We start from the raw sequence: 115,343 nt of genomic DNA, 5'->3' as shown, positions 1-115,343 counted from the left end.
AGACAAACTCATCCCCTTGGCATACAGAGATATTATCTTTTGATCTAAACCATCTATTCTTGTTTGATTCTTGGAGACAATTACAGGTGCAAATTTACCTTCTCTATCTCGCGGAATATTTAACTCGATACTGCCATTCTCAGTAATCAAATTCTTATTATAATGACCATTCCTGCAATTCTCAGTTTCAGACCTATCATATTTGTTATAACCTAAGTGTTCAGACGAGTCTTTATCAAAGATTGTGTAAATTATAGTAGAGCCTATATTTGGAATTAATAAAGAATATAGGTAATTAGAATGAAGACAGAAAAGAATAAGAAAATAAATGAAGCGATAGATTTACTGATAGAAGGAGGAGCGGATTTAAAGACAGTACTGAAGCAGGATGGATTGATTAAGGAATTAACGAAGAGTATTTTGGAGAGAGCCTTGCAGGCAGAAATGTCTGAACACTTAGGTTATAACAAATATGATAGGTCTGAAACTGAGAATTGCAGGAATGGTCATTATAATAAGAATTTGATTACTGAGAATGGCAGTATCGAGTTAAATATTCCGCGAGATAGAGAAGGTAAATTTGCACCTGTAATTGTCTCCAAGAATCAAACAAGAATAGATGGTTTAGATCAAAAGATAATATCTCTGTATGCCAAGGGGATGAGTTTGTCTGATATCAAGATCCAATTACAAGAATTATATGGAGCAGAAGTTAGTGAGAGTTTAATTAGTAGGGTTACAGATGATGTAATTGATGAGGTTAGAATTTGGCAGAGTAGACCTCTTGAACCATTATATCCTATAGTATATTTTGATTGTTTAATAGTTAAGGTAAGGCAAGATAAACAGATAATTAATAAATCAGTATATGTTGCGCTGGGTATAGATTTACAGGGCCGGAAAGATATTTTAGGATTATGGATAAGTGAGAATGAAGGATCTAAATTCTGGCTTAGTAATTTTACTGAATTGAAGAATCGAGGATTAAAAGATATATTAATTGCCTGTAGTGATAACCTGACTGGTATGTCTGAAGCTATATGCGCAAGTTATCCCAAAACTGAGCATCAGCTTTGTATAGTACATCAAATTAGAAATAGCCTGAAGTATGTATCATATAAAGACAGAAAATTATTGGCATCAGATTTAAAGCTTATTTATAGCTCTGCTACTGAAGATGAAGCGCATCTTGCCCTAGAATCTTTTGATAAGAAATGGAGTAAACGATATCCACATATAGCAAAATCCTGGTATAATAATTGGGAGAATCTTGTAATATTTCTGCAATATCCAGAGAGTATCCGTAAGATAATTTACACTACAAATGCTATAGAATCGCTGAATAGTCAGTTGAGAAAAGTTACAAGAAATAAGCGTGTTTTCCCAAATGATGATTCGGTATTCAAGGTTTTATACCTAACGATTGATTATATTACCAAAAAATGGACCATGCCTATCTCTAACTGGAATGAAGCTATGGCTCATTTTATAATCAAATTTGATGGGAGATTTTAATGGCTCTAAAAAATTTACACAATCAATGAGAAAGACCCGTTCAGACATTTCTGCCTGCAAGGCTCTCTCCAAAATACTCTTCGTTAATTCCTTAATCAATCCATCCTGCTTCAGTACTGTCTTTAAATCCGCTCCTCCTTCTATCAGTAAATCTATCGCTTCATTTATTTTCTTATTCTTTTCTGTCTTCATTCTAATTACCTATATTCTTTATTAATTCCAAATATAGGCTCTACTATAATTTACACAATCTTTGATAAAGACTCGATTTATGCGATTCTAAGGGTGCATTAGTTACTGATTCATTTGGTAGCCATAATTTTTTTATCTTCCTGCTGCAGAGCTGTGTTATATGATTTATATCGTATGTGTTCTGATATCGCGTATGGAATATATTGCTGTCTGCATCATCAGTTTCTGTGTTAAAAAGCTGTTGGAATTTTCGCAGTTGTTTCAATTTCTGATTGATTGCACTGTTGCTTATGCTAATAATATTACTTTTTCTTCCACTACATCTTTTCATATGACACGCTATAAATGATTGTTTAATCTCATAATTGCTTCAGTTAAAATGGTGTTATATTGTGTATGTGAATGAAACTTGTATTTTGCTTGTGCCAGGGTGAATGTTGACTTGCCTGCTTTATAAAACACTAGGAAGAGGAGGGGCCACAAATTCACCGCAGCTTATTAATGTTCTAACTGAACTAGTAGCACATACTTATCTTAATATTTGGATCTATACACTTTGCTATTTAGAAATTTAGGTACTACAGTAAGTAACTTTTACAATATATAAATTGAATATTTGCATTGACCTTAAACAAGAGTGGTCAAAGGATTCTTATAAAAGAGAGAAGTGGTATACATTTTGGTTCTTCTATGATTTATAAGTATTCTTAATGCTTAATTCTATGCTTGCGCCACAATAATGCAATATATTTTTAATATTCTGTGTAAAATAAAGCGGCTGCATTGCTGAATGGTTATAATTTCGCGCTTTAATAGAAAGCGACAGCTACTTTTGCGAGTATTGCAGATGATTTTGATTGAGCTTGGAAATTTAGAATGAAAATTGCAATAATTGTATATCTAATTTTAAGGTATAATAGTGTATATGGCTAAAGTAGCATAAAAGAGTCGTGCTAGACTTTGTCTTTTTGATAAATTTTAAGTCAGTCTCTTGCCTAAAATAGAGCTACATTGCCGATTTCAAGCGAATAAAAATTTATTCTAAATATTCGGTTACTATGCCTATTTTATAGCACTTTAGCCCATATACCAACTCCCGCAAATAACAGAAGACTTTAGCTTCGTCTTTTCTTTTAAATTTAAGCGCACTTCTAGTAACTGTACTCCTAGTGCAGCTAAACTCAAATTTCATCTTAAATTTTCTAAAAATACCTTATTCTTATAAGCTTTTAGTATTGCTAATTTTTATCATTTTTTTTATTTCTAGGGTGATATTTTGAATATGCAGATAGTAATCCAACGCCATCTATTTTCGTATATTTTTGTGTAGTAGATAAGCTTTTATGTCCAAGTAATTCTTGTATAGTACGTAAATCAACGCCTTCTTGTAATAAATGTGTTGCAAAACTATGTCTGAATGCATGTGGAGATGTATAAGACGGCAGTCCCAAGCTTTTTTTTAGCTTCTTCAGTGTATGTCGAAATACATCTGGATTTAATGGTCCTCCTCTAATGCCACAAAAAAGTGGACCATCTTCTACAGAATATGGGCATTCCTCTAGATATTTATTTAAAGCTTCTCTCACCTTTGGTAGAAGTGGTATGCTCCTTTCTTTTCTTCCTTTCCCGCGGATGATTATTATATTACTGCCAAGCTGTGGCAGGTCAGACTTCTTAATTGATAATACTTCTCCTATACGAAGACCACATCCGTATAGAAGTAATAGTATTGCGCTGTCTCTTGCGCCAACCCATGTGTCACTTGCAATGTGGCTTATGACTTGAGTAGCTTCTATTGCCGCGCTGCATGGCAAGGCTCTAGGAAGTGATTTGGGTATTTTTGCAGCTTTGACTGTCCATATAGCTGAGTTTATTATTTGGTGATTATCTTCTAAGTATTTATAAAAATTCCGTACTACTGATAATGCCCTTGCAATAGATGTAGATTTCAAGCTTTTACGTTTCTTAAACGCAAGCCATGCTCTAAAATCTTGAGCTATTAATTGTTCTAATAGCGCTTTTGAGATAGAGGATTCATAGTGATTGCTAACGAATTTAAAGAAATAAAATAGATCTGTAATATATGCATTTAAAGTGTTTTCAGAATATGCAGACTGCTTTTGAAGCTGATTGATCCAGTCTGTAATGTATAGCTCAACTGCTTTGTCTATTCTAATTTTACTCATTATTCGGCATATTCTTGTTACATTTCATGGATCGAGCACAGTAAAATCCGTCATACTTGCCTCTTAGCACATATACTAAAACCCCTAGGTGCTGTTACGAAGTAATATGGAAAGTGAAGCCAAAAAAGGTTTTGCATAATTACTTTGTTAACCGTGTCTAGTAGAAACACTGTATTTCAACCGATGCATAGAGGAGCTTGCAGTCAAAGTGTTTCATGTTACAATCTACCCTAAAAATAACGTTAAGTAAGTATAAGAAATTTATGAATTGATTTTTATATTATCCCGCATTTTGCGAGAGGTTTAGATGTCTGCATATGCATATATACTGCAGGTAAATGAAGAGTTTGTATGTAATTTATATGCATACGAAGTGAGGCTTCAAAAAGAGCTAGGAAGGATGAGTGTATGTGCTTTGTGTCCACAAGTACATCATAAGAAACATTCTAAAGGCGCCAATTTGGAAAAGTATGGCGAGTATATTCATTTATCAAGGCTCTTCTAAATTATTAGAGATAATATGAAAATTTGTGCTCGAGCTGAAAATTTAAGTTATGCCTATCTGTATTAGAGTATGTTATATACTCTGTGTTTTTCTGACCAAGTACGCGCGCCAAAAGTCTCAAACGCGGTATAAAATGAGTTTAGAGTGCCAAAATAGCGCTTTAAATCCGTAAGAAAATGTTATAAAAGACCCAAAAAAACTTACGGATTTTGTTAAAGGAGTGTTTTTGCGCGCGGCACAGGAGCAATTAATATATCCAAAAATTAGCGCAGGGCTAAGTCCTGGGCTCATTTTTGTGGATGGATTAAATAGTACTTTGCATTATAGCATCAACGGATTCTTGTTCAGTGATATAACAGAACATACATGCACTATTTAAAATAGCTTTCATATCATCATATTAGATAAATGAAAGAATTTCAGACATCATTAGTTGCTTCGACTCTTTATCATATCTAGTATTGTGTAATATGTCTCCGATTGTCTCATGAAATTTATTCGCATACTGAGTTTTTAAGCCATGCGGGATTTGACCATTACTTCTTAGTGTTTTTAGCATAGAGAGGCGAAGATATTGGTCATTGTCAGATGTAGCGTAGTCTTCTATATGTTCATGACTTGTATATGTAATATGGTGAGTTATATTGGGAAAATAATGATGAAATAACAATTCATCTTCCATATTGCGTAGTATTTGCAGGATATTGATGTAATGTAGCGCTTTTGCAAAGTCATCTTGCGAAATATCTCCGGCACTATACATAAATTCATATCTTAGTGCCTTGTGCAGTTCAAATAATATATTGTGTTTAGGGTTGGATCTATTGAATGAAAATGACATTTCAAATATGAATTGATTTTGTTCAAGTCTTTCGCTTAGCAGCTTATAAAGCGCTGAGACCCCGTATTGATTCATATCTTGTATATCAAATGTGAAATGATAGTATTTATTGCTTGGAATCTGTTGGAAGATTTCGATAAGAAATCCTGGTTTTATAAGCAGTAGATTATTGCCGCTTAGATTTATTTTATATACTTGGCTATTATTAAGGGCTTGTAAAATAGCTTTAAGATTTGCGCTGCTTCCAGTGTAACATAGTTTATTATCACTTATGTTTAAATTAGATACATTGGTTTTTTCGAGTTTTTTAAAAAGTCTATGTAGGTTCTCGGTGGTAAATTGCCACAATCCGCTGTGGGAAAGATCTAAGTGTTCTACATTTGAGTTGCTAATCCAATCTAATATTGCATAGTGTATACCTCTATTATAAAGGCCTGTGTGGCTTAAGTTAAGATAATGTAAACTTCTTGTGGCATATTTTAGAGAAAAATCAAAATTTCTCAATAAAGCGCAGTTCATTTCACAAAGAGCATTAGAGCTAATGTCAATATGTGTTATTTTAGTTCCAATAGTCAGCAAGTCTAATAGTATCAGTAAGTCAGAAACATCTAGTCGCCCTAGGTGGTTGTTGGATAGGTTGATATGAGTGATATTTAAGTTTTTGAATATACTAAATATTGAAGATATATCGCCCTGATTCATATACCCAATATAGTTATGTCCTAGATCAAGAAACTTGACGCTCGAACCTTTTGTCAGCAGCAGTATTGTTCGTAATGCGTTGTTATGCTCCTTCCCAAAGTGATTGTTCCATAGGGTTAGCTTCTCTACACTAGTTTTATGCAGCATATTCGACATGATTTTATATATTTTGTAGACCATGCTGTTACTAAGGTAACTTAACTTGTTGTGGCTAAAATCTAGTGTTTTTACAAGACCTGTTGCGACTGCAGCTTGATAGTCTGTGATTTTTTCAATCAATTCATATTTTTCGAGAGCTGCTTATACTGCACCCTTAATTCAAACCATTTGTTTTAAATGCTCCGATTTTTTAGCAAAAAATTAGCTTAAATATATAGAAGCTGGTGTTCTATATTTTAAAGCTTGATGTAACCTTGTGTTGTTATACCAAGGTACAAATTCTTCTATCCTTTTTTCCAAGCTGCCTATATCATCAGGTCTATAATAATAGATCACTTCTTGCTTTAAAGTTCTCCAAAGTCTTTCTACATATATATTATCAAAACACCTGCCAACATGATCCATACTGATGCTTACATTTTTTAGTTGTAATTTTTGTATAAATTCACTACTGGTATATTGCGAACCTTGATCAGTATTAAATATCTCTGGAACTCTTGTTGCCAATGCCCTTTCTAATAATGCTATGCAAAATCCTGCTTCCAGAGAATATGATAAATCATAGCCTATAATATATCTACTGTGTAAATCAATAATAGCCGTGAAATACATGAACTTGCCATTAATTTTTATATATGTAATATCACTTGCCCATACTTGATTTATCCTATTGATTTCAATTCCTGATAGTAAATAAGGATAAATTTTATGTTCAGGATTCTTTATAGTAGTATTTCTATAGCTCTTAGGATATAAGCCTTCTATCTCCATTTCTTGCATTATTCTCAGTACCTTTTTAGCATTGATGATCTTACCTTGGTTATGCAAATCAGCTGTTATCTTGCGATACCCGTATCTACAATCTGATAATAAATAAATTTCCCTAATGAGATTTGCAATCTCACTTTCATCACTTATCACTGGCTTGTAATACAACTTAGTTCTAGGAATATTCAGCAACTCAGCTTGTCTTCTTATAGAAATATCAGCACAAATTTCTAACATATTTTTTCTCTCTTCATAATTTATTTCTGCAATTTTTTTTTGAGAAAATTATTTTCAATGCTTATCTCGCCAATAATTTTATGCAATTTTTCTATTTCTTGCTCAGAGAGTTTTTGCTTTTTTGTATACTCACTTTCTGGAATAAAAAGCTGATACAAATCCCTGATAGCCTTATCTTTCCAGTCATATAAATTAGTTGCAGGAATTTTGTATTCACTACATATTTCAGCTTTCCCCTTTTGACTTTGTATGGCATCTAGAGCCACTTTTGCCTTAAATTCAGCCGTATAATTTTTCTTTTTACTCATACTACTAACTTAATCCTATTTTTGATTCATTTTACTATCAAAAAATCGGTTGTTTTATTTTTTCTGGTTCGTTTCTTGGGGCCATTATAGCTAGATATAGTAGGTCGTTTTGCAGTCTGGGGAAAAGCTTTCTTTGTTTAGCTTCTTCTTCCTTTTGTGCCCAGAATGCGCGTTCAATGTGCGCTGTTATTTGATCTTGTGGAGATTGTCCGAAGAATTCATAGTAAGATCTTACCATATTTGCGCTCCTTCTCGGAAATTGTATTGTAATTGTTTGATACAGTTGTTCTCATTGCTTTTATAAGCAACTTATAAAATTTTAGATATTGTGAAAGAAGGTTATATCAATCTGTAGTTGTTCTTTAGTCATAAATGTTTTTCTTGTGCTAAGTCATAGGCGCTGCCTTCATAAGTCACTTGCGCAGGTCTTTTTTGCCTCATTTTCCATACTTATACTCAATTCCCCAAATAACAGAACATTTTAGCTTCGTCTTTTTTTTTTAATTTAAGTATGCTTCTGGCAGCTTTACTTCTAGTGCCGCTAAATTCAAATCCCATCTTAAATTTTCTAAAAATACGTGGCGACTATATGCTGTTATTTGAGAGATTTGGCATTACTTTGTTAATTCCTTCGCAAATATATAATATTTGATTCAGAAATTCACTAGTACTCTCAAGAATCATGCTCTTAAAATCCTCGCGCGAGTGCTGACTTGGGCACAGCGCTATACAGAATAAATAACAACTCTTTATTCATCTGAAGTATGCAATATTGCTTATATTTTACTAAATAGCATGTATTACATTGTTCGACGCATTGTAATATTTTTTAATTATTCTTTATTTTTATTTATCACAAATAAATTATAGAAATAGTTGATTTTTTGCTAAATATCTTATGATATAAGGGCGAATGCCAATATGCCGCCGATATTGCAATTCATTTGCGCGAAATTTTATATAATATTACATGATTTAAAAGTTTGTAACAATTCCCTCGCGAAATAATATTGTAATTATTGTTTTTTGCCTTATAGAGAGTAGCACGTGTTATTTAGTTATACAACGCTATACTTACAATTGTTTATTTTTGACGAATTCATAAAGTTTGGATCAATACAGCGCATATGCTGATGGCGACGGATAAATAGTCTGTTGTGATTGTAATCTCGTTTATTATCTATAATGTTTAGTCTAAAAGTTTGTAATTATATATACAGCTTATAAGCGCAAGCGCTTTATATATTTTTTGTTTGCGTAGTGTTTGTGATAAAGCTGAAAATGTTATACATGCATCTTATGCTAAAATTATATGTATATTTCATATTATATCGCTGCTTTTTGACATCTTTTTATTAATTTTGTATTCATATGTTGGTTATAGCTATCTATAGCAAATGGTTGAGTTGCTAATCCTAATATTACCAATATTAATTATACAAAATATATTGACCAAACTAAATTCGGGAATTGATGTGATACTTCAAGTTTTGAATAATCTACAAATTATCTTGATAATGACTTCAAACATTGATTTTTATACTTGCATCTACCAAAGCTGTTATGGTAGATGGCTGAGGCTGCCTTAAAATCTGACTTGCTAATTGTTATGATCTTGTAAGACTGTTGTGTGAAATAATATTTTTCAAATATTTTTGAAGCTTATGGTAGTAGTTATAGTAATCATGAAGATGATAATATATTCTTTTTAAAGAGGCTTTGCACCACTTTAGGTGGTATTTCATATCTTATAGTTCTTCATTAAAGAGATAACGAGTTTTTAGGAGGTAATTAAAAATGGAACTACAAATGCAAGAAGACAAAATGCAGGAGATAGAAAATCTAAGAGAACAGTTAGCGGTGTTTAAAATGAACGGAGCAAATCCAATACTGACATTTGCCAATTCAACATTAGATATGGATATATTGAGAGAAGTTTTTTTGCAAGAGAAAGAACAGCTGCTTGCAGAGTATAATAAAGAATATGATAAATATAATATCCTAGAAAAGATCTTTCATATGTTGCACAAGTTATTCGGATCTGAATATAAAGTACACAATATTAATGCACTTGACCAGTATGGCAACAGTGTTATGCACTATGTGTTTGGTTCGCCGGAAATTATGGATCTTGTTGTAAAACAGTGTAATGCAGACATCAATGTACAGAATGTTAATGGGGAAAATGCAGTGATGAAAGCTGCTGAATATGGTAGAAAGGAATCATTTGAGTATTTGATGAAGAATGGTGCAGTTATCGATATTGTGGATAATGCAATGCATCAAAATATTTTACATAAGATCGCGATACAATTTAAGGAAAGAGATAGAGATGGACAGATGTATGCGGTAAATATTCTTTCAAAAGAAAAAGGGATTTTGGAACTTTTGCAAGCAAAAGATAAAGATGGAAAAACTCCATTGAATTATGCGCAGGAAAACCACTTAGCAGCCGAGTTATCAGATAAATTTACAAAATTGCTGAAAGAACATAAGCTTGCTTTTGGCGATCATACAAAGAGTTTAGAGAAGCGAGATAACCTTCCATCTAAAAGATCAGTTTAATCTTGCGTGATTTGGCGGTAGTAGATAGTATGCGCCAAAAGTCTCGGAATAAGCATGAAAATGGTACTTGGAGCGCAAAAATAGCGCTTTAAATCCGTAAGAAAATGTTTTGATAAGCGTAAAAACCTTACGGATTTTGTGCAAGCGGTGTTTGCTTAGGCGCATGAGTAATAATATATCCAAAAATTAGCACATGGCTAAGTCCTGGGCTAATTTTTGCACATTTAACTTCTCAACAAAAATTGATTTGTTTGCGTATATAAATTTTTGGCGGATAGACGATCTAAACACCGAAGATGCTCTGCTCAACATAGAGAGCGCAATATAGATGAGTTTTTGAGCTTTGATGGAAAATTAATGGTTGCGGGGGCAGGATTTGAACCTACGACCTTCAGGTTATGAGCCTGACGAGCTACCGAGCTGCTCCACCCCGCGTCAATAGAAATGTTTTGTCTCTAATAAAAGGAACAAAGCATAAAAAGGTGAACACCGAATGTGGAATCTAGCACAGTGCTATACATATTGTAAAGAGTTATTTGAGTTTTACTATATATATTGAAAATTTCCTTTGCTACCAAGTGACATAATTTGCAGAGTAAATTAACAACATCTCTTAAATTTACAATCATTGTTATGATGAATTAACAATGAGATTTGGCATTCCCACTAAAGCAGTATAAAAGAGTCCTGCCATTCAAATTCTCGCACATGCACTGACCTTAAGGCAGTGCCTAATCTTACATCTTCTATATATCGCAAATTTGGATTGTTTGCTTCACATAACAGTCGTGGGATATACATGGGCATTTCAAAAAGTCAGATGTTTTCAGTATATATTTTGTTGGTTATAGGTGCATTGCAAAGCTGATTTGCGATAAATCATAAATCTTATCATTATACTATGTAGATAAACATGCTAGAAGATCACATTGCATTGTAATATAACGCGAATTATCTTGTTTTATTGTTAATTATTTATTTTGTTGCTCGTTTCTTTTTGTTATGAGATGTTGTATGTGTTGATAGGCTTAAAAAGCCTTATATATATTAGATATGGTAGTCTTTTTCTGAAAGCTTTTGTATGCTCTGCGTTTTTGTGCATTTGCTTGATGCAGACTCTGATTCGCCTCGATAATTTAGCAGGAAGCTTTCGAAATTTTACAGTCATTAAATTTTTCATTTTAAAAATTATAAAAACTATAGGAAGTACTTTATGAAAGATGAAAATATGTTGAGTGATTTAGTATATCAGCAAGCATACAGCGCAGCTAAAGAAAATGCAGAGGCTTTAAGCAAATTGATACAAGAAGATAAGGAGGAAGTGAAGAAATTGCTGAATAAGCAGGATGATTCTGGGAATACAATACTGCATATTGCGGCGCAGTATAACGCAAAGTCGCTAGAATGTCTAATGTATGTATTTAAAGACGATGCATACAAAAGCCTAATTGAAGTGAAAAATAACAATGGCAGAATAGCGTTGCACTTGGCTGCTGAGTGTAACGCAGATTCGCTACAACTCTTGATAAATTTGTATGGAAATCAAGTGCTTGAAGTGAAAAATAGTCACGGCAGTATAATTCTGCATATAGCAACGGCTTACGGGAATATAGAAGCAGTAAAGCTCTTGATAAGAGAATTCAAAGAGAAAATGATCGAGGTGAAAAATAATTATGGCAACACAGCACTGCACAGTGCTGTTAATAATGTAGTTGCACTAAAGTTGTTGTTTGAGAAGTGGTGGGAATTTAAAGAGAAATTGCTTGAAGTGCGAAACAACTACGGTGATACAGTTCTGCACTATGCTATTCATAATCAAGAATCACTAGAATTCTTGATTACAGTATTTGGAGAGAAAGCGCTTGATTTAAAAAATAACTATGGAAGGACAGTACTGCACTTAGTCGCAGAGTATAAAGCACAGTTGCTAAAAGCTTTAATAGATACTTTTCCAGAAAAGGTAAAAAGCTTACTAAAAGAAGTAGATAATGATGGTAACACAGTACTGCACTTAGCTGTTAAGAATGCAGAATCATTGAAGTTCTTGATAGATGAGTTTCAAGATGAAGTGGTAAGGTTGCTTACTGTACAAAATAATCGTAACAGCACTGTAGAGTCTTTATCAAAGATTGTGTAAATTATAGTAGAGCCTATATTTGGAATTAATAAAGAATATAGGTAATTAGAATGAAGACAGAAAAGAATAAGAAAATAAATGAAGCGATAGATTTACTGATAGAAGGAGGAGCGGATTTAAAGACAGTACTGAAGCAGGATGGATTGATTAAGGAATTAACGAAGAGTATTTTGGAGAGAGCCTTGCAGGCAGAAATGTCTGAACACTTAGGTTATAACAAATATGATAGGTCTGAAACTGAGAATTGCAGGAATGGTCATTATAATAAGAATTTGATTACTGAGAATGGCAGTATCGAGTTAAATATTCCGCGAGATAGAGAAGGTAAATTTGCACCTGTAATTGTCTCCAAGAATCAAACAAGAATAGATGGTTTAGATCAAAAGATAATATCTCTGTATGCCAAGGGGATGAGTTTGTCTGATATCAAGATCCAATTACAAGAATTATATGGAGCAGAAGTTAGTGAGAGTTTAATTAGTAGGGTTACAGATGATGTAATTGATGAGGTTAGAATTTGGCAGAGTAGACCTCTTGAACCATTATATCCTATAGTATATTTTGATTGGGGTCTTTATCAAAGATTGTGTAAATTATAGTAGAGCCTATATTTGGAATTAATAAAGAATATAGGTAATTAGAATGAAGACAGAAAAGAATAAGAAAATAAATGAAGCGATAGATTTACTGATAGAAGGAGGAGCGGATTTAAAGACAGTACTGAAGCAGGATGGATTGATTAAGGAATTAACGAAGAGTATTTTGGAGAGAGCCTTGCAGGCAGAAATGTCTGAACACTTAGGTTATAACAAATATGATAGGTCTGAAACTGAGAATTGCAGGAATGGTCATTATAATAAGAATTTGATTACTGAGAATGGCAGTATCGAGTTAAATATTCCGCGAGATAGAGAAGGTAAATTTGCACCTGTAATTGTCTCCAAGAATCAAACAAGAATAGATGGTTTAGATCAAAAGATAATATCTCTGTATGCCAAGGGGATGAGTTTGTCTGATATCAAGATCCAATTACAAGAATTATATGGAGCAGAAGTTAGTGAGAGTTTAATTAGTAGGGTTACAGATGATGTAATTGATGAGGTTAGAATTTGGCAGAGTAGACCTCTTGAACCATTATATCCTATAGTATATTTTGATTGTTTAATAGTTAAGGTAAGGCAAGATAAACAGATAATTAATAAATCAGTATATGTTGCGCTGGGTATAGATTTACAGGGCCGGAAAGATATTTTAGGATTATGGATAAGTGAGAATGAAGGATCTAAATTCTGGCTTAGTAATTTTACTGAATTGAAGAATCGAGGATTAAAAGATATATTAATTGCCTGTAGTGATAACCTGACTGGTATGTCTGAAGCTATATGCGCAAGTTATCCCAAAACTGAGCATCAGCTTTGTATAGTACATCAAATTAGAAATAGCCTGAAGTATGTATCATATAAAGACAGAAAATTATTGGCATCAGATTTAAAGCTTATTTATAGCTCTGCTACTGAAGATGAAGCGCATCTTGCCCTAGAATCTTTTGATAAGAAATGGAGTAAACGATATCCACATATAGCAAAATCCTGGTATAATAATTGGGAGAATCTTGTAATATTTCTGCAATATCCAGAGAGTATCCGTAAGATAATTTACACTACAAATGCTATAGAATCGCTGAATAGTCAGTTGAGAAAAGTTACAAGAAATAAGCGTGTTTTCCCAAATGATGATTCGGTATTCAAGGTTTTATACCTAACGATTGATTATATTACCAAAAAATGGACCATGCCTATCTCTAACTGGAATGAAGCTATGGCTCATTTTATAATCAAATTTGATGGGAGATTTTAATGGCTCTAAAAAATTTACACAATCAATGAGAAAGACCCACTGATAATGAAATAGTCTCATTATGCAACAATGCCGGATATATTGGCAAATCCACCAATTTTTATACTTTATCGATTTTGCTTCTTCTGATCCTTCTGATTGGGAGTATCCACTACGCGCCCTTTAACCTGCTTCCCTGTTACTTTCTCTCTTACAATCTCTATACTTTTATTATCCTTTTGCACATGCTTTGAAACTGATTTATTCTCAACATTGCCTTCTTTCGCAAAATCAAATACGCTATTTTCATTGCTACCTGACACCACTTTTTTAGCTTCATATTCAAGCTTACTTAACTTCTCAACACCTATCTCCTGAAGCAAGCCAAGCTTATCCTCTTCATCAAGCTTTGTTGTAACGCTTGTTACTCTACTAGCCTTGGACTTTCCCGCTTTTTCAGACTTGATCGGATCGTAAATCATTTTATTTTGATTTGAGATAACCATTCCTCCAGGATTCTCAGGAGGCATCTTCGTCATACATTTATCAGATGAAACAAGCGGTATATCAGATACAACTACAGGCTTAGCTACTCTATTATACGCAAGCATAACAATTATAATCAGCACTGAGAACGCAAAAACCAACATCGAGATTTTCACATACAACATAGCTCTCATTAAAGCCTACATCCTCCAAATAACAACAAACTAAAATTCTATTAATATAGCAACTGCCCACAAAGTTATTGCGCAGACCTTTTTACCTAATTTTCCATACTATTTCATGAATTTCTTTGCAAATATGCAAAAGTATTAGACGCGCAAATTAACCTGCTCTCTAAAAAATTATGTTTCAAAGTCTTGCGGGTATATTTTGCAAGCAGTGCAATAGTAAAATGATCACAAAACAGACTTAAGAAATTTTTGAGTACTTTCAATTAGCACTCTCAACACGCCATATTCTAGCAAACAAATTTACCTTATCAAATATCAAATGCTTGATAGCAAATAGTATATGCAACACAATCGCAGCAGCGAGTATATAACATACATTCACATGGACCAGGTAACTAATTGCTGATAGCTGACTATTTATTGGTAAAAGCTTTGGCAATTCAAAAGAGAAAAAATATACATCTCGACCACCTGCAACTGACATCACATAACCACTCATAGGCATAATCAACATTAATATATATAAAATGAAAACACCAATCTTTGCTGAAATCCTCTCAAATTGAGATATAGAATCTGGAAGTTCAGGAATGTATGAAAACCTTCTAATAATAATTCGTAATACAAGGAGGAAAAACGAAAGCACACCAAACGATTTATGTAAAGCGTACATCTGTGGTTTAGCTTCATTAGGAAGATCAACCATATAAAACCCTATACTCAATGTACAAATCACAACCATAGCGTATAACCAATGCGCACAACGCATAGCATAATTATAATGTTCAGACATTATGACCTTCTAAAATATGTTCTATTTATATCAGACTCGCTAAAATCTAAAGTAATCTATTAAATGCAGAGTTGATATCTATTAACGTACATACAGTTAGACTTCAAAAAGAGCTAGGAAGAGTGCTAGGCAATAATAAATACATAATAAGCACTTCTGATTACGCTAATTTTGAAAAGTGTGACTTAGTATTAATATAATTTATTTGCGCAGCAAATCAATTTTTGACGGATAGACTATATAAGATATATAAATTGGCACATCCATACTTTCTTTAATTTGCCACGCTTTTTCTTTAAAACATAGCACGCAACTTATCACTTTTGAGCTATGGCACTGCGCTTAAGGTCAGTGCACGCACGCGGATTTTGATAGCATGATTTTTTAGAGTACCAGTTAATTTCTGAATTAAATACTATATACATATTTGTAAAGAAATTAACGAAGTAATACTTGAAAGTCAGGCCAAAAAGATCTGCACAAGTGACTTTGCCAGCAGTACCATACAGATAATATGTATAATGAATAATTTAGGATCAATCACTGCAAGACTAGATATAGAGTTATGATATAAATAATTGTACAAAAAATAAAATTATTTTATGTAATAGTTCACAAAATAAAATTACTTAAGTCACTGGTTTTCACAATGTGTTCCAATTTTTCTTCAACATACTGAGCATTCAAGTTTATAGTCTGGTTTTGCATTACATGTGCATTGAAGCTAATATCCTCAAGCAATTTCTCAAGTATTGTGTGCAGCCTTCGTGCACCGATATTTTCAATTTCATGATTTATCAAGGCTGCAACCTTCGCGATTTTCTCTATACCGTCGTCAGTAAAACTTACAGTAACATTCTCAACACTTAGCAATGCCTGGTACTGTTTTGTAAGACTATGTTCAGGATCTTTCAATATCTTTATCATATCTTCCTCAGAGAGCGGCTTGAGCTCAACACGTATTGGCAGCCTCCCTTGCAACTCTGGTAACAAGTCAGAAGGCTTAGCGATATGAAAAGCACCGGAAGCAATAAACAATATGTGACTAGTTTGTATAGTGCCATATTTTGTAGTAACATTTGTTCCTTCAAGAAGCGGAAGTAGATCTCTCTGTACACCTTCTCTACTTACTTCTCCCTTACCACTGCTTGAACCGTTACTTGTTATTTTATCAATCTCATCTATAAAAACGATTCCTTCTTCCTCAGTTATCCTTTTTGCTTCTAAAATAACTTTTTCATTATCTATAAGCGCATCACTCTCTTCTCTTGCTAACAACTCCATTGCTTCTTTGACGCTTGTCTTCACAGTTTTTGTTTTCTTTTCAGTAAATGCTTTACTAATCAGCTCACCCAGATTTAGTATGCCCATCTGCCCACCTGGCATATCAAACATGGGAACATTACTTGGCTGTGCATGATTATCAGAAAGCACAATCTCAATCTCTATATTATCCAAAGCACTGGAATCTAACTTTTGCTCAAACTTCTCTCTAGTCTCAGGACTCGCATTTTCACCAACTAAAATATCTAGTATCTTCCGTTTTGCAACTTCTCTTGCTTGAGATGTAACTTTTTGATGCATGGAAGAACGTACCAAATTTACTGCTATATCTAAGAGATCTCTGATTATGGAATCAACATCTCTACCAACATATCCAACCTCTGTAAACTTAGTTGCTTCTATTTTGATAAACGGAGAGCTAGTAAGCTTCGCAAGCCTCCTTGCAATTTCTGTTTTTCCAACACCAGTAGGCCCCACCATTAATATATTGTGTGGAACTATTTCTCCTTGAAGCGGCTGCGCTACTTGCTTTCTTCTCCAGCGATTTCTAAGCGCTATAGCAACAGATTTTTTAGCCTCCTCCTGTCCCACAACGAATCTGTCTAACTCCTGAACAATCATATGCGGTGTCATAGCAGCGCTATCTGATATCTTCATAATGAATAATTAACCTCTTTTTAATACAAAACGTAATTTTAATAGTAAGCAAAGCAAGAATTCTAAAGTAAAAACTTTAACTGCTGCATAATAATTTCAACACCTTCAAAAATATCACACGAGCAATAGCAGCTTTCAAACCTCACACAATGCACGATAACTTTTGCACCATATAGATTCTATAAATTTGATCTTTTTCTATTTTGACATAAAACTATACAAGTAGAATCATTCTCAGATTTATTACATCATCAAAAGCATAATCCAAGGCAGTCTAAGTGAGCTTGACAACTTACATAAAACCACTGCAACATCAAAAATTAGCTAAAATGTCTCAATAATGCTTAAAGCATATGCTCAATCTTACAAGCAAAATTACTACATATTTCATTGGAAGTCTATATACCACCTAATCAAGACATTACCATACCACCATTTATGTGAAGAGTATGACCAGTTACATAGCTTGCAGAATCAGATGCAAGATATAAAACACCTGCTGCAACGTCAGCTGCAACTCCCATGCGCCCCATAGGAATTTTCCCATTTATCAAGCTCTTTATTTCTTCTTTTAAATTTGAGGTCATGGGACTATCAATAAATCCAGGTGCTATGCAGTTCACTGTAATACCACGCTTTGCAACTTCAAGCGCCAATGTTTTCGACATTCCAATGAGTCCTGCTTTTGCTGCACTATAGTTTGCTTGACCAAAATTCCCTGTTACACCAACAATAGATGAAATGTTGATTATTCTACCAAATTGCCTCTTCATCATTCTTTTTATAGCAGCCCTATTCAGCCTAAATGCAGCTGTCAAATTTAGATTCAGCACTTCATCCCACTCTTCATCCTTCATTCTAATGGCTAAATTATCTCTATTTATACCTGCATTACAAACTAAAATATCAATCTGACCAAACTTATCTTCTGCGTCATCAAATAATCTAGAAGCTTCCTCTAAATTCTGTAAATTTGCAACCATAGTCTGAATATTGCTATTCGTATCTTGCATTGTATTTAGCGTACTCGCTTTTGTCCCAGTTGCGACAATACTTGCACCTGCATTATTTAACAAATTCACTATCTCCTTGCCTATGCCACCAGTAGCACCAGTAACTAAAGCACGCTTTGCACTCAAATCAAACAACATATCTATACACAAAATTATTTATATCGAAACACACCAAACTCTCCATGATTATTTGTTTCATCAAAATTTACAGAGAGATAAAACACACAAATCACTTTATGCTAAAATTAAGCAATATGAAATACATGATAATTTCAATACTAGAAATTATCTTGAATATACTTCTCAAAAACGTTGCAATATTTACACAAGCATTTGCGAATGTTCTTTTAAACTAAAATAAAATTAAAGAATGGCAAACATTTTTTGATAAATATAGATAATAAAATGACATTCTATTGTGTTGAAAGCTGTTAAAAGCACTTAACAGTTGTAACATGAAATATCTTATATAATAAGACAAATGCACATGAGACTTATGCAAAACCCACAATATCTTCAGGTTTCATAAAATACTTTCTACAAAACGCTCTATACTATTTGGAGAATCAAGATTAAATACACGTATACCGCTTGACATACGTTTTGCAAGCGTAGTCAAAACCTGACCAGGACCAACCTCTATGAAATTAATTATTTTATAGTCACAGATACATTTCTCAATAGTCTCTCTCCAACGAACTCTACCTCCAACTTGTTTTACCAGCATACTCCTAACTTGTTCAGCATCTGAAACAGCGCTTGCAGAATAATTTGCTATCACTGGAACAACTGGTGCACTCATAACGACCTGACTAAGCGATTTTTGCATAGTGATTGCAGCATCAGTCATTAAACTTGAGTGAAAAGGAGCACTTACATTAAGCTGCACCGCCTTTTTTATAGAAAACTGAGAAGCAAGCTCTACAGCCTTCTCCATAGCTTTCATCTCACCACTAATGACTATCTGTCCTGCACCATTATCATTTGCTATTTCACATAACCCAAACTGTCTCAGACTTTCTACCATTTTTTCTACATTTTCAAGATCTGCTCCAATTAAAGCCACCATACCACCTTTGACATTGGATGCCGCTTTATTCATTGCGTTCCCACGTATCCTCAAGAGAGCAGCTGTATTTTCTAAGCTAAACACACCAGCTGCACAAAGAGCACTATATTCACCAAGTGAGTGCCCTGCCATTACACTACAAATAGAAGTAATAGATAATCTTAACTGAACCAATAATACACGTAATACAGCTATAGAAACAGCCATGATCGCAGGCTGTGCATTCTCAGTAGCTGTTAACTCATTTGCATCTCCTTCAAACATCAATTTAGATAAATTTTGCTGCAATACCTCATCTACAGTCAGAAACACTTCTCTGGCTTCTTCAAATGTTTCATATAATTCTCTACCCATACCTGTATGCTGAGAACCCTGCCCAGGAAACAGTAGAGACGTATTTGCTGAATCTATCATAATTGTTTTATTTCTTTGTTTTACCTACGAATCAGACCACTTCGAATCGATTGATCACTATATTTTTGCCTGTAAAGAATTTCAATGATTAATTTAAGATATGCATGATATTTTTTATGTAGTGTAATTACTGGACTCAGGTAAAATTCCATCATGTTGCATGTTCCATAGCATTGCGTAATGTCCCGCTTTTGCTAAAAGCTCATTGTGGGTCCCATCTTCTATAATAGAGCCTTTATTAAATACCAATATCCTATCCATACGAAGAAGCGTAGAAAGACGATGCGCTATTATGATGACAGTCTTATTAGCAATTAGATTATTAAGCGTTTTTTGAAGCATCTGCTCTGTAAGTGCATCTAGCGCAGAAGTTGCTTCATCCATGATAATTATTGAAGCATTTTTAAGCACTGCTCTTGCAATAGCAATCCTCTGTTTTTGACCTCCAGACAATTTAGAACCGCGTTCACCAACTTTTGTATCATATCTATCTGGCATCTGCATAATGAAATCATGTGCTTCTGCTCTCATTGCAGCTTGCACAACCTCCTCATCGGTAGCAGAAAAATTTGCATACCTAATATTATCTTTTATTGATCTATGAAACAGCAATGGTTCTTGTGGTATAAATGCTATACTCTCTCTAAGAGATTGCAGAGAAACTTTTGATATATCTTGATCATCAATCAAGATAGTGCCACCGGAAATTTCATAGAGACGCATGAGCAAGTTTGTAAATGTTGTTTTTCCACTACCAGAAAACCCAACTAAACCTATCTTCTGTCCACCAGGTATCAATATAGACTTCTTATCGAATAAATTACTATTCTGATGATATTTAAAAGAGACCTCCCTAAACTCTATCTTACCACTTGTGACTTCAAGGTCCTGACTATAATCATAGCTTTGCTCATCAGAAGATTCTTGTATTAAGCTTAAGCTTTGTTTACAAATACCAAATTCGTGAAACATATAAGATATCTCATCTCCAGCAAACCAAATCACAGTCATTAGCGTCATAGTTGTATTTACTATAAACACCATATCACCAACTGTAATATATTGGAGTTGCCAAAGCTTAATCGCAAAACAAAAAAGAAATACAACACTCAATATACTTACTATGCTGAGTAAGATTTTAAACTTTTCTATATATAGAAGATTATCTTTATATTTGTTAATTTCATCATTCTGTGTTGCTTGTACATTGCGCAACTCATGACTATGCCCTGCAAATATTTTAATGCTCAAATGATTTGTGATACTGTCTACTATCACACCTTGAACTGCAGCCTTCGCTGCTGAATGAAGATAGGAATACTTTGTTGATTTAATACAAAAGAAAACACTTAGAGAAAAATATATGACAAGCCAGCCAATGAAGCAAAAAGCGAGTGTGATACTATGTATAGATATTACTACTGAGGAAATTATAATTGACATGACTAGCGGAACAAAAACTGTCAATGTATCGTCTACTATCAACTTCGCTGTACGCGGTAAATCATCTATCCTATGCGCAATTGCTCCTGTATGTTTTCTTGTGAAATATTCATATGTATGTTTTATCACTCTATTAAAGGCAAACATCCTTATATTTGCTTCAAACTTAGGAGCAACATTTGCAAGCAACACTCCCTTAGTCCTCTGCATCAATTCCATGAATATCCAGCAAAAAAGCGTGACGCTAAGCGGAGCAGAGAGTGCAATGAATACATTCTCTTCAATCCTATCAAGAGTGCTAAAGAAATCCACCAAAATCCCAATCATGTAGGGCCAAACTGAATTATTTATTATGCTTGCACTGGTAGCAGAGATTGTTATTAGAATAAAACCAAGCCATTGTCTTTTAACAAAATATAGCAAAAAAGAAACAACGCTCTTTGTAATTTTTACCATAGTCTCATCTTCTACGTTTCGTTTAAAATCAGCATACAAAACAAGCAGCTACAAATAATCACATACTAACTATAGACTTATTATCTTCATCTGAAGAAATTATCCATAAAAACTTAATTCAATTTATTAAAACATGTGGAAAGCTAAAGGATAACATCAGAATACCATAAACTTATATTGTTATGTAATTAAATTCGTAATCTTATGTAGAATAAGCACATTAAGTAGCAGGAATAGACTCAACGATATAACTACATTGTATAGATTTCTTCTTAAAAACGTTTATTATAGCAACCAATTTGCTTTGTCGCTTCCTTTGGCTAAAGATTCTCATGTACTTCGTCTGCACTTGTCCTCCAAGCACCACGTATGCTCCTTGCACTTGCCTAAACTGGAAGCAAGTTTTAAGAAGAAGTCTAATATAAAAACAAACTTACCTTGCAAAAAATACTATAGCTAATGCAGCATAAAAGAGTTATGCTAAACTTTGTCTTTTGATAAATTTTAAGTCAGCCTCTCGCCTAAAATAGAGTTGCATTGCCGATTTCAAGCTAAGAAAAATTTATTCTAAATACTCTTTTGCAATGCCTATTTTATCACACTTTAGCTATATAGTTAACCAATTTAACAAAATCATAGCTACCTACTCTCAGCGCACTTGCAACACCACATCTTGGATGAATAAATATCCCAGTTATTTAATATGAAAGATTGCTCAGCATAACAACAGCTTCTGCCAAAAATAAGTGAGTAAAGAAGGAGAATCGCTCGAATGCATAGTGTCTAGTCTAGCAATAATACAAAAAAACAATATATAACAAAGTAGATTTAGCGCTGAAAAGGTAACACATACCTTTTAAATAAAACTGATATTATTACCTAGTAGACCTGCAGCAAAACTTAAACAGACACCACTTACAGAACAATTATACAATTCACACATACTAACCAGTCTGCCCGTCAAAAATCGATTCACTGCACAAATAAATTTTTTCAGGAAATTAAAGTATACAAAAATTAGCCTCAAGACGTGGCACTGCGCTAGTTTTCGGATATATAATTTGTCCAGTACTTAGCAAATACCACTTAACAAAACCCATAAGGCTCTTGCCACTTTTTCTGCTGGACTTTCGGTGCAGCATAATTGCTTGCAGGCCGAAATAAATAGTGTGTTTCAAAAGTTATGACGCGAGCGACTAACTAATAGCAATCACTAAAATCGATCATTACTTTAAGAAAGAAGCTTTTTAATGCGAACTACAAAGATAAAGTAGTAGCTCAAACTAATTACGCAAAAACTATTCAAGCAACAGCAAGCGCTTCCTTCGCCTTCCCAACTATTTCTGCAAACACTTCCCTGTCATGTATAGCAATCTCAGAAAGCATCTTTCTGTTTAAGTCCATACCAGCAAGCTTGACGCCCTTTATAAATTGTGAGTATACAATACCATGCTCTCTACTCGCAGCATTAATGCGCTGAATCCAAAGAGCACGAAAATCTCTTTTTTTATTTCTACGGTCTCTATAAGAATAAGCAAGTGCCTTTTCCACTTTCTCTACAGCAATACGGAAGCAGCTCTTAGCCCTGCCTCTATAACCTTTAGCCATCTTTAGTATCTTCTTATGACGCGCTCTAGCAGTCACACCTCTCTTCACTCTAGCCATACAACTCTCTTCTTAGTATTTTCATAAAATCTATAAAGCGCTGGTATAAGGAATATATTGATATATTCTCTTTTCCTCTACAGCGCAGAGCACCACAGTTCCTCTTTGCATACGCAACTGCCGCTTACTACGCTTTCGCATGTTATGTTGTTTATTAGCTTGGCTAGAACGAACGCGCCCACTTGCAGTAAGACTAAACCGCTTCTTGACACTACTTTTTGTTTTTAATTTAGGCATTTTTCCCTCGAACATTTGTTTAATTCTTCAACAAGCATAAGCGGCGCCATAGGCATGCCAAAAAAGCCTATGACACCAAAAAAAATCGATCACCAAAGTGCGTTTGAACACTTGGAGGAATGTTACTTATACATTATATACTAATAAAAACACAAGCATTTTTATGACTTGTAACACACAGATAACGCTATAGCAAGAAATTGTACTATCAATTGCGTACCCATAAAAAGCGCAATCTACCGTTTACGCTTCATTAAGTCCAGCATTCAATATTTCAGTTTGCTTGGTTTGCTTCTGTTTTCTATATTCAGCTATCACAACTAAAATACCAGCTGTTATAATCATTGCGTACCCAGCATAAGATACCGCCATTTTAGGCACTTCTCGCCATATTATATATCCAAGCGAACCTGAGCAAACTAACTTTAGATATACAAGCGGTGCTATCGATGTCATATCGCCTTTCATTCCTTGGAAAAAAGCAACACTGTGAATTAAATAAAAGAGAGAAGCAATAGAAATTAATCCTATCTCTTTCAAGCCCAAATTAGCATCAAAAGCTGCATTAAACCCTCCTGGATATGGTATAAAGAACCAACTCCCCACGGCAAAATGCTTCCATTCTACAAATGCGACGCAATATGAAAATAAAGACGCAAAGAGCATTACATAGAATAACTGTGCTTTATTAGTTGCTTTTCTATTCCCTAAAAGTTTCACCAGAGAACTGTTCACAACCCAGAGCGCAACTGTCAGAAAAACAAATAAATATCCTTTATTAAACTCTGCGACAACTTTATCTTGAGAAATAAGGTTATGCAAAGCTTCCGGTTTTACTATTATGAAGCCACCAAAAAATGCTAGTAACACAGCAACTATTTTTGTTGTCGTGATGCGCTCGTTGAAAAAAACAGTACCAACAACTATCCAAAGCATCTGCTCAAGGTGCGTAAGAGCTGTAACATCTAGCAATTTTAGAAACTTTAGCGAGTACATCATGCTTAGAGAACCGCCCGCACTAAATACGCTTCTCAATAGATGTAACTTTACGTTTGGAGTTCTAATTGCATTTATTCCATCTTTATAAAAGATCCATGGCAGAATAAAAATAAGTATTATGAATTTATATAGAAAAGTAGCCTGGTTAGAGTTAACTGAACCTGTAATGAACTTCATTGTTGCATAAAGAGAAGCAAGGCTTATAGCATTAAGCGCCATAAAAAGCATAGCCCTGATGTTAACGTTATTATTCGATACCATTCTTAAGTCTCCTATAATAAAAACCGGCACGGAAGAATTTAGTTAAAACTGCTATATATAGCAAAAAAATAGCCCGCTTACTAGCGAGCCTTAATGAAAAATGGTCAAGATACAAAAATTTCTCAGAACTATACATATACCTATAACTGCACAATTAGCGCCGATAAAATAAAGCACAAAAGATCAATACGCATAAGGTAAATTCCTTTCACCAGCTAAACTCACATTTATAGATCTATAAAGACATCTAATAAAAGTGGAACAACAGCCTCTACAGAGACAACCACTTTTAGGATGTCTCCATAAAAAAAATCCTTAAAACGTATCAAACCCGAGGAGAATATACATCAAATTACAGCATTTGCAATTGTTTTTTTGCAATTTCTGATGTGATTTTTAATAGATTCTGTATTGATATAGCTAAAACTCTATCAATACAAGCTGCTTGCAACCTCAAGGAGCTCTATATTTGACCAAGCGTCTTGAGCTTCGCTTTTGCATGAATTTCGTTATGTGACATCACTGCGATATTCGAGCGGAATCTTTCGACGACTGCTCTAATAAATGGCCTTAGCATCGGAGAAGTTAGAATCACAGGTACTTCACCATTCACTGCATGCTTTTCAAATTCTGCATTAATTAATCCTACAAATTCTTGCAGTTTGCTAGGTGGCATGACAAGCTGCCTATTGTCACCTTCCCCAACTATATTCTCTCTAAATGCCTGCTCCCAAGCTGGTGAAAGCACAACGATCGGAATATATCCTTTGTCGTTCATGTTTGCATTACAAATCTGCTTAGCAAGCCTAACCCTAACATGTTCTACAATCTTTGTTGCATTTTGTGAGTTAGGAGGTGCACCTGTAGATACTTCCGCTATTGCTTCCAGAATGGTTGCAAAATCACGAATCGATATCCCCTCACTCAGTAGCCCCTGTATTACTCTCTGCACAACTATTACCGACACATGAACAGGTATTATCTCAGAAGCTAGTTTCCTTTGTTCAGGCGCAAGAGTATCTAATAATCTTTGAGTGTCTACGTATGTTATAAGTTCTGATATATTCTCTTTTATCACCTCTGTAAGATGTGTTGCTATTACAACAGAAGGTTCAACAACAGTATATCCCTTGAGCAGCGCTTCATCTTTTGCAATTTCATCTATCCACTTTGCAGAGAGTCCAAATGCTGGTTCTCTGGTTTCATCTCCCATCATGTCTATGTCACCACCCTTTGATTCCATAACCATCAATTTATTAGGCTTGATTACACCTCGACCACATTCTATTTCTTTAATTTTAATTATATATGTATCCTGAGGTAGTTGAATATTATCTTGTATTCTGACAGATGGCATAGTAAATCCAAGATCTTTGAGCAATTGCTTTCTAAGACCTTTAATTTGGTCAGTAATTTTGAAATTTGTATTATTGATTAAAGGCAATAGATCATAACCTAGCTCTAGTTTTATATTATCTATGTGACCTACTTGTTCAGATGTTACTGATTCTTGCTGAGCCTGTGCTGAGCCCGCCATTTGCATAGATTCAGCGCCACTTTCTCCTTCAAGCTCAATTTCTCCACCCGCAGCTTGCCTTCCAGTTTTATATAAGAAGTAGGAAATAGTAGCCATAATAGCACCACATGTAGAAAAAGGAGCAACTGGTATCCCTGGTATGCATGCCATAAACAAAAGCAAACCAGCTGTTACTGATAGAGCTTTTGGATATTGTATCAGCTGTCCTATTATTGCTTTATCAGCAGAACCTCTGACTCCAGATTTTGTAACTAAGAGACCTGCACTGATTGATACTATAATCGCAGGAATTTGAGTCACAAGACCGTCACCAACTGTCAGTATTGTATAAGTGTGCATCGCTTTATCAAACGTCATATCTTTCTGTAATATACCTATGATAATGCCACCTATTAAGTTGATGAAAATGATTAATATCCCAGCAACAGCATCTCCTCTTACGAACTTATTTGCACCGTCCATTGCACCAAAGAATGTATTTTCACCTTCTAATTGCTGCCTCCTCATTTTTGCTTGCGCTTCGTCTATCAACCCAGCAGATAGATCAGAGTCGATTGCCATCTGTTTACCAGGCATTCCATCTAAACTGAATCTTGCAGCAACTTCTGCAATTCTTCCTGATCCTTTTGTAATTACAACGAAATTGATTATTGTCAGTATTGTAAAGATAATAATCCCTATCATGATTGAACCTTGCATCATGAAATCACCAAACGCTCTTACAACATGACCTGCAGCATCTGTACCAAGATGTCCATTTGCGAGTATTAATCTAGTTGTTGAAACATTTAATGAAAGCCTAAGCATAGTCACAACCAACAGCAAGCTAGGAAATGCATTAAATTCAAGCGGCTTATCTATAAAAAGCACAGTCATTAATATGAGCACTGAAAACGTCAGAGAAGTGCTTAGCAATAGATCTAGCAAAAGCGGTGGAACAGGGAAAAGCAACACAGAGATGATACATAAGATGCCAACTGCAAAAAACACATCCTGGCGCTTTGCAGATCTTCGTATAATCCTGTCTATAGAATTCCTGGCATTTGTCAGATTTAGATCAAGTATCTTATCCATAGTTTTCTTGAGTGCTCCATCAGCTTTCAACTATATCTTATCAAAAAAATGATACCACTTAAGATTGCTCTAATAGCGCATCTAAAGCTATAGCTTCAGGTAAAAACACTAACATATATAACTAATACAAGTAAAATTAAAAATTGAAAACTGCCATCTAAACTTGAATTTTGCTAAACAACAAAATGATCAGAATATAGATAAGACATAATATGCAATCAATATACGACAAATTATTACTAACCAGAGTTGCTGATTAATAACATGAATGTATGGCAAATTTTTTCTGCAAGATAAAGAGAAATGCCACTTTAGTAGCTGTTGCTATATATCTACTCTGCAAAAATCCTCTACACATATTGCTTATTAAGCACTGCCTTAATAAGTACCGCACTAGGATTTTAAGTTCATGATTTTTAGAGCACAAGTGAACTTCCAAATCAAATATTATATATTCGCGAAGAAATTAACAAAGTAATACCAACTAGCACAAATAACAACATATACTTGCTGCGTATTTTTTAGAAAATTTAAGATTAGATTTGAGTGTAGCTAGACTAGAAGTACAGCGACCATGCGTGCATTTAAATTTAAAAGAAAAGATGAAGCTAAAGTGTTCTGTTATTTGGTGAGTTGGTATTAATATGGAAAGGACAAAAAGGTCTGCGAAAGTGACATTACCTGCAGTGCTTAATATAAATAACTGAGTAGCAAACTCAAATTTGAATTATGAATGACAAACACTAAAGCATTACTGAATTAAGATATGCAAAAAAACAGCCACATGCGCTACAAATGTAGCATATGTGGCATCAAAATTAAACATCATCTATTCAAATAACAGATTCTATCTAACTGGAAGAGAAAAGTAGACATGTTGCTACTTTGCTATTACGGAGTGCCAGGTGGACATATAGCACCAGTATTCCCAGTAATTGTTTGCACAACAGTTTCCGCTCCAAACAATATACCCATTGCAACACATATCATAATGCCGAGCGCCCAACTTACCTTTCCAAAGAACATACCAAGGGCGACAGAAATAATAACTATAATTGCTATAGCTTTACCAGGTGCACCTTGCACTAACCCAATAGCTGCGCACAGTGCTTGCGTTAGAGCATCATTTGTTGGTGCAGAAGGTGCTGCAGCGAACGCTACACTTCCTGAATATAACAAAATCAACATAATAGCACAAAAAGCAAAATAGTTGCTCGAGGCAAATGACCTAAGACTGCTAAAAAATCGCATTTACTTCTCTCCAATTACAAATATTCCAGTTCCACCATAAAAGCACAGCAGGATAAAACCTCAAGTCTCATCCAAAACAAGACAACAGCACTAAAGATGCACACATAAAAATAAGGCGCACAAGACTCAAGAGAGCAATCAACTGTGACAATACGGAGACAACTGCCAATAATGAGACGATAACACAACAAATTCTAAGGTATCAAGATTTTTTTAATGAGCTTATCATGACAAATATATAGCACAATGTTAGATTGTATGAATAGTAAGCTCAAAATAAAGCGCTACCTACACATATTCTACCAATATGATTTCATAATATTTTGTCCCTCTTGGCGTTGTTACTTCTATATTATCTCCTTTATTTTTACCTATTAACGCTTTAGCTAAAGGTGAATCTATAGAGATACGTCCTTCATTTAAATTAGCTTCGTAATTGCCAACAAGAGTATATACTATTTCTGCTTCACTTTCTTCATCAAGCAAAGTAACTCTAGCGCCGAATTTGACTTGAGTCCCCTTAAAATCACTCATATCTATTACCATCGCTCTGCTAATTTGGTTTTCAAGGTCAAGTATCTTAGCCTCTATAAAACCTTGCTTTTCACGCGCAGCGGTATATTCAGCATTCTCAGAAAGATCGCCATGCGCTCTAGCTTCTGCGATCGCATTAATGACAGCTGGCCTCTCAACAACTTTTAGGTGCTGTAACTCTGTCTCTAGTTTTTTATATCCACTAGGTGTGATAGGAAATTTATCAGGCTGCATAATATCAAAAGAGTTTCGTTTATGATCTTGTTAAGTGGCAAATGATCAATAATTATATATTATATTTTAAAATTCCAAAAGAGAGGTGGCATTTTTGCGCAAATTTGCATCATTGCCCCACATTCTAGATTTATAAGTATTATATAATCAGAGCAAAATACCGCGTAACGTTTTTAATCAAATATTTATTAATTTATTAAATAAGCGTGATGAATGCCAAATCAATCATACAACCTGGCAACATCTTTAAAATTTGCATATAGCTTGTATTCAGTTGTATTTAGATTAACCAAATAATATCTAGTGTTATCCTTCTTAAAAAGCAATAGCGGACACATTATATTAGAACCCATACAAATAAAACTTCTGAACAAAGGATGAATCACCCGAATATGAGAGCTTGAGGTTATAATGACGCACTATATAACTAAGAAGAATTACTTGAAAACCATACTAATAGTTATAAACACAGTGTGTATTACACCTAATGAAAACTTGACCTTTCAATGAATATACTCATCATACTTTTCAAAATTGGCGTCATCGCAATGCTCCTTATGTATTTTCTTATACACATGTACACCTATCCTTCTCCACTCTTTTTGAAACTAAACTTCGTATATAACACAAGAAACATCAACTCTTCATTTATCAGAGAGACGCTCTCGGTAATGATGAGGATAACAAGATCTATATCCATATTCGCACACCACAGCTTGTATGCGCAGAAACCTCAAGCCTTCATCATGAATATATCTAGCGAGTACAAAAAAGCCTTATCCTTAACTTTCTAATTCTTCTGAATAAAATACTTTTCTCGCATATCTCTTACGAGCACTAACTCTATGAGAAAGAAGAGCATATATCGACTTTGATAGTAGCCATCTAGCTGTGCAAAAATAGAAACTCCTTTTATTTTAATTCAGAATCACATCCCTGAAGAAGCTTCACATTCATAAAACAGCGGGTCCTCCATTCCAATTTCGTGAAAGGCAACAGACCTTAACAAACATGCATCACATACGCCACAAGCGCGACCGATTATTGTAGCATGGTAACATGAACTTGTCAATGCATAGTCCACTCCTAGCTTTAGCCCAATACTAATTATCTCTGACTTTTTCATTGTCAAGAATGGCGCTTTAATCTGCAATTTCCTTCCTGATATACCTCTGGCAGTCGCAAGGTTTGCCATGCTTTCATACGCATTTATATATTCAGACCTGCAGTCAGGATAATTAAAATAATCTGCAGCATTTGCTCCTATAAAAATATAATCACTATCATTGATCTCAGCATATCCAAGTGCATACGAAAGGAATATAGTATTTCTCGCCGGAACATATGTAACAGCAGTCTCGCAACTACTCAAATGTGAAAAGTCAATACGTTTAGGAACACGCCGTTCAGATGTTAAAGCAGAACCGCTGAATGTATATGGATCTATATGTATTACTTTATACTCTAATACATTAAACTGTTTAGCAGCCTTAGCAGCACACTCAAGTTCTACACGATGTCTCTGTCCATAATCAAAGCTGATACAGTATACCTCAAATCCTTCAGAACTTGCAAGTGCAAGTGCAGTCACAGAGTCCAATCCCCCACTTAATAAAACTACAGCGCTTTTATTCATTTACCCCTCAAAATCAAGATATCAATAAAACCATATACTTTCGCTATTAGTTAAAATTGCAAATTACTCAAATATAGCATGAATTTTTTATTCCATCTTCATTTAATATGATGTATTCTCCTATACCTAGTAAAGCACTGAGCTAATGCTAGTATTTTGCTTTTATAATCTACTACTACTTGTAATATCTTGGTTCCAAAGGATGCTAAATTTACTCAGAGAAGGTGTCAATAGTATTATTATCAAAGTATTGTTAATTTTAGGTATTTTGATCTTTATTTCCGCAGGAACCATCACAGCCTTTTTCAAAAAAGAAGAATACGTATTAAAAATCGGCGATATAAAGTATACTAAAGAAGAACTGAATGCTGAGATTGAAAAGCGCGCAGCTGTTATGCCGGAAGATTTGCAAGGGGGACAAAATCTAGAAGAGCGCAGGAATCAAGCTCTTGGAGATATAATAAGGAGCGCAGTGTTGCTCCAGGAAAGTAAAAGGTTAGATTTGCTGCTGAGCGATGATTCTGTAAAGTATCGTATAGCAAATGATCCATATTTTCAAAAGGATGGAAAATTTAGCAAAGAATTATGGGACAAATATTTTAATAGCCACAGCGTTGCTGAAGCAGAATTCATACAAAGAACAAAAGATATGATCTCTGAGCAGCAGTTAGCCACTATATTTTCATCTGGAAGATTAGATAATCAAGAGCTGATAAATCAGCTTTTTGTTGCTATTTACGGCGTTCGTCAGTTGGAAGTATTTAAAATAAATAAAGCCGCCATCCAGATTACAAAAATTCCAGAAGATGCGGATTTATACAGTATTTATCAAAATGATCCAGACAGATTTACAATGCCAGCCAAGCGTTATATATCTTATCTAAGTATCGATATTAATGATATTACTCCGGATGCTTCTGTTTCAAAGGAAGACATAAAGTCATTATATCATAATAGCGCTCATTTATTTACACATCCAAATAGGAGATTTGTAAAACAATTGGTATTCAAAACAGAGCAAGAAGCACTTAATGCATATAATAAAATTAAAAGCGGCAAAAGTATCGAAGAAATTGCAAGTAGTATGAATCTAGCGAAAGAGTCATTTGAGCTTGGTATAGTAACTAAAGATATGTTGCCACAAGAGTTATCAGATATTATCTTTCAGCTTAAAGAAAAAGATGTGAGCAAACCAATTAATACATCTTTTGGTTGGCACATCTTTTTTGTAGAGACCTCCTTACCTGAAGGGCAAAAAACATTTGAAGAATCTGAGGAAGAGCTCATTGCAATGATACAGGATGAAAAACGATTCAAAGCTTTTCAGGAATTAAAAGCTTTAGTGTCTGAAGACTTTTTGTATGACAAACTGCCTATATCTGATGTTGCGAAAAAATATAGCTTGGTTGTAAAAACTGCTGAGTTAATAGATGGTGATAACAATTTGCAGCATATTCCGATGTCATTAGTGGAGGATGTTTTTACAAAGCATGACCCTAAAGAAAGAAATGGAGTTGCAGGTGCTCAAGGTGAGTACTTCTTTTATGAGATAGAATCTCTGCAAACCTCTTCAGTACGAGATTTTGACAGCATAAAGGAAGAGCTACAGTCAATTTGGAAAGATAAAGAAATGCGTAACACTGCCAATGAGCTCATGCAGAAAGTAAAACTTTCAAGCGAAGGTGATTTGCCAGAATTAGTATCAAAATATAGAGAAAAGTTTGCTATTCAAAGTGATGAAAGTACTCTTAGTGAAAATTTTACTCAATTAATATTAACTATGAGGCAAGGACAATTTTCTAAAATGTTTGAAGATTCTGATGATTACATAGTTTTTAAATTATTAAGCATAGAAGAACGCAAAGGAAATGATGTTGATTCGCTTAAAGGTCTTATACAGCGTGATTTTATCTCATTACAAAGAGATATGATGTTTGAACAATATCTGATTAGCTTGCAAAATAGATATATGTATAAAGACAAGTAATAGTTTATTGTTTTGTCATACGTGATTACTCTTTTTTATAGATTATATAACTCACTTGACTTCTTATGAGAAGAATGAGAGAATCCGTGGGTTGAAATTTGCAATTCCGTGCTTGTTTAGCGGTATGGCAGTTTATTAAATGAAAGAAATTTACGAGGTCTGTGATATGGCTCCGAAGGGTGGTTCCAAGAATAACATCAGCAATCGTGGGAAAGCTGCTGCGTTAAAAAAGATTGACGGAAGAGAAGTCAAACCTGTGATGTATAAGGGTGCGAGGCTTGGACATGGTAATTTTATTGCCGCAAAATTTGATGATGGAAAATTAGCTTTAGACGCTACTGGCAAGCCAATTCCATATCAGCTAATTTGAATTAGTCGCCTGCGTCATAACTCTAACGAATATAGGATTTATCTTGGCTACAAGCAATGACAGCGCAGAATCCAGCAGAAAAAGTAGCAAAATTGCAAAAAATCTTATAGATTTTGTTAAGTAGTTATTTACAAGCATTGGATAAATTATATATCAACAAATTAGCGTATGGCCTCGCCTAAAAGCTAATTTTTGTACATTTAATTTTCCGCAAAGATTTATTTGCGCAGCAAATCAATTTTTGACGGATAGAGGAATTAATATCATTGTTATTACCCGTGTTTTGCTTATGCTTATTCGGGTGTAGTTTTCATTTGTATGGTTAAAAGTATGTCTTCTAGAATATCATTTGTTGCAGAACAAAAATCTGCTAGTGGAAAAGGAGCAGCCAGAGCTACTAGACGTGCTGGGCGTATTCCTGCGATAGTATATGGCGGCCTTTCTCCGCTTATGATTTCTTTATATGGTAGAGATTTCATAAAGGAATACCATAAAGGTGGTATGCAATCCAGAGTGATAGAAATCAAACTAGGAGAGCGTTCTCACATGGTTTTGTTGCGAGATATTCAATTACACCCCGTTACTGATTTTCCTGAACATATAGATTTTCAGGAGATTAGAGAGGGCGAGAGCGTAAGAGTCTCTATACGTGTAAAGATCCTTAATGAATCTAAATGCCCAGGCATTAAGAAAGGAGGAGTATTAAACGTTGCAACAAGGTCTGTGACTTGTTATTGCAATGATTTGAATATTCCAGAATTCATTGAAGTGGATCTAGAAAATCTAGAGATAGGTAATTCCGTTCACATAGTAGATATTAAATTACCTGTTGGAATTACGCCTATTTCTCATGATAACTTTGCAATTCTTTCTATTTCTGGCCGTGATGATGAGTCTGCTGGCGCAGAGACTAAAGCATCTTAAAATACCTGGCGTATAGCATTTTATCACTAGCGTTTTTTAGTTGAAGTGGTTAGCACAAATTTCAAAGGTATTTATTGCTATTTAGTCGCCTGCGTCATAACTCTAATGAACAGGATTTATCTTAATTGCAAGCAATTATGGTGTACATAAATCCAGCAGAAAAATGGCAAAATTGCCAAAAGCCTTATGGGTTTTGTTAAGTAGTGTTTGCTAAGTACTGGACAAATTATATAGTGCGCGCCAAAAGTCTCGGAAGCGCGCATAAAATAGCGCTTTAAATCCGTAAGAAAATGTTATAATAAATGCAAAAACCTTACGGATTTTGTGAAAGTAGTGTTTGCTGCACATGAGTAATAATACATATAAACATTAGCGCAGTGCTAATTCCTGGACTAGTGTTTGCATACTTCACTTCTCCACAAAAATTGATTTGCTTGCGCAAATCAATTTTTTGCGAATGGACTATAGAAGACTCTCAAAGGTCATACCTTACTTTACCTACTTCCATATTCTCCAGATTTAAATCCTATAGGGCAAAATTTGCTCAGGCTAACATATTTCGGTGTACTAATAATTGCTCTATCCAGGAAATCTTTAATATTTACATATAATAGCTCTTTTATACTGCTTTAGCCATATCAGATCTTAAAACACTGAACCATTATTTTCACTCAAGTGAAACAAAGGATTTAGTAAACTGTAAAGCAATCCATCAGTACTATCGTTTGTAAAAAGTGTAGTAGAAAAGCATAGAGTTTCACCGCTATCGTTATACGAGTCGCTACTTTGCATGCGCGCACCTCTAAGTGACACCGTATTTTCCACTTCTTCTTCGGAGGTATTAGAAGATTGGCTGATAACTCTGACAGCGCCACTCTCAAGAGCAGAGCGAGCGCTTTCAAATAACTCACCAGTTCTAAGATAATGCAATACTTGCGCTTCCAGTTTTCCATCCGTAAGTAAAGTATCTGGCATGGAAACTTCAAATGTCTCATTGGCAATAGAGAATTTATAATGTTCCTGGATTGCAGCTGAATTTCTTTCTAGCATACTGCGGGCACTAGGAAGCAATTCACCAGTCTTATAATAGTAAATAAGCTGCGCTTGCGTTTTCGCATCCACAAGAAGATCAGTATTTGCAATATTCAGTTCAATGCTTTTCTTCATATCAGAAACCATAGATCTTTCATATGAAAGCATATTGCCTAATATGGTTGCACTTTCAGAAAGTACAGGCATACTTTTTAGTTTACTTTCCTCTTTGCTGTCACTATAGCCAGCATCTTTCAGCAGATGTTTTTCAAACAGAGTTGAATGCTTCAGTACCGCTTCTTCTTGTGAAGTGCGCTTCTTTCCACTCGCAAACGCAGTTAAGTTTTCTATAACTTCAGGGCCGCAATTGCTGTAGTGTTGTTTTTCTACTTCTACTATTACTTGCTCCGTAGAATAACCTCTAGATTTTAAAGTGGCACTAATCTTTGCAAAAAACGATTCAGGAGCTGTATTTAACTCAGAATCCATATAATAGAGCACAACTTCGCCCTCATATTTCTTAGCTGCAATCCCTACTAAATGTTTCCCACCTATGTTAAGTGGTATGAGTATAGTATCTTTTTTAGATGCTATGATAAAAGACGAAAGTTTAGCGGAAGTATCATCTTCATTACCAGCTCTTAAAGTATAATTGTCTTCAAGAACATCAATTGACTTTAGCGCTCCTGGTTTGGCATCCTCAAGCCGTAATTTTAGCAGAAAGCTCACATGATCTTGATAATAATAAGAAAGTGCTTCAGGAATACCTGGAATGGCAATTCCAACTTCTGCGCCGTATATATCCATATTATTGTCTGAATCTATGACATTGTTTGAACTCACGAATCTTATTAGTAAATTATCTATTAGCTGACGCAAATTTGGAGCGATTGAATGATACACTTCGTTAAACAAGCTTTCTACTTCGTTTGGAAAACTCGCTATCAAGAGTGCTAGCGAATCTTTATTATTGATAGTATAGTGCCACACTGTGTGTCCATGAAAATCTTTTTTGCTAAGCAAGCTTTTTACTTCATTTGGAAACATCTCTATCAAGACTGCTAGTGAATTTTTATTTAGAGCGGCAGCATAGTGCAATACTGTGCTCCCATCGTTATTTATTATTTGAAGCCCGTATTCTTGAAATATATTCATCAAAATTTTTAGTGATTCTGTATTAACAGCAGCATAGTGCAACACTGTATCACCACGAACATTTTGTATATTTAGCATTTTATGGACGAATCTCTCTGTCATCAAAACTTTTAGTGATGCTGCATGATAAGTAATAGCTAATTGCAGCGCTGTGATACCATAATTATTTTGCACATCAAGTAATCTTTCTACTTCGTTTGGAAAACTCTCTATCAAGGCTGCTAGTGAATCTTTATTGTAAGCAACGGCATAGTGCAGCACTGTATTGCCATGAATATCTTGCTTATTAAGAAAACTTCCTATTTTGTTTGGAAAAGCCGCTATCAAGAGTAGTAGTGAGTCTTTATTATACTGTGCGACACAGTAGACCTCTTGCATAACCTATTTAAAGCTCAAAGTTATAGATACCAGCAAGTAAATTAAACCTTAAACCGAATCGTTTTCTTCTGTTCCTATAACGATCAGCGATAATTTTAAATCGTTTGATCATGCCTATGACGTTTTCATTTAAAACACGTTCACTAGACAATTGACGATTTTTCTTTTTATCTTTCCTGCTTAGTGGTCGCTTTTTTGTCTTTTTCTTTGGTAACTCTGAATTATAATGCAACTTATCAATGCCTTGATAACCAGTATCTGTAAGAACTTTAATCTCAGGGTGGATGTGAACTCCGGATTCTTTAAATAACCTGAAATCATGACGCTTGCCATTAGAAAAATTAGTGCAAATGATTTCTTTTTTCCTTTTATCCACAATAAGCTGAGTTTTTAGAGTATGTCGCCTCTTTTTTCCCGAATAAAAGTGCTTCTGTTTTTTTTAGGTCGTTCTATCGGTGTTTCAGTAGCATCAATTAACACAAGTTCGTATTCAGAATCGCTTTTTAGTAATGCTTTACGTCCAGGTAGTGAAAATCGTTTATCTTTAATTAGAGTATCTTCAATCCAACGTATATTACGATAACAGGCACTTTCACTTATTCCATAACTGCGGGAAATATGAAAATATGTCCTGTATTCACGCAAGTACTCAAGCGTCATGAGTAATCGATCTTCTAAAGCCAATTTATTGGGTTTTCCACCTTGAGACTTTAAAATAGCTTCAGCTTCTTTTAATATACTTAGTATAACTTCAAACGTTCCTCGTTTAATGCCAGTAAGCCTGCGAAACTCTTCTGCGTATTCATCTTTGATGTTTTCAAACTTCATGTTATCCTTGATAAAATCAAGGATTTTAATCAATTTATATGGTTATGCAAGAGGTCTAATGTTGATGGAACAACGTTAATTCCGAGTATTGGTGGTGCTACACAGGATGGGTATGGTTCGTATGGAACATCGACGCTTTGGACTAGTTTTAATGGCGCTCCTTCTAATTTCTGGGATCAGATTTCAAGCAGCCATTATGCTTGGATAGATTTTTCGCCTTTCGCTTAGGAATATTTGATGCAAATGCTTTATTTTTTATGTTTTTTGCAAAAATATATTGCTAAGCATTTGGGCAATAGAGTTGGTTATATTAGAAAGCACAGCATGTATCAAAAACGAGATTTAATGGTACTGCTGCGTTGAGATGTGAATATACTCGTTATACTTTTCAAAATTGGTGCTTTTTAAAGATCGCTTGTTATGTATTTATTATATATTTCCTTGCGAAGTATAACTTCGTATGTGCAAAAGTTCAAATCTCAACTCCCAACTCTTCATTTACCTGCGGTATATGTTCGGTATATAGGTTGAAAATATATTTTTGCGACATGCTCTTTCAAATCAGTATGTTTTGAATCGCGATAAAATTTGTTAGTGCGTTAGCAGATCTGTGTTGCATTTTTGATTTCAGAACTGCCTTTATAAGCGCGCGCGAGGATTTTAAGAGCATGACTTTTTGAAGTGTCAAGTTAATTTCTGAGTCAATGCTGATATATATTGGTGAATAAATTAACGAAGTAATACTTGAAAATCAGGCCAAAGGAGGTCTTGTGAAAGTGACTTCGCCAGCAGTGCCTACTATAAATTTTCTTGGCAATTTCGTAGCATTTAGTTTGCAAGCATTCTAATACTGCATAGCAACCTTTTATTATAAACATTCATTATGTGCTTTTCTAAATATTTTTCAAATCACAAGTTGCAGTTTTTTATTTTGTTATTTGCTTTATTTCAAGTTTCAGAATGTATTGCAAAGTTTTATGGCAAAATTGATTATAGAATTTTAGCTCCATTAAAATTCTCTGATAATGAACCTTTAGATAAAAATGGTTTTGGTTACCTAGAACATAAACCAAACATTGGTAATTTATACAGTTTCGGTGTTGGAAAGGTTTTTGGTAACTTCAGAGGAGAAATAGAAGTATCATCGTTTAATGTAATGTATGAGAATTATATTACAGATATAACAGTGGCAAGTGAAACTCAATTGAAACAGGTGGATTGTCCAGATGGGTTTCTGCAGAATATTGCTTCTCCTCCTCAGTGTGATTTCCCAGTACAAGTGCCGCTGATCCAAGTTACAGGGTATGAAAAGCAAAATATTTCTGGAAACTTAGCAATGGCGAATTTTTATTACGACATCGCAAAATTTTCTAAGGTTACACCATATTTAGGTGCAGGGCTTGGTGTTGCAATGAATACGCCTGGTGATTTTACAGTAACTGCGGACAAACATAATTGGATTTATAAAGGCGAGCGTTCTAATCGTATTGCTTACAGTCTAGCATTTGGTTTTAGATATGATATCAGTGATAGAGTTGCAATTGATTTAGGTTATACATATTATGATGCTGGTAAGATTAGAACGAGTAAACCTGATTATATTGTTTTACCTCAATATGATGGAAGTGATTCGAAGTATAGTGTTGCGCCTGAAGGAGCATCACTTCCGCTTTCTACCAGCCTTCATATGCATAGCATAAAGCTTGGACTTAATATGAATTTTTAATTTATATAGAGCCGTATGCTATTACTTTTAACAAGTCTTTCTAGACTTCCTATTAAAACTCGCATTTTCCAGTAAAGCCAGTGCAAAGAGCATCTTTCAGGCTACACGATAGATTGTCGCACTTCAAATTAGAATGCGCCCTGTGTCAAATTGCGTTTAGAGTTGGAAAATAGTGTTTTAAAGCCGTAAGAAAAAACGCAAAAACCTTACGGATTTTGTGAAAGTAGCGTTTTTAGGCGCAGGACTAATTAATATGCAAAAATTGCATAGCAAATCAATTTTTGGCGGATATACAAAATAACTTACAATACAATATCAGAGCTCTTTATATATAAACATCTGATTGCAATATGGGCATATCGCACCATCCTCTTTATCAACATATAAATATACCCTTGGATGCCCAGGACTACCATGTGATCCCTCACAGTAAATATGTTCTGCAACCACAACTTTCGCATCTTTCAAATTATGAAATTCTGGACTTCCAACCTTATCATTAATCAACGCGCACATAAGATTCAGCTCAATTTAGATTCAACAGCAACATTCAAAAACAAACTCTACTCTTAATCCAACTCTGCCATGCTATCAGGTATAGTAAAATTATGATACACATTCTGAACATCATCATTATCTTCCAAAATATCTATAAGCTTGATCATAGTTTTCAACTTGTCTTCACTAAGTGATATTTGCGCATTGGGCTTCCAAATTAACCTTGCAATAGATGGTATGCCCAGCTCAGATTCTAACTTCTCTCTTGTGCTATGAAAATCCGTATGATCACAAACGATCTCACACTCACTTTCATAGAATATACAATCCAAAGCTCCGGCATCAAGTGCAATCTCCAGCATTCTATCTTGTCCAGCTTTTGAAGCAAAGTTATACACTACAATCCCAAGCCTTTGAAAAAGATAAGATACACTTCCTGTTTCTGCAAGCGTACCTCCATACTTTGAAAAAGCTGACCTAACTTCACCAGCAGTTCTGTTTTTATTATCAGTTAGAGCCTCTATAATGAAAGCAGCGCCATCAAGCCCATATCCCTCATACCTGATCTCATGATAGTTGCTATCTTCGGTATTCGACGTAGCTTTTGCTATAGCAGCCTCCACTCTGTCTTTTGGCATATTCACTTCTCTTGCAAGTGCTATAGCAGCTCTGAGTCTAGGATTAAATGCAGGATCCATGTGACCGCTACGAGCTGCCACTACAATTTCGCGCACTACTTTTGTGAACATCTTGGCGCGTTTCTGATCTTGCGCACCTTTTCTATGCATTATGTTTTTAAATTTTGAATGTCCAGCCATGTTTTAATACTGATCTCACATATTTTGATCATGATCATAATACACAGCACTGAAGATTGCAAATGAACAGATATAAGTATTTTATGCTGATTACATCAAAAGTTATATGAAAAACTATTACTCTGTATGCAATAGACCTCTTGCATAACCATATAAATTGATTAAAATCCTTGATTTTATCAAGGATAACATGAAGTTTGAAAACATCAAAGATGAATACGCAGAAGAGTTTCGCAGGCTTACTGGCATTAAACGAGGAACGTTTGAAGTTATACTAAGTATATTAAAAGAAGCTGAAGCTATTTTAAAGTCTCAAGGTGGAAAACCCAATAAATTGGCTTTAGAAGATCGATTACTCATGACGCTTGAGTACTTGCGTGAATACAGGACATATTTTCATATTTCCCGCAGTTATGGAATAAGTGAAAGTGCCTGTTATCGTAATATACGTTGGATTGAAGATACTCTAATTAAAGATAAACGATTTTCACTACCTGGACGTAAAGCATTACTAAAAAGCGATTCTGAATACGAACTTGTGTTAATTGATGCTACTGAAACACCGATAGAACGACCTAAAAAAAACAGAAGCACTTTTATTCGGGAAAAAAGAGGCGACATACTCTAAAAACTCAGCTTATTGTGGATAAAAGGAAAAAAGAAATCATTTGCACTAATTTTTCTAATGGCAAGCGTCATGATTTCAGGTTATTTAAAGAATCCGGAGTTCACATCCACCCTGAGATTAAAGTTCTTACAGATACTGGTTATCAAGGCATTGATAAGTTGCATTATAATTCAGAGTTACCAAAGAAAAAGACAAAAAAGCGACCACTAAGCAGGAAAGATAAAAAGAAAAATCGTCAATTGTCTAGTGAACGTGTTTTAAATGAAAACGTCATAGGCATGATCAAACGATTTAAAATTATCGCTGATCGTTATAGGAACAGAAGAAAACGATTCGGTTTAAGGTTTAATTTACTTGCTGGTATCTATAACTTTGAGCTTTAAATAGGTTATGCAAGAGGTCTAATGTAACTTTTCCATTGATGAGAGTTGCAGCTTTAGCCATACAAATCTTTCTATTCTTTTTCATAAAATTCGCAAGTAGATATATAACAAATTTATGTGGTGTGCAGTGGTATATTCTAATGCCTCAATATTTGCCACCAGATACTCAAGCAGTGAAAATTTAAAAATTAATCAAAAAATCCATGCGATAATTTGACAGCATTTTAATAAATTTTTCAAAACATTTAACGCAAATTTAATACTATGTCATGCATTTGTATGAAAATTCAGCTTATAAGCAAAGCAAAATGCAGATGTGTGCGAATTTATATGTTATAGTTTGCAATATCACTGCTTTAGAAAATGAAATAGCGCAGCAAGCAGAACAAATTTAACATACCAAACAAGGTTATTATCATGCCAGGTACCACAAATCAAAACGGTCTTTTTGAATACTATGGTTTTACAAAGCCATCACACGCTAAGTTATTCAGTATATATAACAATCTAGATGACAGGGAAAACGCTCAGTTTTTAAAAGATATACAACGTAATAAATTAGCTGCGAAGAAAAAGGGCGTATATAAATTCATAGAATCGCCAGGCGATTTTAATAACTATATGTCAAAGTATGAACAAAATGCAGCAATGGTATTTTTAAATCAAGGACTGTTTGGTGGCCCTCTTGTTGCAATAAATCAGATTGAGAACGTGGGAAATGAGGCGGGACAAGGGCAACATGATATTCAAAGTATCGACACAAGAGACCTAAATCTAAGTTCTTTAAAAGTAGATTTGGTTTTAGAGAATACGTTTTTATCAGATATAGATAATGCGTTTAGTGTAGGAATCAAAGCAACTATTATGGATGCTAGGTATTTCGGAGAAATCAAGAGCGCTCAAAAAGCATCAGAGGAAACAATCTGGAATCAAGTAAAAGAAGTTGTTCTTGGCAAAAATTGGGTTGAACGTCAGAATAAGAATGAATTGATTGAAAAGGTAGGATTATTTGATCTTCAATATTTATTTCGCTTCTCTGACTCCTCTGAAGATGTATTTATAAAATTGACATCAAAAGGCCAGAAAAATGCCGAAGGGTATATAATCAGCAGAGAAAAGCTGGCAGAATTAGGAAACATCTTTGTGCGTGATGGTGAGGTATCTCAAAATAATATTTTATTAATGGACGCAGAATTTTTTGATACATCACAATCTAAAGCCTTGGACACGTCAAGAATTGAAGTAGTAGAAAAATTGCTGGCGGAACATGTGGCTATATCAAATCACCGTAAAGCATTAGAAGCAGGATTTTCAAATTACGCTACGTACAAAAATACCATACAAATAGTTGAAACCAGTAAAACTGCGCTCTATTTAATAGATAACGCAAACGTCATTTTTTGGACAATAGAAAAAACAGCAGATATTGTATTTGATCAAAATATACAATGGCTAACAACTCAATTTCAACCGCTTGCATCTGATGCATATTTGCCTATAAGCATCACATTAGCTACTGCGCAATACAAACTCGCAGAGCCATTTGCACACACAATTGCAAATACAGTTGGGCATCTCGTTAAGCATAGTGCATCTTTTAATGATATAGAAAATGGCTTTACTAAATGCCTAATTAGCTCAGGAATTAGTACGTTAGGTGGTATACTTTCTTTTGGTTTTATTGGAGGCTTATATAGTGGCGGAATAAGCATCGCCGAATGTACTGCCGCCGCACTTGGCATGCATACTTTAAGTGATATTTTTACCACATTAAATATTATAAATGGCATTTACTACGGAAATAATGCCATGAAAGTAGTGGAAGTTATGAAGCTAATGTACTCTATATCAAATAGTGAAGACACAGGGAAGCAATTAGCGTATTATGCTTCTACTCAAACATCACATAATACTAAAAAAGCAGGAGCTGCGATTGAACAAAATATTGTTGAGCCTGATATAAAACAACAATACAATGTTCATACTGGTACTCAAGATGAACACTTAAATTCATGCACGAAAGCTTATGCTGAAGATGCGCAATATGCAGATCAACACGACTGTTTAGTACCATTCTAGCTAATATATTTATTATGTACATACGAAGTCATACTTCAAAAAGAGCTAGTGGAATGTGTATAATTAGCAATCTGACGACGCTAATTTTGAAAAGTATGACGAGTATGACAGAGCCGAAGGCCCCAGCGCTAATTTTCGGGTATATAATTTGTTCTATACCTAGCAAAGATTAATTAGGCACTGCCGGTAAAGTCACTTTCGCAAGACCTCCTTTGGCCTGATTTTTAAGTATTACTTCGTTAATTTCTTCTCAAATATATATAATTGACTCAGAAATTAACTGGTACTCTAAAAAATCATGCCATTTTAAATTCATGCGCGTGCACTTACTTAAGGTAGTACCTCACAAAATCCATAAGATTTTTTGGCAATTTTGCCATTTTTTCTGCAGGACTTTCGGTGCATTGTAATTGCTTGAAACCAAGGTAAATCTAATAATCTTTAAAACATAACCAGAGTCTCTATTTGTATCTTATATGCAGTAATGAACCTGTCAATTTTCAAGTTCACAATATTTGGTATTATGGTATATTTCCCATTATATATATACTAGTCATGCTTCAAAAATTGGTGTCACCCAAAATACTACTTATGTATTTATGTGTACGCATGCTTCCTTAGTTCTTCTTAGCTCTTTTTGAAGTCTAACTTCGTATGTATAATAAATACCAACTCTTCATTTATCTGTGGTATAACGAGCTCAACTTTGAGATTTGATGTGATATAACATTTTCAAAGTAACCTTTGTCTTTTTTACGATAAATTGTGGTATCTTATATTGATATATTTGTGGTGATTTTGATGTTAACTTGGCTTTGATGAGGGCTTCCTGTGCGAGATTTTGAGTTTGATAAGATAGCGCTCGCTATTGCATTTGGTATATTTGCAGTCATTTTTAGCTGGAACGTTGGAAATATGCTATATATTCCTGAAAAAGAATTGAAAAAGCCTGGTTATATTGTAGCAATAAAAGAAGGCGGTGTGGATGCTGCAGGTCAAGCAAATAGCAATGAATTGCCTGAAGAGGTAGATATAGTAAAGATTATGGCAGATGCAGATTCAAAGTTGGGTGAAAATGTATTTAAGAAATGTGCTGTTTGTCATACAGATGCAAAGGATGCAAAAAATAAAATAGGGCCAAATCTTTGGGGTATAGTGAACGCTAAGGTTGCGCATCGCCAAGATTTCGATTATTCTCCAGCAATGCAACAGCGAGGGCAGAGTGGAGCAAGTTGGACATATGAAGATCTATACAGATATCTGTATTCACCAAAAAAATATGTGCCAGGTACCAAGATGGCTTTCGCTGGAATAAAGGATGATAAGGAGAGGGCTGGGGTGATAATGTTTTTAAGACAGTTGTCAGATAATCCAGAACCTTTGCCATAAAAGTAGTATGAGGAAGGGCTAAAGAAGCATGAGAATGTTTAAAATTTTTAAATCTATAAGGTTATTTATCACATCTTCAATTTTTAACGTATTCTTTTGCGTATGGACTGTTGTAATTTGCTCTGCGCTTTCACCATTTGTTATTTTGGGAAGCGTAAAAGCCGCAGCTAAAGCTGGCTATTGGTGGGCTTGTGGAGTAATGTTTGTACTAAGATGGCTGTGTGGAATAAAAGTTGTAGTCACTGGTGTAAAAAATTTGCCGCATACTAGACCATTCATCGTGGCTTCAAAACATCAATCAGCACTAGAAACAGTGTTTTTTATGCAATATTTCAAAGATCCAATATTTGTGCTTAAGAGAGAGCTTACTAGAATTCCAATATATGGATGGTATTTGAAAGCAATGAAAATGATCAGCATTGATAGATTTGGAGGAGCAGCAGCGCTCAAGAAGATGTTAAAAGAATCATCAGCTATGCTGAAATCTGGCAGAATTATCGTAATATTTCCAGAGGGGAGAAGAGTAAAAGTTGGAGAAGTTGCAGATATTCAATCAGGTATTCTTGCTATACATAATTCTTCTCCAAGCACACTTGTTGTCCCAGCCTTTTTAAATTCTGGCTTAAGGTGGCCAAAAGGTGGGTGGATAAAAAAACCTGGGTTTGTAACTATTCATTTTGCTGTACCATTTTCTAGACAAACTCGCAGCAAAGATGAGTTGATTGAATACATCTCAGAAAATATTAATTCTATGATATAAAATGAAGCTTGAGGTACAAGGCTGGTTAATGCTTGATAAACCAGAGGGGATTTCATCAGCTGCCGCGCTAAATAAGATAAAAAAGTTTGTTAAGCCAGATAAAATAGGACATGCTGGCACTCTAGATCCATTCGCTTCAGGTCTTCTTATGGTAGCTGTTGGGAAGGCGACTAAACTGATACAATATTCCATGGCACAAGAAAAAGCTTATAAATTCAGTATTAAATGGGGGGTAAGCACAGATTCAATTGATCCGACAGGTAATATTGTAGCAACTTCTTGTGATAGGCCAAAAATCTCTCAAATCATTGAATTTATCTCGAGTAATCATGGAATGATATTGCAGGAGCCACCTATTTATTCAGCAATAAATATAAATGGTAGAAGAGCATATGATATCGCAAGAAGTGGGGTTGATTTTTCGATAGAAAGTAGGCCTGTTAATATTAAAGAGCTAAAGTTGCTTAGTCATACCAAAGAAGAGAGCGAGTTTTTTCTACGATGTGGAAAAGGATTTTATGTCAGGTCATTAGTTAGAGATATTGCAAAATATTGCTCAGTATATGGTTATACTTCTAAATTGCGCAGGACTAGTATAGGAAATTTTACTGTAGAAAATGCAATTTCCGTTGACTGCATATTGGAAAAGGTAAAATGTAGAGAAGACGTTGCGGCACTACTTATCAAACCATATTCTGTGTTAGAAGGAATGAGTGTATATATAGCAAGCCATGAAGAAATAAAACTAATTAGACATGGAAGAAAAATTCGTGCCAAAGCAGTAAATAGCATAGCTGAGAATTGTGAAGTAGCAGTTCAGGATAACTTGAATGGAGAATTAATTGGAATTTGCATTCAAACAGGAGGGTATTTACATCCAAAAAAAATATTATCCACCTTGAATGCTGAAGCTTACCGAGAAATTTAAGCTTTCCTATTACAGTTTCAATAGACCTCTTGCATAACCATATAAATTGATTAAAATCCTTGATTTTATCAAGGATAACATGAAGTTTGAAAACATCAAAGATGAATACGCAGAAGAGTTTCGCAGGCTTACTGGCATTAAACGAGGAACGTTTGAAGTTATACTAAGTATATTAAAAGAAGCTGAAGCTATTTTAAAGTCTCAAGGTGGAAAACCCAATAAATTGGCTTTAGAAGATCGATTACTCATGACGCTTGAGTACTTGCGTGAATACAGGACATATTTTCATATTTCCCGCAGTTATGGAATAAGTGAAAGTGCCTGTTATCGTAATATACGTTGGATTGAAGATACTCTAATTAAAGATAAACGATTTTCACTACCTGGACGTAAAGCATTACTAAAAAGCGATTCTGAATACGAACTTGTGTTAATTGATGCTACTGAAACACCGATAGAACGACCTAAAAAAAACAGAAGCACTTTTATTCGGGAAAAAAGAGGCGACATACTCTAAAAACTCAGCTTATTGTGGATAAAAGGAAAAAAGAAATCATTTGCACTAATTTTTCTAATGGCAAGCGTCATGATTTCAGGTTATTTAAAGAATCCGGAGTTCACATCCACCCTGAGATTAAAGTTCTTACAGATACTGGTTATCAAGGCATTGATAAGTTGCATTATAATTCAGAGTTACCAAAGAAAAAGACAAAAAAGCGACCACTAAGCAGGAAAGATAAAAAGAAAAATCGTCAATTGTCTAGTGAACGTGTTTTAAATGAAAACGTCATAGGCATGATCAAACGATTTAAAATTATCGCTGATCGTTATAGGAACAGAAGAAAACGATTCGGTTTAAGGTTTAATTTACTTGCTGGTATCTATAACTTTGAGCTTTAAATAGGTTATGCAAGAGGTCTAATTAGTCGCCTGCGTCATAACTCTAAGGAACATAGGATTTATCTTTGCCTGCAAGCAATTATTATGCATCAAAAGTCCTCAAAAAAATGGCAAAATTATATATCCGAAAATTAGTGCAAGGCAGATATAAAGGCTAATTTTTGCAAATTCTTCCATGACTTAAGACTAACCAATGTCAACATTCTTGTTGTCGGTCAAGAGTGCATTCCCTAAATTTGAGTATGCATTAACTTTGTGGTGCTTATAAGAGATGAAGAGCTATGTTATCACAAGGTGCAGAGCGATTAGATGAAACGCTGGTTGTCAGTTGTGATGCAAAAAGCCATATTGCTTGAAATTTTGGCATTAGCAGAGAAACTCTTTATCAAGATTTAAGAAAATAAAGACTGTTTCCTTAAAGAGCTTTTTAAAGGCACCAATTTTGAAAAATATGATGAATATACGAAGTGGTTTATTTTTGTTCAACTGCATCCAACATTTTCATTCCAACTGTATGATATCCGCTATCTACATGTAAGACTTCACCGGTGACTCCAGAACTCATATCGCTTAGTAGATATACAGCACTTGAACCTATATCTTCGATTGTCACATTCCTGCGCATTGGTGCGTTTTGTTCATTCCAATTTAGTACTTGTCTAAAATCTGAAATTCCAGAAGCAGCTAAGGTGCGAATTGGGCCAGCTGAAATTGCATTGACTCGTATTTGCTTGTGTCCAAGGTCCATTGCTATATATCGAATGCTGGCTTCAAGTGCTGCTTTAGCTACTCCCATAACATTATAATTAGGTATAGCTTTTTCTGCTCCATAATAACTCATAGTGAGTATAGAGCCACCATTTTGCATAAGTTCAGCTCCTTCTTTTGCAATAGCAGTCAAAGAATAACATGAGATATTCATGGTGTTTAAGAAATTGTCTCTAGATGTGTCAACATATCTCCCTTGAAGTTCTGCTTTATCTGAAAAAGCGATTGCATGTACAATAAAATCAAGTGTTCCCCAGCTAGATTTTATCTCTGCAAATACATCATGAATAGAGTCGTTTTGCGAGACATCGCAAGGCAAGACTATCGTTGATTTGACCTGCTCTGCGAGAGGACGAACACGTTTTTCCATGACATCACCTTGGTATGTAAACGCAAGATCTGCTCCGTTTTCAAAACAAGACTTTGCAATACCCCAGGCAATAGATTTATCATTTGCAACTCCCATTATAAGGCCTTTTTTGCCTTTTAAAATACCATAAGCGCTCATTATATTTTTTACCTTTTGAACTACAATTTGCAAAAATAGCGTACAGGTCATCAAGATGAACCTTGCAAGCAAAAACATTATTTATACTTATCATGCTTTTGTTAATAGCAAAGCAGTACATGTTATTAATTAAGTTGCATTTTTATGTGCTGTTGGAACTTAACTTTCATATTGATAAAGAAACATGACTAGATAAGTCAGATAACTTTTATATCGCAATATGTCAATACAGTAATGAATTAATAGCATTACTGATTATTTTTTTATATTATTCAACAACCTTAGGAACGGCAAAACAACCATATTTTGCATCAGGTGCGTTTGAAATGATCTTGTGCAAAATATCAAGTTGTTGCGCAGTGTCATCTCTTGCTGTGAGCGTATTTGAAATGGTATTCACAAGTGGTTCTATACCCTCAACATCCACTTCATTTAACTTTTGAGCCATTTTGAATATACTACTCAATTCTCTTTGGTAAGAAACAGCTTCATCATGAGAAAGCGTTATGTGTACCAATTTAGCAATTTTATTTACGTCTTCTAAAGTTATAGTCATACGTTCTATATATAATTATATTTATGAGAATTTTAAAATTTGTAGTTGATGAAATCATAAAGTGCTGTTCAAATGATTTACATTGCAAATACAAGAGACATATCAACTTGCAAATGAATCATACAAATGCATATAATTAGTGAGTCTGCCTGTAAAAATCAATTTGCTGCGCAAATGAATTTTTGCAGAAAGTGAAAGTTTTTAGCAACTTTACCACTTTTTCTGCTGAACTTTCGATACATCATAATTGCTTGCATGCCAAGATAAATCCTGCGCTTCTTAGCGTTATGACGCAGGCGATTAGTCAACCTCCTATCTTTCCATTGCTTCATGACTAAATTCTAGTCTTTTTTATTGTTTATAATATTTAAGCTATAGTGCCAATATTTACAACTTTTGGTGTAATTCGTAAAAGCAAGATTATAAATACAAACGATAATAGTATACTAAATGATATTACAGCAGCAGTAGGAAATAAATCTTGATGTCCATAATAACTTGCAAGCTGCAAGAAGAACGAGCATATCAATAACCGCATTCCTATTAATAACGCTGTAATCTTACTCTTATCATTTTTGTGCAAAGACATTGCTGCTGGATAAAGCATATTTACTAAAAAAGCAACTCCTATAGAGCAAGGTATGAACGAACCTGTTACAAAAAACGGATTATAAGATTCGAATATTCCAACTAACAGAATAATAACGCAGGTAATGAGGCTGCAGATACATCCAAAATTAAAACATGCCTTGCGCCCAAACTTTTTGATAAATACTCCACTAAATAAGCTAGGAATAGCAAATGCAAGAGCTAAAGACCCTTGATATATACCAAAAGTTTCTAATGAAACTGTCATCCTATCCATATAGAGTAGTGGTGCCATTCCTATAAAGACCCAATAAGGTGCTGTAGCAAACCATATAACAAGTCCTATTAACCAAAAATTTTTTGATAATATACAAGAAATATATGAACGGTAAAATGATGATTTAACTACATTTTGTAAACTAGGTTTTATATAGTAAAGTGCAAGTATTAAACAAAGCACTCCACAAATTAATAGAGCTATAAAGTTGGCGCGCCAAGAGAATAATAAAGATATATAACTACCAGCTATAGGTGCAAATGACATTGCAATAGCACATGTTCCATGAATCAAACCAAAAAGGTGGACTTGTTTGTCTTCTGGATAATCATCTGCGATTAATACTGGGATGAGTATAGAAGGAGCAGAAATTCCTATACCTTGCAAAGCTCTTCCAAGCAAAAGAAAATCATATGTAAATGGAAATACACATAAGAGACTTCCTAACACAAAAAGTGATAGGCCACATACCATCACATGTTTTCTTGGATAGCGATCACCAAGCCATCCAACTAATATTGCGCCAATACAATAGCTTATAAAGTTTATACTTAGCGCCATTTGTGTTTCAAATGTTGAGATATCAAAGAAACGCTGCATTTCTGGAAAGCTTGGTATAAAAAGGTCTAACTCTATGCCTGTTAATATTGAGACTAGAATAAAAGTAAAAAGTTTCATAATGACATTTTCTGCCCTACATTATATTTTATTTACTTGCAAAATACGTTAAAGTACCAAGGTTGAAATGTATTTTGAGTACAACATTACAATTCACGGTTATCCTATACCATAACTTTTAATTATGCTACCGCATATCATATACCAACCATCGATCAAAACAAAAAAAACAAGTTTGAATGGTAAGGCTATCATAGCAGGTGGTACCATCATCATACCCATTGCCATCAAAACAGATGCAATCAACATATCGATAATCAAAAATGGCAAGAATATCAAGAACCCTATTTCAAATGCACGTTTTAGCTCGCTTATCATAAATGCAGGAATGAGAACATGAAATGGAATTTCATCATTTGAGACATTGTCTAACTTTGCTATATCTAGAAAAAGTTGTCTTTCCTTATTTCCTGTATTTTGTAGCATAAAACTATGAAATGGTTTTGCTATACTTGCAAGTGCTTGTTCTTCTCCTATTGAGTTATTCATAAGTGGCAGCAAGCCATCTTCATAAGACTTAGTGAATGTTGGTGCCATTATAAAAAAAGTAAGAAAAAGCGCAAGGCTAATCAGTACAATATTTGGAGGAGTTTGTTGCAGACCAAGCGCGCTACGTACGAAAGATAATACTATTGCTATACGTGTAAAAGAGGTGACCATGATTAAGATTGATGGAGCTAAGCTCAAAATCGTCAGTATGCCGATCAACTGTATAATCTTAGAGGTGAAAACAGTGGATCCATCCTTGTGACTATCAATTCCAAGATCTATAGTAATTCCTTCAGCAAATGCGGTGCATTCAAAGCAGAATAGTAATATTAAAAAAAGTAATATAACGTTTCTCATACCAACTCATCAACTAAAATATAGCAGGGGTTAATAGAGAGTTGGGGATATCTGCTTTACCTCTTTCTCTGTTTCCTCTGCTGCGCTTTCTATTATATCGACAACTATATCATTATTGCCTAGCAACAGCACATACGATTTGTTGTTATAATCTACTATAAGTAGCTTTTTCTTAATATCAATATTCAATACTTCTTTGACGTGTAATTTTTGCTCTTTAGTAATGCGCCATAGATTAACCTTTCTTATTTTTTGGAGGAAGATGGCTAAAATTCCTATCAAGGCTAAAACTAAAATTAATGCTATTAAAATTTGCATATTAAACAATATATTAATACCTTGTTAAAAGTTGATATTTTGGTTGTTATAAGTAATTTTATGAATTTAAAATTGAATTGTATATAAGTTGATTTATATAATCTTTGGTTATAAATAAGTTTGCATCTTAATAAAACGAGTTCCTAGTTAAATATTTACAATACAGCTATACAAAAATCACTAAATTAGAAGGGGCAATACAGAATATAATGAATTAACTTGTAATCACAAGATCATACATAAATTGGTTATTAAACCATGTATATTGTCTCTTTGCGTAATTTCTTGTTTTCCGCTGCGCTTTTTCTGCGGCTTCAGCCATAGACAAAGAACCATTTATATAGCTGTGCAATTCTTCAAAGCCAAGAGCTTTATGGTACTTTATATTAGTATAACACTTCAGTACACTTTCAACTTCGGCGACAGCGCCATTCTTCAGCATTTGAATAAAACGCTCGTCACATCTTTTATATATAATATCTCTTGGAGGATTAACAAAGATCATAAAATGAGGAAGATTTGCATCTATTCTACAAACCTTATTGCTTTTACATTGCCAAGTAGAAAGTGGAATGCCAGTTTCTTCAAAAACTTCAAGTCCTCTGACTATGCGTTGTATATCATTACTATGTATTCTTCCTGCAAGAATTGGATCATGTAGCGAAAGGAGAGCATGAAGGCCTTGTGGTGTGTTGCAATTTACTAAATAGTTGACTCTTGATTTTGCTTCTTGAGAAATATTAGGTATTTTTGCTATGCCAAAGAGTAGTGTCTTAATATAAAGACCTGTTCCTCCAACTATAATCGGTATCTTCTGGCTTTCTAAGCATTTTTTTATTTCATCTTCAATAAGTTGTAGCCAAATTGCAACAGATGACTTTTCAGTGCAGTTAATTACACCATATAGTCTATGTTGTTGAGAAATGGTATGTTGTAACGTAGGTTGAGCAGTGAGTATTGGGATTTCCTTATAAAGCTGCATAGAATCTGCATTGATTATAACTCCATCAAGCTTAGATGCTATCTCAAGAGCAATCAAAGATTTACCAGTTGCAGTCGCGCCGCATACAAAAATCATGCTATCTCTTGGTAGATCAGATATGAAACTGCAATCCATAAAACACCTACACGACCTAAATTGGAGGCCGAGGTCAGAATTGAACTGACGTATAACGGATTTGCAATCCGTTGCATTACCACTTTGCTACTCGGCCTAAATAACGACGTTGAGAGATGCATGCTATCATATAAGATATATCTGGGCAAATACTTTTTCCGTCCTAAGAATGTGTCTATGTATTGAAAGCAGGGTACTTGAGCATATGGTTAATTCTTTTATCGCGGATAGACTCAAAACATGATTTTTATGCTTATTTTGATGTCATATGTGTTGCAAAACAGCAACTATAGCACTGATGAAGGTAGTGCCAACTAATCAGGAATAGCATTTTTATATTTAATAAAATTCCTTACTTCCATGATGTCATAGTCTTTGCCTGCTACAACAAGCTTAATTTTTTCCCAAGGTTAATCTTGCCATAACTCTTCTACTGCATTACAACACTAGACCTATTTCGAAACTCTACTTATGACAAGAATTTGTGCGTCGATTTTGTGTTCGCAGCTCCTCATGTATACCAAATATACTCTTGTCTTGCCGTATCTAAATCTTCTACTACTTTTTTGCCAGAAGCTAGTTTCGAAAGAGGTCTACTGCCTTTGGTTAGGAAATAGCTTGTAATTTATACATGAATTTTCGCACACTAGCTAAGTGCATCACGGTACCAAGGCCTCGTCTACCTCTAACATATTGCTACGTTATCTAGCGATAAACTGTATCAGCACATATATCAAACACAATAGTGGCTTCCTTCTTGCTGACTTCTGGCGATATATAAGATATAACCTTCTTTCTTAAATCTATAGAATAATAACGCCCCATATCGAATAATATGTATTAATACTTTTTACATCTTATATAATTATTTATTAATCAATCAATTAGGAAAATACTATAATTGATAAAACTGAGATCAAAAACAGAAGAATATTTTGTAGTATTAAAATCTGGATGTAAACTAACACAAATTGTTCATCATTTTATAATTATAACTTGCATTAGATATTGTATTTACAATGCAATATTGTATCTTTAATAATAGTTATATATAATGCTGGTTGAATAAAATAACTTATTTTTAACTAAGCATCATTTTATAGAAATAACCAAATAGCTTTTTGTGCAGCAATTTGTCATAAAAATTCAAATAAAACTTGCAAGCACGAGGTTTATTAAACTAAATCTTTTATTAAATACATTATTATAACTTAATTGTGTGATGGTTCTATGGCAGTATGTCCTTGTTGTGTTCCAGCTGCAACTGCAGCAGCAGTTACTTATGGTGTTTTAACAATGTTCGGGATAACATTTGATAAAAAGTGGATTATTTACTCAGCACCTGTGATATCTTTCTCTGTCTTTGCAGGGTATAGTATTTACAAGTTTAGCAAAAATGACGATAGTGAGAAAAGTTGCTGTACAATGCAAAAGAATGTAGAAGAAAACTTGTTGTATAGTACAAATTTAATTAACAATAATACAGATGTTTGCTATGCTACAGATTATTATCCTATAGATGAAGAAAGTCATATTGTAGATAATTCTCTTCCAACTATAAAACCATCTTCTGACGTTTAACTTCTCTAGAACAATTTATCATTGTTGTTGAAATTCCTTGAGAATTATAAGTCTTATACGCCGCAGATAATAAAAATAGAGTTGGTCTTTCATTGTGAATATATAAGTTAGATTTTAAAAAGAGACTAGGAAGTCCGCGCGCAAAAAGTCTCAGAAGCTGCATAAAATGATGTTTAGAGTGTCAAAATAGTGGTTTTAATCCGTAATAAAATGTTATAAAAGGCACAAAAACCTTATGGATTTTGTTAAATAGTATTTGCTAGGGACAGGACAAATTATATATCCGAAAATTAGTGCTGGGGTTTTATGCTTGTTTTTGTACATTTAATTTTCAGCAAAAATTTTATTTGCGCAGCAAATCAATTTTTGGCGGATAGACTGCATAACTTAACATAGAAATTGCAGTGCTTTACTCAAGCAGAAAGATTTAAGATATTTTTTCTATGTTGAGATTTAGGAATTTTCATTGATTCCCTGTATTTGGTAACAGTACGCCTAGAGATTTTGATGCCTTGTGATTGTAGTGCCGTACATATCTTTGCATCTGACACTGCTGCTCTTTGGTCTTCAGAGTCAATTAGTGCTTTAATTTTGTGTTTGATCACTTTATTTGAGTAAACATTCTCTGAAATAGCAGATTGTATAGCGGGAGTCAGAAAATATTTTATACTGAACGTTCCAAATTCCGTGCGTATAGTTTTATTCGATATTCTGCTGATAGTAGACTCGTGACACTCTAAACGTTCAGCCAAGCTCTTAAGTGTCATAGGCTTTATATATACTGGACCTTCAAGAAAGAACGCATATTGTTCTTCTAATATAGCATTTGTCACTTTAATTAATGCTTTATTACGATTTGATACTGCAAGTAGTATTGCATTTGCGCGTTGTATATTGTTCTTACAATATTCTTTTTCTGTTTCGGAGAGGTCTTGTTGTTTTATAATATTTATATATTCTCTATTTATTTCTATAGATGGAAGAGATTTGTCATTTAACACCGCAGAAAAGCTATTGGATATTTCATCGCGTATCACGATTACATCTGGAATAAGAGTTTGTACCTTGTTGCTAGAAAAATTGCTCCCTGGTTTTGGGTTAAGCTTGTTGATAAGTTTTATCTTATTTAATATATCGCCTTCACTTGTGCCAATTATAGTTTTCAGCTTTTTCAATTCAGATTTTGCTATTAAATCTAGATTTTCTAGGATTTTCACCATGATATCATCTAATATCCCATTTTCTGCGCACTGTATTTTGAGACATTCTTTTAGATTTCTTGCATATACTCCTGTTGGCTCAAGAGTTTGTAATTTTGGCAAGATTGCTTCAATATCCTCGATGCTTTTTCCAATCTCTAACGCGATATTTTCTATAGATTCTGTGATATAACCATTCTCATCAACATATTCTGTAACAGCATGCCCAAGCACTGCGTTTTCATTTTGCCCTTGGAAAAGCAGATTTATTTGTCCTTGTAGATGTTGTTGTAATGTAACTTCTTCTGTTTGGCTGAGAATTAACTTTTCTTGACTATTTAACTTTTCTTCAGGACCTTCGTTTATTTCATTATTTGTGTTTTCCAAATCTATAAACGGATTTAACTCTGCCTCTTGCACGAGATAATCAGATAATTCATGGGAATGCATCTGTAATATTTCAAGCGATATACGCATCTCTTTTGTAATTTGCAGAGAATGTGTTTGCACATTAGTAATTTTCTGACTTACTGCATTTCTTGCCAACATACAAATCTTACAAATGGATTGTTTAGTAGTTCGCGGCCGCAAAGATGAAGTGATAGCTAAAGTAGTATAAAATAGGTGTGATATATTTTGGAATAAATTTTTATTTTATTTCAGGCAAGAGGCTGATTTAAAATTTATCAAAAAGATAAAGACCCGCATGCCAGTTTTATACTGCTTTAACTGTAGCGCTGCCTTAAGTAAGTGTACACGCGCATGAATTTGAATGACATGATTTTTTTAGAGTACCAGTTTAACTTCTAAGTCAAATATTATATATATTTGCGAAGAAATTAACGAAGTAATACTTTAAAAATCAGGCCAAAAAGATCAGCGCATGTGACTTATGAAGGCAGTGCCATATACCAAAGCTCGCAAATAATAGAGCACTTTAGCTTCGTCTTTCTTAAAAATTTAAGTGCGCTCTTTGCCGGCAGTGCCTAGTACAGCTAACTCAAATCTCATCTTCAAAGTCTTATCTTAAATTTTTTAAGAAAATACGCGGCGATTACATGCTGTGATTTGGTATGATACTTCAATAAATTTATTTGATGTTATCACATGGAATACAACTTTAAAAGGAGTTACAAGCGATAAAGATGTAAGAGTTTTTCATAAAGCTATATAGTATTTCTGTGAAAACCAAGCAGCAGTAAGATTACAAAGTCAAATACTTTAGTTGGCACTATAAATTCCAAGATTAAAATCAAGAAATTTATTTATATACTTATTATACTTTTCAAAATTGACGCATCTTAAAAAGACAGCTCGTTATGTATTGATTATATATGCCACTCGCATTCTTTCTAGTTCTTTGTGCGGTATAAAGAGTAGCAAACACCCTAGAATTTAAAACCTCTCTAGTTTCCAAATCCATCATAACATGAAATTTACGATAACGTTTTAAGCCTTTATATTTTTTATCTGTAGTAATTCTTTCATGCCAATCACTGAAATTATAAACGCTAATTCCTTTGCTATCCACGGCAACAAACATAGGAGAAGTCTTATCTCTTACATAACTTTTTGCTTGCGATCTAAAGTTTTTATTCTTCTATGCATAGTAGTATAGTCAGGAATTTCATCTAGTATTAATTTCTGCCGATCTCATTTAACCCTTCAAAACTACAAATCGAATCTATTTGCTCATGAAAAGGTGATAATTTGTCGTCTCTAAATGGAGATAATAGACCTCTTGCATAACCATATAAATTGATTAAAATCCTTGATTTTATCAAGGATAACATGAAGTTTGAAAACATCAAAGATGAATACGCAGAAGAGTTTCGCAGGCTTACTGGCATTAAACGAGGAACGTTTGAAGTTATACTAAGTATATTAAAAGAAGCTGAAGCTATTTTAAAGTCTCAAGGTGGAAAACCCAATAAATTGGCTTTAGAAGATCGATTACTCATGACGCTTGAGTACTTGCGTGAATACAGGACATATTTTCATATTTCCCGCAGTTATGGAATAAGTGAAAGTGCCTGTTATCGTAATATACGTTGGATTGAAGATACTCTAATTAAAGATAAACGATTTTCACTACCTGGACGTAAAGCATTACTAAAAAGCGATTCTGAATACGAACTTGTGTTAATTGATGCTACTGAAACACCGATAGAACGACCTAAAAAAAACAGAAGCACTTTTATTCGGGAAAAAAGAGGCGACATACTCTAAAAACTCAGCTTATTGTGGATAAAAGGAAAAAAGAAATCATTTGCACTAATTTTTCTAATGGCAAGCGTCATGATTTCAGGTTATTTAAAGAATCCGGAGTTCACATCCACCCTGAGATTAAAGTTCTTACAGATACTGGTTATCAAGGCATTGATAAGTTGCATTATAATTCAGAGTTACCAAAGAAAAAGACAAAAAAGCGACCACTAAGCAGGAAAGATAAAAAGAAAAATCGTCAATTGTCTAGTGAACGTGTTTTAAATGAAAACGTCATAGGCATGATCAAACGATTTAAAATTATCGCTGATCGTTATAGGAACAGAAGAAAACGATTCGGTTTAAGGTTTAATTTACTTGCTGGTATCTATAACTTTGAGCTTTAAATAGGTTATGCAAGAGGTCTAATGTATCACATTGCTTTGCAATGGTCGTTAAGTAATCAGGATCATAAAAATTGTTATCTCGTATATCAAAACGTGAAATTCCCTGCACAGGTTGCCCCATTGCATTGGTACCCTTCCACAGATATTCAATTGAATAAGTATCTAACTTTTGTATCTCCCAGTTACAAGTCTTGCAAAAGGTTTTCATATTAAATTCTTTACAATGATCATATTGCTTATTAAAACATTCAATGGCAGTATTACAATAATATTTAGCGCCAATAGGAGAAGACCCATACATAATATACTTGTAAGATTTACCTGTATTTAAGACAAGACCTAGATTTAAATCCTTCATTAATTGATCAAACTTTACATTTTCTCCTGCTAAATAGTGCTTGCTTTTATTAAAACTAAACTGCTCCAGCCTCTCTTTACTTTGCTTAATAAAATTACCTAAGCCACTTGAATTATTAGAAATCTTATTTTGCATTTCTTTAAGGGTGTCTATAGCACTAAGAACAAATTTATCTACATTTGTATGATCTAGACTCCCATCTATGCCAGGTGCCCATAGATCTTTTTTCTCCAGCTCAGGCTTTAAATCAATATTGGCAGCTTTAGCCAATAAATTTGCAGCCGTATTGCTATTTTGAACATGACAAATCGAATTAGGACATCCCGGTATCGGAAGTTTATAATCATAATTACCTGAATTAATCTGCTTGCCAATCTCCCACATCTTCTCCATCTTGCGCTGGATTTCTTCATCTGTTCCGGTGATTGTGTAGACTTTTACCCTATTTTTAGAGCTCCAATCTTCTCCTAATAAATTTTCATTTTCTTTTATGTAATCAGTATAAATTACTTTAAGATCATCTGTAAGCATTCCAGTACCTTTATTTGTCTCAGGTCCTGCCCTTAAGATCTTTTTGTGACCTTGACTATCGCTACTTACAATATAAAGATGCTGAGCAAAGCTAAATGGTTGCTCTACCGGTCTTGCAAAAAATTCAATAGTTGATGATTTCATAATTCGCTCTAATTAACTCATTGTTAAAAAATATCATAATATTATGTAACTAGCTTTGGGGTCTTCGCTCCCCCAACATATAATAACTTATAATTTTTATCCCCCATAATCCATATTATATATCCTCCAAGAGGATCAAAACTAAGCCAATCACTGCTATATTTGCACCAATAAACTAACCCATATTTTTCTACCTCTTCTTTCAACTGCTCTTCACCCGATCTATCTTCACACTTTGCGCCAGATTGCTCAAATAATTTCATCATTTCCCTCATATCAGAACCAAGCGGAAATTTCTTTTGTAGATCTGCCTTAAATTCTTTACCATCTTTATAGCGCTCGAATTGGATAGGCCGAGTATCTATAAGCTCTTTAGCATATAAATACAGGAAAAAAACAGCTATGGCCATTAAAAACTTTTTCATTATTCAATCTTTAATAAATAGTTGAGAAGAATGCCATGGCAATAAGTGGCTAGGCGCTTAAAAAACTTTATTATATTCTGTTTTTACGCAGCAAGAGATAAAATTGCTTTAATAAATTGTTAAAAATATCATAATATTATGCAACTAGTTTTGGGGTCTTCGCTCCGCCAACATGTAATAACTTATAATTTTTATCCCCCATAACTGATATTATATATACTCCAAGTGGATCAAAACTAATCCAATCACTGCTATATTTGCACCAATAGATTATATCATATTCCTTCATATCACTTGGCAGACCTTCTTCACCTGATATATCTTCACACTTTGCACCAGATTGCTCAAATAATTTCATCATTTCCCTCATATCTGAACCAAGAGGAAATTTCTTCTGTAGATCTGCATCAAATTGATCACTATCTTTATAGCGTTCGAATTGAATAGGCCGAGTATCTAAAAGCTCCTTAGCATATAAATACAGGAAAAAAACAGCTATGACTATTAAAAACTTTTTCATTATTCAATCTTTAATAAATAGTTGAATAGAGCGCCGTGGCAATAAGTGGCCAGGCGCTTAAGAAACTTTATTATATTCTGTTTTTGCGCAGCAAGAGATAAAATTGCTTTAATAAGTTGTTAAAAGTATCATAATATTATGTCACAAGTGCTGTAGTTTTCACTCCGTCAATATACAATAACTTATAATTTTTATCTCCCATAAACCATATTTGATATACTCCAAGAGGATCAAAACTAAGTAAATCACTGTTATATTTACACCAATATACTAAGCCATATTTTTCTACTTCCTTTTTCCAAATACTTACATGTGATACATCTTTACACCTAGCACCAGATTGCTCAAATAAATTCATCATTTCCCTCATATCAGAACCAAGCGGAAATTTCTTCTGTAGATCTGCATCAAATTGATCACTATCTTTATAGCGCTCGAATTGAATAGGCCGAGTATCTAAAAGCTCTTTAGCATATAAATACGAAAAAAAACAGCTATGACTATTAAAAACTTTTTCATTATTCAATCTTTAATAAATAGTTGAATAGAGCGCCGTGGTAATAAGTGGTCGGACGCTTAAGAAACTTTATTATATTCTGTTTTTATGCAGCAAGAGATAAAATTGCTTTAATAAGTTGTTAAAAATATCATAATAATTATGTAACGAGTTTTGGGGTCTTAAATCCAGTAATAGACAATAACTTATAATTTTTATCCCCCATAAACCATATTTTATATCCTCCAAGTGGATCAAAACTAATCCAATCACTGCTATATTTACACCAATAGATTACATCATATTTCTTCATATCACGCGTCATATCTTCTTCATTTGATCTATCTTTACACCTTGCACCAGATTGCTCAAATAGCTTCATCATTTCCCTCATATCAGAACCAAGCGGAAATTTCTTCTGTAGATCTGCATCAAATTGATCACTATCTTTATAGCGCTCGAATTGAATAGGCCGAGTATCTAAAAGCTCTTTAGCATATAAATACGAAAAAAAGACAGCTATGACTATTAAAAACTTCTTCATTATTCAATCTTTAATAAATAGTTGATGATTTGTTGCGTTTATAATCAAAGATGTAAGTTAAGAGGTTGTATGAATAGTATAAGACTATGCTAGCATTAAGATACAAAAGTCTTCAAAAGTAGAAGAGCTATTTGAGGCTTGGTTATTCTTTTTTTGTGCAGCTAGTAGATAAAATTGTTCTAATAAGTTGTTTTAATGCTTTTCTGCAGCTTAGCAAAATTAGTCTATTCGCCAAAAATTGATTTACGGCATAAAGAAATTTTTGCGGAGAAGTTAAATGTGCAAAAATTAGCTCTGAGATCTGTCCTCTGCTAATTTTTGGATATATTAATTGCCCCTGCGCCTAAAAACACTACTTTCACAAAATCCGTAAGATTTTTACTAACTTATAACATCTTCTTACGGATTTAAAGCGCTATTTTGACACTCTAAGTGCTATTTCATGCCTCTCCTGAGACTTTTGGCGCGTACTATCTCAAGCGCTATAATTTCTCGAACTTTTCATCAACGTAATCGCAGATTATTTTTTTAAAATCTACAATTATATTCTCTCCTCTCAAGGTTGCGATCTTTGATCCATCCACGAAAACAGGTGCAACTGGTGCTTCTCCTGTTCCTGGGAGACTGATTCCTATATTTGCATGCTTGCTTTCTCCAGGACCATTCACTATACAGCCCATAACCGCTACTTTTAGAGATTCAGCGCCTATATAACGCGTCTTCCACTCCTGCATCATTGAAATTAGAAACGATTCAACATCTGATGCTAGCTGTTGAAAATATGTGCTAGTGGTACGGCCACATCCAGGACACGCAGAAACTTCAGGAACAAATGTGCCAAGCCCTAAACTCTGAATGATTTCTCTACATAGCAAGACTTCTTGAGTTCTAGATTCGCCAGGCTTTGGTGTAATTGAAGCGCGCACTGTATCGCCTATTCCTGATTGCAGTAATATTGCAAGCGCGGCAGAAGTAGCAACAGTGCCTTTAGTGCCCATTCCAGCTTCAGTGAGACCTAAATGCAATGCATAGCTTGATAGCTTCGCAAGCTCCGTATAAACCGCAACTAGATCTTGTAGCCTGCTGACTTTCGCAGAAATTACTATTTTGCTAGGAGACATTCCGATTTTTTCTGCATGAGCAGCGCTATTTAAAGCAGAATTAACAATCGCGCTTCGCATAACACAGTCAGAAGGATCTGGCGTATTTTTTAGATTATTAGCATCCATAAGATTTGCCAGCAGATCTTGATCTAAGCTGCCCCAATTCACCCCAATCCTGATTGGCTTATCGTATTTCAAAGCCATTTCTATGATGCTTTCAAATTGCTTATCTCGTTTTGCTCCAAAGCCTACATTCCCAGGATTTATCCTGTATTTATCAAGCGCACTTGCGCAAGTGCTATATTTCTCCAGAAGGTAATGCCCATTATAATGGAAGCAGCCGACTATTGGTGCAGTTATATTTAACTCATGCAGCTTCTCTTTTATATATGGAACCGCTCTTGCAGCTTCGTCATTGTTCACTGTAATTCTAACAATATCGGAACCTGCTTCTACAAGTTCAGCAATTTGATTTGCAGTAGATGAGATATCTGCAGTATCAGTATTTGTCATGCTTTGAATAGCAATAGTATTTCCACCACCGATAATAACATTTCCGATTTTTACAGAATGCGTTTTTTTTCGATTAATTAATGGCAGTGCTACCATAATGAATACTCAAATTTTTTGTGTTCAAATTACTTGTGAGCAGAGATTATAAGACTCTTTCCAGTCATATCATTTGGCGTATCTATGCCCATCAATTGCAGTACTGTTGGAGCTATATCTTTGAGCTCTCCGTCTTTCAAAGCTATATTAGACTTCTTGCATAACTCAATTTCTGATGACGCCTGGTGCATCGCATCAATGCTAAAGGTCATATGTATATTAGAATACACGCCTTCTTTGCCCGTCTCAACTCCTACCACCTCCTCATCACAAATAGCTTCTGCAAGAGATTTATTATAATTGCCGAAATAGACTAATGGAACTTTGTTCATTGTGTGGGCAGTATGCCGCTGATTGCTAGTCTTGTCAAACATCTCTTCGGCATTGCCGTGATCTGCAGTGATGAGCAGGTGCGCCCCGTATTTTTGGGCTGCTTGCATTATTTCTCCAATACAGCTATCTATGGTTTCGCAGGCAATTTTTGTTGCTTCGAAATTTCCTGTGTGGCCTACCATATCTGCATTTGCAAAATTCACACATATGAAATCATAATAATTCTTTTGTATGTTTTCAACAACAGCATCTTTGACTTGTACTGCGGACATTTGCGGCGCTAAATCATAAGTCGCAACTTTTGGAGACGGAATTAAGACTCTATCTTCATTATTATACTCTTTTTCCCTGCCGCAGTTTAGGAAGTATGTTACATGCGCATATTTTTCCGTCTCTGCGATTCTTATTTGTCTTTTTCCTGCGCGTGCTATAACATCGCCCAAAGTGTTTTGTACGGATTCTCTAAGAAACATTGGGTTTATATATTCTGCTAGTTCATTTGAATACTGAGTCATAGATGTCATATAACGAAATGATGGATTTCTTGTATCCGCTAGCATCTTAGCAATTTGTCGCATTCTATCCGGCCTAAAATTAGCCATAAACAACGCATCATCATCACAAATTCCTTTATATTCTCGCAAGATAGCAGGGGGAATGAACTCATCGTACAGAGAATTTGCGTAACAATGCTCTATATACTCGATCGGATCTTTAAAATGAGCGTCTACCTTTCCAAGCATTGCACTAAAGTAGCGCTCTGTTCTATCGAGCCTCATATCGCGATCCATTGCAAAATATCTTCCAGAAATTGTAGATATTTCGATATTATTATCTATAAGCTTTTGTATATATCGAAGCGCGCTTCTAGGAGACGTATCCCTTCCATCTGTGATTGCATGCAGCAAAACGTTAGTTCCAGAATCTTTTAGTATACTGGCGCACGCGACTATATGATCTATATGAGAGTGCACACCACCATCTGAAATAAGACCTACTAGATGACATCGATTGCTACCGCCTTTACAATTCGCAAGCAGATTCTGAAACATAGGATTAAACATAATGGATCCATTTTCAAATGACTCACTTATGCGCACAAGATCTTGTTTTATCACCCTCCCTGCGCCAATTGTCATATGTCCGACTTCAGAATTGCCAAACTGTCCATCAGGAAGGCCTGCTGCTTTACCACTTGTGTCTATTAAGGAATGAGGCATGCTCTTAAATAGCATGTCGAAGTTTGGTGTATGTGCGGCAAATATTGCGTTATGCTGCATATTTTGTGAATAACCCCAACCATCTAGTATACAAAGTATCAACACGCCTAAAGCTCTGCTAATTTTTTGGTACAATCATCGCTAATTAATGGATCTATAATTGGATCCAACTTCCCCTCATTTAACATCTCATTCAACGAATGTACCGTAAGGTTAATTCTGTGGTCTGTGACTCTACTCTGTGGATAGTTATAAGTCCTGATCCTCTCAGAGCGATCACCACTGCCTATTTGATCTTTTCTAATCGCCGCTCTTTCACTAGCCTTCTTTGATCTTTCAGCATCATATATTCTAGCTCTGAGAATTTTGAATGCTTTAGCCTTGTTTTTGTGCTGTGATTTCTCATCTTGTTGGCATACAACTAAGCCAGTTGGAATATGTGTAATTCGAACTGCACTGTCTGTAGTATTAACGTGCTGACCACCGGCTCCGCTTGCCCTATATACATCTATTTTACAATCTTTTTCATCAATTTGAAGATCTACTTCCTCAGCTTCTGGCAGCACAGCAACAGTTGCAGCTGATGTGTGTATTCTTCCACTAGACTCCGTTTCTGGGACTCTTTGCACTCTATGTACGCCTGATTCAAATTTCAGCCTTGCAAAAACTCCCTTACCGCTAATACTAGCTGAAGCTTCTTTATACCCATCAAGACCAGTTGAGGATAAAGATAGTATTTCAAACTTCCATTTGCGCTGCTCTGCATATTTTTGATACATCCCAAACAGTACTGCAGCAAACAGTGCAGCTTCCTCACCGCCAGTTCCAGCCCTGACTTCAAGTATTACATCCTTATCATCATCAATATCCTTAGGTATCAGCATCACTTTTATCTTGTCAGACAATTTATCTATTTTTCTTTGAAGCTCATACTTTTCTTCTTTTGCTAGATCTTTAAATTCTTGGTCGTACTCATCGCTCTCCAGTATTTCAGATAACGATTTATATTCGTTGCTCGCATCATTATATTGACGTATGACAGATACTATATCATCCAACTCCGCTCTTTCTTTGCTAAGTTTAATGAATTCCTGAGAGGAGAGTTTATCACTGCTCAGCAACTTTTCTTCTGTCTGTTCATATCTTTCAAGTATCTTCAACAACTTTGCGCTAAAGTCCATATTCTCCTAATCTAAAACTCTTAACATCTTTATATTCTCGTCATACTTTTCAAAATTAGTGCCTTGTAAGAATGCTACCCATTAACACTTGCGCCTAAATTTTTCCTAGCTCTTTTTGTAGTCTAACTTTATATGTGCACAAGTAAAAATCTTCCCAAATTAATGTATGATATTTGACTCAGAAATTCATTTATACTCTAAAAAGTCATACCATTAAAAATCCGCGTGCATACACTTATGAAAGTAGTGCCTATAACAATGCCTGGCGCCATCATAGCATGATTGTAACAATTTTTATAGTGGTTATCAGAATTTTGTTGTACAATCCTCCATGCCGCTTAAATAGCAGCAAGAATTTTGTTGTTTAGTTTCTTGCTACCTTTTTATATACAGATCATTAACAGGCGCTTGGAATTATGTATGATGATATAATTTGGAACAATCTTTCTTTAAGTGCAGCGCTGACTATGGAAATAAAGGTGCCGCTAAGCGCTACTGGGATCTCAATTGATAGCCGCAAAAGTCAACGCGGTAATATATTCATAGGTATATCTGGAGAAAATTATAATGGCGGGATTTTTGCAGATGAAGCTATCGAGCGCGGTGCATCATTTGCAATTGTTGATAATGATGCAAAAAGCCATATAAAGAATCTTGATAAAATCATAGTTGTAGAAGATACGCTTTCTGCACTAAACAGAATGGCCGAACATAAGCGCTCGATTATAAGCGCAAAGGTAGTCGGCATTACAGGAAGTGTTGGAAAAACTTCAACAAAAGAAATGGCGAAAATTGCTCTGCAAGAAGATAAATTTGATGTCTTGGCAAACGCTGGGAACTTCAATAGCAAGTATGGCATGCCGCTATCCTTGGCAAGCATGCCAGATAATTTCGATTGCTGCATCCTCGAAATTGGTATGAGTGAGAAAGGTGAAATTGAAAAATTAACAAAACTTGCGCGGCCTGATGTCGCAATTATCACAGAAATAGGTCCAGCACATCTTGAATTTTTTAGTTCAGTTGAGAAAATAGCTGACGCAAAAGCTGAGATTTTCCTTGGGATGAAAAGAGATAATGGTGTTGCTGTTTTAAATGCAGACAATAAGTATTACGATAGACTAAAAAAGCATGCAGCTGCAAGTGGCCTCAAGGTAATAAGCTTCGGTAGTGCAAATTTTTGCGATCTGCAACTTATCTCAACTTCTGTAGAACGTGCCTTTACCGATATAGAGGTGATGTGCCACGGCAAGAAACTGCAATATAAGATATCTACTATTGGAGATCATTTTGTAATGAACAGCCTTGGGGTGCTTGGAGCTGCTCTTGCACTTGGCAGGGATATATCAAATGTTGCAAGTAATATGCATAAATTCTCCCCAATCAAAGGAAGAGGAGAAGTGCATTTAGTAAAAGGCGACATTATAGTAATAGATGAGTCATATAACGCAAACCCCATCTCAATGAGGGCTGCTATCTCGAGGCTTGGAAAGCACAAGAAGTCCAATAATAGACTCATAGCAGTAATGGGAGATATGAGAGAGCTAGGAGCAGGCTATATCAAGATGCATGAAGCATTGTTAGACGATATCATCAAATGCAAAATAGATAAGGTTTTCACTATTGGAGATTCTATGAGTAGTTTGTTTAGAATATTGCCAGGCAACATAAGAGGATCACACTACGTATCTTCAGAAATTGCCAAAGAAGATATAAGAAAAATTTTGATGCCAGGTGATGTTATTATGATAAAAGGTTCATTTAGCATGAATATGGCATCGATAGTTAGCAGTATTATTGGATATGAAATGATAGGCGCGCCAAAAGTCTCAGAAGCGGTATAAAATAATGTTGAGAGCGTCAAAATAGCGTTTTAAATCCATAAGAAAATATTATAATAAGCGCAAAAAACTTACGGATTTTGTGAAAGTAGTATTTGCAAGGCATAGGAAAATTAATATATCAGAAAATTAGCGCATGGCAGATCTAAGAGCTAATTTTTGTACATTTAATTTTTCGAAAAGATTTATTTGCGCAGCAAACCAATTTTTGAGGGATAGAGTAAATGATAAGCGCTATAAGCTTGCAAAAGGTTTTTGACAAACTCCAGTTGCTTTACGGCCGCAACCTGAAAGCAAAACCAATGCGTTGTTCTATAAAGCTCTGCATCACGCCACCGGTATACGTATTGCCCGATTACGCTTGTTAGCGCTTCTCTTTTCCACGCGAATTTATCATATTCCAGAATTGGACTTCCTGAATATTTGATCGCTATTTTTGAATATTCAGCAATTCTATTTCTTCTTTCTCTAGCACTAAAAAATCTCTGCGTGCAATGCGTATTCCATATTAGACCTCTTGCATAACCATATAAATTGATTAAAATCCTTGATTTTATCAAGGATAACATGAAGTTTGAAAACATCAAAGATGAATACGCAGAAGAGTTTCGCAGGCTTACTGGCATTAAACGAGGAACGTTTGAAGTTATACTAAGTATATTAAAAGAAGCTGAAGCTATTTTAAAGTCTCAAGGTGGAAAACCCAATAAATTGGCTTTAGAAGATCGATTACTCATGACGCTTGAGTACTTGCGTGAATACAGGACATATTTTCATATTTCCCGCAGTTATGGAATAAGTGAAAGTGCCTGTTATCGTAATATACGTTGGATTGAAGATACTCTAATTAAAGATAAACGATTTTCACTACCTGGACGTAAAGCATTACTAAAAAGCGATTCTGAATACGAACTTGTGTTAATTGATGCTACTGAAACACCGATAGAACGACCTAAAAAAAACAGAAGCACTTTTATTCGGGAAAAAAGAGGCGACATACTCTAAAAACTCAGCTTATTGTGGATAAAAGGAAAAAAGAAATCATTTGCACTAATTTTTCTAATGGCAAGCGTCATGATTTCAGGTTATTTAAAGAATCCGGAGTTCACATCCACCCTGAGATTAAAGTTCTTACAGATACTGGTTATCAAGGCATTGATAAGTTGCATTATAATTCAGAGTTACCAAAGAAAAAGACAAAAAAGCGACCACTAAGCAGGAAAGATAAAAAGAAAAATCGTCAATTGTCTAGTGAACGTGTTTTAAATGAAAACGTCATAGGCATGATCAAACGATTTAAAATTATCGCTGATCGTTATAGGAACAGAAGAAAACGATTCGGTTTAAGGTTTAATTTACTTGCTGGTATCTATAACTTTGAGCTTTAAATAGGTTATGCAAGAGGTCTATTGTTATTAAATCTTGTTCAATAATTTCCCATTCAAGTATGAGATTCTGCTTACTAATGTTTGGTTTCTTTACCTCAAATAGTATAGAAAATAGACTAAAAGCAGCTTCTAAAAATCTTTTATTATTATCTATTTTAGGATTCTTTAATCTTGGATCACACCATTTTCTACATAGCTCATCAGGAGCAGACATAGCGTCAGCATGTCCTATATTTGGTATTACAATAGATTTGATATCTGAAAAGCCATTAAAATCATCCATAGTTCCAGTGAAATTTTGATGTGCCCATGTGTCTAAAAATGCATGAGTTGCAATGCCTATCCAATATAAATCACCGCTTTGCAATGCAGAATACATCAATATTCTCGATGGCACGCTTCCTGCTACAGTCATCATATGGTGTTTCTTTCCATCTTTTCTATGCATATCTGTACTGTGACTTTGCGAAGAAAAACCTGGAATAAAGTGAAACGCTATATAAATTTGATGCATAATGCTTTTAGGAAGAGTAATATCATACGTTTGTGTTATCATGCTTCTATAAACAATTGCGCCGCTACCACGGCTTTTAACATATGCTTGAGCAGTGTTGTCGTCCACATATTGAGACGCATAAGCTATTATTTCCGCCTCATTTTTGTTAAAGCCTGCTTTAATATAAACTAGATATGTAACGTAATAGTGAAATTCTATATCCATTTTTTGATTGATATGTTGTGTTGTTGTGGTATAAAGAGTGGTCATCTGTCGTTATCAGGCATCACTTAGATGTTTTGCTGTTTGTGGTATTTGATGTGCTATTCACATATATGCCTCGGGCTTTGTATGTTATACGTGTGTGCTTTTTCTGAAAAGCTAGTTTTTGTTACTCTTGCTTATTATAGCTTTTGCAATTCATCTTCAGGAAGTTTGCTTCGAAGCTTGCTATGCATGTTTTGAGCCACATCTTAAGGTAACAGAGAGGATATAGAAATTTAGGCTTTGCAAGCGGACTCAGTTAGCTCGTTTTGTTTACTTATTTATGCTTGGTTTAAGTATGACGCAGATTATTTTTACATGATGTTTAATCTGTGGGTGTAGAGTTTTCTTCGAATGAAGAGTAGCCAGATGCATTTTATTACTTACTCTGTTATGTTTAAGTATCGCTGTGTCGTCTGCTAATTACGAGCTTTTCTAGTCCGTTCGTCTAGGTGGACTTGTTAAAGGGTTTGTCTTTAAAAAGCTTTGAGAGAGTAAATTTTGGAGCTATGTGCACTTTTAAGCGCATAAGTTTTTAAGGTTTGTGACTGCTTGCAGCTCTGATTTTAAATTGATATTTTGATACCTGGACTATAAATACGTGAGGTTTTATTTTTATGACGAAAAAAGGAGTGATACAAGTTAAGCAGATACGAGGCTCTATAGGATCTGTACAGGCACAAATTGCCACCTTAAAAGGGCTTGGATTGAATAAAATCAATAAAGTATCCACACTTCAGGATACTGCAGCTGTGCGTGGGATGATACAGAAAGTTAAGCATTTAGTAGCTGTGCTATAATCAATATCAAAAATAAATATGGAAAAAGTATGCTAAATATTTTAAAGGACAGCAAAGGTGCCAGAAAAAAGTCCAAGAATCTAGGGCGTGGTATAGGTTCTGGAAAAGGGAAAACTTGTGGTCGTGGTGGTAAGGGTCAAACAGCTCGTAGTGGTGTTGCATTAAACGGCTTCGAAGGTGGGCAGATGCCACTATATAGAAGAGTTCCTAAGCGTGGTTTTAATAGCTTAAATAAGTTGCGTTATCAGGTTGTGACTCTTGCTGCAATCGATAGACTTATAGAAGATAAGCGTATTGATTCTTCTTTTGTGACATTTGAATCTTTAAAAGGTGTTGGGCTTGTTAAGGGCCATGACACAAAAATTAAGGTGCTTGCTAGTAAAGATCTCAAAAATTTACCTATGAAGATAGAATTGCATGCTATTTCTAAGAGCGCTCTAGATGCGATAGAAAAGAACGGTGGCAGCGTTGTAATTTTGGGAACAAAATAGCTTAAGATCTGACATTACATCTGCTTCTTATATTCAGTATGCCAGAAGTAGTTTTATGATGTCTGATGGTTTTGTAGTTTGCTTTTTAGTATTTTTAATAATTACTTGATATTTGTTGATGCTAGCACCGAATTTAAATCCTACGTCCAGTGCACTTGGGGCTTTAGGCAAAAAGTTTTTGATGGTTTTTTTTATACTTGTGGTATACAGGGTAGGTACTTATATACCGCTACCAAGTGTTGATTCTGCTGCATTATCTGAAACTTTTAACGGCCATGTAGGTGGTATACTTGGTATGTTTAATATGTTTACAGGTGGTGCGCTTGGCAGGATGTCCATATTTGCGCTCAACATCATGCCGTATATTACGGCTTCGATAGTAATGCAGCTTCTTTCTGCTGTTTCTCCCTCACTTGCAAACCTTAAAAAAGAAGGGGAATCTGGTAGAAAAAAGGTGAATCAATATACAAGATATTTAACTATCTTGTTATCTATTTTTCAAGGATATGGTGTAGTTGTTGGAATAGGCAATGCAGGAGCGTCTGTCCAGGGAATTTCTAGTGTTTACCTTATATTCATATCTATTATCACACTGACTGCAGGTACAGTCTTTGTGATGTGGCTTGGTGATTGTATAACACACCAAAGCCTCGGAAATGGCGCTTCTTTCATAATATTTACTGGGATAGTTGCTGAGTTGCCATCCGCACTCGTTTCGCTCTTTGAGATGGGCAAGGTTGGCTCTCTTTCTGTTTTTGTGCTTATTCTTTTGTTGGTCATGATGGCCTGCATCATAGGCTTTATAGTGCTCATGGAGAAGGCTCAAAGACGGTTGTCTGTGCAATATCCAAGGCGTCAAGTGGGAAATAAGATATTCGGAGGAGAATCCACACATCTGCCATTGAAACTAAATGTATCTGGCGTCATTTCTCCAATATTTGCAAGCGCTATACTTCTATTTCCAACGACTATCATTAGTTTTTTAGGTTATAATAATGATAGCGCCATCCACCAGTTCATAGCAAGCAACATGGTGCATGGTAAAATACTATACATGCTTCTATACTTAGCTTGTATAGTATTCTTCTGCTTTTTCTATACATCTATAGTTTTTAATCCTGTAGAGACTGCTGATAACTTGAAGAAAGCTGGAGCTGTGATACTTGGTAGAAGGCCTGGCAAGAATACTGCTGACTACTTAGATCATGTTCTAACCAGAATAACTGTCATAGGTGCCGGTTACATAGCTTGTGTTTGTATAATACCGGAACTTATTATGTCCAGATATTCAGTCCCATTTTACCTAAGCGGCACTAGCCTTTTGATTGTAGTGAATGTTGTCATAGAGCTTTTTACTAATGTACAAACACATATTATCAGCAATCAATATCATGGATTACTGAAGAATAATAAAATGATTAAAAGAGTGTAGATGTATGCGGTTCATTCTTTTAGGTGCTCCCGGAGTAGGGAAGGGAACACAAGCGGCAATGCTTGCAGAGCATTATGGACTCGTATCATTGTCTACCGGTGAGATGTTAAGGCAAGCTGTGGATTCAAATACTGAGCTTGGTACAAAGGTTAAAAGTGTGATAGAATCTGGACACTTAGTTGATGACTACATAGTGGAACAGATAGTCAAAGAAAGGCTTATGCAAAAAGATTGTGGTAATGGATTCATTATTGATGGGTTTCCTCGTACTGTATCACAAGCTGTTGCGCTTGATGATATATTAAAGCGGCTACATAAAGATGACGTATATGTCATCTTTATTGATATGACAGAAGATGACTTAAGAAATAGGCTACGAGGAAGAATATTGTGCGCGCAGTGCAAGTCTGTTTACAACACTTTATTCTTCAAAGCTGAAGAAGAAAATATTTGTCCTAGTTGTGGTTCACGTGAATTTGTACATAGACCTGACGACGATGATGATGCAGTTCATAGGCGTTTCGTAGCATATCGTGAGAAAACAGCACCTGTTGTCGATTTTTACTCGAAACATCCAGGGTTTATAAGAGTGAATGGTGCACTGAGTATGGAGCAAGTTTTTAGGTCTATAGTTGATAGGATATCAAAAGTGATGTTGACTTTTGTGTAAAATTTAATACTATTGTGGACTGTTGGAGGATTGGGGTTGCTGAGCTGTTTTATTATAGCCTTGGTTTAATCCACCTTTAGTGCTTTGCTACAGGCAGGTATTTAGAGGCGGCAGCATTCTTTTGTCCATTCTCTTTTGCTTCTTGTATTTTTGCAGTTGCGAGAGGCTTGCGTTATGGTTGTTTAATTTTATTCTAGAATGCGAAGAGTGAGGTGTTAGAGTGGCGCGTATTGCGGGTGTAAATATTCCAGCTAGTAAAAGGGTAGAGATTGCGCTGACATATATATATGGAATAGGTCGGTTTTCTGCTCTTAATATATGCAGTAAGGCCAATGTGGACTTTAGTAAGAGAGTACATAGTCTATCTGAGGATGAAGTCAGTAGATTAAGAGAAGTGATAGATTCTGCTTATGTTGTTGAGGGCGATTTGAGGCGTGAGGTCTCTGTAAACATAAAAAACCTGATTGACATGAAATGTTATAGAGGGATGAGACATGTTAGAAAATTGCCAGTAAGAGGGCAAAGAACTCATACTAATGCTAGAACTAGAAAAGGTAAAGCTATTGCAATAGCTGGCAAAAAAAAGGTGACTAAGTAGTAATTTATGGCAGTTATGAAATCAAATAATAAAAAGAAAAAAAATGTTGCTGTCGGGGTTGCTTGCGTGTCAGCTACTTTTAATAACACCATAGTTAGTATAACTGATTCTTATGGAGATGTTTTGGCTTGGGCGTCTGCTGGGAATAGTGGTTTTAAAGGTTCTAGAAAGTCCACACCTTATGCTGCGCAGGTTACAGCTGATAAGGCTGCGAAAGCTGCTATGGAATTTGGGCTCAAGACTGTTTCAGTTAAGATGAAGGGACCTGGTGCTGGTAGAGAATCTGCTGTACGTGCTTTGGCTGCAGCTGGGCTTAACATTACAGCGATAAAAGATATAACACCTGTTCCACATAACGGTTGTAGACCTCCAAAAAGGCGTAGGGTTTAATCACTCAAATTCTAGATGAGTGATTGTACTTTGAGCCTTAGTTTATGGAACGCCTTATTATCTATAAGCTTACTATTTGAGAAGCATTTTGACAGAATTTGTAACTCATAATTACATGCTTCTGTTTATTGTTAGATATAATTTGTATAGTTGAGGCTATACTTAACTACCTTATGCATTCTCTTTATGTAAGTCTTGTTGTGTATTTGTCTTGATTGATGGTGTGTTGTGGAAATTTCATTTAAGTGTCTAGCTTATAATGATGGAAGTGGAACTGTATTGCTCAGCTGTGATACTTATCCTTTAGCTTATTCCATCATAGCCTTAGCTCTAGTTGCTTTCGGAGTGTTTTTACACCGTTACACGATATGAACACGCAAATGAATATAAATAACTTGCAAAGAGGAGAAAGTGGAAAAAGCTAATAAAGTCTTATCTACCAACTGGACATCGTTGGTTAGGCCTGCTGAGTATTTTTTAAATAGTATAGATCAAAATACTGCTGTATTTCGTGTCGAACCACTCGAGAGAGGTTTCGGCGTTACGCTTGGTAATACGCTACGTAGGATTATGTTATCTTCATTGCAGGGCGTAGCAATAGCTGCTGTTCAAATTGAAGGTGTCAGCCATGAATTTTCGACTATCCCTGGAGTAAGAGAAGATGTTACAGAAATAGTTCTAAACCTAAAGTCTGTTTTTATAAGATATCATGGTTATCAAAATAAAAGAGTGACACTTTCTGCCACTGGTCCTGCTGTTGTGACTGCTGGAATGATAAAAGTGGTTGATGATATGGAAATCATGAACCCTGATTTTGTAATATGTCATTTGGACAGTAATGCTACACTTAATATGGAGCTTATAATTGCTGTTGGAAAAGGCTATGTTACCGCATCTGAGCAGCTGGAAGATGACAAGGTTGTGATCGGTTTAATACCCATAGATGCTATATTTTCTCCTGTACGCCGTGTTGCTTATAAAGTTGAAAACAGTCGTGTTGGAGCAAAAACCGAATTTGATAGACTATTTCTAACTATCGAAACAAATGGTACACTAACGCCAGATACCGCTCTTGCGCTGGCTGCTAAGATCATGCAAGATCAATTGCAAATCTTTGTTAACTTCACCGAAGTAGAACAACTGAAAGAGCCGGAAGAATCAGCTCTTCCTTTCGATCCTATACTATTGCGTAAAGTTGCGGACCTTGAATTGACTGTGCGTTCGGCTAATTGTCTCAAAAGTGCTTGTATAAAATATATAGGCGATCTAGTGACTAGAAGTGAAGCGGCTATGCTACAAACTCCAAATTTCGGAAGAAAATCACTCAATGAAATAAAAGAGGTTTTGGCTTCAATGCATTTGCGTTTTGGTATGGATATTCCTTCTTGGCCACCCGAAAACTTGGATGAACTAATTTCTAAGTGTGAAGAAAGTTAAGCTATAACATTATTTCATAAATATAGTGTGTATTTAACTTACGTACATGCAAAGTCATACTTTATAGTATTTTCCCAATTGATTAATAAATGATATATAAGATATAAAAGGTATTAATATATTATTCGATATGGGGCGTTATTATTCTATAGATTTAAGAAAGAAGGTCATATCTTATATTATCGCGAGGAAGTAGCTATTGTGTTTGATGTAGGTGCTGATACTGTTTATTGTGGTATGCGTAGCAATAGGATTAGATCGTTTTGCGCGCACTATAAAAGTCTCGAAAGTGCGCATGAAATGGTGCTTGGAGCGCGAAAATAGTGCTTTAAATCCGTAAGGAAATGTTATAAAAGACCAAAAAACTTTACGGCTTTTGTGAAAGCAGTGTTTGCAGGGCATATGAGTAATAATATATAAAAAAATTAGTGCAGGGGTGAATCCTGAGCTAATTCTTGCACATTTAACTTCTCCACAAAAATATTTTTGGCGGATGGACTTTTTAAACAAGCGTAGCTTTATTGAGACAGCTATAGAATAACTGAAGAATATCTGTCATATACAGCACACAAGACGTAAATCCACAACTAATTTCTTAGCAAACCTATTTGCTGGAATCATTGCTTATACTTTAAAAACAAACAAACCAGCAGCATGGAAAAATATAGCCAATTAACTATAAAATAGTTATAAAAGAAGGAAAAAGGAAATGTTAAAAAGATGTCGTATTCATTAGATTTTCGTCTAAAAATTGCTCAATTGATGAACTGTTCTCTATAATTATTTTATAGTTAGTTGGCCATAAAATAATAAACTTAGCTCTTATATCAAACTGAGGTTATTCATCCAACAAAGCTAACAAAAGATTCAGCTTAGAGTTCAGAGTTGTGGAGCGTATCATTTGTATTACTATGCTCAATAACAGATCCGCTATTAAATTCATCCAGTAAGTGATCTTGCAAAGTCTGATCCACCTCTTCTGATCTTTCATCTATAACATTGTTATGAGATATATTTGATTCCTTTATGGCACTATAAGATTGCAGCACTTCAGCTAATAATAATTCTTCTTCATCATTTAGGATATAAGATTCTTGAGTAATGTTATTATCTAGTAAAGCTTGGGATATTAATTCCTCTTCTTCAGTATTAAGATTATTATAAGTTAGAGTTAACTCATGAATGGAAGTGCCTTTCACAATCTCCACTACTGCTTTTGCTCCATCGTAGCTCATATTGCAAGCATCGAAAAATATTCCTACTATGTTGGAATTATATTTCGATGCACTAGCTACGGCTTTTGCTCCTTCATCGCCAATATTGTTCAAACTAAGAAACAACTCGCCAATATCAATATTATTTTTCACAGCTTCAGCTATTGCTTTTGCTCCCTTAGGACCAATGTTGTTTTTAGATAGGTCCAACGCCGTTATAGAAAGAAAAGTATTGTATTTTAATGCCTCAGCTATTGCCTTTGCTCCTTCGTCACCAATGTTGTTCACACCAAGCATTAAAATTTTCACACCAATATTATCTTTCAAAACCTCAGCTATTGCTTTTGCTCCCTCAGGACCAATATTGTTTTTAGATAAAAATAACCCTGTAATAGCAGAATTATTCTTTAAAGCTTGAGCTAGTTTTTCTTTTACTCCTTCATCTCCAAGATATTGATTAGATAGATTATAATGGCCCCAAGAAACGAACCAGAAAAAATAAAACAACCGATTTTTTGATAGTAAAATGAATCAAAAATAGGATTAAGTTAGTAGTATGAGTAAAAAGAAAAATTATACGGCTGAATTTAAGGCAAAAGTGGCTCTAGATGCCATACAAAGTCAAAAGGGGAAAGCTGAAATATGTAGTGAATACAAAATTCCTGCAACTAATTTATATGACTGGAAAGATAAGGCTATCAGGGATTTGTATCAGCTTTTTATTCCAGAAAGTGAGTATACAAAAAAGCAAAAACTCTCTGAGCAAGAAATAGAAAAATTGCATAAAATTATTGGCGAGATAAGCATTGAAAATAATTTTCTCAAAAAAAAATTGCAGAAATAAATTATGAAGAGAGAAAAAATATGTTAGAAATTTGTGCTGATATTTCTATAAGAAGACAAGCTGAGTTGCTGAATATTCCTAGAACTAAGTTGTATTACAAGCCAGTGATAAGTGATGAAAGTGAGATTGCAAATCTCATTAGGGAAATTTATTTATTATCAGATTGTAGATACGGGTATCGCAAGATAACAGCTGATTTGCATAACCAAGGTAAGATCATCAATGCTAAAAAGGTACTGAGAATAATGCAAGAAATGGAGATAGAAGGCTTATATCCTAAGAGCTATAGAAATACTACTATAAAGAATCCTGAACATAAAATTTATCCTTATTTACTATCAGGAATTGAAATCAATAGGATAAATCAAGTATGGGCAAGTGATATTACATATATAAAAATTAATGGCAAGTTCATGTATTTCACGGCTATTATTGATTTACACAGTAGATATATTATAGGCTATGATTTATCATATTCTCTGGAAGCAGGATTTTGCATAGCATTATTAGAAAGGGCATTGGCAACAAGAGTTCCAGAGATATTTAATACTGATCAAGGTTCGCAATATACCAGCAGTGAATTTATACAAAAATTACAACTAAAAAATGTAAGCATCAGTATGGATCATGTTGGCAGGTGTTTTGATAATATATATGTAGAAAGACTTTGGAGAACTTTAAAGCAAGAAGTGATCTATTATTATAGACCTGATGATATAGGCAGCTTGGAAAAAAGGATAGAAGAATTTGTACCTTGGTATAACAACACAAGGTTACATCAAGCTTTAAAATATAGAACACCAGCTTCTATATATTTAAGCTAATTTTTTGCTAAAAAATCGGAGCATTTAAAACAAATGGTTTGAATTAAGGGTGCAGTATATATATTCTTTATCTTTCTCTTTATCAACGATCCATAAAACATTAAAAAAACATAATGTTGGTGACCTTTTTTTGAAGCGTCATTATAGAAAACAAACAAAACGCTACAACTGTAAGTATCCTGGGGAGCGTGTACAAATGGATGTATAGTAAATTAAGTTGCAGTTTGCGCATATATATAGATGTGTATTACACTCAAAGGAAAAATGCCATCCTCATACAGCGAAGATTTTCGGAAAAAGTAATAACATATGTATGCTTTGGTTCAATTCTTTAATGCGTAAACCTCAACTTAATTTACCACATGTAAGATAGCAGCAGGTCTTTATCAGTATACAGCTATTGATGATTGTACTCGCTACAAGGTCATTGCTTTATACAGCAGGCGTACGTCAGCAAATACTTTAGACTTCCTAAATAAATTGCGTGAGAGGATGCCATTTTGCATACAAAGGATCCAAACTGATAGTGGCAGAGAATGCAGTTCAAGATAGACTAAAAGAATGGAAGATTAAATTTCGACCTATCAGGCCAGCTTCGCCACATCTTAATGGAAAAGTCGAGAGATCTCAAAGAACTGACTTAGACGAGTTCTACAGCAGCATTAACATTAAAGATGCTGATTTATCCGCAAAACTTCAACAATGGGAAGAATATTATAACAGACACAGGTCTCATAGCTCATTAAAAGGAAAAACTCCTTGGGAAACTTTTCAAACTCTACAAACTCTTGCTCACTCGCAAGCAGAAATAGAGGCAGCTTACAATCCTGCTAACAAACCATATGCGCTTCAAAACTACAAATATGAGCAAAAACTAACAGTACTTAAAAACAAATACAATGCTGGAAAGTTACAATTAAATCTGACAAGTAAAATGTAACAATGTCTACGAATCACACATCTAATAAACAATTACGAAGAGTTTTCAAGTCCATCCGCCAGAAATGTGCATTTTAGCTTTTGAAATTCCTTGGTATAACTTTATATTGTGTATTTTATTGCTCGGCTGATGGTATCTGTGTCAATTTGTTGTGATTTTTTAGCTATAGATTCTAATTCTTCAATCAAATGACTGATGTTTCTTAGCTTTACGCATATAAAACCCTGTACCAGCAGGAATCAAACGCCCAACTATTACGTTTTCTTTTAATCCAAGCAATGGATCATCTTTACCTGCAACCGCAGCATCTGTTAAAACTCTGGTTGTCTCTTGGAACGAAGCAGCAGACAAGAATGATCTTGTTTGCAATGAAGCTTTTGTAATACCTTGAAGAACAGGCACAGAAACAGCTGGAGAATAACCATCTTGTACTGTTTTACGGTTCACTTCTTCAAATTCATCCTTATCAACATATTCACCGACTATGAAAGTAGTCTCTCCATGATCAACAATCTCAACCTTTTGCATCATCTGCCTTAATATCACCTCGATATGCTTATCGTTGATATCAACACCTTGCAGCCTATAAACCTGTTGGACATCTTCAACTATATACTTAGCAAGTGCCTCAATCCCCATAATTCTAAGTATATCATGTGGAGAAGGGTTCCCCTCGATCAACATATCACCCTTGGAAACATAATCTCCCTCGTTCACCGTAATATGACGTTCCCTAGAAATCAGATATTCCACAGCAGACTCTTTGTTGTCCACAGGTCTCACTATAATACGCCTTTTCGACTTATAATCCTTACCAAATTCAACATATCCATCAATCTCACTGATGATAGAATGATCTTTTGGTTGGCGCGCCTCAAATAATTCCACAACTTTAGGAAGACCACCAGTAATATCCTTACTTCTAGAAGACTCTTTAGGAATCCTGGCAATAACGTCACCAGCATGTACAGAATCGTTATCAGATATATTTAAGATCGCGCCAACCTGTAGGAAATACTTAGCTTCAAGACCATTAGATAGTGTGAGTACTTCCCCATCATCACCTTTTACTATAACTCTGGGACGTAGTTCATTACCTTTAACATACTTTTTGCTATCAATGACTACTCTATTGACTATACCAGTCACATCATCTTGAACTTCCTTCACTGATACACCGTCTATTAGATCGAGCAACGAAACTATACCTGTTTTCTCAACTATAATAGGAATTGTAAACGGATCCCAAGTAGCAATCTTTGCACCAGGTTTAATTTCCTCGCCATCATCGATCAATAATTTAGCACCATAAGGAATCTTATAGCGTGCTTTTTCAACATTATTCTTATCTACAACTATCGCTTCACAACTTCTACTCATTACAACTTTTCTGGAATCACTATCCAACACCACATTATGATGTACTAAGCGTAGTATACCAGCATAAGATGCAATAGCAGCAGATTGAACAGAAGCACTCTGTGCTGCACCACCAATGTGGAAAGTTCTCATGGTTAGCTGTGTTCCTGGTTCACCTATCGACTGAGCTGCAATCACTCCAACTGCTTCACCAACACTTATCAGCTTACCAGCAGCAAGATCTCTACCATAGCATTTAGTACATACACCCATTTTAGATTCGCATGTAAGCACAGATCTAACTTTTATCGAATCAATACCAGCTTCCTCTATATCAGCTACCATTTTTTCGTTCATCAACTCACCTTTGCGAACAATGATCTTATCTTGAGTAGAATGATAAACATCATTAGCAGCAACTCTTCCAAGTATGATAGAAGAAAGCGGGACAACAACCTCACCACTTTCTATGACTGGCCGAACGACAAGACCCCTGTCAGTACCACAATCTTCTTTAACAACTATACAATCTTGCGCAACGTCTACAAGTTTTCTTGTCAAGTAACCAGAGTTAGCAGTTTTAAGCGCAGTATCTGCAAGACCTTTACGAGCACCGTGTGTCGAAATAAAGTACTCAAGTTCTGAAAGACCCTCTTTAAAATTTGAAACAATAGGAGTCTCAATAATAGCACCAGATGGCTTTGTCATCAAACCTCTCATTCCAGCGAGCTGTTTAATCTGCGCAGTAGAACCCCTAGCACCTGAGTCCGCCATCATAAAGATATTATTTACCCCTGTATGTCCAGCACCAACAGACTGAGTATTTGAAATCGCTCTCATCATATCAACAGCAATTTTATCTGTACAACGAGACCAAGCATCAACTACTTTGTTATATTTCTCACCAATTGTTATCAAACCATCTGCATACTGATTCTCATACTGCATAACTTCAGTTCTTGCTTCGCTTATATGCATCTCTTTGCTCTTTGGAATCACCATATCATCTTTTCCTATAGAGATCCCAGCTTTGCATGCATAAAAGAAACCTAGCTGCATCAATTTATCTGTGAAGATTACAGCACTCTTCTGCCCGCAACTACGGTAGACTAAATCTATCAAACGTGAAACTTCCTTCTTTGTCATAAGCTTGTTCACCACCTCAAAGTCAAGATTAGACTCATTAGGCAATAGCTCTGAAATCAATATACGCCCAGGATTAGTCTCAGCAATAAATTTTACTGGATTTCCATCAACATCTTTGATCGTACAATAATACTTGATCTTAGCGTGCAGAGAAACTTTATTAGCATTTAACGCATGCTCTAGCTCACCAATATTATTGAATACTTTACCGTGCCCTTCTTCATTATCAAAGATCAAACTCATGTAATAAAGTCCAAGAATTATATCTTGAGTAGGAACTATTATAGGCTTACCGTTGGCAGGGCTCAAAATATTATTTGTCGACATCATAAGCGCTCTTGCTTCAAGCTGCGCTTCTATAGAAAGCGGCACGTGCACAGCCATTTGATCACCATCAAAGTCAGCATTAAACGCTGCACAAACAAGCGGATGCAACTGTATTGCTTTTCCTTCTATCAAAAGTGGTTCAAACGCCTGAATTCCAAGCCTATGGAGCGTAGGTGCACGATTCAATAGTACAGGATGCTCCCTAATCACCTCTTCTAGCACATCCCATACCTCAGGCCTCTCTGCTTCAACCATCTTTTTCGCTGCTTTCAATGTAGTAGATATTCCATACATCTCAAGTTTGGAGTATACAAACGGCTTGAATAACTCAAGCGCCATTTGCTTTGGAAGACCACACTGATGTAGCTTTAATTCAGGCCCAACAACAATCACAGAACGCCCTGAGTAATCTACCCTTTTTCCAAGCAAGTTCTGTCTGAAACGTCCCTGCTTACCCTTCAGCATATCAGCAAGCGACTTAAGTGGACGCTTATTAGAGCTCTTTAGTGTTTTTCCCTTTCTGCCGTTATCAAATAATGCATCAACAGATTCTTGTAACATACGCTTCTCGTTACGTATGATAATCTCAGGTGCTTTTAACTCTATCAAACGTTTTAGACGATTGTTTCTGTTGATCACTCGTCTATAAAGCTCGTTTAAATCAGAAGTAGCAAATCGCCCACCATCCAGCATAACAAGCGGTCTTAAATCAGGTGGAATCAGAGGAAGTACCTCAAGCACCATCCACTCAGGTTTGTTGCCAGATTCTATAAATTGTTCAACTAACTTTAGGCGCTTTACTATCTTCTTTCTTTTTACTTCAGAAGTCACACTTGTTAGATCGGAACGCAAGCTTATTCTCAAAGCTGGCAAATCAAGATCTTGAAGCATTTTCTTTATAACCTCAGCACCAGTCCCAGCTTCAAAAGAGCTCTCACCAAAATTCTCCTGTGCTTCATAATACTCATCTTCAGATATCAGCTGGCCATATCTAAAAGTAGACATACCAGGCTCAGTGATAACATACGACTCAAAAGCGAGTACTTCATCTATAGACTTAAGCGGAAGATCTAGAAGCGCACTAATCCTGGAAGGAAGAGATCTTAAAAACCAAATATGCACCACAGGAGTTGCAAGCTCAATATGCCCCATTCTCTCACGACGCACCTTAGAAGTAGTTACTTCAACACCGCACTTGTTGCATATAACACCACGGTGTTTCATACGCCTATACTTTCCACAAAGGCATTCATAATCCTTAACTGGACCAAAAATACGAGCACAGAACAACCCACCATTCTCAGGTTTTATAGTTCTATAATTAACTGTGTCTGGCTTCTTTACTTCACCATAAGACCAAGATCTAATCCTTTCAGGACTAACTAAAGATATCCTGATTTTACTAAAATCGTTTATATCTCTGAGCAGACCTAAATAATCAAAATTTGCTGAATGAGCTGCTGTATTGGAAGATTTCTGAAATAAATCTTCGCTTTGAGTATCCAAATCATTCACAATTTCTTCATCTCTAAAATCAGCCATACAACCTTTATTCACTAAATTTACACAACTAGCACTGCGGCAACAACTACCAACAAAAATATCTAGACCATCGGCATAACATGACTTGAATCCAACCTATACATTGCATGATTTCATGCTAAAACCACAGAAATCTACATCAAGCAGGCTATGCCTTATTTACGCTACACGTATATCAACAAGATTAATTCCAAATAAGAAATTAATAACTTATATACACAAAGAATTAATATTACTTGATTAGTAAAATCACTCCATTTTCTAAAAGGTATATATCTTAATAAGTCTGCACGTCAAAAATCGATTTGCTGGGCAAATAAATTTTTGCGGAAAGTTAAATGTATAAAAATTAGCTCTTAGAACAGCTCTGCGCTAATTGTCATATATATAATTTGTCCAATACTTGCAAAAATACTACTTAACAAAATCTATAAGGTTTTTGACAATTATGCCACTTTTTCTGCAGGATTTTCAGTGCATAATAATTGCTTGCAATCAATATAAATCCTCCACTTCTTAGAATTATAATGCAGGCGACTAATTAACTGCTCTAAATTAACACTACAAACAACATACAAAAATAGACTCAATTACCTGAACGCTTAATACTGAATACTAATCCTCGTTATCATCCTTATCATCTTTATCATCAGTAATCATTTCTACGTTTAAGCATAGAGACATCAATTCTTTTATCATAACGTTAAATGATTCTGGCACACCACATTCAAATATAGGATCTCCACGAATAATTGATTCATATATCTTAACTCTTCCCTCTACATCGTCTGACTTAACAGTCAACATCTCCTGAAGAGTATAAGCAGCACCGTACGCCTGCAGCCCCCAACATTCCATCTCACCAAATCTTTGGCCACCAAAATGCGCTTTCCCACCAAGAGGCTGTTGAGTAATCAAGCTATAAGGACCAGTAGACCTTGCATGAATTTTATTGTCCACCAAGTGATCTAATTTAAGCATGTATATATAGCCAACAGTGACCTTTCTATCAAACTTTTCACCTGTTCTTCCATCTATTAAAGTCATCTGCCCTGAAGCATCCACACCTGCTTTTGTCAGCATTTCATTGATTTCATCCTCCTTAGCTCCGTCAAACACTGGAGTTGCAAACGGAACACCTTTACTAAGAGTCTTAGCTAACTCTATGACACTTTCATCTGACATAGATTTAATAATTTCACGAACTGCCACATCTGATTGACGATCTGAAGGATACAAGTTTAATATTTCTTTTCTAAGCTCGCTAACTTCAGAAGAGTCATTAATGCTTCTCAAAACTTCACTAATTTTCTTTCCTAAGTTGACAGAAGCCCAGCCAAGGTGCGTCTCTAAAATCTGCCCAACGTTCATACGTGAAGGAACACCAAGAGGGTTTAGTACTATATCAACAGGAGTACCATCTTCTAAAAATGGCATATCCTCAACTGGCAAGATTTTAGACACAACCCCCTTGTTACCATGTCTACCAGCCATTTTATCACCAGGTTGCAATTTGAGCTTTGTAGCCAAATAAACTTTCACAAGTTTTAGTGCACCATGTGGCAGATCATCACCACTCTGAATTTTCTTAACCTTATGCTTGAGTTCTTCTTCAAGCTCCTCTATCGACCTATCATAGAAAAGCTTAATGCGTTCAAGCTCTGACATATTTTGAGCATCGTCAACAACAATTTGCCATAGTTGCCTCTTTGGTAGCTTGTCGAACACTTGCTGAGTCAGGACATCCCCCGGAACAAGAGGTTTCGGAGCACTGACTATAATTTTTCCAACTAATAATTCAGCAACTCTAGAATAAGCAAAGACTTTAATTATTGAAACCTTATCTTCTTTATCTTTTTCAACTTTCTCTATCTCAACTTTCTCAAGAGCTATCGCACGTTCATCTTTTTCTATACCTCTACGTGTAAATACACGCACACCAACGACTACACCTTTAACACCAGGAGGAACTCTCAAAGAAGAATCTCTAACATCTTTTCCTTTTTCACCGAATAAAGACCTTAGTAATTTCTCTTCTGCACTGAGCGGGGATTCTGTCTTTGGAGTAACTTTACCAACTAATATATCACCTGCTTTTACATCTGCACCAACGTGTACTATACCAATCTCATCTAAGTACTTTAAATTTTCTTCACTGACGTTTGGAATATCACGTGTAACTTCTTCAGGCCCAAGCCTCGTATCCCTTGCTATTACCTGAAATTCTTCCACATGTATAGAGGTAAATATATCCTCCTTTACTATCCTTTCAGAAAGTAATATAGAGTCCTCAAAGTTATAACCTTTCCAAGGCATGAATGCGACAAGTACATTACGTCCCAGAGCAAGCTCTCCATAATCTGTACATGAACCATCCGCTATGACATCGCCTTTTTCTACAAAATCACCAACCTTAACTATAGGCTTTTGGTTTATACATGTGCCCTGATTAGATTTCTTGTACTTGTTTAAAGTATATATATCAACTCCAGGCACACCAGATTGGTCGTCCTTATACCTAACAACTATCCTTCTTGCATCAACCTGATCAACAGTACCAGAATTTTTCGCTATAACTACAGCACCAGAATCTCTAGCTACTACACTTTCCATCCCAGTTCCTACGAAGGGCGCTTCACTATTCAGCGATGGAACAGCTTGTCTTTGCATGTTAGAGCCCATAAGAGCCCTGTTTGCATCATTGTTTTCCAAAAAAGGAATTAAAGAAGCTGCTACTGAAACTAGCTGTTTAGGTGACACATCTACATAACTAATCTCAGATTTTGGAGCTAAAGTGCCCTCTCCGCGTCTTCTACATGGCACTATCTCTTCAACAAAGCTTTTATCATCAGTTAACTTCACATTTGCAGGCGCAATAGCATATCTTCCTTCTTCTATTGCAGAAAGATATGTAATTTCTTCTGTAACCTGACCATCAGCTACTTTTCTATATGGACTCTCTATAAAACCATATTTATTTACTCTAGCATAAGTAGCAAGGGAATTTATCAAACCTATATTTTGCCCTTCTGGAGTTTCTATTGGACATATCCTACCGTAGTGAGTCGGATGCACGTCACGAACCTCAAAACCAGCTCTCTCCCTAGTTAATCCACCTGGTCCCAGAGCAGATACACGTCTTTTATGTGTCACTTCAGACAGTGGATTTGTTTGATCCATAAATTGTGATAACTGTGACGTACCAAAGAAATCTCTAATTACTGACATTAATGCCTTTGAATTCACAAGATCATGCGGCATCACACTATCAATCTCAACAGAGCCCATACGCTCCAGGATAGCCCTCTCCATTCGAACAAGTCCTAAACGGAACTGATTCTCGACAAGCTCTCCAACAGATCTTACTCTTCTATTACTTAAGCTATCGATATCGTCTATCTCACCATATCCGTCTTTTACACTGATTAAATACTTAATTATTGCTAAGATATCTTCACGCGTCAGAGTTGTATAATCTTCTGGCATGTTAATTTCATGCTTAGCATTAAGTTTCATCCTACCAACAGCAGATAGATCATAACGCTCTGGATCAAAAAAGATACCGTTAAATAGAGATGTCGCAACCTCAGCAGTTGCAGGCTCACCAGGTCTAAGCACCCTATATATGTCAGATATAGCATCTTCTTGTGTAAGGTTCTTATCTAACATCAAAGTATTTCTTATATAAGGCCATACTTTAACATTATCTATATCTATAACGTGAACTTCTTTGAGATCTATAGCTTCTATTCGCTTCAAAATATTTGGAGTAATTTCTTCTCCACTTGCTATAATCTCTTCCCCAGTTTCAGGATCAACTATAGAATGTGCAACAGACAAACCTTGTAAATCCTCAAAAACTGCCGAATTCTTGATATCTTCTGCGCCAAATTTTTGGATAATCTTAGATGTCAAACGTGTTCCACTATCTATAACTACTTTTCCTGTTCTAAGATCTATAACGTTTTTGGTAATTTTAGAATTTTTCAGCTTTTCTAAATCAAAATCACTAACCCATGAGTCGCCATACTTTAGACACTTTCTGAAATTATAAAACTCTCCGAGAATCTGATCTTTGGAATAACCAAGCGCTTTGAGCAAAGTAGTGACATATAACTTTCTCTTTCTATCTATTCTAAAAAATAGTATATCCTTCGCATCGAACTCAAAATCCAGCCATGAGCCACGATAAGGAATCACACGAGCAAAATAGAGATATTTCCCAGCTATATTACTCTTACCACCATCATGATAATAAAATACACCTGGTGAACGGTGCATCTGCGAAACAATAACACGCTGCGCACCATTTATGACAAAAGTACCATTTTTTGTCATAAGCGGAATTTCACCTATATAAACATCTTGCTCCTTGATACCTTTAACTTCCTTCATTCCTATCTCTTCATCAAGATCCCAGACTATCAAGCGCATTGTAACACGCAGAGGAGCTGCATAGCTCACATCACGCTGCATACACTCCTCAATATCATACTTAGGAGTATCCAAAGCGTATCTAACATACTCAACTGTTGCGCGACCATCATAATCAGAAATTGGAAAAACAGAACGGAAGACCGCTTCTAATCCCTTATTTTTTCTTTGCTCTGCAGGAACATCAAGCTGCAAAAAATCCTCGTAAGAATTCTTTTGCACCTGTATTAGATTTGGAATTTCAGCAACACTTAATGTCTTTCCAAAAGACCGTCTGATTCGATTTTTCAGTTTAAATAGCAGCACAAAATACTCAATTGAAAGTTAAAAAAATATCTAGTAAAGCTAGCATGACATAAGCAAAGCAATGAATGCAGCACCATGCAATTCTAAAAGGAAGCGTGACGCTCCTTCTCTCAAGCTGTATGATCAAAATCACTACTACAATATCTCATGCATCTATACACCCTCTCCTTGAAAAAGTTAAAGCACAATATTATTCATGCAAGCTCAGTGCATATAACATGTGATAAAGCCACCTCTAATGCTAGTACCACTGCATCAGAAAGGAAAATTGCCGCCACTCTCGCAAGCATTAAGTAGTTCATAAGCAAAAAATCTCTTTTTCAAAAGCTAATAAACAAAAAAGCACAATGGTCACAAAGTATAAAGCAAAAACTTATAAGCAATATACAAGCTGCAAACTGAAATTTGCTATTACTGCATTATGAAAAACTACCTTATAAAGCATCTATAAAAAGCCATGTAAATTCTTGTATAAAACAATGAAGCCAAGTGCATATAATTTTACACAGTTAAAATACAATAAGCTCAATGAGATAATATATACCGCTCAACTAACACATCGTACACTAACTCATAAAAGCAACAATGCAATAAATCAAGCTAATTAGAGATATATTAATACAGCTCAACAAAAATACATTATACAGCCTATAAGCAAAAGTATAACGCAATCAATATATGCTGTACCTATACTATGAAACACATTAAAAGCAATTTCACGACTCAAACCAAATAAAGCACTCAAGAAGCGAGCTTATAAGCAGTAAACACAAACAGCATTAATATAAAATCTTTAGAAGACAAGGCCAGTATATAAAAACATAGCAACTGTACGCAAGAGAGCATCAAAGCCCCTCACAGTACAAAATTGCGCAAATAATATATTAAAAGCGCAAATCAATCTAAAAAATCATATAAAAGAGACAGCACAGTCATTATTATCACTGCACAACACTAAAGATCATAATATCAAAGCTGCTAGCTAATAATAACGTTATATACGTTAAAATTCCTACTTCAGCTCTACTTTTGCACCAGCAGCTTCCAAAAGTTGCTTACCTTTTTCAGCTTCTTCCTTAGAAACTTCAGCTTTCACTACTTTAGGAGCAGACTCAACTAAGTCTTTTGCTTCTTTTAACCCAAGACCTGTTAGCGCTCTAACCTCTTTGATTACATTTAACTTATTTGCACCAGCATCAACTAGTACTAAGTCAAACTCTGTCTTAGCAGCAGCTTCTGCAACAGGAGCCGCAGCAACTGCAACAGCGACAGGAGCTGCCGCAGTCACACCCCACTTTTCCTCTAGCATCTTAGCAAGCTCAGCAGCCTGTATAACTGTCAGAGTAGACAATTCTTCAACGATTTTTTCTAAATTAGACATTTTCTATATCCTTTTACTATTAACTATTGAAAGAAAATTTATTGCTTAGAGTATGCAGTCAAAACACCAACAACATTGCGCATAGGAGCCTGCAGCACTGAAACCAGCTTAGACGCAGAAGCATTCAGTAACCCAATAATTTTTGCTCTAGACTCATCAACAGATGGTAGCGAAGCAAGCTCTTGAACTTGCTTTGAAGTTAGATAAGCCTCACCCATAGCTCCACCTAATATTTGCACGCTTTCATTTTTCGCACAAAAATCCACCAAAGTCTTAGAAATTGACACTGGATCATTAGAATAAGTGAGAGCAGTTGGTCCATTTAAAAGATGGACCAAATTTTCATAACATGTAGACTGCACAGCAATTTTAGCAAGTTTATTTTTCACAACACAATAACGCCCATCGGACTGCTTAACTCTGCGCCTCAGATCATTAACATCCGCAACTGAAATGTTAATATTTTTAGTCACTATGACGGCCGCACAAGAGCGCATAACCTCATGCAAATTCCCCACCAACTCCTGCTTCCGTAACTTGTTCACAAGACACCCCTTACTTTAATTTCACAGAATTGTCAATCTAATCTATCATATTTCTTAAGTCAAGCTCAATAGCAGGTCCCTGAGTACTACTTAAGAACATTTTCTGCATATAAATCCCTTTAGAAGTAGCAGGCTTTGAAGCAAGTATAGATTTATATAACGCAACAACATTAGCTTTAAGCGCATCTTGAGAGAAACTAAGCTTACCAACTGCAGCATGTACAAGACCTGCTTTCTCAACTTTATACTCAACTTGACCAGATTTAATTCTGCGCACCGCCTCTGCAACGTCGTCCGAAACTGTACCAAGTTTTATATTCGGCATTAACCCTCTTGGCCCTAAAACCTTCCCAAGAACTGCGATCTTTGGCATCATATCAGGAGTCGCGACGCATACATCAAAATTAATGACTCCGCTCTTGACTTCATCTATCAGCTCTACCTCACCAAACAAGTCGGCTCCTGCTTTCTCAGCCTCACCAACTCTCTCCTGCTTAATGAATACTGCAACTTTAACCTCACGCCCCATACCAGATGGCATAACAACAGCACCTCTTACCATCTGATCTGACTGCCTAGGATCTACTCCAAGCTTAAAAACAACATCGACAGTCTCATCAAACTTCGCAGCACAAGATGTAGAATATTCCTTCAACAACCCAATGCCATCTTCAAGATTATACAACCTATCACTTTGAATAAGTTCAGAGGCGCGCTTCATGCGCTTACTTTTTTTCTTCATATGCTACCAATCAATCCATCACTATTACTTTTGCACAACAATACCCATAGAGCGTGCAGTCCCCTCAACCATGGAAACAGCAGCATCTATGCAATCAACTCCCATATCAGATAGCTTCATCTTTGCTATCTCAAGAACCTTCTCTGCTTCTATCTTCCCAATCACTTCCCTACCAGGAATCTTAGATCCCTTCTCCAGGCCAGCAAATTTACGCACTAAAAATGAAGTAGGAGGGGTCTTCGTAATAAATTCGAAACTCTTGTCAGCATATGCAGTAATCAACACAGGAACAGGAGAGCCAATCTCAAGGCCTTTTGTTCTCTCATTAAACTGCTTACAAAACTCCATTATGTTAAGCCCTTTCTGACCCAAAGCAGGACCGATAGGAGGAGAAGGATTTGCCTTTCCAGCAGGAACCTGCAGCTTAATATACCCTAATATTTTTTTCTTCATAATTTAAAGCCACGAACTCATATTATTCATTACACTTTTTAACTTGGTCAAATTCAAGCTCAACAGGAGTATCTCTACCCAAAATCGAAACCAAAACCTTTAACCTTCTCTTTACATTATCAACACCCTCTATAGCACCAGTAAATGCCTCAAAAGGACCATCCATAATTTTTACAAGTTCACCAACCTCGTAACTTGCATCGTCTTCTTTAACAACTACTCCTTCAGCCATTTGCTTCAAGATTCTAGAAACCTCATGCTCCTGAATCTTTGCAGGCTTGTTTTTAGACCCAAGAAATTTTGCAACATTTGGTATATTCTTTACCATACTCCAAGTCTCATCATCAAGCTGCATCTTGATCAATATATAACCAGGAAAGATTTTTTTAGATGTCTGAACCTTTTTTCCTCTTCTCAGCTCAGAAACACTCTCAACAGGCACAACAACCTCATGGATAAGGTCGCGAAGCCCCTTCTTTTCGGCTTCATCTTTGATATGCCGAGCGATACGTTGCTCATAACCAGACAAAGTGTTTAAAATATACCAAGATACCGTCAAGGTCTAACTCCCAAAATTCAAAAATAATTTCACTATTCGATAGAGTGCAGAATCAACGAGAAAGAACACAAGACCAGCTATAAACGCAACAAAAATTACAAACAGTACAGTGACGTATAACTCCCTCGAACTGGGCCATACAACCTTTCTAGCCTCAGCACTTACTTCTTTGAAAAATGTAATCAAACTAGCCACGTAAAACACTTCTTAAATCAAGCATGACAAAAATCCCACCGAGGAGAGTATATTACAGCCTGCTATTATGTCAAGCTTAGTAATGGTCACAAGCCCAACTCTTCTACAATAAATTTACAAGAGGATCAAATAATAATTACATTCTTCTATAAATTAATAACACAGCATTCAATTTTAGCATAATCCCACCTCTTAACCACACTATATCGTTTTCAAGTTCTATTCTTCATCGCAAAGGCTAAAAAAACGGGAAAACAAATATATGTATATATACAGCAATTTCAGCAATACATTGCTTCTTTAAATACAGAGACAAACAACTATGCCATCTATAAATCACTCTGTATATTCACATTATGTTATTTCATATACACATGCGCTCTTATTCTTTCTAGCTCTTTTTGAAGTCTAATTTCGTATATAGTATTGATTGCAGGTAAATGAAGAGTTATATTAATCACTTGCTAGTTATTTATTAACACAAGCATCACCACTTAATTTTTCATTAATTCTAAGCAGTTCGTTATACTTACAAATTCTATCTGTCCTACATACAGAACCAGCTTTTATATAATGGCTAGAAGTTGCAACTGCAAGATGACTCATGGAAGCATCCTCAGTCTCACCAGATCTATGAGAAACTATATAATGATAATTGCTTTTTCTTGCCAAATTTATGGTGTCTAATGTCTCGCTTAATGTACCGATTTGATTCATTTTAATCAAGACTGCATTTGCAAGACCAGACTTAACACCCTTTCTCAATATATCAACGTTTGTCACAAAAAGATCATCACCGACAATTTGCACATCTTTTCCCAGCTTAGAAGTCATCATTGCCCAAGCATCTAAATCCTCTTCAGCAAGTGGATCTTCTATGGAAATGATAGGGTATTGTTTTAAAAGCTTCTTATAGTAATCAATCATCTGCAGCGAATCAAGCTCAAGATTCTTAGATATCACATATTCCCTGCCGTTATATAGCTCATTTGCCGCAACATCAAGACCAATCTCAACATCTTTGCCATACTGCAAACCCGCGACCTCTATTGCATTCATTATAAAATCAAGGGCATGCTCTATTGAGCCAAGCTCTGGGGCAAAACCCCCTTCATCACCTACTCCAACACTAAAACCAGCGGATTTCAAAAGCGACTTCAGTGCAATAAATACACTGTATGACAGCTCTAAACTCTCAGCTATTGAAAAAGAAGATGCTGGAATTATCATAAATTCCTGAAATGTGATACCATTATCCGCATGCGCTCCCCCATTTAAGATATTTAGCATCAACCTTGGCATAGCCCAATTACTGAAACCCTCTATAGATTCAAACAACATTTTCCCTAAGAATGCAGCCCTTGCCTTTGCAAACGCAAGAGAAATAGCAAGAGTACTATTTGCTCCAACGCGCGATTTATTACTCGTTCCATCCAACTCTATTAGAAAATTGTCTAGCTCTCTTTGAGAAACAAATTCACGACCAGAAATATATTTTAACAGCTCTGTATTAACCACCCGTACTGCGCCACAGACTCCTCGACCGCCATAACGCCGATCTTCAGCATCTCTTTTCTCCAAAGCCTCTTTAGATCCTAAAGAAGCACCACTTGGAACAGAAGCTCTACCAAAATGATTCCCTTCAAGCATTAAGTCAACCTCAAGAGTCGGCTGCCCTCTACTATCCAAAATTTCTCTACCAAAAATATCTATAACCTTCATACAAATAACTCGTCTCTCAAGTAAATAACAAAGCCACCAATTAAAAATATCTAATTGATTAACAGGAACTAGCGCTAGTCAACCGATAAAAATCTTGATTTATCCTTGTAAATATTCTGCACTTTATATATTGCAATAGTTTGCAATATACGCATTAACACACCGCAACACCAAAAAACTCTCAAAAAGCACATGCGGCAACCAAAATATGACGCACACCCCCAAGAATACGACAAAATTCATCAAAATTTAAATTTTGCACCGATCAAAACCATATAGCCATGACTAGAATTATCTGGCATGCTGCCAAAATTCAAATTGAATCTAGAAATTTCAAGAGAAGACAAAATATTATTTGAAAATTTATAGTTCAAACCAAAAGCAATTCTATCAAATTTAGAAGCCATTTCATTTAAATATTTCACGCTATTAAAATAGCTGACTCCAACTCCAAACGGTCCTATTTTATACCCAAGACCCAGCGTATTATAACTACTAGATTTACTATTTTCACCTTTCATACTGTAGGACTTACCTAAAAACCCAGTAGATGCACCAATGGTAAACCCCATATAAGCAATATTTGCACCAGCCTCAAAACCGAATAACGGATTACTTAACTGACCAGACACTGGATCTTTATACGATCCAGCACCCTCATATGAAACAGAAAATTTATATGCAACATCATTAATTTGACCAGCATAAAATATACTGCATTGTAAAACATTTGAATAAGAAATAATCTTCTCTGAGCGCCGTTCTTCAAAACCAGGAATATAAGAAATACCAAATTTTAAGCCGGAAAAATCCTGACTTATATAACTTAATTTAAAATCTCTACGCTTATCTCTACCAAGGTTTACAAATTCGCCATTGGACTGCGTGTAATAATCCACATTATTACTAAATAAATCAGGCGAATATATTGCGGAAAATTGACAATATTCACTATTGCAAGTGTGCATCGTATGATCAAATTGGGCAACCCAATACAAAGAATCTCTCGTCATACCAGCCGCACTAAATGCATCAACTTTCATTGAACTAGCAACGCCAGCATGTTTACCTATTTCAAACAAACCAAATTTTCTATCAGAAAATTCAATAGAAACGCGCTCTATTATATCAAACGGTAAGAATCTAGCAGAAGAAACGTAAGGATGCAATCTAATAAAACCTTTAAATCCACTACGCCCCTCGGATGCATCCGCACCATACTCAAGGTCTAATAAAGCACTAAAGTAACCATCTGACACGCCACTCCCACCCAAGTAACCAGTATCCACCACTCCTTTGGCAGATAACTTAGATGAAGAAGTATCACCATTTTTCGCAAGCACAAAATCAACATAGATAAAGCAACATAGAAAAATAAACAGCAAAAAACGGCTAATTGACTGTAGATAATACATATAAATTCTAATATTATACAAATAAAGAATATAAATAGAGAGTCTAGAATATATCTACATGATACCGAAGAACATCACCTGTAGCAAAAACGATTAATATGAAGCATAGCATATATGCATAATTCCAATCTTTAAAGCTTCAAAAGAAAAATCATATCTGATTTGATATATCTTGATATCACACCAACAATCTTATTTTTATAATTTATTGCTCAAAACAACTCTGTGCAATCTTGTAATAAGAATAGACACAGAATAAAGTATTTATATCTTATCTCCACCCTCAATGCTGCTTAGTTGTTTTAAGAGTACGAAAAGATCTCAATCCACTTGCGGTATATTCACTCAATACCTTATCCACAAGCTCGATGTTTATTTCTTAAGATCAATCATTTCACCAATTAGCTTTCTATTAAGACATTAATTGATAAAAAATTTGATTTATTAATACTTGAATATCACACCACATGATATTTTTTTTTGCTTTAGCCTTTGCTTTCAATACTAAATTTAATGCGCATGCAATACTTATCTTTTTAACTAAAATTTAATATCACTAATGCTTGCTATGCATAATGTTTTTACATTTATGCTGCAAGGCACAATAAATTCTTGCAATATGTTGCAACGCAATATACAATCTTTGATATACGTTGTTGTCGCATCAGCACATTCACAAATAGTACTAGATGGTTTGTACAGGTGCACAAATTTGTTTCTTGCGAGTATTTTATTTGTATTGGAGTGGTGTTATGCAGGTTGATGGTATAGGGAAGAATGGAAAGGCTAGCAAAAAGGCCATCCTAACAATTGATAACAATACGTTAGAACTACCGATAATGGAAGGAACCGAAGGTCCTGCTGTTATAGATGTTTCGAAGCTTTATACGGCAACTGGCTATTTCACTTACGATAATGGCTTTATGTCGACTGCTTCATGCACCTCTAAGATAACGTACATAGATGGAGAGAATGGTATATTAAGACACCGCGGATATGATATAGCAGATCTTGCGGAAAAATCAGATTTTGAATCTGTTGCATACTTGTTATTATATGGAGAACTTCCTGATCAAAATCAAAAAGAAGACTTCATTAGCAAAATAAAGTCACACACCATGGTGCACGAGCAGCTGCAGTTCTTATACAGAGGCTTCCCAAGATATTCTCACCCAATGGCAATAATGGTCGGAGCCGTTGCTTCATTATCTGCATTTTACCATGGCAACCTCGATATCAGAGATGAAGAAAGCAGGAACGAGGCGATCATCAAAATGATTGCTAAGATGCCTACTATGGCAGCAATGGCTTACAAATATTCGATTGGTCAGCCTTTCATGTATCCTGATAATAGCCTAAATTACAGTCAGAACTTCTTACGGATGATGTTTTCTGTTCCAACCGAACAATATGTAGCAAATGATATACTATCATCTGCAATGAATCAGCTTTTAATATTGCATGCTGATCACGAACAGAATGCATCTACTGCAACAGTGAGACTTTCTGGATCTTCTGGCGCCAATCCATTTGCTGTGATTGGAGCAGGAATTGCCTCTCTTTGGGGCCCAGCACATGGCGGCGCCAATGAAGCTGTGATTAAGATGCTTGCTGAAATAGGACAACCCTCTAGAATCCCAATGTATATAGAAAAAGCCAAAGATAAAAATGATCAATTTAGGCTTATGGGGTTTGGACATAGAGTATATAAAAACTATGATCCACGAGCAGCAGTCCTAAAGAAAACTTGTTCTAAAGTATTAGAAGCACTAAAAATAAAAGATGATCCGCTTTTAGATATCGCACTAGAGCTTGAAGAAATCGCTCTATCTGATGCCTATTTCAAAGAGAGAAAATTGTATCCAAATGTAGATTTTTACTCTGGCATAATATACAGAGCACTTGGAATTCCAACACAAATGTTTACAGTCATGTTTGCTGTTGCAAGAACAGCTGGATGGGTTGCACAATGGAAAGAAATGATAGAAGATCCTGAGCAAAAAATAGGCCGCCCACGCCAGCTTTACAAAGGGTATTCTCATAGAAACATATAGCTCGTATACACGCGCCAAAAATCTCAGAAAGTGTATCAAATGGTATTAGAATTGGCAAATAGTGTTTTAAATCCGTAAGGAAATGTTATAATAAGCACAAAAAACTTACGGATTTTGCGAAAGTAGTATTTGCCAGGCATAGGACAATTAATATATCCGAAAATTAGCGCAGGACCCTATGCAAAGCTAATTTTGTATATTTCACTTTCCGCAAAAATTTATTTGTGTAGCAAATCTGCAAGCACTCTGAACGACACAGAAATATATATATATAAAATAACACAATCTTGATTCTATTGTTCTATATTTCTACTGTACAGATTGCTTGTGCCGCTATGCCTTCTTTTCTACCAAGAAATCCCATATTCTCAGTCGTAGTAGCTTTTATACTAACCTGAGCAATATCTATATGCAGTGCACTTGCAATATTTTCACGCATTGCAAGACTATGAGGCATTATTTTAGGCATTTCACATATAATCGTCACATCTATATTATTAATTTGCCCGCCATTACTAGTTAGCAGATCGAAGGCTTTTTTAACAAACAACATTGAATCCGCATCTTTCCATCTGCTATCATTGTTTGGAAAATGCGTTCCTATATTACCGCATGCTATCGCGCCTAAAATGGCTTCCGTTATAGCATGCAAACCAACATCACCATCTGAATGCGCATCAATATAACAATCGTGAGCTATAGGCACTCCACAGATTTTTATCACAGCATTACCATTTGTTCTATCACTGAATCTGTGCACATCAAACCCAATTCCAGTTCGGATTATACGCTTATTCTCCAAAACGCACTTGGCATATAATAAATCACTTGGTAATGTTATTTTGATATTAGACACACAACCAGAAACGATTCCAACATTTAGATTTTGCTCAATACACATTGCCACATCATCAGTAAAACTTGAGCCTCGAAGCTTTCTATGAGCATCAAGAATTGCCTCATACCTGAAACCCTGTGGTGTTTGAACGCTGTATAGCGAATCTCTACCAATATTTTGCAACTGGCCATTTTGCTGGTGTCTAACCGAATTGACTATCGGCAACACAGAATCAATTGCATCATAGCCAGATATCAATGCATCAATAACTGCGTCAATTTGCTCAGAACTAACCAATAGCCTTACTGCATCATGTATTATTACTTTATCAGGATCTAAAGCACTAATTGCCTCCAGTCCCTTCCTCACAGATTCTTGTCTCGTTGCTCCACCTATAATTGGGTTTGGAAGATTAAGCCCAGCAATTGCTTCATTATACAAATCAACATGTTCTTCGCTTATCACTACTTGAACCATTGAAATCCTTGTGTTTACAAGAAATTTTTCGATCGTATGTCTGAGAATTGCTTTACCAGCAACTTTATAATATTGCTTTGGAACCTTAGATAACATCCTAGTTCCACTACCAGCAGCAAGTAACAACGCCACAATACCAGCCTTACAAAATTTCGTCATCTAAAGTACCACTTCAAGTTATAATGATTCAACATTTTATCAAATGCATCTGTTTTGAAAGATGCTGCATTTGATGGCGATTTACAGCAATACTAATTTCTTGTATTTATTTCTCTTTCTCATCATTGATATTGCAAAATACAAAATAATCTATATGAAGCAGCAATATCAACTTAAATATCACATATGCCACAGGTAAATAAAGAGTTTGTATTTATCATATATGGCTAAAGCTCTATCAAATATGCATGAAAAATGAGTATTTAGAATAAATTTTTGTTCACTTAAAATAGGCAATGTAACTCTATTTTAGGCGAGATGCTGACGTAAAATTTATCATTAGCATAACCCTTGTATGTTGCCTTAGCCATACATACTAGACGAAACTTCAAAAACAGCTAAGAAGTATGGAACATACGTGTATACAAAAATACATAAGGAGTATTTGTACCACGACAATTTTTGATGAAATATAATAGACCTCTTGCATAACCATATAAATTGATTAAAATCCTTGATTTTATCAAGGATAACATGAAGTTTGAAAACATCAAAGATGAATACGCAGAAGAGTTTCAATAGACCTCTTGCATAACCTATTTAAAGCTCAAAGTTATAGATACCAGCAAGTAAATTAAACCTTAAACCGAATCGTTTTCTTCTGTTCCTATAACGATCAGCGATAATTTTAAATCGTTTGATCATGCCTATGACGTTTTCATTTAAAACACGTTCACTAGACAATTGACGATTTTTCTTTTTATCTTTCCTGCTTAGTGGTCGCTTTTTTGTCTTTTTCTTTGGTAACTCTGAATTATAATGCAACTTATCAATGCCTTGATAACCAGTATCTGTAAGAACTTTAATCTCAGGGTGGATGTGAACTCCGGATTCTTTAAATAACCTGAAATCATGACGCTTGCCATTAGAAAAATTAGTGCAAATGATTTCTTTTTTCCTTTTATCCACAATAAGCTGAGTTTTTAGAGTATGTCGCCTCTTTTTTCCCGAATAAAAGTGCTTCTGTTTTTTTTAGGTCGTTCTATCGGTGTTTCAGTAGCATCAATTAACACAAGTTCGTATTCAGAATCGCTTTTTAGTAATGCTTTACGTCCAGGTAGTGAAAATCGTTTATCTTTAATTAGAGTATCTTCAATCCAACGTATATTACGATAACAGGCACTTTCACTTATTCCATAACTGCGGGAAATATGAAAATATGTCCTGTATTCACGCAAGTACTCAAGCGTCATGAGTAATCGATCTTCTAAAGCCAATTTATTGGGTTTTCCACCTTGAGACTTTAAAATAGCTTCAGCTTCTTTTAATATACTTAGTATAACTTCAAACGTTCCTCGTTTAATGCCAGTAAGCCTGCGAAACTCTTCTGCGTATTCATCTTTGATGTTTTCAAACTTCATGTTATCCTTGATAAAATCAAGGATTTTAATCAATTTATATGGTTATGCAAGAGGTCTAATGAACATACCGTATACTATTTATGCATAGCAATCATTTCTTGCGTGTCTTCAGAAATACATTCATACTAAATCTTGGGCACATGAAATAAAGTCGAGAGTTATAATTTTATAGCTCAGATTCCAAGACTATAGTTTCATACTGCCACTAACGATTTTAATTCAGAGCTTGGTATTGATACACAGCTTGATGCCTTATACACAAGAAAATTTTATAATAAAAACCTTAGTAATTTTGTGTGTAAAATAGCTAGTTTTGTGTTCTCATATACTTTTCTAGATCAACACCGTTAATTTAAATTTATTCTAAATCTTGAATCAATAACAAATTATTAATAAGTTTTTGGAGTGTTTAGTTGGATTTATACCATTTAAGCAATCCTGATATGCATCTCCCTTATCTATTTCGATTTTTTTATTTTATTAGCACTTACTGATCAGAACATTAATTTTAGTCCAGGAGTATATTTATGGAAAGAAGAGTGTTGGTTACTGGTGGAACCAGAGGAATTGGGAAAAATATAGCTCTTTCCTTTAAAGCAGCTGGTTATAAAGTAGCTGTCAATTATTTTGACGAAGAAAGCGTTGGTATACAATTTGAGAAAGAAACTGATATTAAGGCAGTGAGATGGGATGTTTCGAATTTTAAAGAATGTGAGCGTGGAATACTAGAGATAGAAAAAATTTTAGGTGGGAATGTTGAGATACTAATTAATAATGCTGGAATAGTACGCGATGCTATGTTGCATAAACAATCGTATGAAAACTGGATATCTGTCATACAAACTAATTTGGTTTCTGCATTTAATATGTCACGCGTCATTATCGAGAAAATGAGAGAAGCAAAATTTGGACGTATAATAAGTATGGGCTCTGTCAGCGCACATGGAATGCCTGGACAAACCAACTATGCTGCAGCAAAAGCTGGAATAGAAGGCTTTACAAAGTCTTTAGCTCTTGAAACTGCTAAGTTTGGCATTACAGCAAATGTCATAGCTCCAGGATTTGTAGATACACAAATGCTTCAGACCATTCCACAAGAAGTTATGAACAAGATAATGGAAAAAATTCCGATGCATAGGCTTGCAACAACAGATGAGATCGCACATACAGCACTTTTCTTAGCTCATGATCTCTCTGCGTTTATCACAGGCGTTATAGTACCTGTCAATGGTGGGCTTAGAATGTATTAAGCACATTAACTCAAGACATATAGCAACTCGAGGATTTTATAGCTAAAGCGCATGTGAAATTGATATGATAAACGAGTATTTTAGAATGAATTTTATTCGGCACCTGGTGTAAAACGCCTAGTTTAGAGCTTGCAATAACCATATTTCAGCTTTAGAAGTTGCTTTAAAATTTATTAAAAGACAAAGTGTAGTGCAACTATTTTATAGCGCCTTAGCTAGTCCATCTATTGCATTCTAAAACGAAGTGCAACAATCCAAAAAATGATATAAGAATCATTTAAAAACAAACAAAAAGGATTGTTGCAAAAGCCAATGTATACCCATCTTAATAAATTAGCAGAGAGCCGAATCCTGGGCTAATTTCTGCACATTTCACTTCTCCACATGATGAAACTTCTAGTTTGAATTGATCATCTATTAGACCTCTTGCATAACCTGTTCAAAACTATGATTTTATTGTCACCAATACATAAAAATACTCACGGAGATCATTGTTGCGACGTTTTGCAAAAAATTTCTAGCTCAGAATGAGGTTATGCAAGAGTTCTATTGTATAACTTGCTTTTCTGTATCTTCAAATATGTGTTTATAATTACTCTCCTTAGGCTCTGCTTGCTTTATTTTATCGTATATCACTGCATCCTTTGTAAATTCTGCCTGCTGCTGTGTGCTAATATTCAGTGTACCTTTATACAATTGCCAATAGTGCATACCAAATAGACCTATAGCACTACCTAACATTCCACATAAAAAGCTTATAGTACCTAGATCTCCTACTATGTATCCACTGACACCAGTGCAAAGAATAGCAAATATAGTAGCTGCTATAAAAGATCTACTGTTCGTTTTAAATCCAAGAAAACCAGCAGTCATAGAAATAAAAATTATTGATTCAAAATTTGTTGCTAAATAAAGGAGCTCCATAACTCCTTTTCCTACAATAGATAGTAAAATTGCAGTTACTCCAATCACCATAGTTGTAATTCTTGCAATTAATATCACACGTTTTTCTTCTAAACGTATTAGACTTGCTATGATATCACGTGCACATAGTACTCCTGCATTATTCAGCCAAGAATCAGCTGTAGACATCATAACAGTCAATAAACCTGATATTATTAATCCTTTGATTCCAATAACAATGTAATGTGAAATAAAGTAAGTTAATACCTTGGTTGTATATCATGTGCTTTGATTTTGACGCATAACCCGATCACACATATAAACATAAGAAAAGGCAAATGAATGGCCGCAACTAATCTTAAACATTTAGTTAATTGGGCATTACCTTTACTCATCAAAAATCTTTGAACAAATGTACCAGAAGTTTCTGGTACTAAGTTGAAAACAATGAGACTTAAAAACAGTGCTATGTTGTCCATGTTTATGTCAAGTCTTAACATCTCTTTCGGTAAGGAATTTACTATTCCACTATATCCACCAACATCATGATATATATATGAGCACGCTACTGGAATGGCGATTATAAGTACAGCAAATTGAAATGCATCAGTTAGTGCAACAGCTCTAATTCCACCAGTTGCTGAATAAAATGCTACTGTTAATGCACCGATTGCAGTTCCCCACAAGACAGGTATTGCAAAATAATAATTTGCAATCACCCCAATTGCAGTAGATTGAGTAGTGGTCACCACAACAGCAAGCGATAACGTCACAATGTTAGTAACCCACTTACCAGCCTTACCATATAATCTTTCCATTATATCACTGATTGAAAGACAACCATGAAATTTACTTATATTCTTGCCATATACTTGTGCCATCATCAGCCATGCAATAGGAGATAAGAACAAAGGAATGATGAAAAATACACCATAAATTGATATTTGTCCCACAACTCCTATAGTTTCTGAAGCCCCTATATATGTGCAAAATAGAGTTGTGGAAATAACAAGATTGGAGAAATATCCTCCACCTAATGTATATTCTTTTAATGTTGTTATAGATTTTGATTTATATAACCCGATGAATATACATACTATAAGATACGTAATAACAATTGTGATATCTATTATATGCATGTTTTACTGCTCTTAGATTCTATAGTCTACCAAATGTAGCAAATGTTTTGGCCCTTAATATTAAGCTTATTTATAAAAACAATCTATAAGAATAAATTACACGCAATAAAATTGTTACTCAACTTTACTTAGTAATGATGTGATATGAAAAGAATAGCAATTATAGGAGCAGGCCTTGCTGGACTTACCACAGCTTATCGTCTATATAAAGCAAATTTCAATGTTGATGTATTTGAAGCAAGAGAAAGAGTGGGTGGCAGAGTATTCACGGTGCTAATGGAAAACTACCTTGGTCAACAAACAGAGGTGGAGCTTGGCGGTCAAGATATCAATGATGCTGGAGAGGCAGTCAGTTTATTATCATTAGTCAGAGAATTAAAGCTTACAGTACAAGAAAAGCCAGTTAAATTGAACTTAAATATATATTCTAATGGGAATTACTATGATTTTGATAAGCTGGTAAAAACACATGACAAAACTTACAAAGATCTTTTACTGCTAGCAAATAATAGACCTCTTGCATAACCTATTTAAAGCTCAAAGTTATAGATACCAGCAAGTAAATTAAACCTTAAACCGAATCGTTTTCTTCTGTTCCTATAACGATCAGCGATAATTTTAAATCGTTTGATCATGCCTATGACGTTTTCATTTAAAACACGTTCACTAGACAATTGACGATTTTTCTTTTTATCTTTCCTGCTTAGTGGTCGCTTTTTTGTCTTTTTCTTTGGTAACTCTGAATTATAATGCAACTTATCAATGCCTTGATAACCAGTATCTGTAAGAACTTTAATCTCAGGGTGGATGTGAACTCCGGATTCTTTAAATAACCTGAAATCATGACGCTTGCCATTAGAAAAATTAGTGCAAATGATTTCTTTTTTCCTTTTATCCACAATAAGCTGAGTTTTTAGAGTATGTCGCCTCTTTTTTCCCGAATAAAAGTGCTTCTGTTTTTTTTAGGTCGTTCTATCGGTGTTTCAGTAGCATCAATTAACACAAGTTCGTATTCAGAATCGCTTTTTAGTAATGCTTTACGTCCAGGTAGTGAAAATCGTTTATCTTTAATTAGAGTATCTTCAATCCAACGTATATTACGATAACAGGCACTTTCACTTATTCCATAACTGCGGGAAATATGAAAATATGTCCTGTATTCACGCAAGTACTCAAGCGTCATGAGTAATCGATCTTCTAAAGCCAATTTATTGGGTTTTCCACCTTGAGACTTTAAAATAGCTTCAGCTTCTTTTAATATACTTAGTATAACTTCAAACGTTCCTCGTTTAATGCCAGTAAGCCTGCGAAACTCTTCTGCGTATTCATCTTTGATGTTTTCAAACTTCATGTTATCCTTGATAAAATCAAGGATTTTAATCAATTTATATGGTTATGCAAGAGGTCTAATGATTATGAGATCTATTGTATGCATGCTTTTCTGGTTTTGGGTTTTAATTCTGCAAGATCTATTTTACCTAGTGTGCTTTTTTTCAAATCGCTCTTTAGCAGTTCTCTTATAGTACGTATCTGCCTTCAAGCAGATATCATCATTACTGGGAGATTGTTTTATATATCCAATCAATTGCTTTCTGCATTTCTCATTTTATTCCTAAGAAAGCGCTCTATCGTAGAAACTGTTTTTGACTACCTAAAAAACAAACTGCAAGCTAGCACATTCAAGACATAGGTCACCGTTAATGCTTTTATTCATATCATTTCTACTTTAATTACTTATCAATTAAAGGCTAAAAAAACCATCTATTGCTAATACATACCATATCGCTAATCCATAATTCAGGTTTGGAGAATATGATTTCTCAGATGAAAAACTCAAAGATACAGCCGGGATCCCACTTCCAAAAATTCAGCATAATCAGCACAAAAAACAGAAATTGTTAAAAATCATGGCGAAAAAATACTGATAGAGGTTTGCTAAATTTCTATTGCTAGATATGTACCTTTATGGAATTTGAGCCAATATACTGCTGTTTCTACGACTTGCAAGTATTTTTTCTGACATAGATCCTGGTTGCTTTTCTAATTCCACTGTTTTACTTAAAATCTTCTCCTTGTCTTGCTTTAAATAGCTCATATACATTTCACTCATTTTCAAAAAATCAGATATCCTAGCATGAATATCAAGCTCACTTACTTGAGCTTGCTTCTTTTGTTCTAATGTTTGTCGAACTTGTTTCGCATCACTCTGCAGTATAGTATCTAGCTCATCTTTCTCTAGACTTAGCTGTTCATTACTGATTACTTTTTCTCTACTTAATGCGCTAGCTGCAACAACATCTCTTAAGTTTTTATAACGGTCTATCTTTTGCTCTAGATATTGTCGACCTTCATTGCCCAAAGAGGTTAATTCTGCCGAATAATGTTCGATTTTTTGCTGTAAAGCAGAGTGAATAATACCTCTGCCTCTTTTATCTATATCTATCAATTTCTGTGTATCGTGCTGAACAAAAATAGAGCGAAGTAGCTCAAAAAATAGCTCAAATATAGTAGGATAAATACCAAGTTCTTCTTTTATGTCTTTAGCATCAATCTTGGTAGCTTCTATATGTTTTGCTAAAGAGTCATATGCTTGTGTAATCTTTAACTTATGCATCTGATTATTAGATGCTTGAGTGAAAAATTTCTTTACTCGTTCTCTATCAGCTTGAATAGTATCATCATCGATACTTTTAATGCTTGCTGATGATAAATGCTGGTATTGAGTACTAACCAGCTCTGCTTCTTTGAAGCGCGTAAGTAACTTTGAGATATCCTCTTTCCTCTCTCCATTTACTTCTTCTTTTTTTAATTCATCAAAGAAAATCAACATACCAGAACTATATTTTGAATACACATCGTGTGTTATACTTCTGATCTCATCTGGCATACTATCATTGCCCATTATCTGTTGGTAAACTTTGTGAAAATTCTGAGCAGACTCCAATTTCTCTTTTATAGTATCAAGAGACATATCTGCAACGGCTAGTGTTGACATATCTAAAGCAATATATAGTTGTTTCAATGTATGGTTGTTTAATTACATTATGTATAATTCTTTAATAAATTGCTAGTGCTAGAAAATTATATTGTAACACCAGGATAGTGATTTTATCATCTAAGTTGTCTGCTCAGCTTGAAATTGTACAGCGAATGTAAATCCTGCTTTTTTCAAAGCTTTAATTGTCGCCTTATTGGCCACAAGAATGATCAATAAGGCAATAATCGAAGTGTAACAGACGCAAACACCTGCTTGCCAATACGCTTACCAAATTTCTTTTTCACAAAATACATCGTATAGACAATAGACCTCTTGCATAACCATATAAATTGATTAAAATCCTTGATTTTATCAAGGATAACATGAAGTTTGAAAACATCAAAGATGAATACGCAGAAGAGTTTCGCAGGCTTACTGGCATTAAACGAGGAACGTTTGAAGTTATACTAAGTATATTAAAAGAAGCTGAAGCTATTTTAAAGTCTCAAGGTGGAAAACCCAATAAATTGGCTTTAGAAGATCGATTACTCATGACGCTTGAGTACTTGCGTGAATACAGGACATATTTTCATATTTCCCGCAGTTATGGAATAAGTGAAAGTGCCTGTTATCGTAATATACGTTGGATTGAAGATACTCTAATTAAAGATAAACGATTTTCACTACCTGGACGTAAAGCATTACTAAAAAGCGATTCTGAATACGAACTTGTGTTAATTGATGCTACTGAAACACCGATAGAACGACCTAAAAAAAACAGAAGCACTTTTATTCGGGAAAAAAGAGGCGACATACTCTAAAAACTCAGCTTATTGTGGATAAAAGGAAAAAAGAAATCATTTGCACTAATTTTTCTAATGGCAAGCGTCATGATTTCAGGTTATTTAAAGAATCCGGAGTTCACATCCACCCTGAGATTAAAGTTCTTACAGATACTGGTTATCAAGGCATTGATAAGTTGCATTATAATTCAGAGTTACCAAAGAAAAAGACAAAAAAGCGACCACTAAGCAGGAAAGATAAAAAGAAAAATCGTCAATTGTCTAGTGAACGTGTTTTAAATGAAAACGTCATAGGCATGATCAAACGATTTAAAATTATCGCTGATCGTTATAGGAACAGAAGAAAACGATTCGGTTTAAGGTTTAATTTACTTGCTGGTATCTATAACTTTGAGCTTTAAATAGGTTATGCAAGAGGTCTAATATCTCGGTCCCACCACTTTTTGACATGAGGGGACTCAAGCCATTTTAGCAGTAATGGGAAATCTGACTCACTTAAAGGCTCAAATGTGATATTCACTTATTACTCTTCTTAAGTTTTACTCTATATCTACGTTGTTTGCCCTACTTGTTTTCTTGCTTCAGTTTCATTAAATCAGCTCTAGATATGCCAGTTACACGTCCCATTGTTTCAGTGTCAAAACTCTGTAATAAAAGGTTGCCTGCAACTTCCATTAGTCCTTTTTCAATAGACCTCTTGCATAACCATATAAATTGATTAAAATCCTTGATTTTATCAAGGATAACATGAAGTTTGAAAACATCAAAGATGAATACGCAGAAGAGTTTCGCAGGCTTACTGGCATTAAACGAGGAACGTTTGAAGTTATACTAAGTATATTAAAAGAAGCTGAAGCTATTTTAAAGTCTCAAGGTGGAAAACCCAATAAATTGGCTTTAGAAGATCGATTACTCATGACGCTTGAGTACTTGCGTGAATACAGGACATATTTTCATATTTCCCGCAGTTATGGAATAAGTGAAAGTGCCTGTTATCGTAATATACGTTGGATTGAAGATACTCTAATTAAAGATAAACGATTTTCACTACCTGGACGTAAAGCATTACTAAAAAGCGATTCTGAATACGAACTTGTGTTAATTGATGCTACTGAAACACCGATAGAACGACCTAAAAAAAACAGAAGCACTTTTATTCGGGAAAAAAGAGGCGACATACTCTAAAAACTCAGCTTATTGTGGATAAAAGGAAAAAAGAAATCATTTGCACTAATTTTTCTAATGGCAAGCGTCATGATTTCAGGTTATTTAAAGAATCCGGAGTTCACATCCACCCTGAGATTAAAGTTCTTACAGATACTGGTTATCAAGGCATTGATAAGTTGCATTATAATTCAGAGTTACCAAAGAAAAAGACAAAAAAGCGACCACTAAGCAGGAAAGATAAAAAGAAAAATCGTCAATTGTCTAGTGAACGTGTTTTAAATGAAAACGTCATAGGCATGATCAAACGATTTAAAATTATCGCTGATCGTTATAGGAACAGAAGAAAACGATTCGGTTTAAGGTTTAATTTACTTGCTGGTATCTATAACTTTGAGCTTTAAATAGGTTATGCAAGAGGTCTAATGCCTTCATTTTTACTTTTTTTGATATCTATGATAAAATTCCTAGTTTGTAATTGATCATATATTGTTATAACTTGCTTTTCCTCATCTTTAAATCTGTGCATATCATACTTACTTTCTTTGGACTCTGCTTGTGCGATCTTGTCGTATATCTCTATATCTTCCGTAAATTTTGCCTGCTGCGTGCTAATATTCAGAGTACCTTGATATAATACCAATAGTGCATACCAAATAAACCTATAGCGCTACCTGACATACCGCATAAAAATTATGCAGCATTCAAGTTACACTAATGTTGGGAGTTAGTGATTCAGCCGTGATGGTTAATGTTACAAAGGTTGATCTATTACTCTGGAGTATAAAAGTTGATTATTTCCATGTGGTATATTTGGTTTAATATTTATTAAAAAAATTCATAATCTTAAATTTATTAAATTGTATTTTTGTCAGGTAAAATCTGATATTTATGAGCGAATCATCCACATGTCGAACTGGCTTAAATAAGTCATCATTAGCTTTTACAGCCTGACAACTTTTAGACGCAATGGCAACACTTCAAGCTGTAACGAATCAAAAAGTAGAACGATTTCACTACTTGATGCATAATGTACTATGCAAGCGGCTATAGTATGCCGTTGTTCAGTGCTTATACAATATATTCTTATGTGGTGCTAAAAAATGAGTGATTTTTCAGAATTCAACAGACTAGATCTATACTGCACCCTTAATTCAAACCATTTGTTTTAAATGCTCCGATTTTTTAGCAAAAAATTAGCTTAAATATATAGAAGCTGGTGTTCTATATTTTAAAGCTTGATGTAACCTTTTGTTGTTATACCAAGGTACAAATTCTTCTATCCTTTTTTCCAAGCTGCCTATATCATCAGGTCTATAATAATAGATCACTTCTTGCTTTAAAGTTCTCCAAAGTCTTTCTACATATATATTATCAAAACACCTGCCAACATGATCCATACTGATGCTTACATTTTTTAGTTGTAATTTTTGTATAAATTCACTGCTGGTATATTGCGAACCTTGATCAGTATTAAATATCTCTGGAACTCTTGTTGCCAATGCCCTTTCTAATAATGCTATGCAAAATCCTGCTTCCAGAGAATATGATAAATCATAGCCTATAATATATCTACTGTGTAAATCAATAATAGCCGTGAAATACATGAACTTGCCATTAATTTTTATATATGTAATATCACTTGCCCATACTTGATTTATCCTATTGATTTCAATTCCTGATAGTAAATAAGGATAAATTTTATGTTCAGGATTCTTTATAGTAGTATTTCTATAGCTCTTAGGATATAAGCCTTCTATCTCCATTTCTTGCATTATTCTCAGTACCTTTTTAGCATTGATGATCTTACCTTGGTTATGCAAATCAGCTGTTATCTTGCGATACCCGTATCTACAATCTGATAATAAATAAATTTCCCTAATGAGATTTGCAATCTCACTTTCATCACTTATCACTGGCTTGTAATACAACTTAGTTCTAGGAATATTCAGCAACTCAGCTTGTCTTCTTATAGAAATATCAGCACAAATTTCTAACATATTTTTTCTCTCTTCATAATTTATTTCTGCAATTTTTTTTTGAGAAAATTATTTTCAATGCTTATCTCGCCAATAATTTTATGCAATTTTTCTATTTCTTGCTCAGAGAGTTTTTGCTTTTTTGTATACTCACTTTCTGGAATAAAAAGCTGATACAAATCCCTGATAGCCTTATCTTTCCAGTCATATAAATTAGTTGCAGGAATTTTGTATTCACTACATATTTCAGCTTTCCCCTTTTGACTTTGTATGGCATCTAGAGCCACTTTTGCCTTAAATTCAGCCGTATAATTTTTCTTTTTACTCATACTACTAACTTAATCCTATTTTTGATTCATTTTACTATCAAAAAATCGGTTGTTTTATTTTTTCTGGTTCGTTTCTTGGGGCCATTATAATAAGCGTTGCAACTCCGTTTGCAGTCGTCTTGCACCTAGTTTTCTTTCTTTTCTTAGCGTTAAGATAAGATGTTCATTCTGATCATTCCTTTTTTGATATGGAGAAAACAGGCCTACAGCTTTTGTTTTTGAGTCCATTTATCCCTAATTCTTCATATCTCCTAAGCCATTTACGCAGTGTAAAACTGAAATCCCAAAATGCTTACATACAGCTGCATAACTACCTAGCTGCCAATATAGCTCTAGCCATTGAAGACGTAATTTAACATTTGAGACTGTCTTGCATATAGCTACTTAATTAATCAGTAACAACCGTGTCATTACTTTGAAAAAACAATCAACGTTGATAATAGATCCTACATCTATATAGTAATAATGTCTATGAATCACACACTTGCCATATTTTTATGCTTTTTATTTCATACTCACTTTTTATATCTTGATTCCTAACTTTTGTCAGTACCTTTATCACTTATGCTATACTGTTTTGTCGATGATTTTATGAAAGATCTATGGACCCGTATTGCCGGGAATTAGCACTTTAGGGGCTCAATTTTAATTGGCAACTCGCGCTAGTTATATGTAGGATTTAGTATTATTTATTTCAGATCGACATTAAAATGCATGGTGAATGTCCCACCTTCTGGTTCGATTTTTGCAGAAGCATTATATACCAGTGGGTAGTTATATTTTCCATGCCCGAAGTTATTTGTTTTATAGACAGGAATATCAGATTGATCAGCAAACCTTTGCAGAGCGTATTCTACATCAGAATCTTTTGATGCCGCTTCAAAATCTCCAAATAATATTGCTTTTGCTCCAGAAAAAACTCCAGCTGATTTTAGGTGCCAAAGCATCCTATCAATTTTATATCCTGGTTCTGCCCAATCCTCAATAAAGATTATTTTCCCTTCTGTTTGTATTTGCCATGAAGTTCCAATGCTGGACTGTATAATAGTTAGATTGCCACCTGTTAACTTGCCGCAAATGCTTTTTGATATTTTTGCGGGACCATTAATTGGTATCAGACCAGGTAATGTAGAACTATTTATTGCTCCACTTGCTAGATCACAGAGTATTTGCAGTCCTTTTAAGTCTTTATTAGGAGCTATCATGTCAGTCAAGACTGTCCCATGTATAGTTTGCCACCCAAATTTTTGAGAAAGGAATAGATGTAAAGCTGTAATATCGCTATAACCAATTAATATTTTTTTATTATTTGGTTCTTTCATATCTGATATTACATCCATTAACCTGCCAACACCATATCCGCCGCGTAGACACCAGATAACAGTATTAGGAACATCAGAGTTTAGCGCATCCTGTAGTTGAGATGCTCTTTGTTCATCCGTATTTGCATGGAACCTTGTATCGCCACCAAAAAGATTTTTATTAATGTGAAGCTTAAATGGAAAAACATTCTCAATCCGCTTTAGCGTTTCCATTGGTACACCAGAAGCAGGTGCTATTATCTCTATATTTTTATTCTTCAGCTCGCTTAGCATCGTTTTTGCAGACAAAACTCTATTATTTTCCGAAGTCTCAACGGAGAATCCTGAACTACAGAAAATTTCCATAACAAATAACAAAATTATAGGTAAAATACTAGGCATAATAACAACTATGGTTTGATCAATTTTATATACCCGTCATACTTTTCAAAATTAATATGGCGCTTTGCAGTGCAATAGCAAGATCTACATTCTTTCTCCTGCGATATATGTATAGAGTGTTCTAGCTTCATATTTTGTTTTTGAAAGAATAGACCCATACACTACCATATTTTCTATGACCTTTTTAACATAAAGTTTAGTTTCATTAAATGGAATCATTTCAATCCAATCAATAACATCCTCTATAGATGTGCTTTTTCTAATATCACCATAATCTACAATCCATTTATTTACTCTAGCGATTCCAGCATTATAAGCTGCTATAGATAAAACATAGTTTCCATCAAATTTCTCCATTATACTATCTAGATAAAAGCAGCCTTGAGCTGCGTTTGCATCTGCGCTGTATATATATGAATTTTGATGCATACTGAGTTGTTTAGCACACTGCTTTGCTGTTTCAGGCATTAGTTGCATTAACCCTACGGCTCCTGCTATGCTTACTGTGGTTTGGTCAAAGTCGCTTTCCTGACGCATGATTGCATAGTAAAGCGAATCGTTATAGGTATTTTTATGTATGTCAAATTTAATATGTGTTGGATAGCATGGCCTTGTAAGTGAATGTCCGTTACTAATCAGATATTTAGCGAAGGTAGTAGCAAGAGCATACGAAGATGTGCTTATATAGTGTTTTGCTATGTGGTTTGTGAATTTGCTATCTAATTTTGATTCCGATATAGATTTTAGTAGTGTAAACGCATGTTTTTTATATCCTGTGTTAAACATCAACCTAGCAGCAATTGCTATTTTTTTTACTTCTTCAGGAGAAAATGCTTTTTTTTGTATATGATAATCAATAGCAGCAGTTTTCTTGAATAAATCTATTTTTGAATCTGGATATGCTATAGCCAATGCCAACTGTCCATAGAAATTTCCAGGATATTCGCATGCTACTCTCAACCAGTGTTCTGACTTTTTTGTATCGCCTGTAGCATGGTGTGCTCTGTACAGCCAATATGCAGCCTGAGCCTTTGAATTTGCAGTATTAGAGTTGTTAAAGAATTGTTGTAGATAATCAATCGAAGCAGATGGTTGATTTAATAAACGCAACGATATAAAACCAGCGTACCAATTAACATCTACTAAATCTTGCCTGTTTCGTAGACCGTGATTTTGATGAAGTTGCATCGCTATTTTATATTGTTTTTCTCTGATCGCATTTTTAATTGCGATTCTCTTAAGAGGCCACCATTTGTCAAAATTTGACTTAGGTTGGATTTGTAGCAGAAGCTTCAGCGCCTCTTTGTCTTCATTGTTTCGCAATAAGTACTTGATATACATATAATGCAAAAAATTGTCGTCAATTAGGTTTTTACCTACACTTTTCAGTATTCTTGGTATTTCGCTGGGGTTTGATGCTGCTTTGAGTTTTAGCATGAATATTGGCTGCGAACTTTTTTCTGCATTTGCAAGAAGATTTTTCGCCGACTCATAATGGCCATTCCAAATCAATTTATTTAACTTCTTAGATATCTCTGGTCTTGTAACAGATGAGATATAAACTCTACGGAAATGATCTTCTAGCTTGCTATTCAATACATTATTTACCCATAATTCTCTGAGTTTTAGCTCTGTTCCTATGCGTTCTTTATACGTCATATTTGCAGCTCTTATTTTAGCATCTAAAAATAAGAATCTTGAGTTTATTGAGGCAGGAGGGTGTATAGAAAACCACAGCAGACTATCAGTAGGATTGTTAACATTTAGATTTGCTTCTATTTCATCTTGAAAAGTTTTAGTAATCCAATTGTTTTCTGAGATAAAATTTGCAATATCACGCATTCCCATATTGCTTCTGTTTGACAGTATTGTAACTAAGGTGACAAGCTTTTTTGTATACTTCGGATAATTCGAC

98 protein-coding genes, 2 tRNA genes and 2 pseudogenes (2 of these 102 running past the window's edge) are annotated in these 115,343 nt (G+C 35.0%); 35 read left to right on the top strand and 67 right to left on the bottom strand.

Annotated elements, in window-relative coordinates:
* Window positions 1-267, bottom strand: the 5' end (the start) of a protein-coding gene (locus AACL20_RS05700; RefSeq protein WP_339052691.1) for an IS256 family transposase. 843 nt of this gene lie to the left of the window's left edge; 267 of the gene's 1,110 nt are visible here — the first part of the coding sequence; its start codon is at window positions 265-267; its stop codon lies beyond the left edge, outside the window.
* Window positions 268-300: 33 nt separating this feature from the next.
* Here AACL20_RS05700 and AACL20_RS05695 point away from each other — a divergent pair, with 33 nt between their 5' ends.
* Window positions 301-1,515, top strand: a complete 1,215-nt coding sequence (locus tag AACL20_RS05695) for an IS256 family transposase (RefSeq protein WP_339051785.1) — start codon at window positions 301-303, stop codon at window positions 1,513-1,515.
* Here AACL20_RS05695 and AACL20_RS05690 read toward each other — a convergent pair.
* The 4 genes from AACL20_RS05690 to AACL20_RS05675 all read right to left on the bottom strand — a co-directional run bounded on the left by AACL20_RS05690 (window position 1,417) and on the right by AACL20_RS05675 (window position 7,413).
* The gene (locus tag AACL20_RS05690; protein WP_339051979.1) at window positions 1,417-1,707 is read right to left on the bottom strand and encodes a hypothetical protein; all 291 of its coding nucleotides are present in this window, start codon (window positions 1,705-1,707) and stop codon (window positions 1,417-1,419) included. The two genes, AACL20_RS05695 and AACL20_RS05690, sit on opposite strands and share 99 nt — an antisense overlap.
* A gap of 1,238 nt (window positions 1,708-2,945) precedes the next feature.
* Window positions 2,946-3,893 (bottom strand): tyrosine recombinase XerC, encoded by a 948-nt coding sequence (locus AACL20_RS05685; RefSeq protein ID WP_339041529.1) that lies wholly within the window; start codon window positions 3,891-3,893, stop codon window positions 2,946-2,948.
* A 905-nt stretch (window positions 3,894-4,798) separates the two neighbouring features.
* Entirely contained in the window at window positions 4,799-6,220 is a 1,422-nt protein-coding gene (locus AACL20_RS05680) for a hypothetical protein (RefSeq protein ID WP_339051978.1), read from the bottom strand.
* Window positions 6,221-6,301: 81 nt separating this feature from the next.
* Window positions 6,302-7,413, bottom strand: a protein-coding gene (locus AACL20_RS05675; RefSeq protein WP_339051932.1) for an IS3 family transposase whose coding sequence is annotated in 2 segments (ribosomal slippage) — window positions 6,302-7,134 and window positions 7,134-7,413 — 1,113 coding nt in all. Because the reading frame shifts where the segments join, the coding sequence is not laid out codon by codon here.
* Between the two features lie 1,797 nt (window positions 7,414-9,210).
* On the opposite strand from AACL20_RS05675, the gene AACL20_RS05670 reads away from it, so the two are divergent.
* Window positions 9,211-9,978 carry an ankyrin repeat domain-containing protein gene (locus AACL20_RS05670; RefSeq protein WP_339051977.1) on the top strand — a complete coding sequence of 256 codons (768 nt, stop codon included), beginning with the start codon at window positions 9,211-9,213 and terminating at the stop codon, window positions 9,976-9,978.
* Between the two features lie 358 nt (window positions 9,979-10,336).
* On the opposite strand, the gene AACL20_RS05665 is transcribed toward AACL20_RS05670, so the two are convergent.
* Window positions 10,337-10,413 (bottom strand) — tRNA-Met (locus AACL20_RS05665).
* A gap of 778 nt (window positions 10,414-11,191) precedes the next feature.
* On the opposite strand from AACL20_RS05665, the gene AACL20_RS05660 reads away from it, so the two are divergent.
* The 3 genes from AACL20_RS05660 to AACL20_RS05650 are packed head-to-tail and all read left to right on the top strand — an operon-like array spanning window position 11,192 to window position 13,972.
* A complete protein-coding gene (locus AACL20_RS05660; RefSeq protein ID WP_339051976.1) occupies window positions 11,192-12,115 on the top strand; it encodes an ankyrin repeat domain-containing protein in 924 nt (307 codons plus the stop codon).
* Window positions 12,116-12,165: 50 nt separating this feature from the next.
* Complete coding sequence (locus tag AACL20_RS05655; RefSeq protein ID WP_339051975.1) at window positions 12,166-12,714, top strand: transposase; 549 nt, start codon at window positions 12,166-12,168, stop codon at window positions 12,712-12,714.
* A gap of 43 nt (window positions 12,715-12,757) precedes the next feature.
* A complete protein-coding gene (locus AACL20_RS05650) occupies window positions 12,758-13,972 on the top strand; it encodes an IS256 family transposase (protein WP_339051785.1) in 1,215 nt (404 codons plus the stop codon).
* Between the two features lie 107 nt (window positions 13,973-14,079).
* On the opposite strand, the gene AACL20_RS05645 is transcribed toward AACL20_RS05650, so the two are convergent.
* From AACL20_RS05645 to queC, 13 genes are all read right to left on the bottom strand, one after another.
* Window positions 14,080-14,631 (bottom strand): hypothetical protein, encoded by a 552-nt coding sequence (locus AACL20_RS05645; RefSeq protein WP_339051974.1) that lies wholly within the window; start codon window positions 14,629-14,631, stop codon window positions 14,080-14,082.
* 256 nt (window positions 14,632-14,887) lie between these two features.
* A complete protein-coding gene (locus AACL20_RS05640) occupies window positions 14,888-15,421 on the bottom strand; it encodes a cytochrome b (protein WP_339051973.1) in 534 nt (177 codons plus the stop codon).
* A 612-nt stretch (window positions 15,422-16,033) separates the two neighbouring features.
* Complete coding sequence (gene hslU, locus AACL20_RS05635) at window positions 16,034-17,362, bottom strand: ATP-dependent protease ATPase subunit HslU (RefSeq protein WP_339051972.1); 1,329 nt, start codon at window positions 17,360-17,362, stop codon at window positions 16,034-16,036.
* Between the two features lie 413 nt (window positions 17,363-17,775).
* On the bottom strand, window positions 17,776-18,510 hold the full coding sequence (fabG, locus tag AACL20_RS05630) for a 3-oxoacyl-[acyl-carrier-protein] reductase (protein WP_339052690.1): 735 nt from the start codon (window positions 18,508-18,510) through the stop codon (window positions 17,776-17,778).
* A gap of 388 nt (window positions 18,511-18,898) precedes the next feature.
* Complete coding sequence (fabD, locus tag AACL20_RS05625; RefSeq protein WP_339051971.1) at window positions 18,899-19,858, bottom strand: ACP S-malonyltransferase; 960 nt, start codon at window positions 19,856-19,858, stop codon at window positions 18,899-18,901.
* Window positions 19,859-19,972: 114 nt separating this feature from the next.
* Entirely contained in the window at window positions 19,973-21,757 is a 1,785-nt protein-coding gene (locus AACL20_RS05620) for an ABC transporter ATP-binding protein (RefSeq protein WP_339051970.1), read from the bottom strand.
* Window positions 21,758-23,059: 1,302 nt separating this feature from the next.
* Window positions 23,060-23,422, bottom strand: coding sequence for a 50S ribosomal protein L20 (gene rplT, locus AACL20_RS05615; protein WP_339041574.1), 363 nt, complete (start codon window positions 23,420-23,422; stop codon window positions 23,060-23,062).
* 30 nt (window positions 23,423-23,452) lie between these two features.
* A complete protein-coding gene (gene rpmI / locus AACL20_RS05610; RefSeq protein ID WP_339052689.1) occupies window positions 23,453-23,659 on the bottom strand; it encodes a 50S ribosomal protein L35 in 207 nt (68 codons plus the stop codon).
* Between the two features lie 243 nt (window positions 23,660-23,902).
* Window positions 23,903-24,886 (bottom strand): DMT family transporter, encoded by a 984-nt coding sequence (locus tag AACL20_RS05605; RefSeq protein ID WP_339052688.1) that lies wholly within the window; start codon window positions 24,884-24,886, stop codon window positions 23,903-23,905.
* Between the two features lie 496 nt (window positions 24,887-25,382).
* Window positions 25,383-27,530 (bottom strand): flagellar biosynthesis protein FlhA, encoded by a 2,148-nt coding sequence (gene flhA / locus AACL20_RS05600; RefSeq protein WP_339051969.1) that lies wholly within the window; start codon window positions 27,528-27,530, stop codon window positions 25,383-25,385.
* A gap of 891 nt (window positions 27,531-28,421) precedes the next feature.
* On the bottom strand, window positions 28,422-28,781 hold the full coding sequence (locus tag AACL20_RS05595; protein ID WP_339041565.1) for a TrbC/VirB2 family protein: 360 nt from the start codon (window positions 28,779-28,781) through the stop codon (window positions 28,422-28,424).
* Window positions 28,782-29,069: 288 nt separating this feature from the next.
* Window positions 29,070-29,549: a transcription elongation factor GreA gene (gene greA, locus AACL20_RS05590; RefSeq protein ID WP_339041563.1), complete on the bottom strand. Its 480-nt coding sequence runs from the start codon at window positions 29,547-29,549 to the stop codon at window positions 29,070-29,072.
* 928 nt (window positions 29,550-30,477) lie between these two features.
* Window positions 30,478-31,185, bottom strand: a complete 708-nt coding sequence (queC, locus tag AACL20_RS05585) for a 7-cyano-7-deazaguanine synthase QueC (RefSeq protein WP_339051968.1) — start codon at window positions 31,183-31,185, stop codon at window positions 30,478-30,480.
* A 145-nt stretch (window positions 31,186-31,330) separates the two neighbouring features.
* Here queC and AACL20_RS05580 point away from each other — a divergent pair, with 145 nt between their 5' ends.
* From AACL20_RS05580 to AACL20_RS05570, 3 genes are all read left to right on the top strand, one after another.
* Window positions 31,331-33,172 carry a SurA N-terminal domain-containing protein gene (locus AACL20_RS05580; protein WP_339051967.1) on the top strand — a complete coding sequence of 614 codons (1,842 nt, stop codon included), beginning with the start codon at window positions 31,331-31,333 and terminating at the stop codon, window positions 33,170-33,172.
* A gap of 139 nt (window positions 33,173-33,311) precedes the next feature.
* Window positions 33,312-33,542, top strand: coding sequence for a hypothetical protein (locus tag AACL20_RS05575; RefSeq protein WP_339041553.1), 231 nt, complete (start codon window positions 33,312-33,314; stop codon window positions 33,540-33,542).
* 318 nt (window positions 33,543-33,860) lie between these two features.
* Complete coding sequence (locus tag AACL20_RS05570; protein WP_339051966.1) at window positions 33,861-34,466, top strand: 50S ribosomal protein L25/general stress protein Ctc; 606 nt, start codon at window positions 33,861-33,863, stop codon at window positions 34,464-34,466.
* Window positions 34,467-35,111: 645 nt separating this feature from the next.
* On the opposite strand, the gene AACL20_RS05565 is transcribed toward AACL20_RS05570, so the two are convergent.
* Both AACL20_RS05565 and AACL20_RS05560 read right to left on the bottom strand, forming a co-directional pair.
* A complete protein-coding gene (locus AACL20_RS05565; RefSeq protein WP_339051965.1) occupies window positions 35,112-37,031 on the bottom strand; it encodes an ankyrin repeat domain-containing protein in 1,920 nt (639 codons plus the stop codon).
* Window positions 37,032-37,038: 7 nt separating this feature from the next.
* A protein-coding gene (locus AACL20_RS05560; RefSeq protein ID WP_339051669.1) for an IS5 family transposase occupies window positions 37,039-37,859 on the bottom strand; the annotation gives its coding sequence in 2 pieces (ribosomal slippage) (window positions 37,039-37,472 and window positions 37,472-37,859; 822 coding nt in all).
* A gap of 883 nt (window positions 37,860-38,742) precedes the next feature.
* On the opposite strand from AACL20_RS05560, the gene AACL20_RS05555 reads away from it, so the two are divergent.
* On the top strand, window positions 38,743-39,585 hold the full coding sequence (locus AACL20_RS05555) for an outer membrane protein (protein WP_339051964.1): 843 nt from the start codon (window positions 38,743-38,745) through the stop codon (window positions 39,583-39,585).
* Between the two features lie 315 nt (window positions 39,586-39,900).
* Here the strand turns inward: AACL20_RS05555 and AACL20_RS05550 are convergent, their stop codons facing one another.
* On the bottom strand, window positions 39,901-40,101 hold the full coding sequence (locus AACL20_RS05550) for a zinc-finger domain-containing protein (protein ID WP_339051963.1): 201 nt from the start codon (window positions 40,099-40,101) through the stop codon (window positions 39,901-39,903).
* 53 nt (window positions 40,102-40,154) lie between these two features.
* Window positions 40,155-40,901, bottom strand: coding sequence for a YebC/PmpR family DNA-binding transcriptional regulator (locus AACL20_RS05545; RefSeq protein ID WP_339051962.1), 747 nt, complete (start codon window positions 40,899-40,901; stop codon window positions 40,155-40,157).
* Window positions 40,902-41,091: 190 nt separating this feature from the next.
* Between AACL20_RS05545 and AACL20_RS05540 the strand changes: the two genes are divergently transcribed.
* The 6 genes from AACL20_RS05540 to AACL20_RS05515 all read left to right on the top strand — a co-directional run bounded on the left by AACL20_RS05540 (window position 41,092) and on the right by AACL20_RS05515 (window position 47,968).
* A protein-coding gene (locus AACL20_RS05540; protein ID WP_339051669.1) for an IS5 family transposase occupies window positions 41,092-41,912 on the top strand; the annotation gives its coding sequence in 2 pieces (ribosomal slippage) (window positions 41,092-41,479 and window positions 41,479-41,912; 822 coding nt in all).
* A 417-nt stretch (window positions 41,913-42,329) separates the two neighbouring features.
* Complete coding sequence (locus AACL20_RS05535) at window positions 42,330-43,991, top strand: hypothetical protein (RefSeq protein WP_339051961.1); 1,662 nt, start codon at window positions 42,330-42,332, stop codon at window positions 43,989-43,991.
* Window positions 43,992-44,822: 831 nt separating this feature from the next.
* Entirely contained in the window at window positions 44,823-45,380 is a 558-nt protein-coding gene (locus AACL20_RS05530; protein WP_339051960.1) for a cytochrome c family protein, read from the top strand.
* A gap of 145 nt (window positions 45,381-45,525) precedes the next feature.
* Window positions 45,526-46,140, top strand: coding sequence for a lysophospholipid acyltransferase family protein (locus AACL20_RS05525; protein WP_339051959.1), 615 nt, complete (start codon window positions 45,526-45,528; stop codon window positions 46,138-46,140).
* A gap of 1 nt (window position 46,141) precedes the next feature.
* A complete protein-coding gene (gene truB / locus AACL20_RS05520; RefSeq protein WP_339051958.1) occupies window positions 46,142-47,068 on the top strand; it encodes a tRNA pseudouridine(55) synthase TruB in 927 nt (308 codons plus the stop codon).
* A 79-nt stretch (window positions 47,069-47,147) separates the two neighbouring features.
* Window positions 47,148-47,968 (top strand): IS5 family transposase gene (locus AACL20_RS05515; protein ID WP_339051669.1). Its coding sequence is split into 2 segments (ribosomal slippage): window positions 47,148-47,535 and window positions 47,535-47,968, totalling 822 coding nucleotides; the frame shifts between segments, so codons are not numbered across the junction.
* 472 nt (window positions 47,969-48,440) lie between these two features.
* On the opposite strand, the gene fabI is transcribed toward AACL20_RS05515, so the two are convergent.
* The 8 genes from fabI to AACL20_RS07060 all read right to left on the bottom strand — a co-directional run bounded on the left by fabI (window position 48,441) and on the right by AACL20_RS07060 (window position 54,449).
* A complete protein-coding gene (gene fabI, locus AACL20_RS05510; RefSeq protein ID WP_339051957.1) occupies window positions 48,441-49,244 on the bottom strand; it encodes an enoyl-ACP reductase FabI in 804 nt (267 codons plus the stop codon).
* A gap of 268 nt (window positions 49,245-49,512) precedes the next feature.
* On the bottom strand, window positions 49,513-49,800 hold the full coding sequence (gene gatC, locus AACL20_RS05505) for an Asp-tRNA(Asn)/Glu-tRNA(Gln) amidotransferase subunit GatC (protein WP_339051956.1): 288 nt from the start codon (window positions 49,798-49,800) through the stop codon (window positions 49,513-49,515).
* A 367-nt stretch (window positions 49,801-50,167) separates the two neighbouring features.
* The gene (locus tag AACL20_RS05500; RefSeq protein WP_339051955.1) at window positions 50,168-51,343 is read right to left on the bottom strand and encodes an MFS transporter; all 1,176 of its coding nucleotides are present in this window, start codon (window positions 51,341-51,343) and stop codon (window positions 50,168-50,170) included.
* Between the two features lie 99 nt (window positions 51,344-51,442).
* Window positions 51,443-52,189, bottom strand: a complete 747-nt coding sequence (fliP, locus tag AACL20_RS05495) for a flagellar type III secretion system pore protein FliP (RefSeq protein WP_339051954.1) — start codon at window positions 52,187-52,189, stop codon at window positions 51,443-51,445.
* A 30-nt stretch (window positions 52,190-52,219) separates the two neighbouring features.
* Window positions 52,220-52,507: a hypothetical protein gene (locus AACL20_RS05490; RefSeq protein ID WP_339041653.1), complete on the bottom strand. Its 288-nt coding sequence runs from the start codon at window positions 52,505-52,507 to the stop codon at window positions 52,220-52,222.
* 214 nt (window positions 52,508-52,721) lie between these two features.
* Complete coding sequence (gene miaA, locus AACL20_RS05485; protein WP_339051953.1) at window positions 52,722-53,624, bottom strand: tRNA (adenosine(37)-N6)-dimethylallyltransferase MiaA; 903 nt, start codon at window positions 53,622-53,624, stop codon at window positions 52,722-52,724.
* Between the two features lie 22 nt (window positions 53,625-53,646).
* Window positions 53,647-53,721 (bottom strand) — tRNA-Cys (locus AACL20_RS05480).
* 608 nt (window positions 53,722-54,329) lie between these two features.
* Entirely contained in the window at window positions 54,330-54,449 is a 120-nt protein-coding gene (locus tag AACL20_RS07060; RefSeq protein WP_410519907.1) for an IS630 transposase-related protein, read from the bottom strand.
* Between the two features lie 405 nt (window positions 54,450-54,854).
* Here AACL20_RS07060 and AACL20_RS05475 point away from each other — a divergent pair, with 405 nt between their 5' ends.
* Window positions 54,855-55,205: a hypothetical protein gene (locus tag AACL20_RS05475; RefSeq protein ID WP_339051952.1), complete on the top strand. Its 351-nt coding sequence runs from the start codon at window positions 54,855-54,857 to the stop codon at window positions 55,203-55,205.
* 413 nt (window positions 55,206-55,618) lie between these two features.
* On the opposite strand, the gene rpoN is transcribed toward AACL20_RS05475, so the two are convergent.
* The 3 genes from rpoN to AACL20_RS05460 all read right to left on the bottom strand — a co-directional run bounded on the left by rpoN (window position 55,619) and on the right by AACL20_RS05460 (window position 58,197).
* Window positions 55,619-56,953 carry an RNA polymerase factor sigma-54 gene (gene rpoN / locus AACL20_RS05470; protein ID WP_339051951.1) on the bottom strand — a complete coding sequence of 445 codons (1,335 nt, stop codon included), beginning with the start codon at window positions 56,951-56,953 and terminating at the stop codon, window positions 55,619-55,621.
* Between the two features lie 736 nt (window positions 56,954-57,689).
* Entirely contained in the window at window positions 57,690-57,935 is a 246-nt protein-coding gene (locus tag AACL20_RS05465) for a hypothetical protein (RefSeq protein WP_339051950.1), read from the bottom strand.
* Between the two features lie 106 nt (window positions 57,936-58,041).
* A complete protein-coding gene (locus AACL20_RS05460) occupies window positions 58,042-58,197 on the bottom strand; it encodes a hypothetical protein (RefSeq protein ID WP_339051949.1) in 156 nt (51 codons plus the stop codon).
* Here AACL20_RS05460 and AACL20_RS05455 point away from each other — a divergent pair.
* A protein-coding gene (locus AACL20_RS05455) for an IS5 family transposase (protein WP_339051669.1) occupies window positions 58,196-59,016 on the top strand; the annotation gives its coding sequence in 2 pieces (ribosomal slippage) (window positions 58,196-58,583 and window positions 58,583-59,016; 822 coding nt in all). The two genes, AACL20_RS05460 and AACL20_RS05455, sit on opposite strands and share 2 nt — an antisense overlap.
* On the opposite strand, the gene AACL20_RS05450 is transcribed toward AACL20_RS05455, so the two are convergent.
* From AACL20_RS05450 to prfA, 8 genes are all read right to left on the bottom strand, one after another.
* Window positions 58,979-60,049 (bottom strand): hypothetical protein, encoded by a 1,071-nt coding sequence (locus AACL20_RS05450; protein ID WP_339051948.1) that lies wholly within the window; start codon window positions 60,047-60,049, stop codon window positions 58,979-58,981. The genes AACL20_RS05455 and AACL20_RS05450 overlap by 38 nt on opposite strands.
* Window positions 60,050-60,090: 41 nt before the next feature.
* Window positions 60,091-60,474, bottom strand: coding sequence for a hypothetical protein (locus AACL20_RS05445; RefSeq protein ID WP_339051947.1), 384 nt, complete (start codon window positions 60,472-60,474; stop codon window positions 60,091-60,093).
* A gap of 136 nt (window positions 60,475-60,610) precedes the next feature.
* On the bottom strand, window positions 60,611-60,994 hold the full coding sequence (locus tag AACL20_RS05440) for a hypothetical protein (protein ID WP_339051946.1): 384 nt from the start codon (window positions 60,992-60,994) through the stop codon (window positions 60,611-60,613).
* A 136-nt stretch (window positions 60,995-61,130) separates the two neighbouring features.
* Window positions 61,131-61,520 (bottom strand): hypothetical protein, encoded by a 390-nt coding sequence (locus AACL20_RS05435; RefSeq protein ID WP_339051945.1) that lies wholly within the window; start codon window positions 61,518-61,520, stop codon window positions 61,131-61,133.
* A gap of 130 nt (window positions 61,521-61,650) precedes the next feature.
* On the bottom strand, window positions 61,651-62,034 hold the full coding sequence (locus tag AACL20_RS05430) for a hypothetical protein (protein ID WP_339051944.1): 384 nt from the start codon (window positions 62,032-62,034) through the stop codon (window positions 61,651-61,653).
* A 482-nt stretch (window positions 62,035-62,516) separates the two neighbouring features.
* Entirely contained in the window at window positions 62,517-63,746 is a 1,230-nt protein-coding gene (gene ispG / locus AACL20_RS05425) for a flavodoxin-dependent (E)-4-hydroxy-3-methylbut-2-enyl-diphosphate synthase (RefSeq protein ID WP_339051943.1), read from the bottom strand.
* 29 nt (window positions 63,747-63,775) lie between these two features.
* Window positions 63,776-65,404: a 2,3-bisphosphoglycerate-independent phosphoglycerate mutase gene (gpmI, locus tag AACL20_RS05420; protein ID WP_339051942.1), complete on the bottom strand. Its 1,629-nt coding sequence runs from the start codon at window positions 65,402-65,404 to the stop codon at window positions 63,776-63,778.
* A 2-nt stretch (window positions 65,405-65,406) separates the two neighbouring features.
* Complete coding sequence (gene prfA / locus AACL20_RS05415; RefSeq protein WP_339051941.1) at window positions 65,407-66,480, bottom strand: peptide chain release factor 1; 1,074 nt, start codon at window positions 66,478-66,480, stop codon at window positions 65,407-65,409.
* Window positions 66,481-66,947: 467 nt separating this feature from the next.
* Between prfA and AACL20_RS05410 the strand changes: the two genes are divergently transcribed.
* Entirely contained in the window at window positions 66,948-68,321 is a 1,374-nt protein-coding gene (locus AACL20_RS05410) for a UDP-N-acetylmuramoyl-tripeptide--D-alanyl-D-alanine ligase (RefSeq protein ID WP_339051940.1), read from the top strand.
* Between the two features lie 182 nt (window positions 68,322-68,503).
* Here the strand turns inward: AACL20_RS05410 and AACL20_RS05405 are convergent, their stop codons facing one another.
* Window positions 68,504-68,887 carry a hypothetical protein gene (locus tag AACL20_RS05405; RefSeq protein WP_339051939.1) on the bottom strand — a complete coding sequence of 128 codons (384 nt, stop codon included), beginning with the start codon at window positions 68,885-68,887 and terminating at the stop codon, window positions 68,504-68,506.
* Here AACL20_RS05405 and AACL20_RS05400 point away from each other — a divergent pair.
* A protein-coding gene (locus tag AACL20_RS05400) for an IS5 family transposase (protein WP_339051669.1) occupies window positions 68,886-69,706 on the top strand; the annotation gives its coding sequence in 2 pieces (ribosomal slippage) (window positions 68,886-69,273 and window positions 69,273-69,706; 822 coding nt in all). The genes AACL20_RS05405 and AACL20_RS05400 overlap by 2 nt on opposite strands.
* On the opposite strand, the gene AACL20_RS05395 is transcribed toward AACL20_RS05400, so the two are convergent.
* On the bottom strand, window positions 69,669-70,472 hold the full coding sequence (locus tag AACL20_RS05395) for a DUF6765 family protein (RefSeq protein ID WP_339051938.1): 804 nt from the start codon (window positions 70,470-70,472) through the stop codon (window positions 69,669-69,671). The genes AACL20_RS05400 and AACL20_RS05395 overlap by 38 nt on opposite strands.
* 611 nt (window positions 70,473-71,083) lie before the next feature.
* Here AACL20_RS05395 and rpmD point away from each other — a divergent pair.
* From rpmD to AACL20_RS05355, 8 genes and pseudogenes are all read left to right on the top strand, one after another.
* Window positions 71,084-71,266, top strand: coding sequence for a 50S ribosomal protein L30 (gene rpmD / locus AACL20_RS05390; protein WP_339041679.1), 183 nt, complete (start codon window positions 71,084-71,086; stop codon window positions 71,264-71,266).
* Window positions 71,267-71,295: 29 nt separating this feature from the next.
* The gene (rplO, locus tag AACL20_RS05385; protein WP_339051937.1) at window positions 71,296-71,757 is read left to right on the top strand and encodes a 50S ribosomal protein L15; all 462 of its coding nucleotides are present in this window, start codon (window positions 71,296-71,298) and stop codon (window positions 71,755-71,757) included.
* A 118-nt stretch (window positions 71,758-71,875) separates the two neighbouring features.
* Window positions 71,876-73,189 carry a preprotein translocase subunit SecY gene (gene secY, locus AACL20_RS05380; RefSeq protein ID WP_410519906.1) on the top strand — a complete coding sequence of 438 codons (1,314 nt, stop codon included), beginning with the start codon at window positions 71,876-71,878 and terminating at the stop codon, window positions 73,187-73,189.
* 4 nt (window positions 73,190-73,193) lie between these two features.
* Complete coding sequence (locus tag AACL20_RS05375) at window positions 73,194-73,859, top strand: adenylate kinase (RefSeq protein WP_339051936.1); 666 nt, start codon at window positions 73,194-73,196, stop codon at window positions 73,857-73,859.
* A 220-nt stretch (window positions 73,860-74,079) separates the two neighbouring features.
* Window positions 74,080-74,457 (top strand): 30S ribosomal protein S13, encoded by a 378-nt coding sequence (gene rpsM, locus AACL20_RS05370; protein WP_339041671.1) that lies wholly within the window; start codon window positions 74,080-74,082, stop codon window positions 74,455-74,457.
* A 15-nt stretch (window positions 74,458-74,472) separates the two neighbouring features.
* Window positions 74,473-74,847 (top strand): 30S ribosomal protein S11, encoded by a 375-nt coding sequence (gene rpsK, locus AACL20_RS05365; protein ID WP_410519905.1) that lies wholly within the window; start codon window positions 74,473-74,475, stop codon window positions 74,845-74,847.
* Between the two features lie 411 nt (window positions 74,848-75,258).
* A complete protein-coding gene (locus tag AACL20_RS05360) occupies window positions 75,259-76,284 on the top strand; it encodes a DNA-directed RNA polymerase subunit alpha (RefSeq protein ID WP_339051934.1) in 1,026 nt (341 codons plus the stop codon).
* A 502-nt stretch (window positions 76,285-76,786) separates the two neighbouring features.
* Window positions 76,787-76,960: pseudogene (locus tag AACL20_RS05355) on the top strand (IS982 family transposase); the annotation flags it as partial.
* Between the two features lie 196 nt (window positions 76,961-77,156).
* On the opposite strand, the gene AACL20_RS05350 reads toward AACL20_RS05355, so the two are convergent.
* Window positions 77,157-78,005 (bottom strand): hypothetical protein, encoded by an 849-nt coding sequence (locus AACL20_RS05350; RefSeq protein WP_339051933.1) that lies wholly within the window; start codon window positions 78,003-78,005, stop codon window positions 77,157-77,159.
* A gap of 49 nt (window positions 78,006-78,054) precedes the next feature.
* Here AACL20_RS05350 and AACL20_RS05345 point away from each other — a divergent pair.
* Window positions 78,055-79,166, top strand: a protein-coding gene (locus AACL20_RS05345; protein ID WP_339051932.1) for an IS3 family transposase whose coding sequence is annotated in 2 segments (ribosomal slippage) — window positions 78,055-78,334 and window positions 78,334-79,166 — 1,113 coding nt in all. Because the reading frame shifts where the segments join, the coding sequence is not laid out codon by codon here.
* A gap of 526 nt (window positions 79,167-79,692) precedes the next feature.
* Window positions 79,693-80,106 carry an integrase core domain-containing protein gene (locus tag AACL20_RS07055; protein WP_410519904.1) on the top strand — a complete coding sequence of 138 codons (414 nt, stop codon included), beginning with the start codon at window positions 79,693-79,695 and terminating at the stop codon, window positions 80,104-80,106.
* Between the two features lie 180 nt (window positions 80,107-80,286).
* Here the strand turns inward: AACL20_RS07055 and rpoC are convergent, their stop codons facing one another.
* The 10 genes from rpoC to AACL20_RS05295 form a co-directional block, all read right to left on the bottom strand.
* Window positions 80,287-84,480, bottom strand: coding sequence for a DNA-directed RNA polymerase subunit beta' (gene rpoC, locus AACL20_RS05335; protein ID WP_339051931.1), 4,194 nt, complete (start codon window positions 84,478-84,480; stop codon window positions 80,287-80,289).
* A gap of 615 nt (window positions 84,481-85,095) precedes the next feature.
* The gene (gene rpoB / locus AACL20_RS05330) at window positions 85,096-89,220 is read right to left on the bottom strand and encodes a DNA-directed RNA polymerase subunit beta (RefSeq protein ID WP_339051930.1); all 4,125 of its coding nucleotides are present in this window, start codon (window positions 89,218-89,220) and stop codon (window positions 85,096-85,098) included.
* A 1,012-nt stretch (window positions 89,221-90,232) separates the two neighbouring features.
* Window positions 90,233-90,601, bottom strand: a complete 369-nt coding sequence (gene rplL, locus AACL20_RS05325) for a 50S ribosomal protein L7/L12 (protein WP_339041751.1) — start codon at window positions 90,599-90,601, stop codon at window positions 90,233-90,235.
* Window positions 90,602-90,639: 38 nt separating this feature from the next.
* Window positions 90,640-91,146: a 50S ribosomal protein L10 gene (rplJ, locus tag AACL20_RS05320; protein WP_339051929.1), complete on the bottom strand. Its 507-nt coding sequence runs from the start codon at window positions 91,144-91,146 to the stop codon at window positions 90,640-90,642.
* A gap of 37 nt (window positions 91,147-91,183) precedes the next feature.
* Window positions 91,184-91,888, bottom strand: a complete 705-nt coding sequence (gene rplA, locus AACL20_RS05315) for a 50S ribosomal protein L1 (protein WP_339051928.1) — start codon at window positions 91,886-91,888, stop codon at window positions 91,184-91,186.
* A gap of 24 nt (window positions 91,889-91,912) precedes the next feature.
* The gene (gene rplK, locus AACL20_RS05310; protein WP_339041745.1) at window positions 91,913-92,341 is read right to left on the bottom strand and encodes a 50S ribosomal protein L11; all 429 of its coding nucleotides are present in this window, start codon (window positions 92,339-92,341) and stop codon (window positions 91,913-91,915) included.
* Window positions 92,342-92,363: 22 nt separating this feature from the next.
* Complete coding sequence (nusG, locus tag AACL20_RS05305; protein WP_339051927.1) at window positions 92,364-92,900, bottom strand: transcription termination/antitermination protein NusG; 537 nt, start codon at window positions 92,898-92,900, stop codon at window positions 92,364-92,366.
* 3 nt (window positions 92,901-92,903) lie between these two features.
* Window positions 92,904-93,095, bottom strand: a complete 192-nt coding sequence (gene secE, locus AACL20_RS07050) for a preprotein translocase subunit SecE (RefSeq protein ID WP_410519903.1) — start codon at window positions 93,093-93,095, stop codon at window positions 92,904-92,906.
* 468 nt (window positions 93,096-93,563) lie between these two features.
* Window positions 93,564-94,817: a phosphopyruvate hydratase gene (gene eno, locus AACL20_RS05300; protein ID WP_339051926.1), complete on the bottom strand. Its 1,254-nt coding sequence runs from the start codon at window positions 94,815-94,817 to the stop codon at window positions 93,564-93,566.
* A 242-nt stretch (window positions 94,818-95,059) separates the two neighbouring features.
* Window positions 95,060-96,160 carry a porin gene (locus tag AACL20_RS05295; protein WP_339051925.1) on the bottom strand — a complete coding sequence of 367 codons (1,101 nt, stop codon included), beginning with the start codon at window positions 96,158-96,160 and terminating at the stop codon, window positions 95,060-95,062.
* A gap of 824 nt (window positions 96,161-96,984) precedes the next feature.
* Between AACL20_RS05295 and AACL20_RS05290 the strand changes: the two genes are divergently transcribed.
* Window positions 96,985-98,286 (top strand): citrate synthase, encoded by a 1,302-nt coding sequence (locus tag AACL20_RS05290; protein WP_410519939.1) that lies wholly within the window; start codon window positions 96,985-96,987, stop codon window positions 98,284-98,286.
* A gap of 301 nt (window positions 98,287-98,587) precedes the next feature.
* Here AACL20_RS05290 and ispF read toward each other — a convergent pair whose 3' ends face one another.
* The 4 genes and pseudogenes from ispF to AACL20_RS05270 form a co-directional block, all read right to left on the bottom strand.
* Entirely contained in the window at window positions 98,588-99,088 is a 501-nt protein-coding gene (gene ispF, locus AACL20_RS05285; protein WP_339052687.1) for a 2-C-methyl-D-erythritol 2,4-cyclodiphosphate synthase, read from the bottom strand.
* Between the two features lie 6 nt (window positions 99,089-99,094).
* Window positions 99,095-99,760, bottom strand: a pseudogene (gene ispD, locus AACL20_RS05280) (2-C-methyl-D-erythritol 4-phosphate cytidylyltransferase); the annotation flags it as partial.
* Window positions 99,761-100,158: 398 nt separating this feature from the next.
* Window positions 100,159-100,296 (bottom strand): hypothetical protein, encoded by a 138-nt coding sequence (locus AACL20_RS05275; protein ID WP_339051923.1) that lies wholly within the window; start codon window positions 100,294-100,296, stop codon window positions 100,159-100,161.
* A 64-nt stretch (window positions 100,297-100,360) separates the two neighbouring features.
* A protein-coding gene (locus AACL20_RS05270) for an IS5 family transposase (RefSeq protein ID WP_339051669.1) occupies window positions 100,361-101,181 on the bottom strand; the annotation gives its coding sequence in 2 pieces (ribosomal slippage) (window positions 100,361-100,794 and window positions 100,794-101,181; 822 coding nt in all).
* A gap of 527 nt (window positions 101,182-101,708) precedes the next feature.
* On the opposite strand from AACL20_RS05270, the gene fabG (AACL20_RS05265) reads away from it, so the two are divergent.
* Window positions 101,709-102,431 (top strand): 3-oxoacyl-ACP reductase FabG, encoded by a 723-nt coding sequence (fabG, locus tag AACL20_RS05265; protein WP_339051922.1) that lies wholly within the window; start codon window positions 101,709-101,711, stop codon window positions 102,429-102,431.
* A gap of 546 nt (window positions 102,432-102,977) precedes the next feature.
* Here fabG (AACL20_RS05265) and AACL20_RS05260 read toward each other — a convergent pair.
* Complete coding sequence (locus AACL20_RS05260) at window positions 102,978-103,523, bottom strand: hypothetical protein (protein ID WP_339051921.1); 546 nt, start codon at window positions 103,521-103,523, stop codon at window positions 102,978-102,980.
* A gap of 71 nt (window positions 103,524-103,594) precedes the next feature.
* A complete protein-coding gene (locus tag AACL20_RS05255; RefSeq protein ID WP_339051920.1) occupies window positions 103,595-104,473 on the bottom strand; it encodes a sodium:solute symporter family transporter in 879 nt (292 codons plus the stop codon).
* 144 nt (window positions 104,474-104,617) lie between these two features.
* Between AACL20_RS05255 and AACL20_RS05250 the strand changes: the two genes are divergently transcribed.
* Complete coding sequence (locus AACL20_RS05250; protein ID WP_339051919.1) at window positions 104,618-104,998, top strand: FAD-dependent oxidoreductase; 381 nt, start codon at window positions 104,618-104,620, stop codon at window positions 104,996-104,998.
* 5 nt (window positions 104,999-105,003) lie between these two features.
* On the opposite strand, the gene AACL20_RS05245 is transcribed toward AACL20_RS05250, so the two are convergent.
* A protein-coding gene (locus AACL20_RS05245) for an IS5 family transposase (protein ID WP_339051669.1) occupies window positions 105,004-105,824 on the bottom strand; the annotation gives its coding sequence in 2 pieces (ribosomal slippage) (window positions 105,004-105,437 and window positions 105,437-105,824; 822 coding nt in all).
* Here AACL20_RS05245 and AACL20_RS05240 point away from each other — a divergent pair.
* On the top strand, window positions 105,823-105,996 hold the full coding sequence (locus tag AACL20_RS05240) for a hypothetical protein (protein ID WP_339051918.1): 174 nt from the start codon (window positions 105,823-105,825) through the stop codon (window positions 105,994-105,996). The two genes, AACL20_RS05245 and AACL20_RS05240, sit on opposite strands and share 2 nt — an antisense overlap.
* A 440-nt stretch (window positions 105,997-106,436) precedes the next feature.
* Here the strand turns inward: AACL20_RS05240 and AACL20_RS05235 are convergent, their stop codons facing one another.
* Complete coding sequence (locus tag AACL20_RS05235; RefSeq protein WP_339051917.1) at window positions 106,437-107,495, bottom strand: hypothetical protein; 1,059 nt, start codon at window positions 107,493-107,495, stop codon at window positions 106,437-106,439.
* A gap of 338 nt (window positions 107,496-107,833) precedes the next feature.
* Here AACL20_RS05235 and AACL20_RS05230 point away from each other — a divergent pair.
* Both AACL20_RS05230 and AACL20_RS05225 read left to right on the top strand, forming a co-directional pair.
* A protein-coding gene (locus AACL20_RS05230) for an IS5 family transposase (RefSeq protein ID WP_339051669.1) occupies window positions 107,834-108,654 on the top strand; the annotation gives its coding sequence in 2 pieces (ribosomal slippage) (window positions 107,834-108,221 and window positions 108,221-108,654; 822 coding nt in all).
* Between the two features lie 346 nt (window positions 108,655-109,000).
* Window positions 109,001-109,821 (top strand): IS5 family transposase gene (locus AACL20_RS05225; protein WP_339051669.1). Its coding sequence is split into 2 segments (ribosomal slippage): window positions 109,001-109,388 and window positions 109,388-109,821, totalling 822 coding nucleotides; the frame shifts between segments, so codons are not numbered across the junction.
* Between the two features lie 5 nt (window positions 109,822-109,826).
* On the opposite strand, the gene AACL20_RS05220 is transcribed toward AACL20_RS05225, so the two are convergent.
* From AACL20_RS05220 to AACL20_RS05200, 4 genes are all read right to left on the bottom strand, one after another.
* Window positions 109,827-110,060, bottom strand: coding sequence for a hypothetical protein (locus tag AACL20_RS05220; RefSeq protein ID WP_339051916.1), 234 nt, complete (start codon window positions 110,058-110,060; stop codon window positions 109,827-109,829).
* A 553-nt stretch (window positions 110,061-110,613) separates the two neighbouring features.
* A protein-coding gene (locus AACL20_RS05215) for an IS3 family transposase (RefSeq protein WP_339051915.1) occupies window positions 110,614-111,725 on the bottom strand; the annotation gives its coding sequence in 2 pieces (ribosomal slippage) (window positions 110,614-111,446 and window positions 111,446-111,725; 1,113 coding nt in all).
* 689 nt (window positions 111,726-112,414) lie between these two features.
* The gene (locus AACL20_RS05205) at window positions 112,415-113,392 is read right to left on the bottom strand and encodes an LD-carboxypeptidase (RefSeq protein WP_339051914.1); all 978 of its coding nucleotides are present in this window, start codon (window positions 113,390-113,392) and stop codon (window positions 112,415-112,417) included.
* Window positions 113,393-113,512: 120 nt separating this feature from the next.
* On the bottom strand, window positions 113,513-115,343 hold the 3' portion of the coding sequence (locus AACL20_RS05200; RefSeq protein WP_339051913.1) for a lytic transglycosylase domain-containing protein. Its footprint extends 194 nt past the window's final position; 1,831 of the gene's 2,025 nt are visible here — the last part of the coding sequence; its start codon lies beyond the right edge, outside the window; it ends in the stop codon at window positions 113,513-113,515.

It is taken from the genome of Candidatus Lariskella endosymbiont of Epinotia ramella, assembly GCF_964019805.1.
Lineage (GTDB): Bacteria > Pseudomonadota > Alphaproteobacteria > Rickettsiales > Midichloriaceae > Lariskella.
This window is presented reverse-complemented; position numbering and strand designations above follow the sequence as displayed.

Coding starts and splice junctions, on each gene's coding strand:
- AACL20_RS05695 (WP_339051785.1), top strand. CDS start 301: ATGAAGACAGAAAAGAATAAGAAAATAAATGAAGCGATAGATTTACTG.
- AACL20_RS05690 (WP_339051979.1), bottom strand. CDS start 1,707: ATGAAGACAGAAAAGAATAAGAAAATAAATGAAGCGATAGATTTACTG.
- AACL20_RS05685 (WP_339041529.1), bottom strand. CDS start 3,893: ATGAGTAAAATTAGAATAGACAAAGCAGTTGAGCTATACATTACAGAC.
- AACL20_RS05670 (WP_339051977.1), top strand. CDS start 9,211: ATGGAACTACAAATGCAAGAAGACAAAATGCAGGAGATAGAAAATCTA.
- AACL20_RS05660 (WP_339051976.1), top strand. CDS start 11,192: ATGAAAGATGAAAATATGTTGAGTGATTTAGTATATCAGCAAGCATAC.
- AACL20_RS05655 (WP_339051975.1), top strand. CDS start 12,166: ATGAAGACAGAAAAGAATAAGAAAATAAATGAAGCGATAGATTTACTG.
- AACL20_RS05650 (WP_339051785.1), top strand. CDS start 12,758: ATGAAGACAGAAAAGAATAAGAAAATAAATGAAGCGATAGATTTACTG.
- AACL20_RS05645 (WP_339051974.1), bottom strand. CDS start 14,631: ATGAGAGCTATGTTGTATGTGAAAATCTCGATGTTGGTTTTTGCGTTC.
- AACL20_RS05640 (WP_339051973.1), bottom strand. CDS start 15,421: ATGTCTGAACATTATAATTATGCTATGCGTTGTGCGCATTGGTTATAC.
- hslU (WP_339051972.1), bottom strand. CDS start 17,362: ATGAAGATATCAGATAGCGCTGCTATGACACCGCATATGATTGTTCAG.
- fabD (WP_339051971.1), bottom strand. CDS start 19,858: ATGATAGATTCAGCAAATACGTCTCTACTGTTTCCTGGGCAGGGTTCT.
- AACL20_RS05620 (WP_339051970.1), bottom strand. CDS start 21,757: ATGGTAAAAATTACAAAGAGCGTTGTTTCTTTTTTGCTATATTTTGTT.
- rplT (WP_339041574.1), bottom strand. CDS start 23,422: ATGGCTAGAGTGAAGAGAGGTGTGACTGCTAGAGCGCGTCATAAGAAG.
- rpmI (WP_339052689.1), bottom strand. CDS start 23,659: ATGCCTAAATTAAAAACAAAAAGTAGTGTCAAGAAGCGGTTTAGTCTT.
- AACL20_RS05605 (WP_339052688.1), bottom strand. CDS start 24,886: ATGCTTTTTATGGCGCTTAATGCTATAAGCCTTGCTTCTCTTTATGCA.
- flhA (WP_339051969.1), bottom strand. CDS start 27,530: ATGGATAAGATACTTGATCTAAATCTGACAAATGCCAGGAATTCTATA.
- AACL20_RS05595 (WP_339041565.1), bottom strand. CDS start 28,781: ATGCGATTTTTTAGCAGTCTTAGGTCATTTGCCTCGAGCAACTATTTT.
- greA (WP_339041563.1), bottom strand. CDS start 29,549: ATGCAGCCTGATAAATTTCCTATCACACCTAGTGGATATAAAAAACTA.
- queC (WP_339051968.1), bottom strand. CDS start 31,185: ATGAATAAAAGCGCTGTAGTTTTATTAAGTGGGGGATTGGACTCTGTG.
- AACL20_RS05580 (WP_339051967.1), top strand. CDS start 31,331: ATGCTAGTATTTTGCTTTTATAATCTACTACTACTTGTAATATCTTGG.
- AACL20_RS05575 (WP_339041553.1), top strand. CDS start 33,312: ATGAAAGAAATTTACGAGGTCTGTGATATGGCTCCGAAGGGTGGTTCC.
- AACL20_RS05570 (WP_339051966.1), top strand. CDS start 33,861: ATGGTTAAAAGTATGTCTTCTAGAATATCATTTGTTGCAGAACAAAAA.
- AACL20_RS05565 (WP_339051965.1), bottom strand. CDS start 37,031: ATGCAAGAGGTCTACTGTGTCGCACAGTATAATAAAGACTCACTACTA.
- AACL20_RS05555 (WP_339051964.1), top strand. CDS start 38,743: ATGTGCTTTTCTAAATATTTTTCAAATCACAAGTTGCAGTTTTTTATT.
- AACL20_RS05550 (WP_339051963.1), bottom strand. CDS start 40,101: ATGTGCGCGTTGATTAATGATAAGGTTGGAAGTCCAGAATTTCATAAT.
- AACL20_RS05545 (WP_339051962.1), bottom strand. CDS start 40,901: ATGGCTGGACATTCAAAATTTAAAAACATAATGCATAGAAAAGGTGCG.
- AACL20_RS05535 (WP_339051961.1), top strand. CDS start 42,330: ATGCCAGGTACCACAAATCAAAACGGTCTTTTTGAATACTATGGTTTT.
- truB (WP_339051958.1), top strand. CDS start 46,142: ATGAAGCTTGAGGTACAAGGCTGGTTAATGCTTGATAAACCAGAGGGG.
- fabI (WP_339051957.1), bottom strand. CDS start 49,244: ATGAGCGCTTATGGTATTTTAAAAGGCAAAAAAGGCCTTATAATGGGA.
- gatC (WP_339051956.1), bottom strand. CDS start 49,800: ATGACTATAACTTTAGAAGACGTAAATAAAATTGCTAAATTGGTACAC.
- AACL20_RS05500 (WP_339051955.1), bottom strand. CDS start 51,343: ATGAAACTTTTTACTTTTATTCTAGTCTCAATATTAACAGGCATAGAG.
- fliP (WP_339051954.1), bottom strand. CDS start 52,189: ATGAGAAACGTTATATTACTTTTTTTAATATTACTATTCTGCTTTGAA.
- AACL20_RS05490 (WP_339041653.1), bottom strand. CDS start 52,507: ATGCAAATTTTAATAGCATTAATTTTAGTTTTAGCCTTGATAGGAATT.
- miaA (WP_339051953.1), bottom strand. CDS start 53,624: ATGGATTGCAGTTTCATATCTGATCTACCAAGAGATAGCATGATTTTT.
- AACL20_RS07060 (WP_410519907.1), bottom strand. CDS start 54,449: ATGGGGCGTTATTATTCTATAGATTTAAGAAAGAAGGTTATATCTTAT.
- AACL20_RS05475 (WP_339051952.1), top strand. CDS start 54,855: ATGGCAGTATGTCCTTGTTGTGTTCCAGCTGCAACTGCAGCAGCAGTT.
- rpoN (WP_339051951.1), bottom strand. CDS start 56,953: ATGTTGGCAAGAAATGCAGTAAGTCAGAAAATTACTAATGTGCAAACA.
- AACL20_RS05460 (WP_339051949.1), bottom strand. CDS start 58,197: ATGTTATCCTTGATAAAATCAAGGATTTTAATCAATTTATATGGTTAT.
- AACL20_RS05450 (WP_339051948.1), bottom strand. CDS start 60,049: ATGAAATCATCAACTATTGAATTTTTTGCAAGACCGGTAGAGCAACCA.
- AACL20_RS05445 (WP_339051947.1), bottom strand. CDS start 60,474: ATGAAAAAGTTTTTAATGGCCATAGCTGTTTTTTTCCTGTATTTATAT.
- AACL20_RS05440 (WP_339051946.1), bottom strand. CDS start 60,994: ATGAAAAAGTTTTTAATAGTCATAGCTGTTTTTTTCCTGTATTTATAT.
- AACL20_RS05430 (WP_339051944.1), bottom strand. CDS start 62,034: ATGAAGAAGTTTTTAATAGTCATAGCTGTCTTTTTTTCGTATTTATAT.
- ispG (WP_339051943.1), bottom strand. CDS start 63,746: ATGGTAGCACTGCCATTAATTAATCGAAAAAAAACGCATTCTGTAAAA.
- prfA (WP_339051941.1), bottom strand. CDS start 66,480: ATGGACTTTAGCGCAAAGTTGTTGAAGATACTTGAAAGATATGAACAG.
- AACL20_RS05410 (WP_339051940.1), top strand. CDS start 66,948: ATGGAAATAAAGGTGCCGCTAAGCGCTACTGGGATCTCAATTGATAGC.
- AACL20_RS05405 (WP_339051939.1), bottom strand. CDS start 68,887: ATGTTATCCTTGATAAAATCAAGGATTTTAATCAATTTATATGGTTAT.
- AACL20_RS05395 (WP_339051938.1), bottom strand. CDS start 70,472: ATGACCACTCTTTATACCACAACAACACAACATATCAATCAAAAAATG.
- rpmD (WP_339041679.1), top strand. CDS start 71,084: ATGACGAAAAAAGGAGTGATACAAGTTAAGCAGATACGAGGCTCTATA.
- rplO (WP_339051937.1), top strand. CDS start 71,296: ATGCTAAATATTTTAAAGGACAGCAAAGGTGCCAGAAAAAAGTCCAAG.
- secY (WP_410519906.1), top strand. CDS start 71,876: ATGCTAGCACCGAATTTAAATCCTACGTCCAGTGCACTTGGGGCTTTA.
- AACL20_RS05375 (WP_339051936.1), top strand. CDS start 73,194: ATGCGGTTCATTCTTTTAGGTGCTCCCGGAGTAGGGAAGGGAACACAA.
- rpsK (WP_410519905.1), top strand. CDS start 74,473: ATGAAATCAAATAATAAAAAGAAAAAAAATGTTGCTGTCGGGGTTGCT.
- rpoC (WP_339051931.1), bottom strand. CDS start 84,480: ATGGCTGATTTTAGAGATGAAGAAATTGTGAATGATTTGGATACTCAA.
- rplL (WP_339041751.1), bottom strand. CDS start 90,601: ATGTCTAATTTAGAAAAAATCGTTGAAGAATTGTCTACTCTGACAGTT.
- rplA (WP_339051928.1), bottom strand. CDS start 91,888: ATGAAGAAAAAAAGTAAGCGCATGAAGCGCGCCTCTGAACTTATTCAA.
- rplK (WP_339041745.1), bottom strand. CDS start 92,341: ATGAAGAAAAAAATATTAGGGTATATTAAGCTGCAGGTTCCTGCTGGA.
- eno (WP_339051926.1), bottom strand. CDS start 94,817: ATGAAGGTTATAGATATTTTTGGTAGAGAAATTTTGGATAGTAGAGGG.
- AACL20_RS05290 (WP_410519939.1), top strand. CDS start 96,985: ATGCAGGTTGATGGTATAGGGAAGAATGGAAAGGCTAGCAAAAAGGCC.
- AACL20_RS05275 (WP_339051923.1), bottom strand. CDS start 100,296: ATGTTATCCTTGATAAAATCAAGGATTTTAATCAATTTATATGGTTAT.
- fabG (WP_339051922.1), top strand. CDS start 101,709: ATGGAAAGAAGAGTGTTGGTTACTGGTGGAACCAGAGGAATTGGGAAA.
- AACL20_RS05260 (WP_339051921.1), bottom strand. CDS start 103,523: ATGTCTACAGCTGATTCTTGGCTGAATAATGCAGGAGTACTATGTGCA.
- AACL20_RS05255 (WP_339051920.1), bottom strand. CDS start 104,473: ATGCATATAATAGATATCACAATTGTTATTACGTATCTTATAGTATGT.
- AACL20_RS05250 (WP_339051919.1), top strand. CDS start 104,618: ATGAAAAGAATAGCAATTATAGGAGCAGGCCTTGCTGGACTTACCACA.
- AACL20_RS05240 (WP_339051918.1), top strand. CDS start 105,823: ATGTTATCCTTGATAAAATCAAGGATTTTAATCAATTTATATGGTTAT.
- AACL20_RS05205 (WP_339051914.1), bottom strand. CDS start 113,392: ATGGAAATTTTCTGTAGTTCAGGATTCTCCGTTGAGACTTCGGAAAAT.